Annotated in this window: 85 protein-coding genes, 22 pseudogenes and 1 riboswitch (1 of these 108 running past the window's edge); of the genes and pseudogenes, 46 read left to right on the top strand and 61 right to left on the bottom strand. The window is 69.0% G+C overall.

Features of this window, described 5'->3' with window-relative positions; genetic code table 11:
• A protein-coding gene (locus tag OG798_RS52085) for a MerR family transcriptional regulator (RefSeq protein ID WP_095850141.1) crosses the window boundary here: on the bottom strand, positions 1-312 show its 5' portion. 66 nt of this gene lie to the left of the window's left edge; 312 of the gene's 378 nt are visible here — the first part of the coding sequence; it begins with the start codon at positions 310-312; its stop codon lies beyond the left edge, outside the window.
• A 117-nt stretch (positions 313-429) separates the two neighbouring features.
• On the opposite strand from OG798_RS52085, the gene OG798_RS52080 reads away from it, so the two are divergent.
• On the top strand, positions 430-1503 hold the full coding sequence (locus OG798_RS52080) for an alkene reductase (protein ID WP_328759840.1): 1074 nt from the start codon (positions 430-432) through the stop codon (positions 1501-1503).
• 188 nt (positions 1504-1691) lie between these two features.
• Positions 1692-1903, top strand: a pseudogene (locus tag OG798_RS52075) (hypothetical protein); the annotation flags it as partial.
• Between the two features lie 333 nt (positions 1904-2236).
• On the opposite strand, the gene OG798_RS52070 reads toward OG798_RS52075, so the two are convergent.
• Genes OG798_RS52070 through OG798_RS52060 form a run of 3 tightly spaced genes read right to left on the bottom strand, consistent with a single transcriptional unit; the run spans position 2237 to position 6203 of the window.
• On the bottom strand, positions 2237-4075 hold the full coding sequence (locus OG798_RS52070; RefSeq protein ID WP_328759839.1) for a GMC family oxidoreductase: 1839 nt from the start codon (positions 4073-4075) through the stop codon (positions 2237-2239).
• Between the two features lie 20 nt (positions 4076-4095).
• Positions 4096-5490: a hypothetical protein gene (locus OG798_RS52065; protein ID WP_328759838.1), complete on the bottom strand. Its 1395-nt coding sequence runs from the start codon at positions 5488-5490 to the stop codon at positions 4096-4098.
• Positions 5487-6203: a FadR/GntR family transcriptional regulator gene (locus OG798_RS52060; protein ID WP_328759837.1), complete on the bottom strand. Its 717-nt coding sequence runs from the start codon at positions 6201-6203 to the stop codon at positions 5487-5489. Before OG798_RS52060 ends, OG798_RS52065 begins: the two co-directional genes overlap by 4 nt.
• Before the next feature lie 114 nt (positions 6204-6317).
• On the opposite strand from OG798_RS52060, the gene OG798_RS52055 reads away from it, so the two are divergent.
• On the top strand, positions 6318-6449 hold the full coding sequence (locus OG798_RS52055) for a hypothetical protein (protein WP_328759836.1): 132 nt from the start codon (positions 6318-6320) through the stop codon (positions 6447-6449).
• A 110-nt stretch (positions 6450-6559) separates the two neighbouring features.
• Here the strand turns inward: OG798_RS52055 and OG798_RS52050 are convergent, their stop codons facing one another.
• The gene (locus OG798_RS52050) at positions 6560-7579 is read right to left on the bottom strand and encodes an NADP-dependent oxidoreductase (protein ID WP_121413392.1); all 1020 of its coding nucleotides are present in this window, start codon (positions 7577-7579) and stop codon (positions 6560-6562) included.
• 100 nt (positions 7580-7679) lie between these two features.
• On the opposite strand from OG798_RS52050, the gene OG798_RS52045 reads away from it, so the two are divergent.
• Complete coding sequence (locus OG798_RS52045; protein WP_328759835.1) at positions 7680-8597, top strand: LysR family transcriptional regulator; 918 nt, start codon at positions 7680-7682, stop codon at positions 8595-8597.
• Between the two features lie 205 nt (positions 8598-8802).
• On the opposite strand, the gene OG798_RS52040 is transcribed toward OG798_RS52045, so the two are convergent.
• Positions 8803-9282: a general stress protein gene (locus tag OG798_RS52040; protein WP_095850147.1), complete on the bottom strand. Its 480-nt coding sequence runs from the start codon at positions 9280-9282 to the stop codon at positions 8803-8805.
• Between the two features lie 356 nt (positions 9283-9638).
• Here OG798_RS52040 and OG798_RS52035 point away from each other — a divergent pair, with 356 nt between their 5' ends.
• The 3 genes from OG798_RS52035 to OG798_RS52025 all read left to right on the top strand — a co-directional run bounded on the left by OG798_RS52035 (position 9639) and on the right by OG798_RS52025 (position 16516).
• The gene (locus OG798_RS52035; RefSeq protein WP_328760209.1) at positions 9639-10430 is read left to right on the top strand and encodes a hypothetical protein; all 792 of its coding nucleotides are present in this window, start codon (positions 9639-9641) and stop codon (positions 10428-10430) included.
• A gap of 329 nt (positions 10431-10759) precedes the next feature.
• Positions 10760-13054 (top strand): ATP-binding SpoIIE family protein phosphatase, encoded by a 2295-nt coding sequence (locus tag OG798_RS52030; protein ID WP_121413395.1) that lies wholly within the window; start codon positions 10760-10762, stop codon positions 13052-13054.
• A 321-nt stretch (positions 13055-13375) separates the two neighbouring features.
• Positions 13376-16516 (top strand): ATP-binding protein, encoded by a 3141-nt coding sequence (locus OG798_RS52025; protein WP_328759834.1) that lies wholly within the window; start codon positions 13376-13378, stop codon positions 16514-16516.
• Here OG798_RS52025 and OG798_RS52020 read toward each other — a convergent pair.
• The 5 genes from OG798_RS52020 to OG798_RS52000 all read right to left on the bottom strand — a co-directional run bounded on the left by OG798_RS52020 (position 16497) and on the right by OG798_RS52000 (position 23663).
• Positions 16497-17282: an ABC transporter permease gene (locus OG798_RS52020; protein WP_121413397.1), complete on the bottom strand. Its 786-nt coding sequence runs from the start codon at positions 17280-17282 to the stop codon at positions 16497-16499. The genes OG798_RS52025 and OG798_RS52020 overlap by 20 nt on opposite strands.
• Positions 17279-18259, bottom strand: a complete 981-nt coding sequence (locus tag OG798_RS52015; RefSeq protein ID WP_328759833.1) for an ATP-binding cassette domain-containing protein — start codon at positions 18257-18259, stop codon at positions 17279-17281. The genes OG798_RS52020 and OG798_RS52015 overlap by 4 nt, the downstream gene beginning before the upstream one ends.
• A gap of 352 nt (positions 18260-18611) precedes the next feature.
• Complete coding sequence (locus tag OG798_RS52010) at positions 18612-21365, bottom strand: bifunctional YncE family protein/alkaline phosphatase family protein (protein ID WP_328759832.1); 2754 nt, start codon at positions 21363-21365, stop codon at positions 18612-18614.
• 4 nt (positions 21366-21369) lie between these two features.
• Positions 21370-22725, bottom strand: a complete 1356-nt coding sequence (locus tag OG798_RS52005) for an ABC transporter permease (RefSeq protein ID WP_328759831.1) — start codon at positions 22723-22725, stop codon at positions 21370-21372.
• The gene (locus OG798_RS52000; RefSeq protein ID WP_328759830.1) at positions 22722-23663 is read right to left on the bottom strand and encodes an ABC transporter ATP-binding protein; all 942 of its coding nucleotides are present in this window, start codon (positions 23661-23663) and stop codon (positions 22722-22724) included. The genes OG798_RS52005 and OG798_RS52000 overlap by 4 nt, the downstream gene beginning before the upstream one ends.
• Positions 23664-23998: 335 nt before the next feature.
• Between OG798_RS52000 and OG798_RS51995 the strand changes: the two genes are divergently transcribed.
• Positions 23999-24184 carry a hypothetical protein gene (locus OG798_RS51995; protein ID WP_328759829.1) on the top strand — a complete coding sequence of 62 codons (186 nt, stop codon included), beginning with the start codon at positions 23999-24001 and terminating at the stop codon, positions 24182-24184.
• A gap of 93 nt (positions 24185-24277) precedes the next feature.
• Here the strand turns inward: OG798_RS51995 and OG798_RS51990 are convergent, their stop codons facing one another.
• On the bottom strand, positions 24278-24859 hold the full coding sequence (locus OG798_RS51990; RefSeq protein ID WP_328759828.1) for a helix-turn-helix domain-containing protein: 582 nt from the start codon (positions 24857-24859) through the stop codon (positions 24278-24280).
• Between the two features lie 36 nt (positions 24860-24895).
• Between OG798_RS51990 and OG798_RS51985 the strand changes: the two genes are divergently transcribed.
• The gene (locus OG798_RS51985) at positions 24896-26158 is read left to right on the top strand and encodes an alpha/beta hydrolase (RefSeq protein ID WP_328759827.1); all 1263 of its coding nucleotides are present in this window, start codon (positions 24896-24898) and stop codon (positions 26156-26158) included.
• Between the two features lie 141 nt (positions 26159-26299).
• On the opposite strand, the pseudogene OG798_RS56920 reads toward OG798_RS51985, so the two are convergent.
• Positions 26300-26479: pseudogene (locus tag OG798_RS56920) on the bottom strand (Tn3 family transposase); the annotation flags it as partial.
• A gap of 54 nt (positions 26480-26533) precedes the next feature.
• Between OG798_RS56920 and OG798_RS56915 the strand changes: the two are divergent.
• The 3 genes from OG798_RS56915 to OG798_RS51970 all read left to right on the top strand — a co-directional run bounded on the left by OG798_RS56915 (position 26534) and on the right by OG798_RS51970 (position 28667).
• Positions 26534-26767: a transposase family protein gene (locus OG798_RS56915; protein ID WP_443054158.1), complete on the top strand. Its 234-nt coding sequence runs from the start codon at positions 26534-26536 to the stop codon at positions 26765-26767.
• Positions 26768-26807: 40 nt separating this feature from the next.
• A complete protein-coding gene (locus tag OG798_RS51975) occupies positions 26808-27782 on the top strand; it encodes an ISL3 family transposase (protein ID WP_328759824.1) in 975 nt (324 codons plus the stop codon).
• 93 nt (positions 27783-27875) lie between these two features.
• Positions 27876-28667, top strand: a complete 792-nt coding sequence (locus tag OG798_RS51970; RefSeq protein WP_328759823.1) for a class I SAM-dependent methyltransferase — start codon at positions 27876-27878, stop codon at positions 28665-28667.
• A 114-nt stretch (positions 28668-28781) separates the two neighbouring features.
• On the opposite strand, the pseudogene OG798_RS51965 reads toward OG798_RS51970, so the two are convergent.
• Positions 28782-29102, bottom strand: a pseudogene (locus tag OG798_RS51965) (Tn3 family transposase); the annotation flags it as partial.
• A 51-nt stretch (positions 29103-29153) separates the two neighbouring features.
• On the bottom strand, positions 29154-29591 hold the full coding sequence (locus OG798_RS51960; RefSeq protein ID WP_179857415.1) for a hypothetical protein: 438 nt from the start codon (positions 29589-29591) through the stop codon (positions 29154-29156).
• 64 nt (positions 29592-29655) lie between these two features.
• On the opposite strand from OG798_RS51960, the pseudogene OG798_RS51955 reads away from it, so the two are divergent.
• Both OG798_RS51955 and OG798_RS51950 read left to right on the top strand, forming a co-directional pair.
• Positions 29656-29853, top strand: a pseudogene (locus tag OG798_RS51955) (IS5/IS1182 family transposase); the annotation flags it as partial.
• A gap of 54 nt (positions 29854-29907) precedes the next feature.
• Positions 29908-30930: a hypothetical protein gene (locus OG798_RS51950; RefSeq protein WP_328759822.1), complete on the top strand. Its 1023-nt coding sequence runs from the start codon at positions 29908-29910 to the stop codon at positions 30928-30930.
• Positions 30931-31289: 359 nt separating this feature from the next.
• Here the strand turns inward: OG798_RS51950 and OG798_RS51945 are convergent, their stop codons facing one another.
• The 3 genes and pseudogenes from OG798_RS51945 to OG798_RS51935 all read right to left on the bottom strand — a co-directional run bounded on the left by OG798_RS51945 (position 31290) and on the right by OG798_RS51935 (position 33979).
• Positions 31290-31427 carry a hypothetical protein gene (locus OG798_RS51945; protein ID WP_328759821.1) on the bottom strand — a complete coding sequence of 46 codons (138 nt, stop codon included), beginning with the start codon at positions 31425-31427 and terminating at the stop codon, positions 31290-31292.
• Positions 31428-31834: 407 nt separating this feature from the next.
• A complete protein-coding gene (locus OG798_RS51940) occupies positions 31835-32404 on the bottom strand; it encodes an alpha/beta hydrolase (RefSeq protein WP_328759820.1) in 570 nt (189 codons plus the stop codon).
• Between the two features lie 875 nt (positions 32405-33279).
• Positions 33280-33979, bottom strand: a pseudogene (locus OG798_RS51935) (indole-3-glycerol phosphate synthase TrpC).
• A 139-nt stretch (positions 33980-34118) separates the two neighbouring features.
• On the opposite strand from OG798_RS51935, the pseudogene OG798_RS51930 reads away from it, so the two are divergent.
• Positions 34119-34289 (top strand): annotated as a pseudogene (locus tag OG798_RS51930) (IS701 family transposase); the annotation flags it as partial.
• A 13-nt stretch (positions 34290-34302) separates the two neighbouring features.
• Here the strand turns inward: OG798_RS51930 and OG798_RS51925 are convergent.
• The 6 genes from OG798_RS51925 to OG798_RS51900 all read right to left on the bottom strand — a co-directional run bounded on the left by OG798_RS51925 (position 34303) and on the right by OG798_RS51900 (position 38084).
• Positions 34303-34641 (bottom strand): cupin domain-containing protein, encoded by a 339-nt coding sequence (locus OG798_RS51925; protein WP_095850160.1) that lies wholly within the window; start codon positions 34639-34641, stop codon positions 34303-34305.
• A 35-nt stretch (positions 34642-34676) separates the two neighbouring features.
• Positions 34677-35033 carry a hypothetical protein gene (locus OG798_RS51920; RefSeq protein WP_328759819.1) on the bottom strand — a complete coding sequence of 119 codons (357 nt, stop codon included), beginning with the start codon at positions 35031-35033 and terminating at the stop codon, positions 34677-34679.
• A 164-nt stretch (positions 35034-35197) separates the two neighbouring features.
• Entirely contained in the window at positions 35198-35482 is a 285-nt protein-coding gene (locus OG798_RS51915) for a hypothetical protein (RefSeq protein WP_328759818.1), read from the bottom strand.
• Positions 35436-37139 carry a recombinase family protein gene (locus tag OG798_RS51910; RefSeq protein WP_328759817.1) on the bottom strand — a complete coding sequence of 568 codons (1704 nt, stop codon included), beginning with the start codon at positions 37137-37139 and terminating at the stop codon, positions 35436-35438. The genes OG798_RS51915 and OG798_RS51910 overlap by 47 nt, the downstream gene beginning before the upstream one ends.
• A gap of 132 nt (positions 37140-37271) precedes the next feature.
• Positions 37272-37619, bottom strand: coding sequence for a hypothetical protein (locus OG798_RS51905; RefSeq protein WP_328757942.1), 348 nt, complete (start codon positions 37617-37619; stop codon positions 37272-37274).
• A gap of 159 nt (positions 37620-37778) precedes the next feature.
• A complete protein-coding gene (locus OG798_RS51900) occupies positions 37779-38084 on the bottom strand; it encodes a reverse transcriptase domain-containing protein (protein WP_328759816.1) in 306 nt (101 codons plus the stop codon).
• An 85-nt stretch (positions 38085-38169) separates the two neighbouring features.
• Here OG798_RS51900 and OG798_RS51895 point away from each other — a divergent pair, with 85 nt between their 5' ends.
• Positions 38170-38547, top strand: coding sequence for a hypothetical protein (locus tag OG798_RS51895; RefSeq protein WP_121413404.1), 378 nt, complete (start codon positions 38170-38172; stop codon positions 38545-38547).
• A gap of 45 nt (positions 38548-38592) precedes the next feature.
• Here the strand turns inward: OG798_RS51895 and OG798_RS51890 are convergent.
• Positions 38593-38856: pseudogene (locus OG798_RS51890) on the bottom strand (IS5/IS1182 family transposase); the annotation flags it as partial.
• 1065 nt (positions 38857-39921) lie between these two features.
• Here OG798_RS51890 and OG798_RS51885 point away from each other — a divergent pair.
• Both OG798_RS51885 and OG798_RS51880 read left to right on the top strand, forming a co-directional pair.
• Entirely contained in the window at positions 39922-41127 is a 1206-nt protein-coding gene (locus OG798_RS51885; RefSeq protein WP_328759815.1) for an epoxide hydrolase family protein, read from the top strand.
• A gap of 765 nt (positions 41128-41892) precedes the next feature.
• Positions 41893-44586: a SpoIIE family protein phosphatase gene (locus tag OG798_RS51880; protein WP_121413406.1), complete on the top strand. Its 2694-nt coding sequence runs from the start codon at positions 41893-41895 to the stop codon at positions 44584-44586.
• Between the two features lie 562 nt (positions 44587-45148).
• Here OG798_RS51880 and gap read toward each other — a convergent pair.
• Both gap and OG798_RS51870 read right to left on the bottom strand, forming a co-directional pair.
• A complete protein-coding gene (gap, locus tag OG798_RS51875; protein WP_095850165.1) occupies positions 45149-46147 on the bottom strand; it encodes a type I glyceraldehyde-3-phosphate dehydrogenase in 999 nt (332 codons plus the stop codon).
• Positions 46148-46257: 110 nt separating this feature from the next.
• Positions 46258-47214, bottom strand: a complete 957-nt coding sequence (locus OG798_RS51870; protein ID WP_097228508.1) for a GlxA family transcriptional regulator — start codon at positions 47212-47214, stop codon at positions 46258-46260.
• 191 nt (positions 47215-47405) lie between these two features.
• Here OG798_RS51870 and OG798_RS51865 point away from each other — a divergent pair, with 191 nt between their 5' ends.
• A complete protein-coding gene (locus OG798_RS51865; RefSeq protein ID WP_328759814.1) occupies positions 47406-47783 on the top strand; it encodes a hypothetical protein in 378 nt (125 codons plus the stop codon).
• 1008 nt (positions 47784-48791) lie between these two features.
• Here OG798_RS51865 and OG798_RS51860 read toward each other — a convergent pair.
• The 3 genes from OG798_RS51860 to OG798_RS51850 form a co-directional block, all read right to left on the bottom strand.
• Complete coding sequence (locus OG798_RS51860) at positions 48792-49163, bottom strand: hypothetical protein (RefSeq protein ID WP_060894523.1); 372 nt, start codon at positions 49161-49163, stop codon at positions 48792-48794.
• A gap of 2 nt (positions 49164-49165) precedes the next feature.
• Positions 49166-49417: a YlcI/YnfO family protein gene (locus tag OG798_RS51855; RefSeq protein WP_067383353.1), complete on the bottom strand. Its 252-nt coding sequence runs from the start codon at positions 49415-49417 to the stop codon at positions 49166-49168.
• 589 nt (positions 49418-50006) lie between these two features.
• The gene (locus tag OG798_RS51850) at positions 50007-51173 is read right to left on the bottom strand and encodes an IS4 family transposase (protein WP_328758923.1); all 1167 of its coding nucleotides are present in this window, start codon (positions 51171-51173) and stop codon (positions 50007-50009) included.
• Positions 51174-51315: 142 nt separating this feature from the next.
• Between OG798_RS51850 and OG798_RS51845 the strand changes: the two are divergent.
• Together OG798_RS51845 and OG798_RS51840 are read left to right on the top strand one after the other, a co-directional pair.
• A pseudogene (locus OG798_RS51845) lies at positions 51316-51859 on the top strand (transposase); the annotation flags it as partial.
• A 211-nt stretch (positions 51860-52070) separates the two neighbouring features.
• Positions 52071-52619, top strand: a complete 549-nt coding sequence (locus tag OG798_RS51840; RefSeq protein ID WP_328759811.1) for a DUF1062 domain-containing protein — start codon at positions 52071-52073, stop codon at positions 52617-52619.
• 291 nt (positions 52620-52910) lie between these two features.
• Here the strand turns inward: OG798_RS51840 and OG798_RS51835 are convergent, their stop codons facing one another.
• From OG798_RS51835 to OG798_RS51825, 3 genes are all read right to left on the bottom strand, one after another.
• A complete protein-coding gene (locus OG798_RS51835) occupies positions 52911-53165 on the bottom strand; it encodes a hypothetical protein (RefSeq protein ID WP_143670915.1) in 255 nt (84 codons plus the stop codon).
• Entirely contained in the window at positions 53095-54843 is a 1749-nt protein-coding gene (locus OG798_RS51830) for a GMC family oxidoreductase (protein WP_328759808.1), read from the bottom strand. Before OG798_RS51830 ends, OG798_RS51835 begins: the two co-directional genes overlap by 71 nt.
• A gap of 73 nt (positions 54844-54916) precedes the next feature.
• A complete protein-coding gene (locus tag OG798_RS51825) occupies positions 54917-56353 on the bottom strand; it encodes an aldehyde dehydrogenase (RefSeq protein WP_328759806.1) in 1437 nt (478 codons plus the stop codon).
• Between the two features lie 384 nt (positions 56354-56737).
• Between OG798_RS51825 and OG798_RS51820 the strand changes: the two genes are divergently transcribed.
• The gene (locus OG798_RS51820) at positions 56738-57409 is read left to right on the top strand and encodes a TetR/AcrR family transcriptional regulator (protein WP_143669607.1); all 672 of its coding nucleotides are present in this window, start codon (positions 56738-56740) and stop codon (positions 57407-57409) included.
• A gap of 110 nt (positions 57410-57519) precedes the next feature.
• A complete protein-coding gene (locus OG798_RS51815; protein WP_328759802.1) occupies positions 57520-57819 on the top strand; it encodes a hypothetical protein in 300 nt (99 codons plus the stop codon).
• Positions 57820-58173: 354 nt separating this feature from the next.
• Here the strand turns inward: OG798_RS51815 and OG798_RS51805 are convergent, their stop codons facing one another.
• A complete protein-coding gene (locus tag OG798_RS51805; protein ID WP_328759800.1) occupies positions 58174-59154 on the bottom strand; it encodes a LysR family transcriptional regulator in 981 nt (326 codons plus the stop codon).
• 108 nt (positions 59155-59262) lie between these two features.
• Here OG798_RS51805 and OG798_RS51800 point away from each other — a divergent pair, with 108 nt between their 5' ends.
• The gene (locus tag OG798_RS51800) at positions 59263-60156 is read left to right on the top strand and encodes an NAD(P)H-binding protein (RefSeq protein ID WP_328759798.1); all 894 of its coding nucleotides are present in this window, start codon (positions 59263-59265) and stop codon (positions 60154-60156) included.
• Between the two features lie 72 nt (positions 60157-60228).
• The gene (locus tag OG798_RS51795; RefSeq protein ID WP_328759795.1) at positions 60229-60594 is read left to right on the top strand and encodes a darcynin family protein; all 366 of its coding nucleotides are present in this window, start codon (positions 60229-60231) and stop codon (positions 60592-60594) included.
• A 108-nt stretch (positions 60595-60702) separates the two neighbouring features.
• On the opposite strand, the gene OG798_RS51790 is transcribed toward OG798_RS51795, so the two are convergent.
• Entirely contained in the window at positions 60703-62322 is a 1620-nt protein-coding gene (locus OG798_RS51790; protein ID WP_328759793.1) for an amidohydrolase, read from the bottom strand.
• Between the two features lie 391 nt (positions 62323-62713).
• Between OG798_RS51790 and OG798_RS51785 the strand changes: the two genes are divergently transcribed.
• The 4 genes from OG798_RS51785 to OG798_RS51770 all read left to right on the top strand — a co-directional run bounded on the left by OG798_RS51785 (position 62714) and on the right by OG798_RS51770 (position 66018).
• Positions 62714-63667, top strand: coding sequence for an Lrp/AsnC family transcriptional regulator (locus OG798_RS51785; protein WP_306458678.1), 954 nt, complete (start codon positions 62714-62716; stop codon positions 63665-63667).
• A gap of 270 nt (positions 63668-63937) precedes the next feature.
• On the top strand, positions 63938-64132 hold the full coding sequence (locus OG798_RS51780) for a hypothetical protein (RefSeq protein ID WP_328759791.1): 195 nt from the start codon (positions 63938-63940) through the stop codon (positions 64130-64132).
• A gap of 33 nt (positions 64133-64165) precedes the next feature.
• Positions 64166-64630 (top strand): MarR family winged helix-turn-helix transcriptional regulator, encoded by a 465-nt coding sequence (locus tag OG798_RS51775; RefSeq protein WP_095850179.1) that lies wholly within the window; start codon positions 64166-64168, stop codon positions 64628-64630.
• 935 nt (positions 64631-65565) lie between these two features.
• Complete coding sequence (locus OG798_RS51770) at positions 65566-66018, top strand: nuclear transport factor 2 family protein (RefSeq protein WP_097228514.1); 453 nt, start codon at positions 65566-65568, stop codon at positions 66016-66018.
• A 188-nt stretch (positions 66019-66206) separates the two neighbouring features.
• Here OG798_RS51770 and OG798_RS51765 read toward each other — a convergent pair whose 3' ends face one another.
• Positions 66207-66815, bottom strand: a complete 609-nt coding sequence (locus OG798_RS51765) for a TetR/AcrR family transcriptional regulator (protein ID WP_328759788.1) — start codon at positions 66813-66815, stop codon at positions 66207-66209.
• A 46-nt stretch (positions 66816-66861) separates the two neighbouring features.
• Here OG798_RS51765 and OG798_RS51760 point away from each other — a divergent pair, with 46 nt between their 5' ends.
• Positions 66862-67326, top strand: coding sequence for an SRPBCC family protein (locus OG798_RS51760; RefSeq protein WP_328759786.1), 465 nt, complete (start codon positions 66862-66864; stop codon positions 67324-67326).
• A 180-nt stretch (positions 67327-67506) separates the two neighbouring features.
• Here the strand turns inward: OG798_RS51760 and OG798_RS51755 are convergent.
• Positions 67507-67671 (bottom strand): annotated as a pseudogene (locus OG798_RS51755) (transposase); the annotation flags it as partial.
• A gap of 409 nt (positions 67672-68080) precedes the next feature.
• Here OG798_RS51755 and OG798_RS51750 point away from each other — a divergent pair.
• The gene (locus OG798_RS51750; RefSeq protein WP_328759982.1) at positions 68081-69286 is read left to right on the top strand and encodes an IS110 family transposase; all 1206 of its coding nucleotides are present in this window, start codon (positions 68081-68083) and stop codon (positions 69284-69286) included.
• 165 nt (positions 69287-69451) lie between these two features.
• The gene (locus tag OG798_RS51745) at positions 69452-69616 is read left to right on the top strand and encodes a hypothetical protein (RefSeq protein ID WP_328760244.1); all 165 of its coding nucleotides are present in this window, start codon (positions 69452-69454) and stop codon (positions 69614-69616) included.
• On the opposite strand, the pseudogene OG798_RS51740 reads toward OG798_RS51745, so the two are convergent.
• Positions 69566-70021: pseudogene (locus OG798_RS51740) on the bottom strand (hypothetical protein); the annotation flags it as partial. The gene OG798_RS51745 and the pseudogene OG798_RS51740 sit on opposite strands and share 51 nt — an antisense overlap.
• A gap of 610 nt (positions 70022-70631) precedes the next feature.
• On the opposite strand from OG798_RS51740, the pseudogene OG798_RS51735 reads away from it, so the two are divergent.
• From OG798_RS51735 to OG798_RS51715, 5 genes and pseudogenes are all read left to right on the top strand, one after another.
• Positions 70632-71155: pseudogene (locus OG798_RS51735) on the top strand (hypothetical protein).
• 61 nt (positions 71156-71216) lie between these two features.
• Positions 71217-73418 (top strand): trypsin-like serine protease, encoded by a 2202-nt coding sequence (locus OG798_RS51730; protein ID WP_328759784.1) that lies wholly within the window; start codon positions 71217-71219, stop codon positions 73416-73418.
• Positions 73419-73545: 127 nt separating this feature from the next.
• Positions 73546-76920 (top strand): hypothetical protein, encoded by a 3375-nt coding sequence (locus OG798_RS51725; RefSeq protein WP_328759782.1) that lies wholly within the window; start codon positions 73546-73548, stop codon positions 76918-76920.
• Positions 76921-77049: 129 nt separating this feature from the next.
• Positions 77050-77439 (top strand): hypothetical protein, encoded by a 390-nt coding sequence (locus tag OG798_RS51720; protein WP_328759780.1) that lies wholly within the window; start codon positions 77050-77052, stop codon positions 77437-77439.
• Positions 77440-77946: 507 nt separating this feature from the next.
• Complete coding sequence (locus tag OG798_RS51715; RefSeq protein ID WP_328760207.1) at positions 77947-78738, top strand: IS5 family transposase; 792 nt, start codon at positions 77947-77949, stop codon at positions 78736-78738.
• Here the strand turns inward: OG798_RS51715 and OG798_RS51710 are convergent.
• From OG798_RS51710 to OG798_RS51700, 3 genes and pseudogenes are all read right to left on the bottom strand, one after another.
• Complete coding sequence (locus tag OG798_RS51710; protein ID WP_328759778.1) at positions 78695-79246, bottom strand: hypothetical protein; 552 nt, start codon at positions 79244-79246, stop codon at positions 78695-78697. The two genes, OG798_RS51715 and OG798_RS51710, sit on opposite strands and share 44 nt — an antisense overlap.
• 59 nt (positions 79247-79305) lie before the next feature.
• The gene (locus tag OG798_RS51705; RefSeq protein WP_328759776.1) at positions 79306-79518 is read right to left on the bottom strand and encodes a helix-turn-helix domain-containing protein; all 213 of its coding nucleotides are present in this window, start codon (positions 79516-79518) and stop codon (positions 79306-79308) included.
• Positions 79512-80282 (bottom strand): annotated as a pseudogene (locus tag OG798_RS51700) (transposase family protein); the annotation flags it as partial. The pseudogene OG798_RS51700 and the gene OG798_RS51705, both read right to left, overlap by 7 nt.
• A 269-nt stretch (positions 80283-80551) precedes the next feature.
• Between OG798_RS51700 and OG798_RS51695 the strand changes: the two are divergent.
• Positions 80552-80929 (top strand): hypothetical protein, encoded by a 378-nt coding sequence (locus OG798_RS51695; protein WP_328759774.1) that lies wholly within the window; start codon positions 80552-80554, stop codon positions 80927-80929.
• Between the two features lie 166 nt (positions 80930-81095).
• On the opposite strand, the gene OG798_RS51690 is transcribed toward OG798_RS51695, so the two are convergent.
• The gene (locus OG798_RS51690) at positions 81096-81965 is read right to left on the bottom strand and encodes an SDR family NAD(P)-dependent oxidoreductase (RefSeq protein WP_328759772.1); all 870 of its coding nucleotides are present in this window, start codon (positions 81963-81965) and stop codon (positions 81096-81098) included.
• Positions 81966-82154: 189 nt separating this feature from the next.
• Here OG798_RS51690 and OG798_RS51685 point away from each other — a divergent pair, with 189 nt between their 5' ends.
• The gene (locus OG798_RS51685) at positions 82155-83015 is read left to right on the top strand and encodes a helix-turn-helix transcriptional regulator (protein ID WP_443054154.1); all 861 of its coding nucleotides are present in this window, start codon (positions 82155-82157) and stop codon (positions 83013-83015) included.
• Positions 83016-83230: 215 nt separating this feature from the next.
• On the top strand, positions 83231-85402 hold the full coding sequence (locus tag OG798_RS51680) for a hypothetical protein (protein WP_328759768.1): 2172 nt from the start codon (positions 83231-83233) through the stop codon (positions 85400-85402).
• A gap of 309 nt (positions 85403-85711) precedes the next feature.
• Here OG798_RS51680 and OG798_RS51675 read toward each other — a convergent pair.
• Positions 85712-86068 (bottom strand): annotated as a pseudogene (locus OG798_RS51675) (fructosamine kinase family protein); the annotation flags it as partial.
• 798 nt (positions 86069-86866) lie between these two features.
• Here OG798_RS51675 and OG798_RS51670 point away from each other — a divergent pair.
• Positions 86867-87916, top strand: a complete 1050-nt coding sequence (locus OG798_RS51670) for a terpene synthase family protein (protein WP_328759766.1) — start codon at positions 86867-86869, stop codon at positions 87914-87916.
• 77 nt (positions 87917-87993) lie between these two features.
• Here OG798_RS51670 and OG798_RS51665 read toward each other — a convergent pair whose 3' ends face one another.
• Positions 87994-88794: an aminoglycoside phosphotransferase family protein gene (locus tag OG798_RS51665; protein ID WP_328759764.1), complete on the bottom strand. Its 801-nt coding sequence runs from the start codon at positions 88792-88794 to the stop codon at positions 87994-87996.
• A gap of 609 nt (positions 88795-89403) precedes the next feature.
• On the opposite strand from OG798_RS51665, the gene OG798_RS51660 reads away from it, so the two are divergent.
• Positions 89404-90342 carry a L,D-transpeptidase gene (locus OG798_RS51660; RefSeq protein WP_328760206.1) on the top strand — a complete coding sequence of 313 codons (939 nt, stop codon included), beginning with the start codon at positions 89404-89406 and terminating at the stop codon, positions 90340-90342.
• Positions 90343-90947: 605 nt separating this feature from the next.
• Here OG798_RS51660 and OG798_RS51655 read toward each other — a convergent pair.
• A complete protein-coding gene (locus tag OG798_RS51655; protein WP_095850204.1) occupies positions 90948-91571 on the bottom strand; it encodes a TetR/AcrR family transcriptional regulator in 624 nt (207 codons plus the stop codon).
• A gap of 89 nt (positions 91572-91660) precedes the next feature.
• On the opposite strand from OG798_RS51655, the gene OG798_RS51650 reads away from it, so the two are divergent.
• Positions 91661-92893 carry an NADH:flavin oxidoreductase/NADH oxidase family protein gene (locus tag OG798_RS51650; RefSeq protein ID WP_328759761.1) on the top strand — a complete coding sequence of 411 codons (1233 nt, stop codon included), beginning with the start codon at positions 91661-91663 and terminating at the stop codon, positions 92891-92893.
• A gap of 163 nt (positions 92894-93056) precedes the next feature.
• Here the strand turns inward: OG798_RS51650 and OG798_RS51645 are convergent, their stop codons facing one another.
• Positions 93057-93266 carry a hypothetical protein gene (locus tag OG798_RS51645; protein WP_328759759.1) on the bottom strand — a complete coding sequence of 70 codons (210 nt, stop codon included), beginning with the start codon at positions 93264-93266 and terminating at the stop codon, positions 93057-93059.
• A gap of 602 nt (positions 93267-93868) precedes the next feature.
• On the opposite strand from OG798_RS51645, the gene OG798_RS51640 reads away from it, so the two are divergent.
• Entirely contained in the window at positions 93869-94171 is a 303-nt protein-coding gene (locus OG798_RS51640) for a nuclear transport factor 2 family protein (RefSeq protein ID WP_328759757.1), read from the top strand.
• Between the two features lie 68 nt (positions 94172-94239).
• Here OG798_RS51640 and OG798_RS51635 read toward each other — a convergent pair.
• The 3 pseudogenes from OG798_RS51635 to OG798_RS56910 all read right to left on the bottom strand — a co-directional run.
• A pseudogene (locus tag OG798_RS51635) lies at positions 94240-95321 on the bottom strand (right-handed parallel beta-helix repeat-containing protein); the annotation flags it as partial.
• A gap of 456 nt (positions 95322-95777) precedes the next feature.
• Positions 95778-95927: pseudogene (locus OG798_RS51630) on the bottom strand (IS701 family transposase); the annotation flags it as partial.
• A gap of 148 nt (positions 95928-96075) precedes the next feature.
• Positions 96076-96385 (bottom strand): annotated as a pseudogene (locus tag OG798_RS56910) (helix-turn-helix domain-containing protein); the annotation flags it as partial.
• A gap of 212 nt (positions 96386-96597) precedes the next feature.
• Here OG798_RS56910 and OG798_RS51620 point away from each other — a divergent pair.
• A complete protein-coding gene (locus tag OG798_RS51620; RefSeq protein ID WP_095850208.1) occupies positions 96598-96786 on the top strand; it encodes a hypothetical protein in 189 nt (62 codons plus the stop codon).
• Positions 96787-97036: 250 nt separating this feature from the next.
• Here the strand turns inward: OG798_RS51620 and OG798_RS56905 are convergent.
• Positions 97037-97253: pseudogene (locus OG798_RS56905) on the bottom strand (helix-turn-helix domain-containing protein); the annotation flags it as partial.
• A 368-nt stretch (positions 97254-97621) separates the two neighbouring features.
• Here OG798_RS56905 and OG798_RS51615 point away from each other — a divergent pair.
• Positions 97622-98145 (top strand): annotated as a pseudogene (locus OG798_RS51615) (acyltransferase domain-containing protein); the annotation flags it as partial.
• Between the two features lie 75 nt (positions 98146-98220).
• Here OG798_RS51615 and OG798_RS51610 read toward each other — a convergent pair.
• The 11 genes and pseudogenes from OG798_RS51610 to OG798_RS51565 all read right to left on the bottom strand — a co-directional run.
• Positions 98221-100194 carry a galactose-binding domain-containing protein gene (locus tag OG798_RS51610; RefSeq protein WP_328759748.1) on the bottom strand — a complete coding sequence of 658 codons (1974 nt, stop codon included), beginning with the start codon at positions 100192-100194 and terminating at the stop codon, positions 98221-98223.
• 66 nt (positions 100195-100260) lie between these two features.
• Positions 100261-103821, bottom strand: coding sequence for a choice-of-anchor D domain-containing protein (locus OG798_RS51605; protein WP_328759746.1), 3561 nt, complete (start codon positions 103819-103821; stop codon positions 100261-100263).
• A 292-nt stretch (positions 103822-104113) separates the two neighbouring features.
• Positions 104114-107260: a discoidin domain-containing protein gene (locus OG798_RS51600; protein WP_328759744.1), complete on the bottom strand. Its 3147-nt coding sequence runs from the start codon at positions 107258-107260 to the stop codon at positions 104114-104116.
• 243 nt (positions 107261-107503) lie between these two features.
• Positions 107504-107971, bottom strand: a complete 468-nt coding sequence (locus OG798_RS51595; RefSeq protein ID WP_328759742.1) for a hypothetical protein — start codon at positions 107969-107971, stop codon at positions 107504-107506.
• Positions 107972-107978: 7 nt separating this feature from the next.
• Positions 107979-108071 (bottom strand): annotated as a pseudogene (locus tag OG798_RS56900) (hypothetical protein); the annotation flags it as partial.
• Positions 108072-108657: 586 nt separating this feature from the next.
• A complete protein-coding gene (locus tag OG798_RS51590) occupies positions 108658-109461 on the bottom strand; it encodes an enoyl-CoA hydratase (protein WP_328759740.1) in 804 nt (267 codons plus the stop codon).
• Positions 109458-110353: pseudogene (gene mmsB, locus OG798_RS51585) on the bottom strand (3-hydroxyisobutyrate dehydrogenase). Before mmsB ends, OG798_RS51590 begins: the two are co-directional and overlap by 4 nt.
• Positions 110350-111453 carry an enoyl-CoA hydratase/isomerase family protein gene (locus OG798_RS51580; RefSeq protein WP_328759739.1) on the bottom strand — a complete coding sequence of 368 codons (1104 nt, stop codon included), beginning with the start codon at positions 111451-111453 and terminating at the stop codon, positions 110350-110352. The pseudogene mmsB and the gene OG798_RS51580 overlap by 4 nt, the downstream one beginning before the upstream one ends.
• On the bottom strand, positions 111450-112598 hold the full coding sequence (locus OG798_RS51575; RefSeq protein WP_328759737.1) for an acyl-CoA dehydrogenase family protein: 1149 nt from the start codon (positions 112596-112598) through the stop codon (positions 111450-111452). The genes OG798_RS51580 and OG798_RS51575 overlap by 4 nt, the downstream gene beginning before the upstream one ends.
• Before the next feature lie 5 nt (positions 112599-112603).
• Positions 112604-114126, bottom strand: a pseudogene (locus OG798_RS51570) (CoA-acylating methylmalonate-semialdehyde dehydrogenase).
• Positions 114127-114495: 369 nt separating this feature from the next.
• Positions 114496-114669: riboswitch (cobalamin riboswitch) on the bottom strand.
• Between the two features lie 174 nt (positions 114670-114843).
• A pseudogene (locus OG798_RS51565) lies at positions 114844-115125 on the bottom strand (cobalt ABC transporter ATP-binding protein); the annotation flags it as partial.
• Positions 115126-115343 lie beyond the last annotated feature (218 nt).

Genomic DNA, 115343 nt, shown 5'->3' with positions numbered 1-115343 from the left:
CGTGTCCCTGGTCCGCACGAGGTCGGCGATGTGCGTGGAGAGCCGCTCACGCTCCAGTGCCATCCGCTCCAGCGCAGAGTCGGAGTTCTCCTCGCTGGGGGTGTCGACGCAGGGCAGCAACTCGGTGATGGTGCGGCTGGACAGGCCGGCGGCGTACAACCGCTGGATGAATGCCACCCGTTCGACCTCGCCGTCCGTGTAGTGCCGCTGCCCGCTCGGACTACGGGTACTGGTGAGCAGCCCCTGCTCCTCGTAATAGCGCACGGACCGGACACTGACTCCGGCGCGTGACGCGAGCTCCCCGATCCTCACAAAGTCCTCCCGGCTGAGTTCTGCGTCACAGACCCTTGCCTCTGACGTCAGTGTGAGGTTTTAGCGTAGCCGCCGTGCCCGAGCTACGGGCACGGCGGAACGCGAAGGAGTCCCGACATGACGACCCTCTTCACCAGCTACCGGCTCGGCGGCCTCACGCTGCCCAACCGGATGGTCATGGCCCCGATGACCCGGGTCCGGGCCGCCGCCGGTGGCTTGGCGACGTCGTCGATGGCGACCTACTACGCCCAGCGGGCCACAGCCGGGCTGATCGTGAGCGAGGGGGTACAGCCGAGCACGATCGGGCAGTCCAACCCGGGTACACCGGGACTGCACACCGACGAGCAGGTCGAGGCATGGCGCCCCGTGACCGCCGCCGTCCACGCCAACGGCGGCCGCATCTTCGCCCAGCTCATGCACGGCGGCCGGGTCTCCCATTCCGACACCACCGGCCTGCAGCCGGTCGGGCCCTCAGCCGTCCCCGCGGTCGGCGACGTGTTCACCCCGACCGGTCTCCAGCCCGCCCCGACGCCGCGCGCGCTGGACACCGCCGAAGTGCCCGAGCATGCGCGGTCGTACGCCGAAGCCGCGCGCCGCGCCGTCGACGCGGGCTTCGACGGCGTGGAACTCCACGGCGCCAACGGCTACCTGATCTCGCAGTTCCTCTCGTCCAACGCCAACCTGCGCACGGACCTCTACGGAGGCCCGGTCGCCAACCGGATCAGGTTCGCCGTCGAGGCCGTCGCCGCCACCGTCGAGGCTGTCGGCGGGGACAGGACCGGCATCCGCCTCTCACCGGGCGGGACCTTCTGGGGAGTTCAGGAGACCGACGTTCGCGAGCTCTACGCCGCGCTGCTGGTCGAACTGGCCCCCCTCGGGCTGGCCTATGTGCACCTCGAGGCCACCGCCGACGAAGAGGTGCTCGTCGCCCTGCGGCGAGCGTGGCCGGGCACCCTCGTCATGAACCCCGTCCTTCCGATGGGTCCGAAGCAGACCGGCCGGGACGACGCCGAGCACTGGCTCGGTCTGGGCGCCGATCTCATCAGCTTCGGCCGCGCCTTCCTCGCCAACCCCGACCTGGTCGAGCGGCTGCGGGGCGGACTTCCGATCGCCCCCGTCGACGAGGCCACGTATTACCAGGGCGGTGACTCGGGCTACCTGACCTACTCGGCCCACCAGTACGGGGCTTGATTCCCAGCGGCGGCGAACGGGCGAAACCAGTGCGGGCGGTGGTGCTCAGCCTCGCTCACGAGCACTCCCGCCGGCTGCCCCAGCCCTGCGCTCACGAGCGTGGAACGCGTCAGGCAGTACCGACACCCCGACGCCAGAGGCGCCACCCGCAACAGCGATACATGCCCTCGAACAACCTGGCGGACCGAGGGTATCGGCGCGTCCGCGGTGAGCTGCTCGTCCTGAGGGTGCAGGTGGCCGCCTCCACGGTATGGGAGATCTCGCAGGAGGCCGGGGCCGGCCCGGCCCCCGAGCGCTCAGCCGACGGATCCGGGTCTTGGGTGCGGCCGCACACCCGACCGCTTCCTGGATGGCGCAGGCCGCAAGGAATCTGGTCATGGACCGCGGGCCGGCCGCCTGCGGCTACGACCCGTTCTTCCTGCTCCGCGAGTGGCGGCCGCCGTCCGTGGCCGGGCATCTGCGGCAGCTGGCGGAACAGGAGTGTGCTGCACGGAAGTTGGCGGCCCGCCGGGAAGCGGACCGGCGGGCCCGGTGGGGCCGGGCTCGAGTGAGGGCGAGGCGTTCTGCCACTGTCGCGGACGCCGTGGCCGGGCCTACTCCCGGCACGCGGCCCCGAAGTGATGCCCGCTGCGGCCCGAAAGTGCAGAGACCCGCCAGGGTCTGCTTGAAGAGCCGGAAGGTTGGCGCGCGGCCGGGGCCGGAGCGGCGGCGCACCTCGGACGGCGGCGACTGTTCACGACGCCTTCGTCACGAAGCGTTCGGCGACGGCCAGGGCGGCCGCCATGATGCTCAGTTGCGGATTCACCTCCGGACAGCTGGGCAGCACGGAGCCGTCTGAGATCAGCACGCCGTCGACGCCGCGCAGGCGCCCGTCCGGGTCGGCGGGTGACCGCTCTGGATCGGCACCGGCAGCCGCCGTACCCGTGGGGTGAAACGCGGACACGTGCAGATGCCGCGCGGTCACCGTGTCCAGCAGCGCCTCGAGCTGGGCCGGGGTGCGGGCTCGCGGCACCTGCGGTACACCGGTCAGCACCTCCTCGGCGCCCGCCGCGAACAGCAGGCGGCCCATGGCCCGTTGGGCCCGGAGGAGGCGGCCGGCGTCGCGCGGCGTCAGGTCGTAGCGCAGCCATGTGCGGTCCCTGCCGAGGACACGCCCCGAGGGCCGGTCGGCGATCATGGCACCGAGTGTCGCGAGCTGATCCGTCCCTTCCAGTTCGCGGCGCAGCTCGCGTCCGATGCCGGGCAGCACGAACGAACTCATGCCTGCCGGCGCCGCGGTGGCTTCGATCAGGATGCCGTCGTCGCGCAGGTGCTCCACCCCGACGCTCTGCAGGACGCCCTTCCAGCCGGTGACCGGGCGGCCGAAGCGTCCCGCGACGCTGATCGCCGGGTGCACGCTGAGGTTGCGGCCGAGCCGCGGGTGTCCCCCGAGGCCGGAGCGGCGCAGTAGCGGCGGGGTCTGCAGGGCCCCCGCGGCGACCACGACCAAGGGGCTGAGGATCTCCAGTTCGCTGCCGTCCGGGCGGCGAACCAGCACCCCGGCAGCCCGTGGACCGCCCGGCCGGTCGCGGTCGACGAGGATCCGCCGGACGAGAGCGCCCGTCACGATACGGGCGCCGGACGCGCAGGCCTCGGGAAGCACGGACAGCTGGACGCTCTGTTTGGCACCGGTGGGGCAGCCGACGACACACTGGCAAGAGCCCCTGCAACCCGGGGCGTTGCGACGCAAGGGTGCCGCGTCCCAGCCGAGCGCCTTCGCTCCGGCCAGTGCGAGCAGTCCGTTGTTGCCCAGCACCTCCAGCGGCTGGGGTGCCACCTGCAGGGTGCGTTCCACCTCGTCGAGGTGGACGTCGAAGCCTTCGGCCGCCGCGAAGCCGTGCTGGTCAAGCCAGCGTGTGACGACGTGGTCCGGTGTGCGATAGCACGTTCCGGAGTTGACGACGGTGGTGCCGCCGACCGCGCGGCCCACGGGCAGGACCAGTGGGGGGCTGCCGAGGGCGATCGTCGCGCCGCCGTCCCGGTACAGGTCGGTGAAGCGGTCGAGCGGGGCCCGGCGCCCGAACGACGCACTGGTGTGGTGCTCCCCCTCCTCGAGGACGACGACACGCATCCCGGCGCGGGCGAGTGTCCGGGCGGCCATGGCTCCGCCGGCGCCCGAGCCGACAATGACGGCGTCGGCGCTCGAACGCGTGGGCCAGTCGCGGGACGGCGTGCAGTCGAGCGGCGGGTCGTCGGGGCCGGACGCCAGGGGTGCCGGGCGGTGCTGATGCAGCGTCCGTTCGGTACCGGCCGCCAGCAGCAGCGGTACTTTGACCGCGTCCAGGAGCGGCAGCAGGGCCCGGTGGGAACCGAGCGACCCCATGACCTGCTCCCGTTGCGCCGCGCTGAGCGCGGACAGCCGCCTGCCGGTTAGGGCCATGGTGTAGGCGTCGATCGCCGCGGCCGCGGCGCGCACGGCCGTCCGTATCGGAGCGGGCATGGCGTCGAGCAGCATCTCGGCCCTGCGCGGCACGGCCCGCGTCCACGCGGTGGTGCCGTCGTCCGCGAGCAGGGCGGCTGCGAGTCCCGTCAAGGCGGTGGTACCTCGAGAGTTCATCGGTCGCCGACCTCCGCGTGCGCGGTGCCCGACAGCCGCCATACAGCCTCCCGCCGCCATGTGCCCCACCAGCGTTCCAGGCTGACCACCGCGTCCGCCCTCTCGCTGTTGCGGCAGACCGCGGTGGAGCCGTCGGGGTCGGTGTAGCCGAGCGTCAGTGTCTGTTGCGGCGGCTGGGTGACCGTCACCTGTATGCGGCTCAGGCCCGCCCTGCCCTCGACCCGCCACTCGGGCAGGCGGATGTCCGCGCGGAACCGGCCGATGCCCGCCCAGCCCACGGCAGAGCGTTCCGCGCGCCGGGGCCAGGTACGGCCGTTTCGGTGCAGGCGCAGGAAGACCAGGGGCGGCAGCCTGTCGAGTCCGCGTCGCATGGATACCGCGGCGATGATTTCCAGGACGTCGCCGCCACCCAGGTCGGCGTGGAGCCAGGCCCAGCGGCGGGCGTTGCCGTGGCCGTAGATGCGGGCGCCGGCTCCCGGAGCGTCGTCCAGCCGCAGCTCACCGGTGCCGTACCGGATGGTTCCGCTGTAGCGGGCGCGGGCGGCGGGGAGCATGTGCGAGGCCGGCAGCCAGGGACGTCGCCAGGACCAGCGGGGGAAGGTGTGAAGCGGCGGACCTTCGGGGCTCTCGGTGAGCGCCCAGGTGAACGTCCCGGCGGAGCCGGTGAGCCGGCCGGGTCGGACGCGGATGCCCTCGGCGGTGAAGCCCTCCGGATCCGCCGTCCACGGTACGGGGCCGAAACGGGTGTGTTCGGCGGGGCCGTCCTTGGGGAAGACGGCGATCCAGCCGTGCGCGTAGGCAGCGGAACCGTCGGAGGGCGCCACCAGTTCGTGGTGCAGCCAGACCCCGCTGTCGGTGGCCGGATCGGTCAGCGTCGTGTACCAGACCTCGGTCCGCCCCGGTGTGCCGTCCCAGCGCGGCGTCAGATGCCTGTCGGCAGAAGACGCGGCCGCACGAGGGAATCGGAAGCTCGCGAGGAAGGGCAGCAGGCCGGTGGCGAGGGGGAAGCGCAGCGTGCCCTCGCCCACGCGGTCACCGTCCTCGTACAGGGTGTACGGCAGTACCGTCAGCGAGGCGAGCGGACGCTTGGGCGACACCGACTTCCAGCCGTCCAGAGTCAGGCGCCGGCCTTCCATGGCGAAGGTGATCCGGTAGCGGATCCTGCGGCGTGACAGGGGCGCGATCTCCAGCTCGCCCTCGGCTTCGGCGTCGTCGGCCCGTCCCGCTATGCGTACCCGTCCGCTCACGTGCGCCCGCGTCGTGCGGTGGGGCAGCAGCACGGCGTCGGCACGGGCCAGCAGGTCCAGCCGCACGGGGCGGTCGCCGTCCTCGTCGGCCAGGCGCACACGGCCCAGCATGGTCTCCTTGAACACCGTCCCGTGTGAGCTCACAGGGCACCTTCCCGGCGTCCGCCGGAGCGTGCCAGCCCCGTGAGCATGATGCGTTCCGTTGCCGACAGGTAGTCGCCCGCGGCGGTGCGTGCCGCCTCCTGGTCGCCGGCGGCCACCGCCTCGACGACGGGTGCCAGACGGTCATGAGCGGCCCAGGGGTCCTTGAAGGGCTCGACCAGTGCGCCGCGCACCGGCAGGTACGCGTTGAACAGGGTGTTGGTCAGCAGGACGTACACCCGGTTGCCCGTGGCGCGGGCCAGTGCACGGTGCACCTCCACGTCCGCCAGCTGCACGGGCTCGCCCCCCGCCGCATCCCCGACGGCCGCCAGCAGCAGACGCAGTTCGGCGACCTGGGCCGCCGTGGCACGGGTCGCTGCGCGTTCCACGATCAGCTCACCGACGCTGCGCCGGACTTCGAAGATCTCACCGATCCAGTCGGGGCTGTGGCGCACGAGCATCGGCAGGAGGTCCGCCCCGCCCAGGCGCAGGAAATCCCGTACCCGGGTACCCACTCCGTGGCGCGTCTCCAGCAGCCCGGCGTGCGCCAGCCGGCCGAAGGCGTGCTTGAGGGAGGTGCGAGTGACCCCGAATCCGTCGGCGAGTTCACGTTCGGGAGGCAGATAGCTCCCGGCGGGATGACGCCCGGCGAGGATGTCCTCGCGCAGCCGCTCCTCCAACACGTCGACGATCGTCTCGCGTGGCAGTGCTTCCACCCCGGCCCCCAATGGTTGAGCGGTTCAGTGGTTCAGTGGCTGAGCCACTGAACCACTGTTAATGACACGGCGTCAATAAGGGCGACCGGGACAGCGGCGGTGCCACGCGCTGTGATGCCGGTTCTTCGCGGTGCCGCCGCCGAACCGGGCGCGGCCCCGGTGACCGCCACGGCGGCCATTGGCAACTCCGCCGAGCAGACCGCCCCGCACGCGACGACGGAGGTCCTGGACAACGGGCAGGGGTGACCTACTTCAGCAGTCTCGACAGCCGTTGCGGATCGCCGGGCATGGTGGCGGTCCGACGAGCACGGGGTCCCTGGCGTCGGCCTACCAGTTCCCCGCGTAGCCGCTGGAGTTCATCGCGACGGGACTTGTGTGCGGTCTCGTACGATGATCTTGCCGGTGTTCTTGCCGTGCAGCATTCCCAGGAATGCGTCCACGATGTGTTCGAAGCCGTCAACCACCGTCTCGTCCAAAGCGAGCCGGCCGCTCTGCAGATGCGGCACCGCGAACTCGTACAACTCCTCCTGCATGTCGCGGTAGTTGCTGACCAGGAAGCCCTCCATGCGGACGCTCTTCTCCACGATGTCCGCGTAGTTGAAGCGCGGCGGCGGTGCGTCGGGGGTGTTGTACTGGCTGATCGTGCCGACGCGGACGATGCGCCCGAACTCGCGCAGCGCTCCCACCGCGGCGGCCAGTTGCGCGCCGCCGACGTTGTCGACGAACACGTCGATGCCGCCCGGCGCGGCCTTGCCGAGCAGGTCGGCGGCGGGCCCGTCGTGGTAGTCGAAGACGGCGTCATAGCCCACCTCCCGCGTGAGGTGGGCGGCCTTCGCCGCCGAGCCCACGCTGCCCACGAGCCGTCCGGCGCCGAGCAGTCTGGCGAACCGCCCGGTCGCCGTGCCGACCCCGCCCGCGGCGGCCGACACGAACAGGTCCTCCCCCTCCTGGAGCCGGGCGATCCGGGTCAGGCCCACATAGGCGGTCAGGCCGGTGCCGCCGAGGGTGCTCAAGTACGCGGTCAGGGGCACCTTGTCGAAGCGGGGCAGCTGCCGGATCTCCTCGGGCGTGACCACCGCGTGCGTGCGCCAGCCCTGCCGGTGGAACACGATCTCGCCCTCGGCCAGCCGGGGCGTGCGCGAGGCGATGACGCGCCCGATGGTGCGGCCTTCCAGCGGTGCGTCGAGCGCGAAGCCGCCGGGCACGTCGTCCATCATCTCGCGGTGGTAGGGGTCGACGGACCAGTAGAGGTTTTCCACGAGCGCGCTGCCGGCTGCGGGGCCGGGAAGTGCGGACTCGACGAAGGCGAAGTGCTCGGCGGTGGGAAAACCGTGGGGGCGGGCGGTCTGGTGCACGGTGAGCGCGGTCTCGTTCATGACCGGACCGTAGGGCGGGAATGCGCCCCCTGGGCAGCCGGTTGGGCTCATGCGACACACCGTTCCATGAGCAGTTCTCATACGTTGAGGTGAGCGCCCCGTGGCCCGTACGACCGACTCCGATCTCGCCCCGCAGGAACTGCGCGTCCTGGTGGCGGTCGCGGACAGCGGCGGCTTCTCGGCCGCGGCCGGCACACTCGGTCTGACCCAGTCGGCGGTCTCCCACTCGGTTCGCGGCAGCGAGCGCAGGATCGGTGCCGTTCTCTTCGAACGCGGCCGCACCGGCGCCCGCCCCACCTCTGCCGGAGAGCAGGCCGTCGCGTACGCCCGCCGCGTCCTGCGCCTGTTGGACGTCCTGACCGCCGAGGCGCGCGGCGCGGCCCGGCCCGCTGCTGCGCAGGGGCCGCTGCGGATCGCGGCTTTCCGCAGCGCGGCTCTCCACCTGCTGCCGGCCGTCCTGCAGCGGCTGTGCGCCCGGCACCCCGGGATCGAGCCGCGGGTGCGGATCGTGCGCGAGGTGGGGCGCGGCAGTGCGGGCGAAGTGGCCGACGGGAAGGCCGACATCGCCATCGCCACACTGGGCGGCTCCGTGCTGCTTCCACCGGGTCTGGTCGCGAGCGGGCTCCTTGAAGAGCCGTATGCGCTGGTGCACGCGACGGGTCATGCCGCCCCGCGCTCGCTGCCGCTGGTCGACTGGGCCGAGAACTGTGGCTCGTACACCCGCGGGTGGTGGGCCGCGCAGGACTGGATCCCGAAGGCAACCGTCGAGGCGGAGGACGACGGAGCGGTGCTCTCGTTGGTGAGCGGGGGTCACGGAATGGCGATCATGCCGGCGCTGTCCTTGGTCGGAGCACCGGACTCGGTCGGGATCACTGATCTCGGCCCCGGGCGCCCGACACGCCAGGTCGGCTATGTCACCACTTCCGAACTGGCCGGATCCGCTGTCGTGCGCGCCTTGGTGAGGGAACTGCGGGCGTCGGTCCCGCGGGGTGTGAGCCTTCTCGGCGGCGGGGCTTGATCGGGTCGGGTGGGCGGGCTGCCTGAGGCAGGCGGGAGGAACTCCATGGAATCCGGCAGAGGGATCCGGCAGAGGGTACGGCTCCGCAAGCCCCAGCACGTCACACTCCACTCCTGCGCCGGGTCAAGCCGTCTGCAGTCTCATGGACCGGTGACGGGTCCTCACCGTCCAGTGCCGGACCGTGCGGCCGTAGCGGCCGTCCTGCTCAGTCTTCGCGCCAGCCGAGTTTGATGAGCAGATTCTTCGCCTCTTCCGCGACCTCCGTCTCGGCGACCACGTCGTAGCGGGCGGCGACGATCTGGCTGCGGGAGGCGAAGTCACGGCGGCCTCCGGTGAACGCGTGGCCGGCGAAGCCGAAGAGCGCACCGAAGATCGCGCCGTAGAACAGGCCGCTGATCATCAGCACCAGGACGTGGTGGTTGCCCGCGGCGAACAGCGACAGGAGCAGGCCGATGAGCAGGCCGAACCAGGCGCCCGAGCCCGCGCCGGCCAGGGCGGCCCGGCCGCGGGTGAGCCGGCCGAGGACCGTCTCGACCATCCGCAGGTCGGAGCCGATGATCGCGGTGCGCTCCACCGGGAACTTGCTGTCGGAGAGGAAGTCGACCGCGCGCTGAGCGCCCTCGTAGGTCGGGTACGAGCCGACCACCGGCCGGTCGAGCGGCGCCGTGGGCGGATGCTGGGTCATCGCAGGGCTCCCTTTCTCACCGTCCCTGTCCAACAGGCTGCTGGGAGACGGTGGCCCCCGCAAGGCGGGGCACGCCGGCCGGGCGCACGTGCTGCCACGAGCGACCGGACGTCTCCGTGGCCTCTTGCCGCGCGCGCAGGGGGTGTCGGTGTCCACTGCGCGGGAGGGGGCCGGGGGCCTTATGGGCGTCCGCATGCCAGTCCGGGAGCGTACGGCTGTCGCATCTCCGTACGGGCGAACGCGCGGAGTGAGGGGGAGCTGCCACCCATACGGGCCGTAGGACTCGTGGGGCGGGAGGGGCGGTGATGCAGTGGGACAGAAGTGTGCTGTTGGGAGTCCCTCAGGAGGCATCGGCGATGATTCGTCACCCAGCCCGTGCTGCCCGGTTCCTTGCCCTGACCCTGGCGGCGGGCGCCGTGCTGGCCACTGGGGCCTGCTCGAACGGGAGCGACGCAGCGACCTCTACGTCATCCAGGTCCGCAAAAACTCTGACCCAGGGCGAGGCGGAAACCGCGTTGATCAACGCGACGGATCTGGAGGGCAATTGGACGCGGGTCAACGACGCCGCCACCTGGCGGGATTCGCTGCTCATCGGCAAGGTGGATGCTGCCCAGTTCTTCACCGACAGCAAAACGACCGCTGCTGACTGCCAGAAGCTGCTCGACGTGCTCTACAGTGACGCGCTGTTGGGCAAGCCCTCCGGGGCAAGTGCGGTGGCAGGCTTCTCGGGTGGCAGTGACGGCGCCCGAATGCTCTATCAGGTCGCCGACTATGACCGTGGGCAACTGGACTCATCGCTGGCTTGGCTCAAGACGCTGCCGGTGAAGTGCGACCAGTTCACCGTCACGGGCAAGGACGGAAGCGCCCGCACTGCCCAGGTCATCGAGACCTCGCTGCCGAAGGCCGGCGACTCTCGCCAGGGGTTGCGCCTGACGCTTCAGGGCCCGGTGGGTGGCAAACCCGCCACGCTGACGCTTGATCTTGCCGCCGTCCGTCTCGGCACCAACGCCATCGCGGTGACGAACGGAGGGCTTGGCGGCACCGAGGCCGACTCTACCCAGCAGGCTGTCACTCTCGGTACGCAGCGGCTCAAGGATGTGCTCGCCGGCAAGACACCTGCTGAACAGCCCCCAGGACAGCAGGACTGATCAGCGACTGGTTCGCGCACACGCCCCGGTCGGCGCCGACCAAGGACTTCGGCGTCGCCGAGGAGAACTTCTCCGCGATCCCGACGTCCCAATCTCCGGGCAGTCAACGTCGGCGGGCTCGGGCGGAAGGTGCGTGCGCGTGGCCCGAGCCGGACAATGGTGGGGCGAGGGCATCGCAACAGCGAGGGCTGTGCTCGTTGTGTCCCCGCCAGTCGTGATGCCGCAGGGCCCCTCTCCACAACTGGTGCCGTCTTCGATACACAGCGTCATATCGAGGTGGGGAGCCGCTGCGGGCCTGGCGGCGGGCATCGCATGAAGGGAGGTCCAGGGTGGCCGGCAGGCGTTCGTTCAGCTTCGACGCCCGCGGATTCATCACTGCCGTGCGTGGCATGGGGATCCCGCAGGCAGTCCTTGACGGCCTTGTCGGACAGTCCGCTCTGGACGTGCTGCGGGACATGCTGGAGTCGAGCGCGCAAGACGGCACGCCTGTGGTCCAGTTCGACGCCTGGCAAAGCGGCGAAGGCACCGTGATCTCCGCGGTCGGATCGGCGCCCAGCCCCGGGACGGCTCGGGTGCAGAGCGCCTATATGCCATCGGCGTTCGAGAACGCCATCGCGGGTCTCGAGTTGTACGACACTGAACTGACGATTCTGCGCAGCAACGCCGCCTCCCTCGCCATCCGCGGCCTGCCGGCCGATGACGTCATCAGCCAGAATGCGGCAGAGCTCGACTACACGCTTCGGCTCAGTCCGCTGCTCGTGGAGGTCATGAAGACCGAGCGGGCGGCCGGCGCGAGCCCGGTCGTCGTACGGGACGTCCGGAAGGGGCAGGAGATCTACTCCGTGCTGGCTCTTCCGCTGGGCGAGGGCGCGGCCGTCGTGGGGGCCGCGACGGTCATCCACAACGTCACAGAGGGTGTGCGGGCCCAGGACGCGGAGCGACTGCTGGCCGCGACGGACAAAAAGGTGGGAACGACACTCGGCGTGATGCAGACGGCGCAGGAGCTGGCGTCGGTCGCCACCGAGGAGTTCGCCGATGCGGCCTCCGTCGATCTGGTGGAAGCCGTCTTCCACGGCGAACAGGCCCCGCTGCCCCCGCTGAGCAGCACCACTCCCCTGCGCCGGGCGGCGTTCGTCTCCGTCGCGGAATTCACGAGCCTGTATGCGGTGGGTGAGCCGAGCCGCTTCGCGTACCCCACCCCCTACAGCCAAGCGCTGGCGGACACGAAGCCGCGCCTGGTCGATCCCCGGGGCAGTCCGTCGGACTGGCACATGCACGACGCCGCCCGTTCCGGGCTCCTGCGTTCGGCCGGCGTGCACTCGATGATCCTGGCGCCTTTGGTGCAGCAGGGCCGTGTCCTGGGGCTGGTCTGCCTCTACCGGACCCGGCGGCGCACCACGCCGTTCGATCACCATGACGTGGCCCTGGCCGAGCGGATCACCGACCGGGCGGCCGTCCACATGGAAAACGCACGCCGCTACACGCGGGAGCGCACCGCCGCGACGACCCTGCAGCGCAGGCTGTTGCCGCAGAACCTTCCCGAGGTGCCCGGCGTGCGCACGGCGCACTTTTGGAACCCGGGCACCCACCAGACGCACTGGTTCGACGTGATCGCACTGTCCGGTGCTCGGGTGGGCCTGGCCATGGGCCAGATTGCGCAGCGCGGTCTGCGGGCCTCGGTGGACATAGGGCGATTCCGGACCGCTTTCGCCACGCTCGCCCGGATGGACCTGGCCCCCGACGAACTGCTGGCACACCTGGACGACGTCACGCACAACATCCAGCAGGAGGACGAGGCATCTGCTGCCGCGGGAGAGAACACCCGCGTCGGGGAAGCCCGCTGCCTGTACGCGGTCTACGACCCGATCACGGGAGGAATCGCGACCGCCTCCGCGGACTGGCCCCCGCCTTTGACGACCGCCCCGGACGGCACCACCAGCCCGGTCGGCGTTCCCGTCGGCCCCGGTCTGGGCCACCATTCCAGCTACGAACTGTCCCGGACCACCCTTGAGCCGCACACGCTGCTGACCTTCTACTCGGCCTCGATGCTGCACCCGGCACACGGCGACGACGCCTTAGCGTTGATCCAGCACGCAGCAGGCACGTCTGCGGGAAATGCCCAAGCAGCCTGCGACAACATCGTCTACGCGCTCATGGGCGACCACGCTCGCGGCCGCGAAGGCGGTACCGTCCTGACCGCGGTGGTCAGGCGGCTCGCCCACGACGACTACGTGTCCTGGACGTCGCCCCGGGACCGCGCCGCTGTCGCCGACTGCAGGACGCGAGTCCGCGACCAGTTGGAAGCATGGCAGCTGGACGATCACGCCTTCGCCACGGAGCTGGTGGTCAGCGAACTGGTGACGAACGTGCTGACCCACGCCACCGGGAATCCGCGAGTCCGCCTCATCCGGGGCGAACATCTCACCGTGGAGGTCTCGGACGACTCCACCACCTCCCCCCACCTGCGGCACGCACGAGCGCAGGACGAGAACGGCAGGGGCCTGTTCATCGCCGCCACACTGGCGAGCCGGTGGGGCACTCGCTACGGGGAGGAAGGGAAGACGATCTGGGTCGAACAGGACCTGAGTCCGCAAGAGTCGGGCCTGCGAGCTTCCGCACGGTAGACGGTGAGGCGTCACGGTAGACGGTGAGGCGTCGAGTTCTCCATCGTCGGTCGAGCCGGGGCGGGGCCGGCCGCGGGTGAGGGTGTCGTGGTCGTACGAGGTCGGGCGGGCTGCCCGCCGCACGGGCCGGCCTTCCGGCGCCGGCAGCAGGAACGGTCGGCACGGGGTGCTGGGACGGTCGGCACGGGGTGGCGGGAACGGTCGGCGCGGCTGCGGCAGCCGCCCCGGCGGCGGGCGCGCGTGGAGCAGAGCCGCACGGGCAGCGGGAGTTCGGCCTGCGGCGGGAGTTCCGGCGGCCGGCACCTTGGCTAATCTGCACGGGTGACCACCGACCTGACCCTGCTGCCACGTGTCGCCTATCGCGGGCAGGAGATCACCGCGCCCCGGCTCCGCGGTCTCCTCGCGCTGCTCGCGGGCGACTTGCGCACGGGCTGCAGCACCGAGCGGCTGGTGGCCGGGCTGTGGCCGGACGAGCTGCCGGAGCGGCCGGGAAAGGCGGTGCAGGTCCTCGTGTCCAGGGCGCGGGCGCAGCTGGGCGCCGACGTCCTCGCGAGCACGCCCGCCGGATACCGGCTCGCGCTCGCCGAGGACCAGGTCGACAGCTCCGCCCTGCTGCTGCACGCCGCCGCCGGCGCGGACCGTGCCAGGGCCGGGGACCACGCGGGATCGCTGGCCGCGGCCGAGGCCGGGCTCGCGCTGTGGGAGGGCACTCCTGACGGGGCCGGCAGCGCCGACGACCCCGTGGCCGCGTTGCGCGCCGAGCGCGCCCCGGTCCGCGGCGCGCTCCTGCGCGCGCGGGCGCTCGCGCTCGCCCGGCTGGGGCGGCACGCGGAGGCGGCCGGGCCGCTGGCCGTGGCCGCCGCGGAGCATCCGCGGGACGAGGAAGTGCTCGCCGAGCTGCTGCGCGGCGAGGCGGCGACGGCGGGCCCGTCCGCCGCGCTGATGCGGTACGAGGCGTACCGGCGTGAGCTGCGCGAGACGCTCGGCACGGATCCGGGCGCCGGGCTCAAGGCCGTACAGCAGGAGCTGCTGCGCGGCGAGTCGCCTGTGGTCCGGCACGGTGTGCCGCACGAGCCGAACCTGCTGCTGGGCCGGGACGAGGACGTCGCGGCGGTGGAACGGCTGCTGCGCGCCTCCCGCGCCGTCACCGTCGTCGGCCCCGGCGGCCTCGGCAAGACCCGGCTCGCGCACGCCGTCAGCCGCCGGGCCGAGCAGCGCGTGGTGTATTTCGTGCCGCTCGCCGGTGTCACGGCGGACGAGGACGTGGCCGCGGAGGTGGCTTCCGCGCTCGGCGCGGGTGAGGGGCGGCCGGGCGCGGTGCGCGGTCACGACCCGGTGTCCGGCATTCTCGGTGTGCTCGGCTCCGGGTCCGCGCTGCTGGTCCTCGACAACTGCGAGCAGGTCATCGCCGGTGCCGCCGGCCTCGTACAGGCGCTGGTCTCGTCCTCGAAGGACCTGCGGGTGCTGGCCACCAGCCGGGCTCCGCTGGGCCTGACGTCGGAGGCGGTGTACGCGCTGCCGGAGCTGGGTCTGGGCATCTCCGTCGAGTTGTTCACGCAGCGGGCGCGGGCCGCCCGGCCCGGCGTGGAGCTGCCGCCGGACGCGGTGGCCGGGCTGTGCCGTCACCTCGACGGGCTGCCGCTCGCCGTGGAGCTGGCCGCGGCGCGGGTGCGGGTGATGTCGGTGCCGGAGATCGCCCGCCGCCTCGGTGACCGGTTCGCGCTGCTGCGCGGCGGGGTGCGGGGGGTGCCGGAGCGTCACCGCACGCTGCACGCGGTCGTGGAGTGGAGCTGGAACCTGCTCGCGCAGGATGCCCGGGCGGCGCTGCGCACGCTGTCCGTGTTCCCCGGGGGGTTCGGCGGTGAAGCGGCGGAGCGGGTCCTCGGCGAGGATGCGCTGTTGCTTCTTGAGCAGTTGGCCGGTCAGTCGCTGCTCACCGTCGCCGAGACCCCGGCCGGGGTGCGGTTTCGGATGCTGGAGACCGTACGGGAGTTCAGCGCGGCCCGGCGTGCGGAGGCGGGCGGGGACGAGGAGGCTGTGGGCCGGTTCCTCGCCTGGGCGCGGGACTTCGGGGTCGCGTACCACGACGCGCTCTTCGGCTCGGATGCGCAGGCCGCCTGGGAGCGGATCAAGGCCGAGCAGGACAACCTCGTGCTGGCCCTGCGGCATGCCCTGGCCTGTACGGACAACCCCACCACCGCCGCCGTCACCGCCGTCCTCGCCAGTCTGTGGTCCACCGGCACCAACTTTCCCCGCCTCGCCGCCATCGCCGCGGACACCGGCCCGCCGCTGTCGCACTACCGTCCCGGGCCCGAGTACGTCGAAGTCGCCCGCACCGCCGCGGTGTTGGGCGCGGCGACCGTGTTCATGGGCTCCGGCCCGCGCGCCGTACGCCAGCTCGTCACCCTCCGGCGGCTGCCCCCAGCCCCGCCGGACACGCTGATGCGCGCCACCGCGCTCGTGCTGAGCGCGATCCCCGAGATACGGCCTCCCGGCTACGACGTGCTGCGGGAGCTCTGCGAGGGTGCGGGCGACAGCGAGCAGCCGCTGCTCTCCGGCATCGCCGAGTGCGTCGCCTGCTACGTCTGGGAGTTCGAGCACGACATCGACCGCGCGCTCGTCTCGGCCCGCCGGGCGGTCGCCGGACTGGCGGCGGTCGACAATCCGTCCGTGCAGCTGATGGTGCATTCCCGGCTGAGCGAGCTGTGCCTGCGGACGGGGCGGGGCGAGGAGGCGTACGAGCATCTCCAAGCGTCGCTCAAGGTGCTGCCGCGGCTCGGCGACGGGCACGACTACATCGGCATCCGCTCGCTCCTGGTCCTCGCCTGTCTGCAGCGCGGCGAGACCGACGAGGCCGACTACTGGCTGCGGCAGGCGGAGAGCGACAGCACCCCGCAGCAGGACGACTTCTACCGGCCGGACCTCGGCGGGCGCGCCGAGATCGCGCTCGCCCGCGGGCTGACGGAGGTCGGGCTCGGCCTGTGGCGCGGCGCCGTGGAGCGCATGCTCGCGGCCGGCTCGCTGCGCGACGGCGACGCCCGGCTCGACCCGTGGGCGTTCCTGATCCAGTCGGTGGCGGTGACGGCGCACGCGCATGCCGGCCGGCTCGGGCTGGTCACGGAGGTGGTCGACCGGCTGCGGCAGCGGCTGCGGACGCTGCTGTGCGATCCGGTCGGCTCGCCCTCCGAACTCCCGTTGTTCGGGACGCTGCTGCACAGCCTCGGCATGGCGGGGCTCACATCAGGCGACACCGGTGCCGTACGGATGATCGCGCTGGCCGAACGGCTGGGGGTGATGCGCGAGTTCCAGCCGACGATGTCGGCGGACCGCGCCCGCAAGGCGGCGGAAGACGCCGACAGGGCGGCGTACGCCGACGCGGTGTCGGAGTACGCCGCCCTGGAGCGGGACGAGTTGCGGGAGGCAGCCCGCGCTGTCATGGCCGCTACTTCGGGTCGCGGTTGAAGGACGCCGTCGACCAGCGGTAGCCGAGCACGGTCAGGCCGACGCACCAGGCGATCGCGATCCACCAGTTGTTGCCGATCTCGGTGCCGAGCAGCAGGCCGCGCAGGGTCTCGATGGCCGGGGTGAACGGCTGGTACTCGGCGATCGGCTGGAACCAACCCGGCATCGTGTCGGCGGGGATGAAGGCGCTGGAGATGAGCGGGAGGAGGATCAGCGGCTGTGCGCTGTTGCTGGCCGCCTCGGCGTTCGGGCTGGCCATGCCCATCCCGACGGCGATCCAGGTGAGTGCCAGGGCGAACAGCGCGAGCAGTCCGATCGCCGCCAGCCATTCCAGGGCGGTTGCGTCGGTGGACCGGAAGCCGATGGCCACGGCAACGGCGCCGACGAGGACCACGCTGGCGATGCACTGCAGCACGCTGCCGACGACGTGCCCGACGAGCACGGACCCGCGGTGGATCGCCATCGTGCGGAAGCGGGCGATGATGCCCTCGTTCATGTCGGTGGCGACGGACACCGCGGTCCCGATGACGGTGCCGCCGATGGTCATCATCAGGATGCCCGGGACGATATAGGCGATGTAGTCGGAGCGGTCGGCGCCGCCGATGCCCGTGCTCATCACGTCGCCGAAGATGTAGACGAAGAGCAGCAACAGCATGATCGGCGTGAGCAGCAGGTTCAGGGTGAGGGACGGATAGCGGCGCGCGTGCAGGAGGTTGCGGCGCAGCATCGTGTTCGAGTCGCGTACGGCGAGGGAGAGGGCGCTCATCGGACGTTCTCGTTGGGCTGGTTCGGCTGGGTGGGGATGGCGGTGGGGCCGGTCAGGGCGAAGAACACGTCGTCGAGGTCGGGGGTGTGCACGGTCAGCTCGTCCGCCTCGATGCCGGTGGAGTCCAGCCAGTCGAGGATGGCGCGCAGTTCGCGCTGGCTGCCGTCGCTGGGGATCTGCAGCGCCAGCGCCTCGTCGTCGCGGGTGACCTCGCGCAGGGCTACGGCGGCGGACTGGTAGGCGGCGGGGTCGGTGAAGCGGAGCCGGACGTGTCCGCCGGGGATGAGCCGCTTGAGCTCCTCGGCGCTGCCTTCGGCGGCGAGCTTGCCGTCGTTCAACACCGCGATGCGGTCGGCGAGTTCGTCGGCCTCGTCCAGGTACTGGGTGGTGAGGAAGACGGTGACGCCGTCGGAGACCAGCTCGCGGATGATCTGCCACATGTTGTGGCGGCTGCGCGGGTCGAGGCCGGTGGTGGGCTCGTCGAGGAAGATGATCCGCGGGTCGCCGACCAGCGTCATGGCGAGGTCAAGGCGGCGTTTCATGCCGCCGGAGTAGGTGGAGGCGGGCTTCTTCGCGGCCTCGGTGAGGTCGAAGCGCTCGAGGAGTTCGGCGGCGGTGCGGCGGCCCTCGCTGCGGGAGAGGTGGTGCAGGTCCGCCATGAGGAGCATGTTCTCCTCGCCGGTGATCAGGCCGTCGACGGCGGAGAACTGTCCGGTGACGCCGATCGCGGACCGCACGGCCTGCGGGTCGACGGCGAGATCGTGACCGCCGACCCGCAGCTCGCCGGCGTCGGCGGTGATGAGGGTGGAAAGGATCTTCACGGCGGTGGTCTTGCCGGCGCCGTTCGGTCCGAGCAGGGAGAAGACCGTGCCGGCCGGCACCGCCAGGTCGATCCCGTCGAGAACCGTCTTGTCGCCGTAGGCCTTGCGCAGCCCCTTGGCCGCGATGGCGAGTGAGTGCGAGGTCGTTGTCGTCATGCGGAGGAGGTTGCGGCAGGGCGCATTCAGCGCGGTTTCACGATGGTTTCAGTGCCCTGGAACCGGGTGGCGGAGGGGAATGCCTAATGGCCTCGCTGCCGTGGTCGAAGTCCGCCGGGGCCAAGGCCCCGGCCGGCGACGCAGTCGATCCGCCGGTTGTGACCGGCGAGCTGGCCGCCAGGAACACCGCGGATGACGCGGCAGGGTGGCTGGAGTGCATGACGGCCCCCTCACGTGCAGGCAGAGGAGCGCGAACGCGGCTCGGGTGGGGACGGAAGGGCCCCTGGCCGGCGGTGACGCCGGTCAGGGGCCCCTTTGACGCGGTGAGTCCGCGTCAGCCGTCGGACTCCTGTCAGCCGTCGGACTCCGAGGAGGGGATGTAGGCGCCCGGGACGTCCTTGGGCGCGAAGATCTTGCTCTCACCGGGGTAGGGCTTGGTCCATCCGTGGGTCTGGTACCAGGTGAAGTGGTTCATCTGCGCGGGGTTCGCGAAGTCGGGGATGGCGCCCGGCCCGGTCAGCCGCTGGTGCGTCTTCCACTCCTCCCACGTCGCCGCGAGTGCCCGCTTGGCCGCCGGCACCTTGGCCGAGGGCACGGCCGCTGCGCTGGGGTCCTGCGGCGCCGGGGTGTCCACGCCGCAGGCGGGCGGGGTCTTCAGGCCGTCGGTCAGCGAGGTCCGGTTGGGCAGTGCCTTGAACGGCGTGAAGTCGGGGTGCCGGGTGAACGCCCCGCGCATCGGGGTGGCCGCGCTGTCCTTCTGGTTCATCGGGTGGATCCCGAGGATCTGCTCGATGGTCCGGATCATCGTGATCTGCGAGTAGTAGTGGCTGTCGACGGCGGCGTGCTGGGCCCAGGGGCTGATGATCTGGATGGGGGCACGGTGGCCGTCGACGTGGTCGAGGCCGGCCTGGGAGTCGTCCTCGACGACGAAGATCGCCGAGTCCTTCCAGTACTTGCTGTGCGAGATCTCATCGACCATCCGGCCGACCGCGAGGTCGTTGTCCGCGACCTGGGCGGCCGCGTTCGCCGGACCGCCGGTGTGGTCGTTGGAGAGCCAGAACATGTTCAGGTTCGCCGGACCGTTCTTCTCGAAGTCCTGCTTCCAGATCTGCTCCTTGTAGATGTCCGGGACGCTGGTGTCGAACAGCGGGAAGCCGGACACCGACACCTTGTTGAGCGACGGGATCGCCGAGCCCGTTTGAATGGGGTAGGTGGTGTCCTGCCCGGTCGCCTCCATGTTCTTGGTGTCGCAGTACAGGTTCTGCCAGGACGCGCCGGCCGGCTTGCTCTCGAACGACTGGAACTCGCCGAAGTCCTTGACGGACTTTCCGGCCGCCTGCGCACCGGTCCAGATGAAGCCGGACTTCTGGTGGCCCAGAGCGTCGTCCTCGGTGTCGTAGCTGCGCGTGTACTCACCGGCCGAGGACTCGGTGTACTCCGGGTCGTCGGCCTGCATCAGCCAGTTGTGGCCCTCGGCGGAGTTCGTGCCGATGTCGTAGGTGTTGTCGTACAGCCCGAACTGCGAAGCCAGCGCGTGCTGGTTCGGCGTCACGTTCTCGCCGAACTGCGTCACCGACGGGTCGCCGTTGCCCTGCGGCATGTCACCGAAGACCTGGTCGTAGGTCCGGTTCTCCTTGACGATCATGAAGACGTGCTTGATCGTCGAGGGAGCGCCGAGCCGCGCCGGGACCGGCACCTGCTTCTGGTTGCCCTTGCCGTGGGCCAGCGAGACCGAGCCGCGCGTCCAGCCGTTCTGCTGGAAGACCTTGCCCGTCTGGGACCTGATGACGCTGTCGTCCGGCAGCGTGAACTGCGTCAGGCTCGACGTGGTGTCGTGGGTGCCGTGCCCGGCCTTGTTGGTGGGGCGGCGGGCGTCAATGCCGCGGGTGTTGGAGACGATCACCTTCTTGCCCACGGTGGTGATCTCCGCGGGGAAGTAGTCCGTCGGGAGCAGGCCGACGTAACTGGCGGGCTCCTGAGGGGACTTGTAGCGGTAGACGGCGACGGCGTTGGCGCGGCCGAGCGTCACCAGCAGACGGCCGTCGTCGGTGAGCGTCACCGCGTTGGGCTCGTAGCCCACCGACGCCTCCGGCCACGGCTGGGTGGCGATGGTCTGCACGACCTTGTTCTTGCGGGTGTCGATGACCGACACGTTGTTGTCGGCGGTGTTGGTGACGAACACCGCCCCGTTCTTGGCGTACAGGGCCGTCGGGTGCAGACCGACGTCGATGCTCCCGACGGCTGCGGCAGGGTCCGTCAGGTCGATGACACTGACCGTGCCGGTGGTGGTGGCACCGGTCTGCGGGTTGGCCGGAACCTGGGTGCCGTAGGAGTTGATCGTGGTGTCGCCGGCCTTGGCCGGGCGCCCGCCCTCGTTGCTGACGTAGAGCTTGTTGCCGGCCATGACGATGCCACGGGGTGCGTTGCCAACGGCCCAGCTCTGCTTGATGGTCCCGGTCGCCGCGTCGATGGCGGCCACCCGGTTCTGGCCGTTGACCGCGCCGTACACGGTGGAGCCGTCGGCCGAGAACACCGCGGCACCCACCAGTGCGTGCTTGGAGCCGTCGGCCGGGATCGGGACGGCCGTCGGGTTGGCGAGGGTGCCGTCCGCGTTCACGGTGAACTTGGTGTAGCCGTCGCTCTGGCCCAGCCACAGCTGCGAACCGTCGGGCGAGTACGTCGGGCCCTCCTGGCCGACGGCGCCACTCGTGATGCGCAGGTCGTCCGTCGAGGCGGTGCCGACGCGCTGCTTCACCTGCCCGGTCTTGAGGTCCATGATGACCAGAGACGCATCACCATCGGCGATCGAGGCCGCGAGATGGTCCCCGTCCGGGCTGACCGAGGACGACATGATCTTGCCGTTGTTGATGACGGTGCGGCTGCCGTACGGGGCGATGTACTGGTCGCTCGAGATGACCTGGCCGTTGGCGGTGACCTGGCCGACCTGCTGGGTGGCGAACTGGCTCGTCGAGGCAACAGCGGTGCCCGTGACGGCGAGGGCCACAGCGATGCCCGCCGCCACCAGAGTGCTCCGGCGGCCGACGCGTCTGCCAAAGAGGTTGATCTGTTCCTTCTCGTTGCTCCGACGCTGCCGTACTACCTGCATGGAGTTATCCCTTCGGGGTGGCGAGCAGGTCGACGTTGCCGTCGAACTGCCACAGCGGGTTGGGTGCGTCCCCGGTCGGGGTGCGGACCAGGAAGTAGCCGTTGACTTCCTTCGGTCCGTCGCCGTCGGCCATGAAACGACCGTCAGGTGTGAGGTCGAGCTGGTAGATCGCGGTCCCCGCGACCTCGATGCCGGGCAGGTGCCAGGACACGACGCAGCGCCAGTCGTTGCCCGGCCCCTCGGCGGCGACCTTGACGCTGCCCTTGTCGCACGTCGCCGTGGCCTTCAGCTGCGCTTCTGTGACGGCGGGGCGGTTGAGCTGCTCGGTCTGCAGTCGATAGAGGTGGGCGAACGCCGTGGCAACCGAGCGCTGCACTTTGTCCTGCTCGATCCCGGAGCCCGAGGCACCACTCGCCGAGGCGAGCACCGCGACCGTGACGGCGGCCAGAGCGGCGAGCGGCAGGCCTGCGGCGGCGGCCGCGCGGCGCCCCGAGCCGTCGTAGGTCGGGTTGGTGAAGTCGCGCCGCAGGAAAAGCGCGTAGGCCAGCGCGGTCGCGGTCACGGCCCACAGCAGGCTGACCACGATGCCGATCAGGAGCGGGCCGAGCTGCGTGGGGCTGGTGAACAGACCGTTCCAGGCGATGAAGGCGTAGCTGGGCAGGGCGAGGCGTACGGCGACGGGCAGCGGCATCATCTGGGCGAGCTGCATCGCGAGCGCGACGAGCGCGGGCAGCAGCAGTCCCATCGGGGAGCGCCCCAGCGTGACGGACCCGAGCAGTCCGATCGCGGCGAGGGCCAGGGTCGGGGCGAGTACGCAGATCCAGGCGAGCAGGACCTTGCCGGCGGCGTCCGCCGGGCTCAGCAGGTGGCCGTCGAGGCCTGCCAGCGGCTGGTTGCCGACCGCGACGATCCCGCCGGCCGTGCTGGATGCGGCCAGCCCGGCCACGAGCAGCAGGATGACGGTGAGGCTGGCCAGTGCCTTCGCCGCGAAGATCCGCCTGGGTGAGCGGACCGCCACCAGCAAGTGGCGCCAGGTGCCGAGCCGGTCCTCGGAGGCGAATACGTCGCCGGCGACCACCGAGGTGAGCAGCGGGAGCGCCCAGGTGCCCGCGAAGCCGAGCATCACCAGCGTTCCGGCCCACCCGGTGGCGTGCATCCAACGGCCGAAGAGGGTGTCGGAGGGGAGTGTGCTCTGCTGGCTCACCGCGGCGACGAAGAGGGCGGGTGCGATCCAGCAGGCGAGGACCAGCAGGCGGATCCGCCATTGCGAGACGAGTTTGACCAGCTCGAAGCGGTAGGCGCGCGGAACGGAGACGCGGCGGGCCGCGGCAACGTTGTCGTGGGTGAGGGTCGCGGTCACCGGCCGGTCTCCTTCTGCTCGGTGAGGGCGAGGAACGCGGCTTCGAGCGGCGACACCAGGGGGGCGAGCTCGCGCAGCGCGATGCCCGCCTGCACGAGCCGCACCACCAGTTCGTCGAGGGCGGGCACCGGCGCGCGCACGACGAGCACGTCGGCGTCGTGGCGTGTCCCGGTGTCGTCGACGACGCGGATCGCGGCCGCATCGAGGGCCAGCCGGCGGGCGGCCTGCGGGTCGGAGGTGAGCAGCCGGTAGTCGAGTTCACGGCTCTCGGCGGCCAGCTTGCTCAGCGGGCCGGAGAAGACGACCCGTCCGGCGGCGAGGATGGTGGCCTCGGAACACAGTGCCTGGAGGTCGTCCATGCGGTGGCTGGAGAGCACGACGCTGGTTCCGTCCGCGGCGAGCCGGGTGAGGACACCGTGTACGTGTTTCTTGGCGGCCGGGTCGAGGCCGTTGGAGGGTTCGTCGAGCACGAGCACCCGGGGCTTGGTGAGCAGGGCGGCGGCGAGTCCGAGCCGCTGGCGCATGCCGAGGGAGAAGCCGCGGGCCTGGTCGTCGGCGACATCGGTGAGCCCGACCTGCTCGAGCACGTCGTCGACTCCCGCTGTCCGCGCGTCGTGGCCTCGCAGAGCGGCCAGTGCGGCGAGGTTCTGCCGGGCGGTGAGCGAGGGGTAGAGGCCGGGTCCGTCCACGAAGCCGGCGACGCCGTCGGGGGCGGCGAGCGCGCGCCTGAGCGGCGTGCCCAGGATCTCCAGGTGGCCGCTGTCGGCGACGGCCAGGCCCAGCAGGAGACCGAGCAGCGTCGTCTTCCCGGCGCCGTTCGGTCCGACCAGGCCGTGGATCTGGCCCTGTGCCACGTCCAGATCGACGCCGTCGAGTGCCACGACGTCACCGAAACACTTGGTGATCCCGCGAGCCTGAACTGCGAGAGGTGTATCCATGAGCCCCTTCTTCCGAAACACTCAGGGACCTTAGGGACGGCACACAACGCAGGCACAGGCGCCTGGCTGAACGTCCAGGGAACGGATCGTCAAGGCGTCGGCAAGTCCGGGTGCACAAAATGGCCAGCATCGAGCCAGAGTTGGGCAACCGTTCCTGAGGACCGAGCGGGAGTGAGTCCCGGTGCCGGCACTAGTGCTCAGCCGAGCGCCCCGAACGGTGCCGGGCGTTCTGGTCCCCCGCGTTCGCTCCGTGTCCGGGCGGCAGAGATCGTGTCCGTGGTCCGTGGGCCGTGGTCCGTGGTCCGGGAATGCGGGGGCGGGTTTGCAACGGCTACGTGGAGCCGGCAGTGGAGTTGGGCGTGCGGCCCGAGCGGATCAACACGATCAGCTGCTGGCAGGCCGCGGCCAGGGTGGGGGCGCGAACCTACGGAGAAGGTGCGGCGGCGTGCGCGGTCGTGCTCCGCGAGCCGGCCCGGGTTGCCGCGCGCGGGGAGCTGGAGGTGCCGATCGCCCGCACCTGACCGCTGGAGCAGGTGCGAGAGGCGTTCCGCGAACTGGAACGACGGCACACCCACGGCAAGATCGCGCCCCGGCCCCAGGAGCCGTCCGGCCGGTCATATGTCTGTTTCGTGATCCGTTGCAGCCGCCGGCTGCCCGGTTTCCCGCTGCGGGTTTTCCACCGGGAAGTGGATCGGGCTGAGCAGGTACTGTGCCCGCTCGGGGCTCGGCCGGTTGGCCAGTCTCGGTGCGATGGCTGCGCGGAGCTCACCGGTCAGTTCTTCCAGTTCTGCCGGGCTGAGCCAGAGTGCGTGTTGCCGGTAGCCCACTTGGTCGGCCACCGGGTCGGCCCCTTCGCGGGCGAGGTAGGCGTTGAACTCGGCGAGCAGGGCGGTCATCGCGGTGGCGAATGTCTGGCGATGGTCCGCCGGCGTGAGCGTGCGGACCGTCTCGGAGCCGATCACGGCACGGTCCTGTCGCAGCCGGTAGAGCCGTTGTACTGCGCCGCGCACCCTGTGTTCCTGGGCGACCTCCAGAATCCCGCCGTCCACCAGCAGATCGATGTGGCGGTAGACCGTGGCCTTGGAGGCTTCGGGGATACGTGCGCAGAGCTGAGTGGTGGTCAGCAGCCTTCCGCCGCCCATCGCGTGGACGATCCGCAGTCGAATGGGGTGGGCGAGCAGGTCCAAGGAGTCCATACCCAGACTTTCTCACAACTGCTACCTTTCTCAATCATGAGAATTGATGAGGGTGGGGCACAGGAGGTGGCGCGAGGCTTCGCCACGCTGCTGCAGGCGGAGCGTTTTGACGAGATCGTGGAGCTGTTCGCGCCACCACTGCGCGCCGCTGTCTCTGCCGAGGCGCTGAGGCTCGCATGGGCTGCCCAGGCAGCCGGACATGGCGGGGTCAGGGCGGTCGAAGAGCCGGCGAGCCAGGCCGGCGAGGCCGACCCCGTGCGCGTACACATCCCAGTGACCTGCGCGAACAGCGGCTTCACCGTGGTCACCTCGGTCGGCGGTGACGGCCTGCTGCACGGACTGCGGCTCGACCCGCACGGAGACGCCGAGTGGCATCCGCCGCACTATGCGGATACGGCCCGGTTCACCGAGCGGGACGTCTTACTCGGGACCGGTCCGCTCGCCGTGCCCGGCACCCTCAGCCTGCCTGTCGGCCCCGGACCGTGGCCCGCCGTAGTACTGCTCAGCGGTGGCGGTGCGTTCGACCGGGACGGGAGCAGCGGCCCGAACAAGCCGCTCAAGGACCTCGCCTGGGGGCTCGTCACCCGGCAGGTGGCCGTGCTGCGCTTCGACAAGGCGACCTTCGCGCGCCCGGATCGCCTGCCGCAGGACTTCACCATGGCCGACGAGTACCTGCCGCCCGCGCTCGCCGCCGTCCGCCTGCTCCGGCAGCAACCCGAAGTGGCCCCGGACCAAATCCACCTGCTCGGCCACAGCATGGGCGGCAAGGCGGCACCCCGGATCGCCGCCGCCGACCCGTCGATCGCGGGCCTGATGCTGCTCGCGGCAGACGCACAGCCGATGCACGAGGCGGCCGTCCGGGTGGCCCGCCATCTCGCGGCACTCACCCCCGGGCCCGGCGCGGAGGAGATGGTTGCCGCACTCGCCCGGCAGGCCGCGCTGGTGGCATCCCCCGGCCTTACCCCTGACACACCGTCAAAGCTGCTGCCACTGGGGTTCTCCGCCTCCTACTGGCTCGACCTGCGCGCCTACGACCCGGTGGCCACGGCGGCAGGGCTGGCTTGCCCGATGCTGATCCTGCAGGGCGGGCGGGACTACCAAGTGACCGTCGCCGACGACCTGGCCCGCTGGCAGGACGCCCTCGCACACCGGCCCGAGGTGTCCATCCGGATCCACCAGGACGCCAACCACCTCTTCTTCTCCGGCAGCGGCCATGCCACCCCGGCCGAGTATGCGCGGCCAGGACACGTCGAGCCGGCGGTGGTGGACGAGATCACGGCCTGGCTGGCGCGGGGGTAGCCGACAGGCCCTGTGGGGCAGAAGGAACTCCCGGACTGCCGCCACCCGTTGCGGCAGGCGCGGCTCCGTCGTCCCGGGCACCGTCACCGCAGCAGCACTCGTCATCCGGCTCCGCACATGACCGGCAGGACAGGAATTCTCTGGGGTGAAGGCGGTGAGGCTGCGGCGGCCCAGCACGTTGAGGTTGCGGTGCTCGAGCGGGGACAGCCGGTCGACGTCCTCGCCCAGAATCTCGTGACCTTCGGCGCGGAGCCGGTCGACGGCGGCGGCGTCGACGTACCGCATCGTCCAGAGCACCACGGCATCGAGGACCAGGCCAGCGCGTCGTATCGTTTGCCACGTCCGTAGCTGTTGTTGGGCCTTGACGGCCTGGCCGTGGTCGGCGTCGCCGACGACACCGACGGGCCGGTGGCGCACCTGGTGACTGCTGATGAGCGGGCACGCCACTGCCCAGACTGCGGCACCCGGGCGCGGCGGTCGAAGGGCCGGCGGGTGACCCGGCCGCGTGACCTGTCGGTCGGTGGCCGCCGACCGCGGCTGGCGCTGCGACGAGCTGGCGTGCCGACGTCGCTCGTTCACCGAGTGGGTCCCGCCAGTACCGCCATGTAAGCGGCTAACCACATGATTACGGACTGCGGCCGGGGCGGCGGTGGCCGATCAGGGCCGCACGGTCGTCCAGGCGGCCCGCGACTATGCGCTCTCCTGGCGGGTCGTTGCGGCGGCGTTCACCGGTCACGCCCGGGCGGTGCTGCCGGCCCAGCCCGAGCCGGTGCAGGCGCTCGCTATCGACGAGATCCGCCGAGGCCGGCCGAGATGGATCCCCGACGAGGCCACCGGGATCTGGCAGACCGCCGTGGACCGTTGGCACGTCGGCTTCGTCGACCTGTCCGGCAAGCAGGGCCTGCTCGGGCAGGTCGAAGGACGCACCGCCCAGGCGGTCATCGACTGGCTGGCCGACCACGACCAAGCCTGGCGCGACGCAGTCCAGTACGTCGCGATCGACATGTGCACGATCTTCAAGTCGGCGATCCGCCGGGTCCTGCCGCAGGCCACCCTGGTCGTGGACCACTTCCACCTGGTGCAGCTGGCGAACCAGACCCTCACCGAGGTCCGCCGCCGGGTGACCGTGACCCGCCGCGGCCAGCGCGGCCGCAAGGGCAACCGCGAGTGGGAACTGCGCAACCGGCTCACCCGCTCCGCCGCCCGGATGCGCGGCGAGCACGTCGACGCTCTCCTCGACGAGCTGTCCAACCTGCCCAGGGTGATCGGCGCGCCGATCACCGTTGCGTGGAACGCCAAGGAAGACCTCCTGGACCTGTTTGCCACCGCCCGGACCCGCCCAGACCGGGAACAGGTCCGCGATCTGCTGTACCGGTTCTACCGCCGATGCGCCGACGCCGACCTTCCCGAACTGCAGCGCCTAGCCACAACCGTCGAGACATGGTGGCCAGAGATCCTTGCGTTCCTGCACACTGGGATCACCAACGCCGGCTCCGAAGACACCAACCGGGTCATCAAGACCATCGCCCGCGACGCCTACGGCTTCCGCAACGCCGGCAACCAGCGCTTACGCACCCGCTGCGCGACCACCCGTCGAGCCCGCGGACACCTCGATGCCCGCTAATTTCGTTGAGCCCGCACCCTGCAATCGTGTTGGCTAGCGGCACCGAACCGTCAGTACCGCAGGCGTCCGCCTGGCTGTAGCAGGGAGTTAAACGTGCAGGACATTGTCGTCGACCCCGTTGCCCACAATCGGGCAGCCTGGGACAAGTATGCCCAAGAGGGCATCGAATGGTCGAGGCCGGTGAGTGCTGAGGATGTCGAGCGCGCCCGCATGGGCGACTGGTCGATTGTTCTCATCGGGCGTGAGCCAGTCAACCGCTCCTGGCTGCCGACGGACCTGACCGGCAAGGACGTGTTGTGCCTGGCCTCCGGCGGTGGCCAGCAGGGTCCGATCCTCGCCGCCGCAGGGGCGCGGGTCACCGTATTCGACAACTCACCCCGCCAGCTCGGCCAGGACCAGATGGTGGCGGCGCGCGACGGACTCGAGCTGCGCACCCTTCTAGGCGACATGCGCGACCTCAGCGCCTTCGGCGACGCAACATTCGACGTCGTATTCCATCCGGTCTCCAACCTGTTCGTACCAGACTTGGCACCGGTGTGGCGTGAGTGCTTCCGCGTCCTGCGACCGGGCGGAACTCTGCTCGTGGGCTTCATCAACCCTGATGTGTACTTGTTCGACCACGAGGCGCTCGACGAGCGCGGCGAGCTGATCGTCGTGCACAAGCTGCCCTACAGCGATGTCACGCAGTACTCCGCCGAGGAACGCGCCACGAAGTTCGGCGCGGATGCCGCTCTTGAATACAGCCACACCCTCACCGACCAGATCGGCGGGCAACTCGCCGCGGGATTCGTCCTCACCGGCTTCGCGGAAGCGCCGCACCAATCCAACGCATCCGCTCAATACATGTCGAACTATTTTGCGACGCTGGCGGTCAAGCCGGGCTGACCCAGCCGTGGGGCCGGCCGAGACGACCGTGTCTCCGAATGGCCAAGTGGAGCGCTGTCCCAGCCCGGCCCCCACGAACTTCGCTGAGCCGTCATCGACCGGGTCGACGACACGCAGCAGGTGCTCGGTCCTGGCGATGCGCCCGTACTCGGCGAACGCCTGTCCCAGCGGGATCGGGCGATTCTCACGCCCGAGCGTCCACAGCAGGTCGTAGGCGCGACCTGGTCGGTGACCGGGGATCCGGCCACCCGCAGTGTCCGGCCAGTGCGTGATCACCTTGTGCAGGCTGACCTCGTTGCGGGCCGGGTCCTCCACCACCCCGTACATGCCGGCCTTCGCTCCGGGCATGGTCGCCCGCCAGAACCGTTGGTCGTCCGGGTCGCAAAAGAGCGGGGAGAAGTTATAGCCAAGGATCCTGAACAGGCCGAGGACCATGTCGGAGTTTATGTGGATGAGTCAAGTTGGCTGTACCCAACCGGGTACCGGTCAGTTCGTTCCCTGATGGGCTAGGAGTTCAGCGATGCGCTTCGCCGTCTTCTCTCCAGCCCGCTGCTTGATGAGTCCCTCCTTGGCCGCACCACGGACGGACACAGCGGTGCGCTCCGGCCCATCGCCGGTCAGGCTGAGGGTGATCAGAACTGGATTCATGTTCCCGAGCCCGCCGCCAACAATCGCCCTGACAACTCGCGCCCCCGCGAGATGGGCGCCTTCCACTTCCAGCATGCGTCCGGCCAGAGCAAGGATTCCCTCAGCATGTGTGGTGGCGGCCTCCACCGGCATGGCCAGCGCCAGGTCCGTCTCGTACACGTTCTTCTTCAAGCGCTTCGCCGCGAACATCGCCCCGCGTCGGCCGCCAGACCCGCTGCCGCTGGCCCCCAGCGCACCAAGCGCAGCCGTCAGAATCTCGTCCTCATCGTCGATCACGACCGCAGCATACTGGCCGGAAACGAGCGCTGGGAGACCCCCTGGAGTCGCCGGACCGGCTCTCACAACAGGCTGCACGTGGCGGCAACTGCCCCCGGTCTTCGGGCCGTCCGGGCCGTCCGGGCCGACTGCGCACCGACGGTTCACCGAGCGGAGCCGAGCCCGGGTACGGGGCAAGCTCCACCGCATGGTCCTGGACGAGCTCGGCGCTCGCGGCATTCTGGACTGGTCGCGGTGCGCGATCGACTCGGTGGAAATGAGGCAACACCCTATATTCGTGGCATGAGTTGGCGTCGACAGAGCGGGGCGGGACAACGTGAGTCACGTCGAAGCGGGTTATCCCGAGCGGCAGCTCGACGATGCTGTCAAGAAGCTGCGCAGCGGGCAGGGCGCGTCGGCTCTGGTAAGTGCCGAGAACGGCCTTCAGGCCTGGCTGGAGCGTTTCGAGGACGACGACCCGTTCACGGTGGACATGGCGAGGGCACTCTCGCAGCACGCTGAGGTGCTGCACCGCTGGGGCGATCCCGACCTCGCGGTGGCTGCCGCGGACCTGGCGGTCCGCACCTTCCTCAACCGGCGTGACGAGATCAACCGAACTGCCGGCGCACGCGGGAGGTACGTACCCGCCTTTATGAAGGCCGGACTGATCGCCGCAGACATCCACCAACGGTTCGGCCGGTCCAGTATCGCAGCGAGCGCCCGAGGCCTGGTCCAGGATGCCCGCCCCATGGTGTCGTCCCTCAGGATCGAGGCACCCGTGCCGCTGCTGGCCGACATGACGCTGGCCCGGGCGCTGAAGCAGGTCACACCGGCGGGTGATGAACGGGCGGCCGAGTTGAGCCGGGAGTTCGCCCGTGCGGTGACCGCCCCGGCCACCGACTGTTCCCTTGTCACGTCGTCCCTGCGGTGCACGAGCGCCGACGCCCCCATGGTCGCCGGCATGTTCGCCGCCGCCGCAACGGCGACATCGGATCGCGAGCCGGCCGCGAGCCTGCGGCTGGGACTGGAAGCCCACGTTCTCTACGCGCGTCAGTCCGAACGGCAGACGCCCGAACTGCGCTACAACATGGGCGAGCACGGCCCGTCCTGGGCGCGTGTCCTCCTCGCCTGCTCCCAGATCTGCGCGCACCACGGCCTGCGTGCGCTCACTCTCGACCTCGCCTCCTGGATGGCCGGTACCGTGGCCGCGCTCACCCCGTTCGCGGTGATTGACCTGGAAACCCGCTCGGTGGCGCACACTTGTATCTCCTGGCACGCCGAGCTGATGACGGCCACCGGCGACACAGCGGGCGCGGCTGATGCCCGCGAGGCGTTGAGAAATCTCGACGCGATGCCCTGAACGGCGCCTTGACGAGACATCGTTGAAGGCCGCGCCGGTCCTTTCGGCGGCAGACGCCCACACCCGACGGTGTGGCGTCACGCTGGGCACATGACCCGCTGCGTGAGAAATACCGTGCGCGGCGTGCTGGTCGGCGGAGGAGATGTCGTCGGGTCGGTGTCGGCCCGGATCGGGTGGAACGGGGGGATGGCCGCGAGGGCCTCGCTGGGGTGAGGCGGGTGAAGTGCTGCCACATGAAGGTGCGGGAGGACAGCATCGGTTCGCGGCGCAACACGGTGCGACAGCCCTCGCCGCCGACGAAGGTGGCCGCGAGCCCGGCGACGGGTTCGTCCCGCAGGTAGCGGAAGTACTCGAACGCCTCACCGTTGAGCCACGCGGCGCCTTGGCTCGGCAACATTTCCGCCCACCTCACTCAGCAGCGCCCACACCTCGCCCAACACCACGTAACCCTCGCAGGCATCGGCGGCCATCTGCCCCGTCACCTTGGCCTGCTCCACCCCACGACCGCAGCGGCCTCCCTCACCTCACGGCATCAAGCCCCCTCCCAACCCAGGCCGGCTGACCAGCGCCGAAAGACTCCAACCCAAACCCGCACCATCGACTGTCACCACCACCGACCAAACCGAAAGATCGCATCCAGGACGTCCCCGAGCATCTCGCGGGCTTCCTGGGCAGTTCTTCCGCGGCTGTTCAACGCCACCGCACCACCAACCCCGGCGAGTCAGCTTGGTGGCGAAGCAGTTGCTGGACAGCGCCACGCGCATCTCCCAGCTGCCTCCGCCCTACATCCGCGCAACGCGAGCAAGGAGGGCGGCCAGGCAGCCGGGAGCCGACAGGAAGGGCGAATGGCTCGTAGGCAGGCGTTGGGCGTTTGTAGCCTGAGCGGCGTACTTTTCCTGCAGACTCACCGGTTAAACACCTGGTCCTGCTCGCAGACCACGTAGGTGGACGGTACCGTCCGCCATGCCGAACGTGTGGTCTCTTGTGTGAGGGACCTCAGGCTCTGTGGGACCAGCTGCCCGATCGCTCGCTCAGCGTCGGCATCCGGCAGGTCCCCGTAGCACATTGCGCGAGGGTCCGCGAACAGCGGGGCGACGCCGCTCACATCCTCGGGTACGGGAATGCCGTGGATGCTGCTGGCCGACTCTCCTTCGGTCGGCATGTAAGCCGCTAGATACACCAGGCGGGCGACGTTGGGGTGATCCCCGACCACCTCGGTGACCGGGAGGCCGCCGTAGGAGTGAGCGACAACCACCACGGGGCCCTCCATGTGCCGCAGCCGGGCAGCTATCTCTTCGGCATCGTCATACAGTCCCGCGCTGGGCTCGCGCTGCTCTCCCGCGCTGGGCAGGTCGATCGCCTCGGACCGCCAACCGGTCGCGGCGAGCTCGTCCTGCAAGGGGGCCCAGCACGTGGATCGGTGCCAGGCACCATGCACGAGAAGGAAAGTCGGGCGGCCGTTGAGGGTGGACACAGTAATGCTCCTTCAGTAGGTCAAAGAGTTCGCAAAGTGGCAGGACATACCCGGGGGCCCGGCGGAGAAAACCGCGGTGAGGATTACGCGGGGCCGTGAATCATTCGAGAGTCGAGGTGCGCCGCTAAAAGCGATCAGCCAGACGTCTCGGACGTCGTCCATACAGAACGGTTGCTACGCCGACGGATCCTGCTGCGCCGCCGGACAACGGAAGGTGTCATACCAATGCGCGGCAGCCAGTTCGGCAACTTCCTGGGTTTCGTCCTGCTTCCTTCTCCGAACTATGCATGTGGCCGAAGTGGCTCACCCTGAGGCTAGGCAGAGAAACTGGATTCTGTGAAACCCAAGGCATGAAAACTTTCGGGCCAACCCATAGAAGAACCGAATGAAGGAGAGGTCGCCGGGCAGAGCCCGGCGCAGGACGCGGCGTATGTCCGATGTGGAGGGCGTCCCAGTGGTACGACATGAGCTCTCTTTTGGCGGAGCATAGAGAAAACGCATGCAGGCTTCGCCAGGGACGAGCCCGTCGCCCGTTCCGCCGGGCCCGACCTGCCCGTCCCGCCGGTGCTGGCGAGGGGCGTGGTCGACGGCTGGCCGTATGACGGAAATCTCTCAGGAATGCCTCGCACAACGCGGTGGTTTCGAGAGGACTTTCGCGAATGGTGACCTTCGGAAACGTGATCGCGTCGGAGCCTCTCGCAGGACTCTCACAGATGGTCATTTGTGAGAGGTGGGATCAGGCTGCCGGACGGTCTGACGGTCTCGGCAGCAGCGATAACGCTCATGTGGGAGTTCTTCGCTCGCCGTTCACGCGGGTCGCTGCCGCGCGGCCGGGCGGAACGTGCGACAGCAGTCGCGGGCCCGTCGCCTGGGAGTCAGGGCCTTTGGGCCTTGTTGTTCGCTGTGGTGAGGAAATCCTGGATGGAGGTCTGCGGATTTCCCGCGCGCACCAGTGCCTCGCCGACGAGCACGACGTCGGCGCCCCGGCGCTGGTACTCCGCGATGTCTTCCGGCTGCTGTACGCCGGACTCCGCCATACGCACCCTGCCCGGGGCTACGAGGGGCGCTAGTTCGCGGAAGACAGACCGATCCAGCTCCAGCGTCGTCAGGTTCCTGACGTTGATACCTAGCAGGCGCGCGCCGGTACTGCCTGCTCCAGTTCATCGGCGGTGTGGGATTCGACGAGCGGTGTCATGCCCAGCTGTTCGCACAGTCCGATCATGTCTGCCGGCTGGCTGCCGCCCAAGGACACGACCATCAGAAGTACCAGGTCGGCGCCGTGGGCGCGGGGGCTCCCACAACTGGTAGGGGTCGGCCATGAAGTCCTCGCGCAGGATGGGCACATCAACGCGTGCTCGTACGGCGTCGAGGTCGGCAAGGGAGCCACCCAAGCGGCGTCGCTCGGTCCGCACGCTGATCGCGGAGCCACCGCCCAGCCGCGTACTGCTGCACCAGCGAAGCCGGGGCGCGAATATCGGCGAGATTGCCCTTGCCCGGGCTCTTGCGCTTCGCCTCGGCGATGATGGACACACTCGGCGCCTGGAACGCCGGCAGGGGGTCGATTGCCGTCGGCATGCCTGCCGCACGCGCACGCAACTCCGCCAACGGTATTTGGGCTTTGCGTTGTTCAAGGTCCTCACCTCGCGAGGGGAGTTACGCTCCCACTTCGCCGCCCTGCGCGTGCGCCCCGCCGGCAAAGCAGTCGAACGCCCCACTCAAACATGGCCTGGGCCTGGACCACTTCGAAGGCCGCTCCTGGCCCGGCTGGCACCACCACGGCACCCTCGTGACCGCCGCCCACGCCTTCCTCACCGAACAACGCCTGGCCCCAAAGGTCCCCGCGCCGGACTCCCCCTCTACGAGATCCTCGACACCCTCCAAAACACCCTGCCCACGCTCTACGGCCGGTAGCGGATCTCCAACATCACGCAGCCTCCGGTTGTCCGGTACGGGCCGTGTTCCATGCCCGGGGGCCGGGCGGCGAAGTCTCCCGCGCAAAAGGTCTGATCCAAGGTCAGGTCATGCAGGTCGCCTTCGAGCAGATAGACCTCCTCGACCCACTCGTGCCGGATCACGCCGGAGAGCGAGGTGTCGAGGCCGGGCTCCCAGCGCACCAGCCGGGTCAGCACCTCCGGATCAGCCTCGTCCCTGCTCAGAATCCTCTCGGTGGTCCCGGGCTGCGGCCCGGAGCGCCACTGCAGGGCGTCCGGTGAAAAGAATTCCCGCTCGTTCTTCATGACAGTGACCTTCTGTAAGCAGTGAGGAGTAGCAACTACGACTGACTTCTCCGCTGAGTTGTCGCGTCTAACGAGAGTCCGGTTTCGGCGAGGTATCCGTCAATGAGATCACTGCTTCGTCGGATGCGGCCCATGCCGCTGCGGACGGCTTGGACGATGGCAAGCCAGTTGTGCTCGGCCGCGTACTGCCGTAATCGGCTGCAGCGATGAACATTCAGATTGTCCCGGACGACCACGTCGGGGCCGCCGAGCCGGAGGTGAGCCCGGACGAGAAGGTCGCGGTAGTCCTGCCAGGCAAAGCCCCGGTGATCGCCTCGGTGATCGCCCCGGATGCGAGGGCGGTAGATCCGTCGGCTGCGTTCGCCGGTCTTGAGGCAGGTCAGCGCGGCCATCGTGTGCTGGGATTACTCCCGGTCCGTTTCCCCGGACCTCTCGCCGAACCCGCCGTGCCCATTACTAGGCAACGGGCTCTCCACAGTCTCTGCCGTCAGGTGGTTGCAGGGGCCCAGGGGGTCCGCGGACGTCCGACTGTGGGTGAGGTGACGGATCTTCGCCTTCACCGACCGGACAGGCCGGTCGGCGATGAAGGTGTGGACGTACCACTTGTTCGTGCAAGCACCCTGGCGAACTCTTCGTGCAGTGCCTCGGTGTCCTGTCTGGCCCCGTCGACCAGGACGACGAAGTCGTCCGCGTAGCGGACCAGCCGCCACGACGGCAGACGGGCGGCCCGGCGTCGGCCCCGCCGGTAGTCGGTGGACATCTCTCCGCCTGCTTCCCACGCCCGGTGGAGGTGCTCATCGAGCACCGACAGGGCGATGTTGGCCAACAGCGGGGAGGTCACGCCCCCAACGCAATGGGTAACTCGGGCGTGAGTCACCCTCCGTAGCGTCTTGATCTTGGTGCTGGCTATCGTTGGCGGCGTGTTCGCGGACGGGGATGCGGTGCCGGATGGTGATCTTCTCGGGGCCGATGAGCACGTCTTTGACGAGGAGTCGCAGGACGCGCTGGCGCTCGGGGACCTCGGCGCTTTCGGCGTTGTCGCGGAGCTGGGCGAGGAATCCTTCGAGGTCGTCGGCGAGCTTGAGGTAGGCGTCGCGGTCGGCGATCGATGCGTCCAGAGCGGCGAGCTGGCTGCGGAGGTTGCTCTCGCGGGCGCGTAGATCGGGCATGCGGGAGCGGAGTTCGTCGAGGGTGACGAGCTGTTCCTGGAACGCTTCGATCATGCGGGTGATCGAGGTGGTGGCCTTGGACAGGGCCAGTTCGAGCCGGCCGCGCTGCCGTGTGGCGGGGTCGGACGTGCGGGCGCGTTCGAGCCGCTTGTCGATCTCGTTCCGGATCAGGTGCGGGTCGGCGATCATGCCGATGATGTGGTCCCAGACGACGGTGTCGAGGTAGTCGGCGCGGACGGGCTTGTTGGTGCAGACCCGGCCTCCCTCGTAGCGGTAGTCGTCGGAGCCCAGGCACCGGTAGTAGTAGATCTTCTTGCCTGAGGTGGTGGTGGTCGAGGTGCGGTAGTAGCCGTATCCGCAGCTCACGCAGGCCGACAGGCCCTGAAGGAGGGAGGGGACCTTGCTGTTGCGGGAGGCGAAGCGTTTGTTGTCGGCGAGCCGCTGGGCGGCGCGTTCGAAGGTCGCCGGGGTGATGAGTGCGGGAACGGGGATGGTGATCCACTCCTCGTGGGGCCGGTCGGCGGCCTTGACGGCGCGTGGGGTGCTGCGGCCCTCCAGGCGGGCCCTGCGGTTGAGACCCGGAGACTCGTGGAGGATCCGGGTCTTGCCGAAGGCCGCCTGGCCTGCGTAGGCGGGGTTGCGGAGCATGCCCCAGACCACGCTGCGGTCCCAGCGGGTCTTCCCGGTGCGGGTGGGGGTGTTGCTGCTGGTGAGCCAGCGGGTCAGGTCCGCGATGGAGGCTCCGTCGTCGGTGTAGCGGCGGAACAGCTCCACCACCAGCGCCGCCTCGGACTCGACGATCTCGTAAGTGGCCCCGCATTCGGGGGTTTTGCGCAGGTAGCGGTAGCCGAACGGGGCGCCGCCCAGCACGTTGACCGATCCGGAGCGGGCCCGGTAGGTCTTCCCGCGCCGGTAGCGCTCCATCAGCTGGGCTTTCTCGTATTCGGCGAACATGCCCTGGAACTGGACCATCAGCTGGTCCTCGGGAGTGTCGCCGCGCGGGCCCCGTACGAACTCCACCCGGGTGCCCGCCCGGGCGAACTCCTCGATCAGCAGGGCCTGGTAGGCGAACTTGCGGGCCAGGCGGTCGGGTGCGTAACACAGGACCACGTCCACGCCGACCTGGGCGACAAGGTCCCGCAGCCGCTCCAGCGCGGGCCGCACCAGGGTCGCCCCGGAGTGGCCCTCGTCCTCGAACACCCACTCCTCGGGCAGCTCAAGATGCGAGGCGGCGGCGTGTGCCCGCAGGGCCGCGGTCTGCGAGCCGATCGTCTGGTCCTTCTTCTGCCGGGCGGACGACACCCGGGCGTAGATCGCCGCGCTGGTCATCGGCTCCTCCTGCCTGATCGGGGCCGGCCCGCACCCGGGCCCGGCGCTGCGGCACCAACACCGCGTAGGCCGCGGACAGGTCCGCCGCCGCATGACGGTCGAAGACCGCCTCCACCTCCACCCGTCGGCCGCTCACCGGCCCGGCTGGCCCTCCGGGGCATCCCGCTGCAGGAACTCGGCCAGGGCCTGGGCCACCACCGCGGAGATCGCCCGGTCGCTCTCGTGGGCACGGCTGCGAATCCGTCCTGCCAGAGATTCCGGCAGCTTGACGGTGAACACCACGCTCGACTCGGGGACTTCGACTCGGCCAGCAGCCATGGCCTGCTCCAGATACCGGCGTGCCTGACGCACCGACACCCCGTACCTGCTCGCCAACGTGCGGGCGGCTGCGGCCGCGGGCACACCCGCTGCGGCCAGATCCGCGGCGGCGTTGACCCGCCGGGCGTACTCGACGCTATCGACACGATCACCACGCACCATGTCACAAACCTACTACCCATTGTGACGCCCCTTACCCTCCGTGCGGGGAAGGAGTTCCAGCCGACGGTAGCTGAGCGTCACCTCGAAGCAGAAGTTGCCCATTGCGTTGAGGGCGTGAGAACGTCCCCTTGCGGCGTGCCAGTCAAAATGTCCTGATGCTCACCGAGCTCCGTCGGGAGACCGGCCTTCAAGAATGCCTTCACCAGCGAAAGAGACCTGATTGTCCTTGATCCTCATCCGGACCCGGTCCATCAGCGCGGCGTGGTCGATCTCGTCGAAACACGCCGCGATGTCCGCGTCCAGCACCCCGCGATAGCCGTGGGTGCCATAGAAATGGATCTCGGCAATCGCGTCCTGCGCCCGCCGCTTGGGCCGGAACCCGTAAGAGACCGGCTTGAAGTCGGACTCGAAGATAGGTTCCAGCACCAGCTTCAGCGCGGCCTGGACAACCCGGTCGGCGATCACGGCGCTCCCGCACCGGCAGAGGCCGGAGGGAGTTCGTGGGAAGACTCAACACGACGAACGACGTCCAACCCAGCGGGGAGTACCTGTGACCCGACACGAAACCGCCTGCGCCCTCGGCGCCACCGTCCTCACATCCGCCGGCACCGCCACCGCCTTCCACCACCTGTGGTGGGAGACCAGCGTGTTCTGGGCTCTCGCGCTCTTCCTGGCCGAGGGTGCGATCCGGGAACGCCGCGAACGCCAGGACCGGAAACGCCGAGCCCGTACCGAGGCGGAACGTGCCGAGCTGGCCGCCCGCGGCCCCGCACCACTTCCGGTCCCCTGCTGCCAGATCTGGAAGTCCTCCGAAGGTGCCGTACACGGGGGCGACTGCACCCGGCCCCCGGCCGCGCGCACCACACTCCGCGACGCGGAGCAGCGCATCCTCAACCAGCTCGACGACGACACCCGGGACACTGCGTGACCGGCCCCTCGTCCACGCCCCGAGGCGAACACACTCCCGTCCCGGATGGTGACGCGTGGGGACCAAGGTGCCGTCCACGATAAGCACGGTGTCCTTCGCGAGCTGGCGCAGCGTCAAGTTGGTGCGCCAGTAAGCCGCTACCAGCAGGATTGGGTCCTCCAGGGGCAGGCTCCATGGCCGACCTCGACGGCCCGTGTCCGCTCCCTCGCGGCGCAGGGCGGTCACCGGCCTGCCGAAGCAGCGCGGGCTCAACCCGGTGAACGGGCCTGTCCAGGACGGCTGTGACGCCGTATCACACCAGCCACGCATTGATCATTTCACCGTGGCTTGGGCCAGGCCCCTCATCCAGCCTCTCGTCCGCCGGCCAGACGGCGCCGCCACCAGAGGTCGGAACGCCATTGCCGATGAGCGGCGAACGGATCCGGCAGCGTGCGCTCGACGTACCTGGCGTCCAAGGTGCGCACTCGGCGTTCCAAGTCGACGTGGGCCCAGTCGGGCAACTGCCGCAGGACCTCACCCAGCACATCGCGAGCGTGCCGCACGTCGTCGAAGGAACAGCCACGGCACGAACACTCCGCATCCTGCGGATACAGGGGGCGCCGGCCAGGTGGTTGCAGAAACGCTCGATACCGCCGCAGCGCACGGTCGGTGGCGCCGGGGTAGATGTAGTAGTCGTCCGAGAGCCTCTCTACTCGCGCTATCGCGATGCTGGTTCGGGTAGAGAGACCGTGGATCCGGGCCGGAGGCAAGTCCCACGCGACACGGAGAGACTGTTCAGCGCGCAGTGCGCCGGGCCGCTTACGCGGCATCGGCCTTTCGGTACATGGACATGAGCATCATCATGCCAGCATCTACGGTCGGTCCGACGACGGCCAGGAAGCCGCAAGATCTGCCTCCAGCGGGGCAGCCACCTGCGTGCACCTGTTCGACTGCCTCAGTGCCGAGCCTGCCGTGACCGACGGAGCCATGCCCCTATGCGGCATCCCAGATCCCAGGTACGCGGGTGCATCGGCGGCGTCACTCGTTCGAGTTGCATGCTCACAGGGCGAAAGGTTAGCGTTACGGACAGTAGTAGGTCTGTCGCGTGGCATGAGCGCCTGGGTGCCATGCGACTCCGCCCGATTCGGTACGCCTGCGGTGCAGCCTCGATGTGCGCATGATTCATGTCCGCGCCGGCGAGTGGAACTCTCGTCGAGGAAGCGCTCCTTCTGCACACTGCGCGACTTCGGACGCATGAATTCAGGGAGATCCGTCATGCCCGATTTTCTCCGGTCGTATCCCCGTCGGAAGTTCATCTCCACATCGGCGGCCATCGCGAGCATGGCGGCAACAGGGGCTTTCGGTCTGCGAACCTGGGGGGAATCCGGAAATCCGGTGTCGGCAAGTGAGAGGCAAAGCATCCGCCCGTTCCGCGTGCATATTCCGGAGCAGGATCTGACTGATCTGCGTCGACGCATCAAGGCGACACGATGGCCCGATCGGGAAACCGTCCGCGATCAGTCCCAGGGTGTCCAGCTGGCCACGATGAAGGAACTCACCCACTACTGGGGAACGACGTACAACTGGCGGAGCATCGAGGAGACACTCAACTCTCTACCGATGTACATAACAGAGATCGACGGACTCGACATACAGTTCATCCACGTCCGCTCCCGCCACGCGGATGCCTTGCCGATCATCTTGACCCATGGCTGGCCCGGCTCCATTCTGGAGTTCTTGAAGGTCATCGGGCCGCTCAGCAACCCCACGGCCCACGGGGGCCGCGCCGAGGACGCCTTTCACCTCGTCATACCGTCGATGCCGGGCTATGGCTTCTCGGAACGGCCGACTACCACCGGGTGGAACCCCGACCGCATCGCTCGCGCCTGGGCCAAGCTGATGGAGCGTCTGGGGTACGAGCGCTACGTTTCCCAGGGCGGGGACTGGGGTGCTGTGATTTCGGACAAGATGGCCGTACAGAAACCCCCCGGGCTGCTCGGAATCCACGTCAACTTCCCGGCCACCGTGCCGCCCGACATCGCGAAGAAGCTCGCCTGCGGTGACCCCGTACCCGCCGGTCTCAGCCCCGATGAGAAGGCCGCCTACAACCAGCTGGCCGCCTTCTACAAGACTGGATCCGGCTACTCGGCCATGATGGTCACCCGTCCGCAGACCGAGGGATACGGACTGACGGACTCGCCCGCCGGACTGGCCGCCTGGATGTACGACAAGTTCGCGGCCTGGACCTACAGCGGCGGCCACCCCGAGCGTGTACTCACCAAGGACGAGATGCTCAACGACATCACCCTGTACTGGGTGACGAATACCGCGGTCTCCTCGTCGCGTCTTTACTGGGAGAACAACGCCAACAACTTCAACGCCGTGTCCGTGTCCATTCCGGCCGCCATCACGGTGTTCCCCGGCGAGATCTACCAGGCCCCGCGCAGCTGGGCGTCACGCGCTTACCACAACCTCTTCTACTACCACAAGGCCCGTAGCGGCGGCCACTTCGCGGCCTGGGAGGTCCCGGGCATCTTCACAGACGAACTCCGGGCCGCATTCTCGTCACTGCGCAACTCCCGGCGAAGAGCAGGAAAGTAGGCCTTCGGCAGAAGTCGCCTTTCGACGAGCGGTCGACGATCAATGAGCGGCTCGAATACGGTCAGCCGATCGGCCCCGGTGTCGGCGCCCGACGCGGACCCCCTCGACCGCGCGGCCCCGCCGAGACGCCGGACCCGGCCGCACCCACGACAATGGAGCCCGAGCGCCTCCCCGAAGCGCAGTGGCTGCATCAAGCCGCAGTGGGCTCGCGTGCGGCGGGCTGCCATCACTCCCGGCGGCGACTGCGGACGGCTGCTGGTCGTTGTCACCGACGGACCGGCGGACAACCTTCTGACGCCGCAGCTGGTCACCACCTTGGCGAAGCCCCACCGTCACTCACATCCGGGCAGGATTTTCGCCTCCTGTCTACGAAGACCCGCGCAGTTCTGACCCCCGGGCCGGTCTCGGCGCGGCCCCGCCGAGACGCCGCTGCCATGTCCCGAACCACCATCGCCTTGCCGCTCGCCCCGATGACGCCGAACGCGGAGGACAGGGCCATGTGCCCGGCATCATTCGCACTGGAGGGACTCGGAACGGCCTTTGTGGGCGGCGCCCTGCGCTCCTGGCAGAAGCTGGCCACCTCGGCCGGAGTCGAGGGCATCGCCCACGGGATCGTCCGCTTCGTCGCGCTGGTCCTCAGCTTGTCTTGTGTCTTCCGGTTGCCCCTCTCACCATGCGTACACATTCGGGCACGCTCCGAACCGTCACCAAGGCCGTATGTCACCTAGGGGTGATATTGAGATATCCGCGATGTTATATGGGCATATGCATCAGCTGATCGGGCGAATGCGGTCCTGGCGTGGGCTGCCCACGGTCGCCGGCCAGGTCTTCCTTCTGCAGGCCGTTTTGATCCTGGCCCTTGCGGCAGCGGCGGTCGCCGCCCTGATGCTCCAGTACCGGGGCGACGCCGAGCGCGAGGCCCGCGACCGGTCACTGGCCGTTGCCTCGGCAGTCGCCGCCTCCCCCGCCGTGCGACAGGCGTTGTCCAGCGCGCATCCGACCGCCGTGCTTCAGCCGCAGGCCGAAGAAACCCGCCGACGCACCGCCGTGGACTTCGTCGTCGTGATGAGTCCGACGGGCATCCGCTACACCCATCCGAACCCCACGCAGATCGGCCGACGGTACATCGGCAGCATCGCGGCAGCGCAGCGCGGCGGGATCGTCACCGAAACGACTGCCGGGACGCTGGGCCCCTCGGTCCGCACCGTCGTTCCCGTCACCACAAGTGACGGGAGGGTCATCGGTCTCGTCTCCGCAGGCATCACGGTCAAGCAGGTGAGCCTGGCGGCCGAGCGACAGGTGCCACTCGTCCTGGCGGCGACAGGAGTGGTGCTCTCGGCGGCCACCGGGGGAACAGCACTGATCAGCAGGCGCCTGCGCCGTCAGACACACGGCCTCGGCCCGACCCAGATGACCCGTATGTACGAGCACCACGATGCTGTTCTGCACTCGGTACGGGAAGGTGTTCTGATCGTCGATTCCCAGGGTCGTCTGTTGCTGGCCAATGACGAAGCACGGCGCCTGCTCGGGCTGAGGGTCGACGGGGACGGGCGGCCCGTCACGGATCTGGGACTCGAACCGAAGGCCGAGCAGCTTCTCCTGTCGGGCAGGGCGACCACGGACGAGGTCATCGAGGTAGGCGACCGACTCCTGGCCGTCAGCCAACGCCCCATGGCGCATCAGCCTGGGCTGGGAGGCTGGGTCGCCACGCTGCGCGACACGACCGAACTCAGCGCCCTGATGGGCCGGGTGGAAGTAGTCCAGGAACGGCTCACACTGCTGTACGACGCCGGTATACGCATCGGCACCACCCTCGACGTGACCCACACGGCTCAGGAACTGGCGGCGTTCGCCGTGCCCAGGTTCGCCGACTACGTCACCGTCGACCTGGTCGATGCCGTGCTGCGCGGCGACGAACCGAACCCATTGCGTGCAGCGGAACTACGTCGTGTCGCAGTGGACGGCATACGCAAGGATGCGCCGCTCTACCCTCCCGGTGGGCTCATCCATTCCGACCCGTCAACACCACAGGCATCCGGCCTCAGTTCCGGGCAGATCGTGCTGGAGGCCGACCTTGCGGCCTTCTCCGGCTGGCAGGCGCAGGAACCCGACCGGGCTCGCAAACTGGTGGCATACGGGATCCACTCCATGATCGCTGCTCCCCTGCGTGCACGCGGAGTGATCCTCGGCGTGGCGACGTTCTGGCGTTCGAAGGAGCCGACACCGTTCTCTCAGGAAGACCTCTCGCTCGCAGAGGAACTGGTCGCCCGCGCGGCGGTGAGTATCGAGAACGCCCGTCGCTTCACCCGCGAGCACACCACGGCGGTCACACTGCAACGCAGCCTTCTGCCGCACGCTCTCCCCGAGCAGAGCGCGGTCGACGTGGCCCACCGCTATCTTCCGGCAGAGGCAGGACTCGGTGGTGTCGGCGGTGACTGGTTCGACGTCATACCCCTCCCCGGAGCCCGCGTCGCCATCGTGGTGGGCGACGTTGTGGGGCACGGACTGCACGCCGCCGCCACCATGGGACAGCTGCGCACCGCCGTCCACAACTTCTCCACGCTCGACCTGCCACCTGACGAACTGCTCTGTCACCTGGACGAACTTGTCACCCGCATCGACCAGGACCGGGACGGCGATGGTGAAACACCGACACTCACGGGCGCCACCTGCCTGTACGCGATCTACGACCCGATCTCCCGTCTCTGCTCCATGGCCAGGGCGGGCCACCTGGAACCCATCATCGTGCGCCCGGGCGGGCATGCGGATCTGCCCGGCGTACCGGCCGGCCCGCCGTTGGGGCTGGGAGGACTGCCCTACGAAAGGACAGAGATACTGCTGCCCGAGGGCACCGCCATCGTCCTCTACACCGACGGCCTGATCGAAGACCGGCAGCGTGACATCGATCAAGGCATCGAGCTCCTGCGCCGAGCTGTCGCACACGCCGGGCAAACGCCGGACCAGGTGTGCCGGGCAGCGATGGATGCCTTGGTCCCCGTAACGCCACGCGACGACGTAGCCCTGCTTGTCGCCAGCACTCGGCTGCTCGACGGCAATCGCACCGCGTCCTGGGACGTACCGTCCGACCCGTCGGCCGTTGCCGTCGTGCGTGCTGCCGCCACCCGGCTCCTTGGCGACTGGGATATGGAAGAGGAAGCGTTCACCCTGGAGTTGATCCTCAGCGAGCTGGTCACCAATGCCATCCGGCACGCAACCGGCCCCATCGGTGTGCGCTTGATCCGCGACCGTAGCCTCATCTGCGAGGTCTCCGACGGCAGCAGCGTCTCTCCGCACCTGCGCCGAGCCACCACCATGGACGAAGGCGGCCGGGGCCTCTTCCTGGTAGCCCAGTTCGCCGACCGCTGGGGCACTCGCTACACATCCGGCGGAAAGGTCATCTGGACGGAACAGCAGCTCTCCGCAAGGGACCAGCCCACCGAACAAGCCCCGCCCGCCTGATCCAGCCCCGCCTTGCGGCTGCCCGCGCCCCCCCCTGCGCCCCGACGCCCCGACTGTGCAACCGGGGCCACCGCGCGAACGCTGTCGTCACTCTCGGTCCTCATGCGCGGCTGCATCGCAGCGTGGGCAGAGAGGAAATCTCTCAAGGAGACATAGACACAAGGATCGGCCGCCGACGGGGAGCTGCTGACGATCCGGCCCCATCCCGCCCTGAGCATGTCCGGCACCGGACTCGGCGCTCGACCGGCAGTTGCCCAGCATCGACGTCGAAGGAGAAGCGATCACCTGCAAGTATCCCAGCTTCTTGCAGGCGCCCACCCCCGAGACCGGGGCCGCCGCGGCGGTATCAGCCCGCTCCTCGATCCGCCCGGCCAGCAACTTGCGTTGGTCAAGTACCTCATCGTCAGCCCCGGCAGATAAGCGACCGGTCAGCCCATGTCCCGGGCCACCGCCAATGGCAGAGCCCCAATCGAGGCCGACTGGAGTCACGGGATGCGATGACGACCACTAACCAGTGGCATGGGCGCCGTCATCGCATCCCGTGAGTCCGGACACGCTCGGGTCAGCGGGTGGCGAGGAGCTGGAGTGTGTCGATCACGCGGTTCGAGAAGCCCCACTCGTTGTCGTACCAGGCGACGACCTTCACGTGCCGGCCGTCGACCCGGGTGAGGGCCGAGTCGAAGATCGACGAGGCCGGATTGCCCGTGATGTCGGAGGACACGAGCGGGAAGTCCGAGTACTCGAGGATGCCGGCGAGCGGCCCATCCGCCGCGGCGCGGTACGCGGTCAGCACGTCGTCGCGCGTCACGTCACGAGTGACGGTCGTGTTGAGCTCGACAATCGAGCCCACCGGAACCGGCACACGGATCGAGTCGCCCGACAGCTTGCCGGCCAGGTTCGGCAGCACGAGGCCGATCGCCTTGGCGGCACCCGTCGTGGTCGGCACGATGTTGACGGCGGCAGCTCGGGCGCGACGGGCGTCGCGGTGCGGACCATCCAGCAGGTTCTGTTCCTGCGTGTAGGCGTGCACCGTCGTCATGAAGCCGTGCTCAATGCCGGCGAGCTCGTCGAGTACCGCGGCCAGCGGTGCGAGCGCGTTGGTCGTGCACGAGGCGTTCGAGACGATCGTGTGCAGGGTCGGGTCGTACGTGTCGCTGTTGACCCCGAACGCCAACGTAACGTCAGCGCCGTCCGACGGCGCGCTGACCAGCACCTTCTTCGCGCCCGCATCGAGGTGGGCGCGGGCAGCCTCGGCCGAGGTGAAGCGGCCGGTCGCTTCGAGGACGATGTCGACACCGAGTTCGGCCCACGGCAGCTGCGCCGGTTCACGCTCGGCGAGCACCTTGATGCGACGGCCGTCGACGACGAGGGCGTCGCCGTCGACGGTCACCGGGCGACCGAGTCGGCCGGCCGTCGTGTCGTAGGCGAGCAGTCGCGCGAGGGTGGCGGGCTCCGTGAGGTCGTTGACGGCGACGACCTCGAGGGTGCTGTCGCGTTCGAGCAGTGCGCGCAGCACGTTGCGCCCGATGCGGCCGAATCCGTTGATGGCGATGCGAGTCATATGTGCTGTCCCTTCGGTTCGCCACCAAGGCTCGCTCGCGGCACTCACCGGTGACAGTGGCGGGATCGCCACGGTTCAAAAGGATCGCGCCAAGGGCGCCGGTGGCGGGGCTACTCGCCCTGGGTGAAGGTGCGCCGGTACTCGCTCGGTGTGGTGCCGAGGATGCGATGGAAGTGCAGTCGCAGATTCGCACCGGTGCCGAGACCGACATCAGTGGCGATCTGCTCGACGCTGCGCTGCGAACGCTCGAGCAGCTCGCGGGCCATGTCGATGCGGGCTCGCATGACCCACTGCATCGGCGTGTACCCGGTCTCCGCTACGAAGCGCCGCGAGAACGTGCGCGGCGAGACCGCCGCCTGTCGCGCCAGTACCTCGAGGGTGAGGGGCTCGTCGAGCCGGTGCAGCGCCCACTCGCGGGTCTCGGCGAATCGCTCACCGAGCGGCTCAGGCACGCTGCGCGGCACATACTGCGCCTGACCGCCGCTGCGGTAGGGGGCCGCGACCAATCGCCGGGCCGCGTGGTTCGATGCAGCCACCCCGAGGTCGCCGCGCAGAATGTGCAGGCACAGGTCGATGCCCGAGGCGGCGCCGGCCGACGTCAGCACGCTGCCCTCGTCGACGAACAGAACGTTCTCGTCGACCTCGACGAGCGGATGCCTCGCCAGCAGCGCCCGTGCGTAGTGCCAGTGCGTCGTGGCACGCCTGCCGTCGAGCAGGCCCGTCGCGGCGAGCGCGAAAGCGCCCGTCGAGATGGCGGCGAGCCGAGCGCCCCGGTCGTGGGCAGTGATCAGCGCGTCGACGACGGCCTGCGGCGGATCGTCACGGTCCGGGAAGCGATAGCCGGGGATGAAGACGATGTCGGCCCACGCAAGTGCGTCAAGGCCGTGGGCGACGTGGTACGAAAGGCCGTCGCCACCGGTCACGAGACCAGGTGCCGCGCCGCACAGCCGCACCTCGTACGGCATGCTCGCGCGCGTGGTGAACACCTGCGCGGGGATTCCGACATCGAGCGGCTTCGCACCCTCGAGCACAAGAACGGCGACGCGACGCAGGCGGGAGGCTGACACGGAGACAGGGTACGCAGGGGTGCGTCGGAGCATCCGGATGGGTTGGCCGGGCGCGCAGGGTCCGGGGTCCGGGTGGAGCCCAGGCCTGAAGGAATCAGAGCGGCTCCACGACCACGCCCGCCTCCCGCCCTGGTCATTCGAGCGGACTCGCCTCACGTGCGGGCAGGGCAACCGGTGAACAGACTGGTGCCATGCCCGCGCCCGAGGAGCCGCCGCCCAGGTCGGCAACCGAGCCTCCCCCACGGCCGCCGAAGTCCGGGTTTCTGGACAAGGCGGCCTACATCGCGGCGCCCGGGACTGTGGCCATCGGGCTGCTGTACTACTTTGGCAACGTCTACCAGCGCGCCTACTACACCGCACTCGGGGTGATCCCCGAAGATCTGCAGTTCTCCGTGCAGGCCATGCTGGCCAAGAGCCCGGACGCCATCTTCCTTCCGCTGTGGTTCCTGCTCGTGTGCGGGCTGATCGTGCTGCTGGTGCTTGGCTGGGCGGGGCAGTCGCTCAGCGGGCCACGGCACGCGGCCCGTCGCAGCAAGGTGATCCAAGAAGACCGGGAAGCCCAGCAGTAACAGGACAAGGCCCGAGCCCAGCAGCCGGACGCTTCCACCGCCTCCCCGGAGAGGGGCACGGTGAGCGTCGTTCCTTGGGAGGTCACGGCCGTCAGAGTCACGCTGAACCGTCCCGGCTCCTCAGCGGTGTGCGAGAGCACGACCTGACATTTCTCGCCGGGCTGCAGCTCGACGTTCTCGCAGCCGTTCTCGGTGATCGAGGTCTCACCGGTATCGGTGGCGGCGGCGAAGTGCTGCAACGTCGTCGGCACCTGGCCGGTGTTGACGAAGTCCACCCTGCCCCCGGCCGGCTCGCCCACGTTCGCGGTCGGGACATGGATCTCCGGCACTGTACGTCCTTCGTCCGAGCCGTCGCCGACGTCGACTCTGCCCAGCTCGGGGCCGCCGTCGGACGCAGTGCTCTGTACGGACCCGGTCGCGGTGGTCCCAGTCGGCTGAGGTGTCGGCTGCCCGTCACCCCCTCCGTCGTCCTTGCACCCCGCTGCCGCGGCCAGCGCGGCGAGCATCGCTGTCATGGCAAGGCCTCGGGCGATCACAGACGTCATGGCGTCGGTCCTCCGCTCCCGTCGGTCCGGCTGAGCTGGGGCCTCAACGTGGCACACCCGAGGACCGGCGCCGATCGGCCCTGCCATGGAAACGGCGTGATCACTCGAAAGGACACCCGAACAACACAAAGGGCGGTCACCCCCGAGGGGATGACCGCCCTTTGCTCACGCGGCTCGCCTACTGGTCGTACGTGCCGTAGTCGTAGTCCTCCCCAGCGGCACCACCTGGCCGGATCCGGTGCCGGAGCCGGATCCAGTGCCGGTGCCGGTGCCGACCGGGGAGTAGCCGATGCCATCGCCGAAAGCCCGAGCGAACCGTTTGCTGCATGGCGCTTCCCTGTACAGGGGCGGCCCCGCCACACATGCAGCGCCCTTGTGCCGGTGGCCGACGGCCCCGAGTGTCATCACGCTCCGCTGCCCAAAACCGCACCATGCAGGACACCGCGCTGCATAGGGGGTGAGTTCAGATCCGCCACGAGCGGATGCGGTCGGCTGCGTCGTATCCGTCGACGCGGCCGGCATCGATGTCGCGAGCGAGGTCGATCAGCGCACCGTACGGCGGGTCCACAGCCTCGCCCGCGGCGCCCATGTACGCCGTGACGATCGCGGCACCGTACAAGGCGTTGCGGGCCGGGAGGGGGCGCAGCCGGATGATCGCGTGCATCAGGGCCGCCGCCCGCCAGGCGTTGTCGACGGCGACGCCGACCTGGGGGGTGTTGACCCGGTGGCGCGCGACGGCGGCCACGAGGTTGGAGAAGTCGTGGACCGAGGGGTGCTTGGGCAGCACTTCCGACTGACGCTCCAGCAGCCAGCGGATGTCGATATGGAGCTCCATGGTCAGGCAGCAGCCCGTCCAGAGGCGTCCAGCCGAGCGGGAGCGTCGTCGGGAAACGCCGCGTCGAACGCGGCCGCGTTGTCGGCGACGAACGCACGGAAGACGTCGGCGGCGCTGTCCAGGCGGGGATCGCGGACCGCGTTGTGCGCGGCCTCGGTGATGAGCGCGGTGACCGTGGTGCCCTCGGCTTCGGCCCGCTCCTGCAGCTGCGCGTGGAGCTCTTCAGGGACTCGGATTGTCACTGACTTCGACATGTTCCGACCGTACAGCAAGGCGTACAGCGCGGGGATAGGTACGACGAAACCGAACCCGAACGAGGTGCCTTCCCCTCGGGCCGGGGCGCCGATGACACAGATGACACCACTGATCAGTGACACAGGTCCGCGGATCCAGTGGGACCCAGCTCCGTGCGCGGCGGCGCGTCCAACCAGTCGTACGGCCGTGAGTTGAGGCAAGCGAGGTTCGTGCACCATGTGCGGTTCGCGCTCGGCGTAGAACGCGTCCGTGATGGTGCCGTGGCGGTCACCCGGCGATTCTCCCGGGAAGTGGGCATTCATTGGGCTCCGCCAGCATCATGCGCGAGAGGAACTGGACCATGCCGCGGTTGAAGGCCGCCTAGGGCCAATGCCGTTGCGTTACGGGCTTGCGGGTTGGGGTCTTGTGATGAGGACCGCTTGAGGTCCGGTGCGGGTCGGCTGTGGCCAGGAACGGTGTTCAGTTCGCTTGAGGTGGTAGTTGGACATCTTGCGTTTCACCACGCGGGGCTGGCTGCGGAGGCGTCTGACGGGCAGGAGCCGTTCCAGGAGGTCCTGCTCGAGCATCACCAGTGCTCTGACCAGGAGGTCAGGGGGAAAAACTGCCCGGCGTGACGGTCACGCTGCGCCGGGCAGAGCGCAGGGTTTCGGTGAAGGAGACCCGGTCAGGGTCCAGGCCACGGGTGGCAGCCGTTCTCAGCATGAGTTCCCGCAGAGCGTGGTGGACCAGCAGGTGTGCCCAGATCTGCTGGTGAACACCGTCGGGTGTTTTACTGCTGAGCACGACGCGTGCGCCACGCTGATGGGTCTTGATCTCGGCGAAGACGGACTCGATCTCCCAGCGTTCGCGGTAGAGCGCGGCCATCTGCCGGGCAGGATAGCGTCGGGCGTCCAGCAGGCTGGTGACCAGGCGATAGCCGTCGGTCTCACCCTCACCGGCCCGGTCCTTGAGCCGGTAGGCCAGGACACGGACCACAACCGGCTCCTTGCGGGCCGGGCCGCTGCTCGCTCTGATGTGTGAGAGCCATGACCCGTCGCGGAACTGTTTGGTGACGGGCAGGACGCGGTTGGCGGGCACCCGCCACAGCAGGTCGGCGCCGGTGGCTGTGAACGCCTGCCACAACGCGACGCCAAGGAACTCACGGTCGGCCAGGATCAGCTGACCTGGGCCGGTCGAACGTGGTAGGCGGCCTACCAGAGTGACTTCCCCGGTGCGGCAGCCGGCCAGTTCCGCGTCCAGCACCGCATGGCTGCCGATCTCCACCAGAGCTGCCATTCGCACTTGCGGAAACGCGCTCCTGCCCGACCCGCGGCCACTGCCCGGACGTCCGAAGGCAGTCTCGTTGGCTTCACTGTCCGCGACGTCCCAGCACGTGCCGTCGACGGCGAGCAGCCGCAAGCCCCGCCAGAACGCGCCGGGCGTCGCCTCGGTCGCCATGGGCTTCGCGGTCGTGGCGAACAGCACCCGCAGCGGCTCGGAGCCCAGCCGCTGCCGGGCCCTGAACAGTGAGGACTTCGCCGGAACACGCCAGTTGCCCAGCAGCCCCGAGCCCCGCAAGCCCTCGACGAGATGGCGCATCACTTCCAGATACGGGGCAGGTGAGAACAGGGCCAACGCCAGCACGAAGTACACCACCAGCCGCGCGGGAAGCAGTCGCTGACGCCGCTCGGCACGACCGCACGCCGCCACCACCCGGTCCACCAAGCCTGGCGGATACACCCAGGTCAACAGACCGAGACCCGATAAGTCAGACACACTCGCAGCCACCCGAACCACCCCCGGGACGAACTGCCAAGCACAGTACGCCTACAGCAAAGGCAACGGCATTGCGCCTAGGGCCTGTCCGGCAGGTCATGTGACTGGTTCGGGCCGGGGTCGTTGCGCTCGTCGTGGGGAGATCCTGCGGGCCGTCAAAGCCGACGCCGACGCGGCCGACCGCATCGACTGGTCCATGGCGAGCGTGGATTCCACCTCCTGTCGCGCCACCGACACGCCGCCAGAGCGCGCAAGAATCCGCCGCGAATGCCGGGGAAAGACGCACGCCCCGACCGCACCTCCCCGACGAGGGACTCGGACGCTCCCGGGGCGGACTGACCTGCGAGATCCATCTGGCCGGTGAAGGTGGGGGCCGCCCGCTGTCAGTCGTGATCACACCAGGGGCAGTGGGGGGAAGCACCGCAGCTCATTCCAGTCGTGGAAGACATCCGCGTCGCCCGCCTGGGCGGCGGGCATCCTCGCATCCGACCCGATCACCTCGGCGGCGACAAGGCGTACAACTCCCGTCGCAGCCGCCGCTACCTGCGCAGACACCAGATCAAGCACACCTTCCCCGAGCCGAGAGACAGAACTTCCGGGCCGTGGCCACGAGGTACGAAATGCGGGCCTACGTCTTCCACAGCACCGTCACCGTCGCCGCGATCCGGATCTGGCTTCGTCCATGATCCGCTGAAAAGAACCGGTCGGTGAGGCGCTCGAAAACCAGTGGAACAGCACCGCTGTACGCCATTACCGTGCTGCCGGACCAAGTCGTCTAGTCAAGGACGTGCCGTTGTACACCGTGTGAGACCTCCCGAGCGCTGATTTGTCGCGCGTCGCGCATGTGCGCCGCGCTTCTTTTTGCTGCGGACTTCTCACTGAAACCGGTGTATTTCTGTGCTCGAAAACTGGGTGGTCGTGCCCACTTGCCTGCCGCTCGTTCTCCGCCGTTGCCACGCGTGCGCGTCCGAGCGCTTCCGGACCAGCGGTAAATTTCGCGTCAACGCCAACCACAAGCTCATCGACGCCTGGCTCCTCGCGCTCTGCACCGCTTGCGGGGAAACGACAAAGCTCACGGTCCTGGAGCGGATGAATGTGCGCTCCGTACAACCTGAGCTGCTGGACCGGCTGCATGACAACGACCCTGGTCTGGCAGCTGAGTTGCTCCAGGATCCGCTCGTGCGGCGCCGCAACCGCATCGCCCTCGACTGGGACAACGCCTGGCGCCTCGACACCGGCGGATCGGATCACCTGGACCGCGAGGTGATCGACGTCTCGGTCCGCTTTGCGGCGCGGATCCCTGTCCGGCCGGCGCGACTGATCGCTGAAGGGTGCGGTCTTTCGCGGGCTGAGGTCGAGAGACTGATCACGGAGGGGAAACTCGTTTCGGCAATCCGGCTGAGCGGCAAGCTCTCCGGCGACTTCACCTTCACGCTCAAGCGCTGAGCCCTCCTCGGGACCAAGGGCCTGTCCGGCAGAACCTGCCGGACAGGCCCTAACTCACAGCAGAGCAGAGCCCCCTCCTCGGCATCACTACTGCACGCCCGAACCGGCAAAGGAACGCACCTCTGGTGTCTCCGTCTTCAGGACCGCGACCACCAGGAGCCGCGCCTAGTGCTCCTCCTCGCCCTGCTCGTGGGACTCCTCATCACTCATGCGGGCCACGTGGACAACCTCCGCATCTCTGGGCATAGGAGTCGCCGTCGTGAGCGCACTCGCCGGCGTCGTCGCCCGCAATCATCCGGAGGCGATCAACTCTTCTTCGACACCCAGGACTTCCAGCGCATCAGCCCCCGGTTCCAGAGCGAGAACCTCGAGCGCGTCCATGTTCTCGCCACCGCCACCGCCACCGCCATCGCCACCGTCCGGAACGACAACGAACAGCCCTTGGCTCGCGCCGACGCCGACCGCCACGTAGAGATCAGCGTTCTTTCCCAGGCAGGCGCCGATCAGGGCGATGGGCGGCCGTCCGGATGCCTTGGCCTGCTTCACCGTCCGCTGGAGGCCCTTGATCCGGTCCTTGGGCGCCGTCCAACCGGTGTCGTTCGCCACTGCGACGGCGCCACTGCTCCCCGATCCGCTCGGCCGCCTTTTCGGCGATCATGATCGTGGGTGCGTTGGTGTTTCCGCTGATGACGGTCGGCATGACCGAGGCGTCGACGACACGGACTCGCTCGACTCCGTGGACCTCCAGGTCCGAATTGACGACGGAGTCGTCTCCGGTTCCCATGGCGCAGGTGCCCACTGGGTGATAGGCCGTGGCACTCCACCTGCGGACGTGCTCTTCGAGAGCCGCGTCGTCCATGCCGTCCAGACAGTCCAGGTCGTCACTGGCCGGCAGGTACGCCCGTGCCAGGTACCCGGCGAACGGTGCGCAGCGGGCGATGCCCATGACCGCTCTGAGTCCGGCGACCATGACCGACGCATCCGCGGGTACGTCGAAGTACCGGGGATCGATCAGCGGTGGGGCCTGCGGATCAGCCGACGCGAGACGGACGGTGCCGCGAGTCCGCGGGTTCAGGGGGCAGCAGTTCATCGAGAACACCGGCCGGTCAGGTACTTCCTCACCGCTGAGAATGAGTGCCGTGGCCCCTCCCACCAACTGCACGTCAGGACGGCTGTCGCCGTCCGTGACGTTGAGGAACGCGCCGACCTCGCCGTAGTTGGAGGCGAAGGGCCCGTCGCCGTGGGCGCGCCACCGTTCGAGGTTGTCCGGGGTGAGCAGGTCCCGGACGACGTCAGTGGAGTTGCGGGTGTCCCACACAACGGGAGCCATCAAATGGTCTTGCAGGTTCCGCCCGACCCCCGGCAGGGGGACGCGGGCGTCTATCCCCACATCGCGCAGCTCGTCGGGATCGCCTATGCCCGACAGGAGCAGCAGCTGGGGCGAGTTGACGGATCCGCCGCAGAGCAGGATCTCCCTGTCGGCGTGGGCCGTCCGCTCCTGTCCGTCCCGGAGATAGGTGACGCCGGCCGCGCGTGATCCGTCGAGTGTGATCTTCGTTGCCATGGCGCCGGTGCGTACCGTGAGGTTGGGTCGGTCAAGGGCAGGGCGCAGATAGGCGTCGGCCGCGGACCACCGTCGCCCGTGATGGCATGTCACCTGGTACAGGCCGGCGCCGACAGGGGACTCACCCGCGAAGTCGTCGTTGCGGTCCAGTCCCCATTCCACGGCGGCGTCCAGCCAGGACCGTGAGAGTTCGTGGGTGTAGACGCGGTCCTCGACGTGCAGGGGTCCGTCCGAACCGTGGTAGGGCTCACCGAGGCGGCGGTTCGACTCGGACTTCACGAAATACGGCAGTACGTCGTCGTAGCCCCAGTCTTTCGCACCGTGCTCGTCACGCCAGCCGTCGTAGTCGTGCCGGTTGCCCCGGGTGTAGATCATGACGTTGGTGGATGACGACCCGCCCAGTGTCTTGCCCCGGGGCCAGGAGAAGGTGCGGCTCGGCTGGGACTGCTCGACGGTCCGATAGCTCCAGTCGGTAGACGATCCGAAGAGCATTCCGAGCGCGGCCGGGATGTGGATGAGTTCGTCGGTGTCGGGGCCGCCCGCTTCGAGGAGCAGGACGCGGACGCGGTCGTCGCGGCTCAAGCGGTCTGCGAGCACACAACCGGCGCTGCCGGCGCCCACGATGACGTAGTCGAATCCTTCGGTTCCGGTGGAGTTCACGCTGGCTTCCTCGCCCGGCGGACGGCCGTCGCCTGCACTCGCCCGAGCTGGGCGACGCATGCCGACCGTCGCATCAGGGGTGGTAGATCGACTGGACTTGCTGGTATGTGTGAAGACCCTCGGGCCCCAGTTCGGTGCCGAGTCCGCTGGCCTTCCTGCCTCCGTAGGGGGAGGTGAGGTCGGGCAGATAGCCGTTGAGCCCGACGGTGCCGGTCCGGAAACGGCGGGCCACCTGGGCACCGTGGTCCAAGTCCGTGGTCCAGACGGTGCCGGCGAGGCCGTAGACCGACTCGTTCGCCAGGCGCACTGCCTCATCCTCGCCCTCGTAGGACGTGATCGTGAGGACCGGGCCGAATATCTCTTCCTGCGCGATGGTCGATGAGTTGTCGACGTCGGCGAATACGGTGGGTTCGACGAACCAGCCTCGATCGAGGCCGGCCGGCCGGCCTCCTCCGGTGGTGAGCCGAGCCCCCTCGTTGAGGCCGGTCTTGATGTAACCCAGCACACGTTCGCGCTGGCGCTGGCTGACGAGCGGGCCGATCTGGGTGTCGGGGTCGAGCGCGTCACCGACGACGGCGTCATGGGCCATCGCCGTACAGAACTCGACCACTTCCCGATACCTGCTGCGGGAGGCCAGGATCCTGGTACTCGCGTAACAGGTCTGACCGTTGTTCAGCAGACTGGCCATGAAGAACTGCTCCGAGTTCGCGGCGAGGTCGACGTCGTCTAGGACGACGGCGGCGGACTTGCCTCCCAGTTCCAGGGTCACCGGCCGCAGCAACTCGGCACATGCGGCGGCCACTTGGCGTCCCGCTCTGGTGGATCCGGTGAACGACACCTTGTCGATGTCAGGATGGGAGACCAGATACGCGCCGGTGTCGCGGCCGCCCGGAACGATGTTGATCACGCCGTCGGGGATGCCCGCTTCCTGGATCGCCTCCGCCAGCAGCACCGAGTCGAGGACCGTCTCCGGCGCCGGTTTGAGGACGAGCACGCAACCGGCCGCCAGAGCCGGGGCTATCTTGAAAAAGGCGATGGTCTGAGGGAAGTTCCAGGTCATGATGGCGGCTACGACGCCTGCGGGTTCCCTGCGGACCAGGGTGGTGCCACGGGGCAGTCCGGTACGCAGTTCCTCGCACGGCATGCTGGCGGCCAGACCCGCGTAATAGCGCAGCAGAGCTGACGGCACCACACCTTCGAAGGACCGGGCGACAGTGATCGGCATGCCGTTCTGCGCGCTGACGGCGTCGGACGTCGCCTCCTTCCTGGCATCGAGCGCGTCCGCGAGACGGATCATGGCGGCCGCGCGACGTTCAGTGCCCCAGGAGGCCCAGCCGGTCGGTGCGTCGAATGCGGCACGAGCGGCTCCGACCGCCCGGTCGATGTCCTCCCGGGAACCGTCCGGCACAGCACCAAGGTGATCGCCGGTACTCGCGGACACGGCGTTGATGACGCGATCGCCGGACGTGTGCACCCAGCGTCCGCCGATGAACAGGTGGTGGGGATTCATGGTGAACTCTCCCCTCGGCATGGCCGTGGGACCACGGCACTCCGTGATGTTCGATACGTGGATGACCAGCGGGCACGAGGGCGCTCAGCGCGGTACGCAGGCCGATACCGGTCATGGCTTTCCTGCGCGTGGCCCGGCGCGTCGAGCCTGCGGGTGGGCCACATCTGCGACGCCCCTTGCGGCTGGTACCGGCCTCGCGAGGAGCGCTTTCACGGTTCACGACTGAATAATTGCGACATTACACCCATCTGGGGTAACGCATCACCAGATGGGTAGAATATGGGCGGAAAAACTTTGGTCGCCGCCCGACGAGGGAAGGCCGGACCGACGGCTCAAAACCTCAGACGATGCCGGTGAGCATCGCGGTCGGCAGACCGGGCTCCGGTGCGCGACATCGCACCATGGGCAGGACGCCTCAAGGAGAGGTGGCACATCGTGAGGACATATGGCGGAGCAACGGCGGAACAGCGCGCATCGCTCCGCCGTCGGCGCCTCATGGAAAGCGGTCTCGAACTCTTCTCCAGCCAGGGATACGCCCACACGTCGATCAGTGCGGTACTCCGCCACGCCAGGCTGAAGGACAGGTACTTCACGGAGAGCTTCTCATCCCTCGACGATCTCATGGCAGCACTCATGAAAGACATCTACGAGGAGCAGGTCACCCGATGCGCCGAGGCGATCGGCACAGACCAGCCGCTGCGCGACCGGGCTCGAAACATGATCGACGTCATCGTCGGACTTCCTCTGCAAGACCCGAGAAAAGGGCGCGTCAAACTCGCGGAATCCCTGGGTGCCGGTCCCCTCACAGCACGCGAACGACGTCTGGGCCTGCAGCGCATGAGCGGCCTCGTGGACTCCCTCCTGAGGGAAGGGCTTCACGATCCCCGGATCGACACCACCACCATGTCCGTGGCCGTCGTGGGCGCGGTCAGCGAGATGCTGCTGAGCTGGTTCAACGGAGTTCTGGACATCTCGAGGGAGGAGCTGGTGGATCAGGGACTTCTCCTCTTCGAGGCCATCACCTGCATGTCCGGTGGCGCCCCGTCGGTGGCGTAGGGCATGAACCCGTCGAGGGGATCGGAGGAGAGGTAGCTGCGGGTGCCGAAGTTATGCAGGATGTTGCGGCCGAGGTATGTGCGACCTGGGTGTATTCCTGTCTCTGGCTGATGGATGCCAGGGCGGCGAGGGGCAAGGACGGTGCCGACCGGCGGTCGCCGGGTCGGGCGCGGTTCATGGGCGTGCTGCCGATCCTGCTGTCCCTGATATCGGCGGCAGGCTGCTACTTGGTGTTCTCCTTGTGGTTGCCCCCCGACAGCGCGCGCTACCAGGACTACCGCGCGGCCGCGGCCTGGGCGTGCTCCTCCCGCGCGATGGAGCAGGGGCAGACGGACTGCCTGAGTGGGCCGCTCCTGGAGCAGCTCGCGCCCGGCGACCAGGTCACGGGCCCTCCTACGAGGCAACCTTGACGGATCGGGACTCCTGGAGGGGAACCGTGTCGTTCGGCGAAGAACACGTCGGAGGCGCCCCGTGACGAGCTCCAGATGAACGCTGCCATCGGCGTGCTCGCCGCCTGACGCTCCGATAGCAGAAAGGCGTACAGAGTGGGACCGTCAGTTGTCGGTGGTAGCTGACGGGGAGAGACTGATCGGGCATGTGCGGGCGGTCCTGCGTAAAGACGCCACGCGGCTCGCACGGCCGCATCGCGCACAGGGGTGAGAAGGCAGCGATCCTGGCGTGTCGGCGCCGACACGCCGAACGGACCCACACCTGGCAGAACGTCTTCGACCGCCTCGCCCGACCTCGCCCGGGGCGGTGTCGTACTACTCGGGGTCGATCGCGTCCGCCACGGTGATCTCAGAAGGTGCTGTTGGTGTGCAGAGAGTCCGGCGGACGGCGTTGCGGAGCCAGTGGTGGGCTCCGTCGGCTGTGTGTCGGGGGTGCCAGGCCATGCCGATGGTCAGCGGTGGCAGTGCCAGGGGGATGTCGAGGAGGTGCAGTCCGAGGGCGCCGGCGTCGTAGGTGAGGGGTGAGGGGGCAGCACCGGGGGGTGCGGCGGGCACGAGGCAGACGATGTCGCTGCGGGCGGCGAGGGTCATCGCGGCCAGGTGGCTGGGAAGGACGACGCTCACCCGCCGATGGAGGTTCTGCTCGGCCAGGGCGGTGTCGAGGGGGCCGGTGAACCGGCCGCGGCGGCTGACCACGACGTGTTGGGCGGCAGCAAGCCGGACCGGGGTCAGCGGCCCTTCGGTGAGCGGATGGCCGGGCCGGACGGCTGCCACCATTCGGAGGCTGACCAGTTCTTCGACCTGGGTTTCGGGGTCCACGTGGTCGATGGATCCGATCTCCAGGTCGATCCGGCCGTCGCGCAGGCCGGGTCCGGCCTCCAGTTCTTCGGCCCGGATCCGGAACGAGACCCCCGGCGCCTCCCGCTGGGCCAGTTGCAGCAGTCCGGGGGTCAGTGCCGCGCCGACCAGGTCGGCGGCTTGGAGGGTGAAGGTGCCGCTGAGGCCGGCGGGGTCGACGCTCGCGCCAGGGCTGAGCAGCGCTCCGAGGCTGCGTACCACTGCGGCGGCTTCCTCGCGCAGGGCCTGGGCGCGTGGGGTGGGGACCATGGTCTGTCCGGCCCGGACCAGGAGGGGGTCCTGGAGGATGCGGCGCAGACGGGCGAGGGTGCGGCTCATGGCTGCGGGCGAGGTGTGCAGACGGGCGGCGGCGCGGGTCACGCTGTGCTCGGCCAGCAGAGCATCCAGCGCGATGGCGAGATTGGCGTCGATGACCGGATCCGGGCTGCTCACCAGCATTATTCCATTTCAGTCAATGATTCCGTGCCGAAGTTCCCATTGTGGCAGCACGGAGACCCTCAGCAGGATGAGGGGGCGTACCGAACCGGCGCGACCTGCGAGGTTTTCATGATCGTCATTACTGCTCCCACCGGGAACATCGGCCGTCACCTGCTCTCCCGGCTCCTGGAGTCAGCCCCCGCCGCGGGCGAGGAATTGCGCGTGGTCGTGCGCGATCCCGCCCGGCTTCCGGACGCGGCGCGCGGACGTGTCGAGGTGGTCACCGGCTCGCACGCAGAAGCCGAGGTCCTCGACCGGGCCTTCGAGGGTGCGGACGCCGTCTTCTGGCTCGTCCCCCCGGACGCCTCCCTGACCCCGCAGGACGCCTACAGCGGTTTCACCCGCCCCGCCGTCAAGGCACTCGCCGCCCACGGCGTCGGCCATGTCGTCGGCGTCTCCGCGCTCGGCCGCGGCACCCCGCTCGCCGACCGGGCCGGCCTCGTCGCCGCCTCCCTCGCCATGGACGACCTCATCGCCGACACCGGCGTCGCCTACCGTGCCCTGGCCAACCCGTCCTTCTTCGAGAACCTCCTGGAGGAGTCCGACTCGATCCGCGACAAGGGCGTCTTCACCGACACCGTCGACGCCGACCGCAAGGCCCCCCTCGTCGCTGTCGCCGACATCGCGGCCGCCGCCGCCGGCCTGCTGCTGAACCGCTCGTGGTCCGGCACCGACAGCGTCCCGGTCCTCGGGCCGCAGGACCTGTCCCCCAATGACCTGGCCCGCATCATGACCGAACAGCTAGGCCGCCCCGTCCGCTACGAACGCCAGCCGCTCGACGAGCTGTACACCACCCTCGTCGGCTACGGCCTCAACGAGGCATTCGTCCAGGGCATCGTCGACATGAAGCGGGCCAAGGACGAGGGTCTCGACGCCGGCATCGCCCGCACTCCGGACACCACCTTCCCCACCAGCTTCGAGCAGTGGTGCGCCCAGACACTCAAGCCCGCCGTCCTCTCCTGAAGCACACCACCCGCCGCCGGAACACATAGAGCCGGGCGGACCAAGACCACCTGCCACTTCGGAGGCACCCTGATGCCCGCTGAAAAGACCGAACCGCCGGTCACGGCCTTCATACTGGTCAAGACCACACCCGAGTGGCTCGCCCTGACCGTCCAACAACGCGTCGACGCCTTCACCACCCAGGTCCTGCCGGCCATCGAGGCCAAGACCAACGGCGTCCGGTCACGTTTCTACGACACCGAGTTCTACTCCGCGCGCGTCACCGACGTCTGGGTGTGGGAAGCCGAAGACCACCACGCCTACCAGCTCCTCATCGACGCACTGCGCGAAACCCCGTTCTGGGACCGCTACTTCGAGGTCATCGACCTCCTCGTCGGTACCGAGAACGGCTATGCCCGCACCTACGGCCTGGAACCCGTGGCCACCATCACCACCTGACACACCGCCCACCCGCGCAACTGGGCCGCTGCCCTCTGGCCGGTTGCGGCCAGAGGGCAGCGGCCCAGAAGAACCAGAGGTATCGGCTGTCCGGAGAGGGCACAGACCCTAGCGGGCGTCGGCGCGTGTAATGACGAGGCCGCCGACGATGGTGTGGGTGGGGTTGAGATCGCGCAGGGCGTCGCTGGGGCAGTGGGCGGGGTCCTGGTCCCAGACGGTGAGGTCGGCGAAGCGGCCCGGGGTGAGGGCGCCGCGCAGGCTCTCCTCGCCGCACAGGCGGGCGGCGTTGGTGGTGTGCAGGGCGAGAGCTTCCTGGTAGGTGATGGCGTGCTCGGGGCCCTTGACGCCGATGACGGTCTGCCGAGTGGTCATGCCCCAGACGGAGCGCATGGCGCCGAACTGGCCGACGGGGAAGTCGGATCCGGCGCTGACCTGGGCGCCCAGGTCGATCCACCCACGGGCCGGGAAGAGGCGGGCGACGCGTTCCGGGCCCCAGAAGCCCTCCTGCACCTCGGCGGTGTCGTGCAGCAGCGGCTGCTGGATGGTGACGGGGATGCCCAACTCGACGGCGCGGGCGCTCTGTTCGGGGTCGGCCAGACCGCCGTGCTCCATCACCAGCGTGCCGGCAGGCAGGCCGGGGTTGCGGGAGAGGACGCGTTCGTAGACGTCCAGGAGGATGCGAACCGCGCGGTCGCCGTAGGCGTGCGTGCCGACGCGCCAGCCGCGGCGGACCACGGCCTCGACCGCCTCGACCAGCGCGTCTGGCTCCCAGGTCAGCGTGCCGGAGAAGGAGTGGTCACAGGCGTACGGCTCTTCGGTGGCCCCGGCCTCCAGCCCGCCGTCGAGCCCGAACTTCACTCCCCACACCCGAAGCCACGGGTCGGAGCCGTAGCGCCAGTCCTCCATGACGTCGAGCAACTCCTCCACCTGGGCCGCGCCGGTCAGGCCGAGCGCGGAGATCAGGGCCCGCACCCGGATGCTCAGCGCCCCCGACTCGCGGGCGGCGAGGAGCACCTTGTAGTCCTCGGGGGTGACCGCGCAGTCGCGCACGGTGCCGATGCCGGTGGCGGCGTACTGGCTGGTGGCCAGGCGCAACCCGTCGATCCGCTGGGAACGGTCCGGCGCCGGAACCAGGCGCTCCACCAGGCCCAGGGCGTTGTCGATCAGCCGACCGTCGAGCCTGCCGTCCGCGTCACGGCCGATCACACCGCCGGGCGGTACGGGGGTGTCCTCGCTGATGCCCGCCAGCCGCAGCGCGTAGGTGTTGACGACGTCGTTGTGGCCGCCGCGCTTGACCAGGACTGGGTGCCGGTCGGTGGCCCGGTCGAGTTCGGCCGCGGTGGGCATGCGGCGCTCGGCCAGGTTGAGTTCCTGCCAGTTCGTGGTGGTGCGGATCCACTCCCCCTCGGGGGTGACCTCGGCCCGCTGCCGGATCAGGTCCAGGAACGCGGGGATCGTACGCGCCTGATGCACGGGCACGTCGTGCGCGCCGAGCGCGGCGTAGATCAGGTGGGTGTGGGTGTCGTCGAACGCGGGCAGCACCGTGGCACCGGGCAGGTCGTGGACCATGGTGCGGGCGGTCACCCAGTGGTCGAGTCCGTTCGGGTCGGGGGACAGAGCCGCTATGCGGTCGCCCCGTACGGCCAGTGCCCGCTGCGGGGCCTGGCCGGGCACCAGTATGTGCACCGCGTCGGCCCGGATCACCAGATCGGCTCCGTGATCAGTCATGGTCTTCTCCCCACCATCTGAAAGTCGTCGTCGAGGGCGTGTCAGGGGCCGCAGGGGGCCGGGTCCGCGCCCGGCCGAGGGTCGTCCACCACGTCTGCTGACAAGACCGTTCTACGGACTCTCTGCCGATTTACATACATTCCAGTGCCGGAAGCGCGGAAACTACGCCACACCGGCGGCCCTCCCTGCCGATCATGCGCCAAACGCTCGACGAGACGAATCCTCGGATCGCGGCTGCCGAAGGCACATCGCGCGCGACGGTCGTCCGCGATCCGTCGGGGCTGGGCACGTAGCGCGTCCCGACAATCTCGCTCCCCGGATACGCTCGTCTCCGGAGGAAGAAGATCACTGAGGGGTTGGGGTGCCGAAAGTACGCCAGGATCTTGATGCTGTGGATCGGCGGATCACGGCCGTGCTGCTGGCGTCCCCCCGCGCCTCCTGGCGGCAAGTCGCCGACGTGCTGGGTGTTTCGGAGCGCACGGTCGTGCGGCGCGCCGCACCGCTGTTCCACGACCAGACCCTCCGGGCGACGGCGGTGCGCAATCCCGCCCTCTATCCCCGCCTCATCCCCATGGTGTTGCGCATCCGCTGCCGCCCCCATCGGATCACCGCCATCGCCGCGACCCTCGCTCGGCGCCGCGACACCGTCTGGGTCGACATTCTGGGCGGAGGGGACGAGATCTGCGTCGTGCTCTTCCTGAACGGACCCGATGCCCGCAACGAGCTTGTGCTGCGCGACCTGCCTGCGACCGCGGCCGTGCAGTCCTGGACGTCGTACGACCTGCTGAGAGTCTTTCCCGCGGGGTTTGCCTGGAGCGCGGGACTGCTGACCCAGGAGGAGTCCGCGCAGCTGTCGCCCGGCTTCGATGCCTCCCCCGAGCCCCTCTCTTCGCTGCCGGGAGATGACGTACTCATCGATGCGCTGATCGAGGACTCCCGGATGACTTACGAGGAGCTTGCCGGCCGCACCGGCAAGACTCCACGGACCGTACGTCGCCGCCTGGACGCCCTGGTGGAGGCGCATGCCGTCCGACTGGCCACCGAAGTCGATCTCGCTCTGCTGGGAGTGCACGCCGAGGCACTGCTGTGGATCAAGGCGATGCCAGGGGCGTTGCAGGAGACCGGGCAGATCCTCAGCCGGCATCCGCAGGTGCGCTTCACCGCCGCCACAACCGGCTCCAGCAGTCTGTTGGTGGCGGTGGCCGCCGCCGATCTGAGCGCGCTCTACGCATTCCTCACCGGCACGGTGGGGGCCCTGCCGCATATCTCCGACATTGAGGTGACGCCCATTCTCACCGGCGTCAAGCGCACGGGCCTGGTACGTCCCGCCGCGCTTTCGTTGTGATGCCGCTTTCCGCGGTACGCGGATCGGCCACGGGCTACGGACCCGGCGCCCGGCGCCCGGCATCACGATGAAGACCTGCTGAAGTGTCGGATCCTTGCGGTGGCCGCAGGCGCGTACGGAAGCCAGTCGCTCGCGGAGCCGGTGGCGACGAAGCGGAGACAGCCGTGGCGAAGGACCGTCCCAGGGCCCGCTCCGTGTCAGAGGGGGACCCAGCATCGGGCTGTCGGGATAGTTGTCGAACGTGCCGAAGAGGAAGGGCAGTTCGACGCAGTGTGCGGCACCGAGACGGTCGGGGTCCTGGGCGGGGTGGTAGTCGAACTGGTAGACGTACGTGGGGTTGCCGCCGGCGGCGTGGTGGTCGGCTATCTGCAGGGCGCCGTCTCTGTCCCGGCCCTCACGATCGACATCGGTTCACCCTTCTTCGGCCAGGTCAACAACGCTTCGGCTTCCGAGCGAGACGAATAGGTGAGTTGTCAACAATTTCGTTACACTGCACTCATGAAGGAGACACCGCGCTGGCTCGACCCCGAGCAGCAGGCTGCCTGGGACAGTTTCATCCGCATGCAGGAGAAGCTCATCGGCCGGCTGTCTCGCCGGGTGCAGACCGACTCCAAGATGTCGGCCGCGGACTACATCGTGCTCGTCAAGCTCACCGAAGCCGGCGGACGGCTGCGCTTCCTGGAACTGGCCACTCTGGTGGAGTGGGAGAAGAGCCGGATGTCCCACCAGGTCACACGGATGACCAAGCGCGGACTGGTGGCCAGGGAGGAGTGCCCCGACGACGGACGCGGAGCGTTCATCGTCGCCACTCCTGCCGGATACGCGGCGATCGAAGCCGCCGCTCCCCTCCATGTCGAGCACGTCCGCCGACTCTTCATCGACGCCTTGACGCCAAAGGAGCTCAGCACGCTCGCCCAGATCTCGAACCGCGTGCTGGAGCACATGGAGAAGCAGCCGGACTGACCGACGGACGGACGGGTCGACCTCATGATGGGCCCCGGCAACGCCGGACGCGGTTGCGTGCGCGGCGTCGGGCGGCAACGGAATCGACGGCGCGCCGCATGTCCGCGTCCCAGCAGGCAATAGGTCAGGCCCGGGGACACCCAGGGCTGGTACACGAAGTGCGGGCCGCCGACCTGCGGGCGAGAGGGCCATTGCCGAGATGGTGGGCTGCTCAAGCAGCCCAGCAGCGCAGCCGCGGCGTACGCCGTGTGCATCGCGGACGGGTGCTCCTCGCCCGTCACGTAGTCCAATCGACGCCTCAACTCGTAGGCGTGGATCAGGAGTCCGAGGCAGTCGTTGGTCAGTCCCCCACCTCAGGAGAGCGAAGCGCCCGCCGGCGCGACCGCGTCAGCTCCGGATCCCTCTGCTCGGGAGCCTTCAAGAGTCCCCCGAGGTCAACTCGCTCGACGGGCAGAAGCCGTGGGGACTCCTCCGCGGACGGTGTGCTGCTGATGGCGGTCGGGCCCGTGCCGAGTCGGCGTCGCGTGGTGCTCATGACGGGAGTCTGACGCATGCCCGAAGGCCCCCGGAAAGGCACCCCGCATTGCCGATACCCATGCCGCCCCACTGATGGAACTCCAACTGCTCCAACTCCCCTGAGCCTGTGCATCGTGCGTACAGGCGCGCGCCGAGCGAGGTCGCCGAAGCCACCCTGTGCGGACTCTCACTCGTTCTCGTTCGTGCCGGCTGATCGCGATTGCGGTGCGCTCTGAGCGGGGCCGTGTCACATTCCGGAAGGCCGTGTCGTCGTACTGCTGAGACGAACACACCATCCAGCGAGTAGGCGACCCAGGGACGCTCGGCGGGATCGTCTGTAGCGCCGACGTGGAGGCTTCCGTCTCAGGGCGGACCGGTGTCGTTCGTGCACCGAGTTCAAGGTGACGAGGAGGAAACCGATGAGCGACTTTCAGGCCATCGCGGATCGCGTCGAGATCGAGGCGCTGCGCGGCGAGTTCACCGACGCGGTGATGATGCGCGACTACGACCGTATCGCCTTGCTGTTCACACCGGACGGCGTATGGCGTATGCCCAACATCCCCGTTGAACTCGAGGGGCAGGAGCCGATCCGCGCCTGGGGCAGGCGGGTGCCGGATGTTGTGGACTTTCTTGTGCAGAATACGCACCCGGGCGTGATCCAGCTTGACGGAGACACCGCGTCAGGCCGCGCGTATATGTCAGAGGTCGGGCGTGGCCGCGACGGCCGCGGAGGGCTGAACTACGCCATCTACCACGACCGTTACCAGCGCACCGACGACGGCTGGAAGTTCGCCGAGCGCGTCTACGAGGTGCGATACGAAGACGCCTCGCCGCTGGCCGGCTCACCGCCCCGCCCGGCTGAGGACGCGTGACCAGCCCACCGGCACCCCAGCAGGTCTGAGAACTGCGACGCGCACCGCTGCCGGCTTCGCCGCTGGCTGGACGGGTGGACCGGCCCCTCTCCGTCGCCCAGTCCGTACCAGAACCGTCTGCCTCGGCGACCGTTGCTCGAACGGTGGTCGCCGTCCGGCCCAGCCCCCTGGCCTGAGCGGCAACTCCGTTACTTCGAGCCGTAATACAGCTGGAGGAAGTCCTCCATGGCCGCGTTGACGCCGGCGCGGTCACCGGTGGCGAGCAGGTCGAGCAGCAGACCGCGGACGGTGGCGAGTCCCAGCCTGGCGCGGTTCCGGGCCACGGCAGGGTCCGCCCCTGCGGCGACCTCGGCGGCCACGAGCGGCTCCAGCCAGTCGTTCACGAGCCCTTCGAGAAGCGGGGCAGCCTCGGGGCGGCCCCGCAGCGCGTGCCCGTAGATTTCGAAGAAGAGCCGCTCCTGACCGGCCAGTCGAGGGTCCGTCAGCTGCTGCCAGAGGAGCCGCGCAGCATCGGCGGGTGAGCCACCGGGTTCCAGGCGGAGCCGGGACAGCAGATCACGCTGGCGCTGCTCCGACGTCCGGACGATCTCGACGAGCAGGTGTTCCTTGGAGCCGAAATAGTGGATCAGCATGCGGTGACTGACGCCGATCCCGGCGCCCAGGCCGCGCAGGCTCAGGTCTGCGATGCCGTGTGCCGCGACGTAGTCGACGGCCGCATCCACCAATTGAGCTCGCCGGTCCCCCTCCGTGCCGGGCACTGCCTCGCCCTCAGGATATGGGCCGTCCGTATTCGCCACGTCACGAGCGTACCAATTGGTACATGCCCTGTGTACCGTGTGGTACATGAAGTCTGTCACCGTGTCGATCGACGTACCGCAGACGCCCGAGCAGGTCTACGACTTCCTCGATGTCATGGCTCACCACGAGCGATTCACCAACCACTACCTGACCGGATGGCGCTACAGCGGCCCCGGCCGGGGCATCGGATCGTGCGCCACGGTCACCGCCGCGCTGGGCGGCATGAAGACCGACGTCACCATCGAGGTCGTCGAGGCCGACCCGCCGCGGCGCATCGTCGAACGGAACGTCAGCGCGGCCGGCCGACGCCTGGCCCAAGGCACGTACACTATCGAACCGCTGCCGACCGACGGGAGTCACGTGACGTTCACGTACGCTTGGACGCGCGTCCCGCTCGCCGACCGTCTGCTGGGACCCGTCGTCCGGGCCACGATACGACGCGCCAACCGCACGGTCATGCGACGCCTGGCCACCGAGTTGGCTCGCCATGTGTCCGCTGCTGGATCCTGACGTCGGTACATGTCGGTTCTTCTGCCCGGCCGGGACCGTCCTCGACGGCGTTACGTGACCTGTCGGTGTGTCTGAGCCAGTTGGTGGCTCACGGAATCCGCGGGCTGTTCGTCCGAGGCGGCACAGCGAGCCGCATCGCTCACAGCCTCTTTGTACTCCTGCCGGGTGGACAGCAGATGGCGGGCCGGCCGCCCTGCCGCCGAAGCCGGCGAGGCGGTCGGGAGTGCCGAATACCGTCATGTCTCCGCCGGTCGCGGCCACGAACTCGGCCCCCAGGATGGGGCCCATACCCGGCAGGCTGGTGATCACTTGAAGGGTGCGATGGTCCCGCGAGCGTGCCTCGATATCTGGGCGGTCAACCGCCCAGATTCCTCCGTGGCCGAGTGACCGAGCCTCCGCTCGTATCAGCAGACGACGCTGCCGCTCATCGAGATGCGGCAGAACCGCCCCGGACTTCGCCGCCCGCACGGCCCGTTGCACTTCCAGCCACCCATACCAGAGCCTTAAGAATCAGCAGTGGTTCGGGAGGACCAGGCACGGCTGATACCAGACTGCTGGACAATGGCGACGGTCCGGGAGGACTGGGCATGGCTGATGCCAGGCTGTCGTTGTTATGGCTTTCGTTGAATGGCCACCTGGTCCTCCGGGACGCTCTGTGTTGCTGATTGAGATCTGCGGTCATCGCTGGTTAAGGGCCTGCTGCGGAGTGTTCTACGGACCAAAAGGCTGGTCGGCAAGGAACGGAGCCGTAGCAATGAACACCCGGCACGAACACTTATGGGTCGGCATCGACGTCGGCAAGGGGCACCACTGGGCCGTAGCGATCAACTCTGCCGGTGAGGCCGTCTTCTCCCGGAAGATCCCCAACGACGAGACAGAGATTCTCAAACTCATCGCCACCGCCTGCGAAGTCGCAGACCAGGTGAAGTGGGCCGTTGACCTGCGGGGAAAGACCGCGACGCTGCTGCTGGTTCTGCTTGCCGCACACGGCCAGCACATCACCTACGTCCCGGGCCGGAGTGTGAGCCGGGGCGCTGAGGGCTACCGCGGCGAGGGCAAGACCGACGCGAAGGACGCCCTGATCATCGCGGACATGGCCCGCGTCCGCTGGGACTTCACCGCCATCAGGATCCCGCCCGAACAGATTTGCACCCTCCGCCTGTTGACCGCCCACCGGCGCGACCTGATCGCGGACCGCGTGCGGCTGGTCAACCGGATGCGTGACCTGCTGTGCGGCATCAGTCCCGCCCTGGAGAAAGCCTTTGACTACGCCCGTTCCAGGGGCGCAGTCATCTTGCTGACGCACTACCAGACACCGGCTGCTCTCCGCCGCACCGGCCTCAAGCGCCTGGCCAGCTGGCTTCAGCGACGGAAGGTCCGCAGTGCCCAGCGGCTGGCGGAGAAGGCCGTGGAGGCAGCTGAACAGCAGCACACCGCCCTGCCGGGTGAGGCCCGCGCCGCAGTCCTCCTGGGAGAACTGGCCCACCAGCTGCTCGCACTCGACGAGCGGATCGCGGCCAATGACAAAGAGATTCGGGACTTGTTCCGCACAGACGACCGCGCGGAGATCATCGAGTCGCTACCCGGCATGGGCCCCATCCTCGGCGCCGAGTTCGTTGCCATCACCGGAGACCTCTCGTCCTATCGTGACGCCGGCCGCCTGGCCGCGCACGCTGGCCTGGCCCCGGTCCCACGCGACTCAGGCCGCCGGACCGGCAACCTGCACAGGCCCAAACGCTACGACCGCCGCCTGCGCTGGGTCTTCTACCTCTCCGCTCAGAGCGCCATGATGTATCCCGGCTCGTCCAGGGACTTCTACCTGCGCAAACGGGCCGAGGGCCTGCGCCACGTCCAAGCTGTCCTCGCTCTCGCCCGACGCCGCGTCGACGTGCTCTGGGCGATGCTCCGCGACCACCGCCCCTACGTACCCGCCTTACCGTCCGCCTCAGCAAGCGGCTGACTCCACCGCGTCCTACGGGGCTTGACAGGTCATTGAGATTCAACGACCCGCCGAACGGAAAGCCGCGGGTTGAAGATCTGTACGCCCTAAGCTCGTTCTTTATCGTTTGAGCTGCCTTGAAAGCGTGTGCCGAGGCCCGACCGGACGCTGAGTAGGGTTGTGGCCATGGCCGAGGGAATGGGGCGGCGCCCCAACGTGGACCTGGACAGCGGCTTCGAGGACATGACGCCGCTCGTCTTGGAATGGCTCAGGGAGCAGGGTGTCGGTGCCATGATCCGGGTCGACGCGGAGCGCATGCCGTTCCCTTCTGAAGCCGTGTTCAGCGTCTGAGTTGGTCGCGTTCGGCGATGGTCTGGTGGGTTTCGGTGCACGGGCCGGGCAGGGCCATTTCGGGCGGAGGTTTCTGAACCCCGGCGAACCCGGGCGGGGTGAAGCCGCCCGGGTTCGGCGGGACTTTCCCAGGGACGAGGCGGAGTTGGGTGTAAGCGGCGACGACCAGCACAGATTCGTGGCCGCCGGGCAGACGGTCGACCTGAAGGCGAACCAACGTGCCCTTGATAATGGGGAGTTCGCCAACGGTCGGTGACCTGTGTGGTCGCGGTATCGGGCTCGCCCCAGGTGTCGGGCTTGGCGAAACGGAACTCCTTACCGTGCTTGGGAGGCCGCCCGCCCTGCGGCAGTGAGATACAGGAGTCCGTCGAGGAGACAGGCCATACGCGGGGCGTCGTAACCGGCGAACAGACCGCCCTCGACCTGCCCGCCTGGATGCCGAGCTCGCCCTGACCGGCCAAACCCGCCGATGGGAGCCCCGCCGCCCACGACGGCGACCGTTCCCCACTGGCCCTGGACCGACCTCATTACGAACGCGATCGAACCCACCCGACCTGACAACCTGGCCCTCGCCAGATAGGACAGGCGGCGCATCGACCCAGCATCAACCCAGAGATCACTTGCGGGTCAACCTTTAATCGAAGCCAAGCATGATAACGAGCTCCCAAATTAAAGTGAACATTACAGTAGCGATTCACAGCAATGTGATGCGCATCACATATACGGTCAACCCGAAAGCTCGGTTTTACCCCTATTTTTCCGATAGACAAGGCCCGGGGCGATGGGATTTCATAGCACAACTAAAGGGCAATCAAAGGCCTTTGGGCTGTTTATCTCATGCGGGTATCGAGGGCCGCCATCGGGGGGTGAGCTCATGAATTTACGTGTGCACGCTGTTCTATCTCGCTGCTTTATGCCAGATTTCCCACGCATCGATTCCGCTCCATCCAGCTGCCTTGAAGACGGCCTTCACACCTGCGTCGATCCGACGAATAGGGCTGTGATCGCAACTGTGATGAAGGCAAGGAAGAGACTCGTGCGGCGCATTCTTGGCGCCGCGGCTACAACCGCCCTGACCTGGCTCGTCGTAGCGCAGGGCCTGTTGGGCGGATCCGCGTCGACGGCGTCGACCGCCGCGGCGGTCCATGCCGTCGCCGACGAGACACCCGGCTACGCCGTGGAGGGCTTCGACTATCCGCAGGCCGACAAGATCCTCGCGGAGCAGGGCATCACCCTCAAGCGCGGTGACGGGCACATCGTCCTCGCCGACTGCGCGAGCCAGACGGGCCTGTTGGAGGTCTGGGCCCGTAGTTCGGACCTGGTCTGCTTCCGGGTCACCGGCAACTCCGGCTATCTGACGCTGGAGATCCCCTCGGTCTACGCCTCAGAGGCAACGACTACGCGGCGCAGGTCGACATGACCACCGCCGACGAGGAGCAGTCGTACGACATCGCCAAGAACACCTGGACGCCCGTGGGTGAGAGCGCGGACGAGCAGGGGCGCGAGTTCATGCTCGCGGAGATCAGGACCTCCAAGTAGCGCGCTAGGCAGCCCTGTTGCCCCGGCCAACGTCGTATCTCCCCCTCGTCCCAAGGAAGTCATGCTCACCCAACACACCAGATCCGTCCGCCGCGCCCTGCTCGCCACGGCCCTGATCGCCGCACCGCTCGCGCTGAGCACCCTGCCCGCGCAAGCCGTCACCGGCACCGCCGCCACCGGCACCACCTACGGCTACACCGCACGTCTGGACATCGGCCACGGCACCCGGGCCTGCGCCGGCGTCCTCGTCGACGCCGAATGGCTGCTCACCGCCGCCAGTTGCTTCGTCGACGATCCCGCCGCCGGCCTCGACGTACCCGCCGGCGCACCAAAACTCGCGACGACTGCGACCATCGGACGCTCCGACCTGACCACCACCGACGGCGTGGTCCGCAACGTGGTCCAGTTGGTCCCGCGCACCGATCGCGACCTCGTCCTGGCCCGTCTCTCCCGCCCGGTCACCACCGTCACCCCCGCCGTCCTGGCCACCACCTCGCCCGTCACGGGCGAGGAACTGCGCGTCGCCGGATACGGCCGCACCAAGGACGAATGGGCGCCGCTCGCGCTGCACACCGGCGCGTTCTCCGTGGACGCCTCCGACGCCACCACCGCCACCGTCACCGGCAAGAACGGCGTGTCCATCTGCGCCGGCGACACCGGCGGCCCCGAGGTCCGCGTGACAGGCGCCCAGGCCCAGCTCGTCGGCATCAACAGCCGCTCCTGGCAAGGCGGTTGCTTCGGCATCGACACCGCCGAGACCCGTACCGGCGGCATCGCCACCCGGGTCGACGACCTCGGCAGCTGGGTCGCCGCCCAGATCGCCGCGACGCGCGTGGACGACTTCAACGGCGACGGCACAGAGGACATCGCCGTCGGCGATCCCAAGGCGTCGGTCAACGGCCAGTCCGAGGCCGGCCTGGTGAAGGTCGTCTACGGCGGCGGCAAGGGCAGCGAGACGCTGCACCAGGACCTCGACTACGTGCCGGACACGGCCGAGGCGGGCGACGGGTTCGGCCAGGCACTCGCCTCGGTCGACTACGACGAGGACGGCTATACCGACCTGGTCGTCGGCATCCCTTCCGAGGACATCGGCGCCGTGGCGAACGCCGGCATGGTGACCATCCTCTACGGCTCCCCCGACGGCCTGGGCAAGGGCAAGGCCGCACTCAACCTGGTGCAAGGCACCGGCACGGGGGACATCCTGGCCGCCGTCTCGGAGGCCAACGACCAGATGGGCGCCGCGCTGGCCGCCGGCAAGACCGCCGCCGGTGAGCCGTATCTGCTGATCGGCATGCCCGGCCAGAACCTCAAGGGCTACGTGGACGCGGGCCAGGTCTTCTACCTGCGCGGTACCACCAACGTGAAGATCCACCAGGACTCTACGGGCGTGGTGGGTGTCATCGAGGCCGGTGACCGGTTCGGTGCCTCTGTCGCGGGCGACGCCAACAACATCACGATCGGCTCCCCGGGCGAGACCGTCGGCACCGCCGCGAACGCCGGCATGGTGACGATCCTGAAGCACACGCTGAACGCGGCCGGCATCCCCACCGCCGTGGCGAGCATCGACCAGGACAGCGACGGCATCAGCGACGCGGCCGAACCCGAGGACCTGTTCGGTGCGTCGGTGTCGACGGTCGCCTACCGTCCGTCCGGCGCAACCGCCGCCACCGACTCGATCATCGCCGTCGGCTCGCCCGGCGAGACCCTGTGGGTCGGCACGACCTCCTACGCGGGTGCGGGGCAGGTGCTCACCCTCCGGGTGACCGCGGCCGGCACCGTGACCCAACTGGCCACCGTCCACCAGGGCGTCGACGGGGTGAACGGGGCTTCCGCGGGCGGTGACGGCTTCGGCACGTCGGTCGCCGTCGCGAACACCGCGCCGAACGCCTCGGGCACGGCCACGACCATGCTGCTGGCGGTCGGCGTCCCCGGCAAGGACATCGACACGGCCACCGACGCGGGCATCGTGCAGACGTTCTCACTGCTGGGCGCGCCGGGTGACTCCGACCACTGGATCCAGGCGGGCAACGAGCGCGGCCTGCCCGGTACTCCGGGCGCGTCGCAGCTCGTGGGCACCTACCTGTACGCCACGCCCACCCATCTGTGGATCGGCATGCCGAACGGCCCCTCCGAGCGCGGTGCCGTGCACGGCCTGCCGTGGTCGAACGCCATGGGCGGCACGGGAGCCACGGTGACGACATATCAGCCCGGTCTGAACGGCCTGCCCCTCACGGGCAAGGCCTTCGGCATGGCGATCGGCTGACCCGCGGGTCCGTCGCCGATCCGCTGAACTCGCGCGCCGGACAAGGGCGCGGCTCCCCCGTACTCCGCCCGGCGGTGTGACGCCATCCGTGCGTCACACCGTCGGGCCCCGATCCCGGAGGCCAGCTTTGAACACGACCTACTGGAGCAGACGGCGCGTTATCGGCGCCCTCGCGGCCACGACAGCCGTCGCCGCCACCTCCAGCCTCGTTCTCAGTTCAGCCCCTGCCGAAGCCGCCACCACTGCTCCGCCGGACGATCTCGACGAAGGTGACCCGTTCAACCTGCCCGACACCGACCGGGCGAAGGCCGTCAAGGCGTGGCTGCTGGGCGGCAAGGCCGTGCGCGCCGCGGCGGAATCGGTACTGATCGGCTCCGACACCGACGTCCAGACCTTCCTGACGGTCGATCTCCCCAAGGCCACGGCGGAGGACAACCGTGTCGCCATCCTCACCTCCCTCGCCGGCGGCGGGAAGGGCACCCGGCGCGAGGCCGCCGCGGCGCTGGAGGGCGGTGACGCCTCCATCGCCGAGTACCTCGCGAGCGGCTTCAAGACCGCCCTCGTGGAAGACCTGAGCGTCGCCACCGCGACCGTGATGGCCGTGGGTGACAAGGGCGTACGCCGCTACGGCAACGCCGCCCTGAACGCGGGCACGCAGGCAGCCCTGGAGCAGTTCCTCACCGCGGACCAGTACACCGGCCGCCTGGAGGACATGCGCGTCGAGGTGACCAAGCTCCTGGTGCTGGCCGGTCCGGAGGTGCAGAAATACGCTTCCCGGGCGCTGGACGGGACCGAGGCCGACATCGAGTGGTTCCTCGACACCGGCCAGCACATCGCCCGCGCCCGCGACCAGGAGTCCGCGACGATCGAGGAACTCGTCGCGGTCGTCGAACGCGAGGGCAAGAAGGCCGACGCACAGACGAAGGAGGCTGAGGAGGCCTCCGCCCGCGCGGTGGAAGCCGCCGAGAAGGCCAAGCAGGCGGCGGAGACCGCCGCGGCGGAGGCCCAGGCGGCCCAGGACGACGTGATCAAGTCAGGCAAGGCGGCCCGCAAGGCGGCCGAGGCCGCGACGGGCGCGGCCGACTCGGCCCGGGTCGCCATCAGGGCCTCCCACGCCGCCGTCCAGGCGTCCCGTCGCACCGCCTATGCCGCCACCGCCGCGAGCCAGGCCGCGGCCACCGCCGGATCCGCCGCCGCCACGGCGTACAACGCGGCCATCGCCGCGTTCAAGGACGCCACCAAGGCAGCCGCCTGCAAGGACGCCGCCGTCGCCGCCAGTAATGCCGCGGCCAAGGCCCGTAGCGCGGCGAAGGCCGCCGACGCGGCCGCCACCTCCTCCGCTGCGGCCGCGAACGCCGGGGCCGCCGCCGCCGGGGCCGCCCGTAACGCCGCCGCCGCGAACGCCTCCGCCGCGGCCGCGGCCTCCGCCGGCAAGGCGCAGGCGGAGGCCGCGGAGGCTAAACGGCAGGCGCAGATCGCCAGCACCAACGCCACGATCGCCACCAACGCGGCAGGCACGGCACAGACGTTGGCGAATGCGTCAGCGGCCGCCGCCCGCACCGCGCGCGACGCCGCGAACAGCGCAGCCGACCACGCGGACAACGCCGCGACTGCTGCCGAGTGGGCGTTCGAGAACGCGGGCAAGGCCATCGACTACGCCAACGAGTCCACCGCGTTCGCCAACTCGGCCACCGAGGCGGCGAACACCGCCACCGACGCCGTCACCCAGGCGATAGCGGTGGAGAAGGCGGCGCGGGAGGCCGAGTGGCAGCGCCTCGACGAGGACATGAAGCAGGCGATGGAGGAGACCGGCCTGCTCGCGCAGATCGAGGCGCAGGAACGGGCGGAACGCGCCGAGAAGCGCACCCAGGACGAGCAGGCCGAGCAGGCGACGAAGGACCTCGTCGCCCAGGCCGAAGCGGCGCTGGCTGCGGGCGACACGGGCCTGGCCGCCACCCTCGGACGCAAGGCGGCCATCGCCCTGATGAACTCCCAGGGCTCCTGGTCGTGCGAGGCGGCCCGGTTCGCCCTGTGCGGCACGGACGCCGACGTACATGGCTGGATCGACACCGACCGGCAGCTCGCACAGGGACAGGACGACCGGGAGACCGTCCTCTACTTGGCCCAGATCGCCACCCCGGACGTCGCGGGCGCCGCGAACGCGGCGCTGGCGAGCGACGCCGCGGACGCCGCCACCCGGTTCCTCGCCGACAGCGTCATCGAGGCCGCCGCGACGGACAACCGCGTCGCAGTCGCCAGGGTCCTGGCCAACAACCCCGGCAGCGCGGTGAAGAAGGCGGCGAACGCGGCGCTGGACGCCGGCACCGCCGAGGCGCTCTACGAGTTCCTCAGTGTCACGTACGAGGCGGCGCAGCAGGAGGACGACGCGGTCGCCACCGCCACCCTCATCGCGAACGCGGGCCCGTACACGCAGGCCCACGCCCAGGCCGCGATGGAGGGGCCGGCGTGGATGCGCCGCAACTTCATCGCCTCGGCGCAGCACCGGACCGCACAGCTCGACTACGACTCCGCCGCCCACATCTCGGGAATCCAGGGCGCGATCGCCGCGGCCGCCAAGATCGCGCACCATGCCCAGGAGAGCGCCGCCCGTGCGCAGCAGGCGGCGGCGACGGCGCGCAACGCCGCCGCCGAAGCGCAGCAGTGGTCGGACAAGGCGAACGCGTCGGCCGAGCAGGCCGCTACCGCGGCCACCCAGGCGGACGCGAACGCGGACGCGGCCGATCAGTCGGCCAAGGACGCGCAGGCCTCGGCCGACAAGGCCAAGGCGGCGGCCAGCACCGCGCGTTCGGCCGCGCGCTCGGCGAACTACTCCGCCAACCGCGCCGTGGACGCCGCCCGCCGCGCGGTGGCCTCCGCCAACTCGGCCCAGGCGTCAGCCGCTTCGGCCCGCGCCTCCGCCATCCAGGCGGGCCAGGACGCACAGACGGCAGCGGCCGCGGCGAGCCAGGCGCACCAGATTGCCTCGGCCAAGCGCCAGGCGGAGATCGCGGCGGCCGCCAAGCGGGCGGCCGAGGAGGCCCGCGAGGCGAAGGAAGCCGGTACGAACCCGGCCGACACCACCGACAACGACACCGTCAAGGGCGGTCTTCCCTGGTGGAAGGAGGACGCCAGGTGGCTGGCGAACGCCACCAACTGGCTCAGTATCGGCTTCGGTTTCGCCTCCGCCTTCACCGGCCTCGTCGGCCTGGCGGCCGGTTTCTTCTTCCCACCCGCCGTGCCGTTCATCGAGGCCCTCGCGTCCGGCTTCGCGTACACCTCCCTGGCGTTCTCCGGACTGAACGTGCTGTTCACCGGAATCGGCTACGGGTTGTCGAGCAGCGAGTTCAAGTCGTCCCTCGGGAGCGCCGCTCTGGGCGTGCTCACCTTCGGCCAGTCCAAGTGGATCGGTGCTGCGGGCGGCTCCACCGTCGTCACGAAGGTCAGCCAGTTCGGCCATGACCTCATCTCGCCGGTCACCGGCGTATTGGGGTCCCTGTTCTGATCCATTCCGATCCAATCAGATTCAATCCGATCAGATTCGATCTGATTCGAATCGATAGGATGCGGGGCTCACACCGGGGGTCGGCGGCATACCTGCCGACGGCCCCCGGGCGCCGCCGAAAGGACCGCCGTGCTCGCGCAGCTTCCCCTCGTCTACCTGTTGCTCATCGCGGCGTTCGCCACATTCGTCCTCTGCTTCGTCGTGGACAGGTGGATGAAGGTCCGCAAACTGACGCTGTTCGTGCTGGTGGTCTCCCTCTGCTGCTGTCTCGGCATGATCGCGGTAGGCGCCTTCCAGCCCGCGCACTGGAATTCCCGGCAGATGCTGGTCATGTATTCCTTCGTGTGGATCGGCCTCGCGGCAGGCCTGATTCCACCCAGGAAACTATTCCTCGAATACGGCGACGAATGGCGGCGAGGAGTCAAGCGGGACGCCTACGCCTACCCCGTGCGATATCAGGTGGTCATGTATGTCTCGGTCGGCGTCATGTGCCTCTTGGCATTCGTTCTCGCGACCTGACCGCATACCGATTTGGTCAAGGGGTGAGTGGGGTGGCGTGGTGTTCGCCCTTGTCGACGTCCAGGCCGAGGTGGACGTCGATGTCGCTGGTGTCGATCACGTCGCCCGAAGGCCGGTAACCCCGTTGCCCGGGCTACGAAGACGGTAATGGGGGCGGCGGTTCCGTGTCCCGCGTGAAAACCCTGGCCGACTCGTCCTCGAAGACGATCCAGCCATCGCAGGCCGCCGCGGTGCTCTTAGAAGCTGTTGTCTTTTCGATCTTGAGCGGTGGCGGTCGAACGCGGATTCCCGGTCGGGTGATCCTGTCGTGGCCAGAGCATGAAGGCGGGGCCTCCTGAACAGCTCGTGGGTGTCGAATCCATAGAGCAACAGGAGGCCCCTGTGCTGCAGTCTTCCGTGTCGATGGCCGGACGGTCCAACTCGGCCGCTCCAACGTGTGATTGCCTCGCGCACGTGTACGGCAACGCGGCCGACCGGCCCGAACGGCAGCGCCGGTACCCGACGGACATGACGGACGCGGAGTGGGCCGAGGTCCGGCCGCTGCTGCCGGTGCCGGGCTGGATGCGCGGGCGGGGCGGTCGGCCGGAGGGATACTGCCACCGCGCGCTGCTGGACGCGATCCGGTACCTCGTGGACAACGGCATCAAGTGGCGGGCGATGCCGGCCGACTTCCCGCCGTGGGACCGAACGTATGCGTTTTTCCGCCGCTGGCGCGACCACGCCCTGGTCAGAGAGTTCCATGACCGGCTGCGCGCCCGGGTCCGCGAGCGGCTGGGCCGGGACGCGCAGCCGACGGCCGGCGTGATCGACTCGCAGTCGGTCAAGGCGGACGCCGTCGTCGGCGCCGACAGCCGTGGCTTCGACGGCGGCAAACAGATCAATGGACGCAAGCGGCACGTCGTGGTCGACACTCTCGGCCTGCTGCTGGGCGTGATGGTCACGAGCGCGAATGTCGGCGATCGAGCCGCCGCCCAGGTCCTGCTGCGCCAAGTCGCCGACGCCCACCACCTGCTGACCCTCGTCTGGGCCGACGGCGGCTACACCGGCAGCCTCGTCGAGTACTGTCTGGCCACGTTCGGCCTGGTCCTGGCGATCGTCAAACGCAGCGACGACATGCGTGGCTTCGTGGTGCTGCCCAAGCGGTGGATCGTCGAGCGTCTCTTCGCCCACCTCATGCGCACCCGCCGCCTGGCCCGCGACTTCGAACGCCGCACCGCCAGCGCCGAGGCGATGATCTACTGGTCGATGACCCTGCTCATGACCCGCCGCCTGGCCCGCTCACGCCGCGGGCGGGCGTGAACCGGCCCGGCGCCGGCTCGGCCAGCCAGCCGCGCGCGACCAGGCGTTTCGCCTTCGACCTCAGCGCCTCCACCCGCGCCGGAACCACGTCCATGCCGAACGAAGCGGCCATCTCCTGGCAGGTCATCGGCCCCTGCCCGAGCCGAGCCCGGTCCGCGAGCGCGGTGAGGATGCGCTGGTAGTCCACCGACAACGCCGACCACGCAAGCCCGTCACGCCACACCGGCACCTGCGATTTCGTCTTCGCCGCTTCCGGCGTTGGCGATACCTCCCCGGCCTGCCCGTCGGCGGCCGGTGCTGTCCGGTCGGCCTGGTCGTGGCCATGCCCGGTCTCATCCGCCGGGGCAAGCACCTCGCCCACCCGTGAGCGAGCGATGGCCCATTCCTTCCAGACCCGCTCCGCCACAGCCAGTTCAGCCTGGACCCGGTCGGCCTCCTCCCGCAGCTCGTCCACGCGACGGCGAGCGACGAGCTCGCGCTGTTCCAGCAGCCCCACGACCGACGGCATCCATGACCTCCACAGCAGCGGCGACACAACAGGCCACCACTCCCACAGGATCACCGACCCTATACCTGACCAGCGGAAACGTTCTCCTCAAACCCGGAAAGACAACAGCTTCTTACCCGCGGCCAGACCTCTTTCTTCCACAGCTCCACCGCGTCGTCGTTACGCTCGATCGCGCGGCGCGCGGGCTGCTTCCACGACCAGTTGTGCCGCTTGAGGAGTCGCCACGTGCCTTCCACCGTGTACGAGATGCGGAAGAGCCGACCGATCAGCATCTTGACGCGCGCCAGGGTCCACCGCTGGTCAGCCCAGCCGTGTGCGACGGTCCACGCTCCAACTTCCGCTCCAGTCGGGCGACCTGGGTGCCGCTGAGCCTCGGCCGACCGGGCGCCCCCTTCGAGGCGACACCATCCGCGCCGCCCCCACGCCACTGTCGCCGCCACCGCTCCACCGATCTTTCAGACACTCGCAGAGTGGCAGCGACGACCGTGTTCTTGTCCCCGGCTTCTAACCGAGCCACTGCGTCCAGCCGCACTCGCTCCCGGACCGCTCTCTCGGCGTCGGTCAAGCCGCCGCCCTGCGCGCCTTGGTAGCCCTTGTCCGCCCAGCAGGCCAGGCCCGCCTCGGTGAGGGCGTCGATGATGCCGTGGGTGCGGGCAGCCTTGATGTCGTGCACCGCACCGGGCAGGGCCGACGAGGCCCACAGCAGATTCCCGTGCGGATCGGCGATGACCTGCACGTTCATCCCGTGCTTCTTGTGCTTGCCGGGGTAGTACGGCCGGTCGGCGGCGGTCCGGTCGATCGGTAGCAGCGTTCCGTCCAGGGTCACGAACGCCTTGGCCTAGGCAGCCGTCACAGCCGTGGTGAGGTCGGGCGCCCGCGCCGCGAGCAGTCCGACGGCTTCCGTGATGTACCGGTACACCGTACTCACGCCCACCTCGAATCCAACCGCGAGCTGAGCGTAGGTGTGCCCCAGACGCAGGTGTGCCGGCACCAGCAGCGCCTGGCGGCTGGCGGAAAGCCGGCACCACCGAGTCCCGCACGCCGCCCAGCACACGAAGCTCCTGGCAGCACGGGCGATCTTGGTCGTGAACCCGTCTACCAGCAGCTTCATCACGTGCGCAGGCCAACCGGCAGGCTCGTCAACCAGGTTGGCAGTCGACTTCATCGCTGCGGGTTCTGTATAGGCTGGTGCGCGTGGATGTGACGGGGTGTCTTGGGTGTGACCTTCTGGCCGGGCGCCGGGAGTTGCCCGGGGGCGTGCTGCACGAAACGGCTGCTTGGGTGGTGAACCACGTCGTCGGTCCGATGAATCTCGGCACCTTGATCGTCGGTCCGCGGGAGCACGTCGTGGCCATCGCGGAGCTCGACGACACGGCAGCGGCGGAACTCGGCCCCTTGCTGCGCGATACGGCTCGTGTCGTGGAGACGTTGTGCCGGCCCGAGCAGACCTATGTCTGTATGTGGTCGCACGGCCGCGACGCGCGCAAGCACCTACACATCGCGGTCCAGCCGGTAACCGCGGAGGTGCGGGCCCGCTACGGCGGGCTGCGCTCCGAGCAGCTCCAGGCCCGGATGCTGGCGGACGGTGACGAGCCGGACGCCACGGATGTCGAGCAGTTCTGCGAGCGGGCTCGCGAGCTGTTCCGAGCGATCACCGCCAACAGCGCCGAAGACCGCAGCTGATCAACGGTGCCGGGCCGACGTCACGGCGCAGTCGGGCGAGCACATGCGAGGAAACACTGCAGTCCTCCCCATCACGCAGGCTCAACGTGAGGCTGGAGAAGGCTCACTGCGTAGTTCATCCGGATCTCTGCGGGGTCGGCGGTCTCCAGGTAACCCTCGGGGCAACTCATCGGGCGCCCGCCCCGACCAGGTCGGCGGTCGCGTCCCACAGCCGGCCGGCCATGGCCGGGTCGAGGCCGGCCTTGCCTTGTCGGCGGAGCGCCGGGGAGCCCCGGAAGCCGCCGAGGCCGTCCGGCCCGACGTAGGAGTTGCCGGGGACGTCCTGGGTGGCGGCGTAGAGCAGCGACAGCGCTCCGCGCTCCGGGGCGTTGGTGAGGAACGTGAATCGGTTGATGACGTTCGACCGGGAGTGGGCCGCCAGCGAGGTGCGGGCGATGCCCGGGCTCGCGAGCACCGAGCGCACCGGGCTGCCGGCGGCGGTCAGTCGGCGTTGCAGCTCCAGCGAGAACAGGACGACGGCGAGCTTCGACGCCTGGTAGGCCTGCATCCCGTTGTGCTTGCGCGTCCGCCAGTCGAGGTCGGCCAGGTCGATCCTGCCCTGCTTGTGCAGTTCGCTGGTGACGTGCACCACGCGGTCGGTGATGTGGTCGAGCAGCAGGGTGGTCAGCAGGAAGGGGCCGGTGTAATTGGTGGTGGTCTGCAGATCGAGGCCGTCGGCGGTACGCGCGGCAGGGATGTCCATCACGCCGGCGTTGTTGATCAGGATGTCGATGTCGCCGGACCAGGCGTCGGCGAAGGCGCGCACCGAGGTCATGTCCGACACGTCGAGCGGGCGGATGTCGAAGGAGCCCGGCAGGTCGGCGACGGCGTGGCGGGCCTTGCCGGGGTCGCGTACCCCCAGTACGACATGGGCACCGGCACGGGCGAGTTCGCGTGCCGTGATCAGGCCGAGGCCACGGCCGGCTCCGGTGATCACCACTGTACGGCCGGTCAGGTCCGGGAGGTCGTTCGCGGTCCAACTGGTCATGCTGGTCATGGGTCTTGGCTCCGTGGTTTGTGGTTTGTGGTTCGCGGCTCGCGGCTCGCGGCTCGCGGTTGTGGGTTCGCGGCGACCGGTGATCGCATCGCCAGTGAACTCGCCGCACCACGGGCGCTGGAAGGACACGCGCAACCACTGACTGGCAGGTCGTGGTTAAGCCGCGCCGGATGGCCAACGATGGGGACCATGGACCATACGTTCGACCGCTCGTCCCTGGGTGCCTTCCTGCGCACCCGTCGTACGGCGCTGCAACCGGAGGACGTCGGGTTGCGCCGCGGACAACGCCGACGCGCTCCTGGCCTGCGCCGCGAGGAGGTGGCGGAGTTGTGCACCATGTCCGCCGACTACTTCGCCCGGCTGGAACGCGGCGACGGGCCGCAGCCGTCGGAGCAGATGATCGCGGCCATCGCCCGCGGCCTGCGGCTGACCCCGGACGAACGCGATCACCTGTTCCTGCTCGCCGGCTACCGCACCGCCCGCCGTGACCTGCGGCTTCAGCACGTGAGCCCCGGACTGATGCGGGTCATGGACGGCTTGGCCGGTACCACCGCGCAGGTCATGGGCCCGCTGGGCGAGACATTGCTGCAGACACCGTCCGCAGTGGCACTGCTCGGCGAGCAGACCCAGTACACCGGCAACGCCCGCAGCGCGACGTACCGATGGTTCACCGATCCGGCCGCCCGTGAGCGGTACCACCCCGAGCAGCACGACGCCAACAGCCGGACCAACGCCGCGCTGCTGCGCGCGGCGGTCACCCGGGACGGGCCCGGCTCCCCCGCGGCGGACCTGGCGGACGTCCTGCTGCGCACCAGCGAGGAGTTCGCCCGGTTGTGGGAGCGCCACGAGGTGGGCCTGCGGTGGAGCGAAACCAAACGGTTCGTCCACCCCCAGGTCGGACAACTGGACCTCTACTGCCAACTCCTGCTGGAGCCGGACCAAGGACAGTCGCTGCTCATATTCACCGCCACCCCGGGCACCGAAAGCCACGAAAAACTCGCCCTGCTCAGCGTCCTGGGCACCGACCAATTCGCCGCCGACACCCAGTGACGCCACCCGACCGAATCAGTACGTCGCGCACCTAGTGAACTGGAGGGCTCTTGCCCGCCGCCTTGGCCGTCGCGAGCACATGAGGTCGTAGGGGCTGTCCCGTAACCGTCGGTCGCAGGGAAGATGATCTCGCTGTGGCCGGAGAGATCACGGCGTCGGAGCGCGTACAAAAAACTCCTGTGCGCCGGCTCGCACACCTCTGCGATCATCCCCCAATGGCGCACAGTCTCGAATCGCTGGTCATCCGGCACACCCACCGCCTTTCCACCCCCAAGGGCTCCGCCGGAGAAGGAGCCACCGCCGCACGGCAGTTCGACGCGGCGCTGGCATCCGTGGGCTTCAAACTCTCGGCGGAACTGCTGGAGCGGCTGTCGGGGCTGTCCGAAGCCGCGGTCGTGCACACCGCCAAGCGAACGCTGCGAACCGTGAGCGAGATGGTGGGCGACCACGCCCGGCACAACTCGTACTTCATCGACTTTCCAGCGAACGTGCCGGACACCGAAGAATTCTGGATGCGGTGTGTGACGAAGGCGCTCGGTGACGACACGTCGCGCGAGAACGTGCTGACGCAGCTGGCACACGGGGTGCTGAACCTGCTCAGCCTCCCCACGTACGGCCGCTACCAGCACACCTACGAGGAGATGCTCGCGGCGCAGGACGAGCTGATCGCCTCTGCGGGCGACCGGGTGACCGTCCTGCACCTCGGGCGGGACCTGGACGACGAACTCACGGATCTGTACCTGGCCTTGGCGAGCAGCACGACGCCACTGGGCGAGGACCACCTGCGCGACCTCAAGACCCTCGCCGAGCGGTGCGCGCTCGGTCCCCAGCCGGAGTCGATCCCGGTCCGGGAGAACCGGGCGGTCGTCAACGAGGCGCGTATTGCCGTCGGCGCGGACCTCCTCGTGGACACCGTCATTGACGTGCTGCGGCTGGCCTGTGCGCTGTCGGGCGGCGACGTGACGCTGCAGGAGCCGACCCGGTTTCGGGCACTCTCGCGGCCGACCCGCCGTGCGCTGCTGGCGAGCCTCGACGCCGTGGTCGCGGCGAACCCCGCCAAGCTGGCCGATGTGCACGCGCACCGCGAGCCTTTCAAGCGGCTCGGTGAGCGTCTCCACCCGCACGAGTACCCGCGCTGGCCGCACGCCGCCGATGTGTTCGCCGTAGCGCGGGGCGAGAAGGAGGCGCGGTCCTTCGACAGCCGTGTCGAGAAGCTGCTCGACGAGTTCGACGTCCTCGGTGCGGTGCAGCTGCTGAAGTCCGCTCCCGGCAAGCTGTTCCGCGCCTTGGACCTTCTGCTGCGTATCGCCGCCGACCAGGAGGAGCGGGATGCGGTGGTGGCCGCCGCGGTACGGGTCGCCCCCGAGGTCTCCGGCCGGGTCGTGCTCTCGGTCCGCGAGCACTTCCACAACCGGGAGCGGGAGACCGACGAACCCCGCATCTTCGTCAACCGCCGGGGCCGTGCCTGGGTGACCCCCGACCACCGGCCGACCGTCCCGGCCCCCGACCGCGATCGCCTGATCGCCGCCCTCGACGCCGAGCTGCGCCGCAGGCTCCCGGCTCCGGGCCGGCTGCTGCTCGACCCCGACGTCCTCGACGTGGCGCTCCCGCTCAGCGGCAGGGCGACCGCGGCCGGACTCGGCGTACTGCCGCGAGGTTCGGTCTCGGCGGTCGACGGCGAACAGCTTCGCTTCTTCGTGTACTGGAAGGAGACCGAGAAACGGACCGACTACGACCTCTCGGCGCTGCTTCTCCACGCCGACTACAGCACCGACTCCTGGCTCTCCTACACCTCCCTCAAGGCTGTCGGGGGCGAGCACTCGGGCGATGTCACCGAGGCGCCCGCCGGGGCCTCGGAATTCATCAACCTGTCCCTGGACCGGGTACGCAGCGCATTCATCGTTCCGCAGGTCAACATCTACGCCGGCGAGAGCTTCGAGGAGGTCGAGGAGTCGTTCTTCGGTTTCATGCTGCGCGACGGTGAGCAGAAGGGCCGGCCGTTCGAGCCGCGCACGGTGCGAATGAAGTCGGAGCTTCGCGGCGTGGGTCGAGTGGCGCTGCCGCTGGTGTTCCGACGCGAGGACGACGGCCGGTGGCGCGCGAAGTGGCTGCACCTGTATTTGAAGGGCATCTCGTCGGCCAACCGGGTCGAGGAGAACCAGGTGTCAGTGTCCAAGGTGGTGCGCGCCGTCGTGGAGCGCGAGCATCTGACGGTGCGGTACCTGATCGACCTGATGGCCGGCGACACCACGGCCGTGGACTTGTGGGACGGCGGGCCGGTCCCGGACGAGCCCGTGATGTACATCGGTCTCGAACGTCCCGAGGGGCTGCACCCGGACTCCCGCGTCATCACCCTCGAAAATCTGCGCGACTTGATCCCGGGCTGAGTGCTAGCGTTGCCCAAGGCGAGGCCATGAAGGGGCTTCCTTCTCAATTCCTCTAACGAAAACAAGTTCTTTCGCTTTCCTCGCCGTCGGCTTCGACTGGGAGGCGCCCTCGCGGCGCCTCCCAGTTTTCGTGTGTGCGCCGACGATCATCACCCCGGAAAACGCACGCGACTTGATCCCGAGCCGACTGATAGCATTGCCTTAGGCGAGGCCATGAAAGGGCTTCCTTCTCCTCCGCCGTGCAAGCGGCTTAAATGTGAGTCCCTTCGCTTCCCTCGCCTTCGAGGTCGCTCCGGGCGGCATTCGCGCTCACCGCGCGAACGCCGCCCCTGCCGTTTTCAGGGCTTGTTCCGCGTAGCCACGGTCCCACGGTCGAAGAGCACGGCGTGCACCAGCAGCCGGAAGAACTGGTGCAGTCCGACGCGGTCCGCCCAGCCGTCGGCGAAGCGTGTCGCCCGCTGGTAGCCGTCGAGGACGCGGTCCAGGTAGGCGCAGCCGAAGAGGGCGAGCATCGCCAGGTCGGTCTCGCGGTGGCCGCCGTGCGCGGACGGGTCGATCGGACGGACGTGGCGTCGGCGCCCTCAAGACGTTGCCGTGCCAGAGGTCGCCGTGCCAGAGGTCGCCGTGCAGCCGGACGGGCGGCTCGGCGGGGCCCACGAGGTCGGGAGTCCCGTACGGACGTTTGCCGCCAGATCGCGGAACAGGACCCGTGGAGCCGACCGCGACCCGCAACTGCCCCCTGGCAGCAGCCCGTCACCACCCTCGCTCTCCTGACAACACCGGAAGCCACCCGACCCTCGGTGCCTACCGGCAGAGCCCGCCCATGGTCTCCTCCAGAACGACCTTGCGGCCGATGGCTTCGGAGACGCACGCGACCTGCTCCCGCCGCTCCATCGACCCGGACCGCTCAACGCACACGCCTTGCACTGCTCGTCGAGAACGTCCCCGTACGCAGAAACATCCACGCAAACCGGGACTCACACAAGGCACTCTCGGCAGCACGCCCACCAGTCACCGGAGCCGTCACAACAACTCCTCCCAACAAGCCGTCACAACAACTCCTCCCAACAAGCCGTCACAACAGTTCCTCGCATCGACTCGTCTCGCAGATCACCTCGCGGAGTCCAGGCGTTCGCGCTGATCGGCCGTCAACTCCAGTGACACCCCCGCGACCGCCTCGTCCAGCTCCGTTGCTCGAACAGGGGCTGCATCGGCGCTGAAGGGCGGCCATCAGGTGGACGACCTGGTTGACCGATTCCGCTTCCAACGCCTGCCGGTACGAGGTGCCACGCCGGCTTCGCCGCGGCCACCTGCGTGTTGCGGGCCAGTGCCCGCCCGATCTACCGGCAGCGGCGGTTCCTCCTCCCGGGTATTTCATGGGGAACCAGCGGCGACGGCCCGCTCTGCCGACAGACTGGCCATGACCGGTTCGGAAGAGGACGGGCCGCCATGTGGAGGGATGTCATGCCACAGGACATCGAGTTCGATCTACCCTTCCCGCTTCGGGTCAGCGCGGACATGGAGGGCGCGCGCCGCCGCAACCTTGACTGGGTCCGCCGGCGGGGGCTGGTGGGTGGTGAGCGGTCCGTGGACTGGTACACCTCGTGGGACATGCCCCGACTCGCCGCCTATGGCTTTCCCGATGCCACCGGATGGGGTCTGGATCTGTGTACCGATGCCATGGCGTTCTTCTTCGTCTTCGACGATCAGCTCGACGGCCCTCTGGGCCTTGCGCCCGCCCGAGTCGCCCGGGTGTGCCAGTGCCTGATCGACGTAGTCCACGGCACCGGCCACGTCGGCGACGCGTGCTCGACCGCGTTCGCCGACCTCTGGCGCCGCTGCACCGACGGTGCCGCTCCCGGGTGGGTGGCGCGGGTCGCCCACGAGTGGGAGTACTACTTCGCCGCCCACGCCCACGAAGCGGTCAACCGGTGCCGGGGGGTGCCGGTGGACATGGAGCACTACCTCCATGTCCGCAGGGGCGTCGCCGGGACGGCGCTGCCGTTGTCGCTGGCCGAACGCGCGGCCGGTCTCAGCCTGCCGGCGGCGGTCTTCCACAGCCCGCAGCTGAGGATCATGCGGGAGATCGCCATCGACATCACGCTGATGTGCAACGACGTGTACTCCCTCGAAAAGGAGGAAGCGCGCGGAGACATGGACAATCTCGTCCTCGTCATCGAGCGCACCCAGCACCGCACCCGCGACGAGGCCGTCACCGCGGCCCAGCAAGAAGTCCACCGGTGCTGCAACCGGTTCCAGCAACTCGCCCGCGAGATCCCGGCCATGTGCACCCACCTGGCACTCCCTGCCCCGCAACGGACCGCCGTAGAGACCTACGCCGACGTCATGACCGCATGGATCAGCGGCTACCACGCCTGGGAGACCGAGACCCTGCGCTACACCACCGCACTCAAGGCCCTCCCCAGCACCGGCCCCGGCTACTTTGAGAACATCCTGGGAGAACCAGGTCCCGACCCCCTCGCCCCGGCCACCGACCGATATGCCTCCGGCTGACACGACCCACCCGGTTCCCGGCCAAGCCGGTGAGGAAGCCGTTCATCGATGCCGTCGTGCGGGGTGACTGGCGCCGGTCAGATCAGGGCCCGCTCGAACGCTGCACGGTGACCATCGACGAATGCGTGCTCGCGGCGGCTCCACTCGATGCGTGCCACGATGACGTCCTCGTCGGGCTGAACCTCGCAGGGCCCAGGAACCCACTCGGCCCAGAAACGGGCGTTACGGCTCTGCCGTTGCAAGATGGCGTCGACGAGCTCACCTCGCTCGTGGGCATCGAGTCCGTACGCATCGACCAGCGTCCGGACCTGGTCGGCCTGATCCGGCACAGCGGGGGCGGTGTCCTTGGAAGCGATGCGCCACGTCCACGCCATGTAGCCGACGTCTTCCAGGGGCAGTCCAGGTGCCGCGGCGTCGAAGTCGATGAAGGCGTACGGCAGTCCATCGCGGAAGACCACGTTGTTCGGCCCGCAGTCGTGGTGGCAGACGACGGGAAAGCTCCCTGCCAAAGCGCTGTTGCGGGTCGCGTCGTGCAGTGCGCGCAGAAGCGATCCGGCGGCAGAGACCTGCTGGTCCGACCAGGTACGGAATCGTGCCGGGACCTCACCGGACAGGTAACTGAGTACATCCGTGGTGCCCTCCCGTCTCAGGTAGCGGGGTGCTCTGTCGAAGCCCCGGCGCTCCAGCAGAACGAGGAGGTCAGCGACGAAGCGTGAGACTGGAGTAGCGCGTCGGCGCACCGTCTCACCGACGCGGACGATGCCGGCGGTGATGCGCCCGCCTGTCAGCACCACGGCTTCCTCCGTTTCTTCAGCCTCCGGAAGCACGACGGAAGGGTCAATCGGGGTGAAACGGTCAACTGGGTCCGGCGTTTCCATCCGTCAGCTCCTGATGCGGTTTGCCCTTCGACGGTCTCCCGGCAGTCTGCGTAGGTCACCCGTAGCCTGCGTCTATCCGGTGCAGACCGATACCGTGGGAGGGCTGGAGATGCAATCTCCACACCGCGACCCGACGGGTGCGGAGTCGGCATGGCACCGATCCGTCCGGCCAGTTCTCCGATGTCGCGGCCGCTGCCGTCGGTCTGCGAGACGCCGTCCTCAGCGTGAGCTCGTCGCCGTCCTCAACGTCGGCTCCGCGGCGTGGCCTTCGAGCGGCTGCAGAGCCGGGTCGGCCGCGGCGGCCCGCAGCGCGGGGCCGACTTCACCGTCCACGTCGCAACTGGAGTACGCACGAATTGCTGCGCGGACACCACGGCCGTGATCGAGCGAAGTCGGCAGGCAGCAGGCAGGATGTCGCGCCCCTCGTCGCCCCCGATCCGGCGGTGCGCACCGAATCTTGAGACACGCTTTACGCGGCGCACGCAACTGCGGCCCACGTCATCGTTGTCTGACAGGGAGTCGGGCCCGTCAGGGCCGAAGTGCGAGAGAGCGGGGCAGATCGTGGGACGGCGCAAGGGCGGCATAGGGATCGCATTCGTCACGAGTGTGATGCTGGTGGGCGCGAGTGCCTGCGGCGGGGGCGGCAGTGACAAGGCGAGCGGGGACGACGCCAAGGCGCCGGGAAAGCCTAGTGCGAGCGCCTCCCCGTCACCGACGAAGCCCGCGGGCCCGCCGATGCTGCTGGAGACGATCACCCCGCAGACGGGCACCACGGTCGGCGTGGCCATGCCGATCTCAGTGATCTTCACGAACCCGGTGGCGGCAAAAGCACGGGCCACGGTCGAGAAGCACATGAAGGTGAGCGCCTCCCAACCGGTGGCCGGTGCCTGGCACTGGATGGGCGACAAGCGCGCCGACTGGCGACCCAAGACGTACTGGCCCTCCGGTACGAAGGTAAAGATCGACGCCGACATAAACGGCGTCAGCAACGGCAACGGGCGCTACGGCGTGCACAACTACACGCACACCTTCAACATCGGCGACGACGTGCGCGCGGACGTCTCGGTGACCGGCCACACCATGAAGGTGTCCCGGAACGGCAAGGCGGTGCGCACCCTGTCGATCAATGCGGGCAGCGCTCAGTATCCGACGTGGAACGGCACGATGGCCGTCATCGACAAGCAGGAGAAGGTCCACATGACCTCCTGCAGCGTCGGCATCAGCTGCGAAAAGGGCAGCCCCAACTACTACGACCTGACGCTGCCCTGGGACGTGCACCTGACCCAGTCCGGCACGTACGTGCACTACTCGACCGGCGACCCCAACCCGGGCAGCGGCAGCGCCCGCGGCTCGCACGGCTGCGTCCATCTGTCCATGTCGGACGCCAAGTGGTTCTACGGCCAGGTCAAACAGGGCGACCCCGTCACCATCACCGGCTCGCCCCGTGCCAAGGCCCCGGCCGACAACGGCTACGCCGACTTCAACCTGGGATGGGACCAGTGGCTCGCGGGCAGCGCGTCCGGGGAAGGGACGACTGCGACGCTGTGACGCGCTGCGGGGCGGCGCCAGTCAGCAGTCGATGACGTTGACCGCGAGGCCCACCGTCGTACTCGCCCTTCGGGCCGGCCGGAAACGGCCGGCTCTCCGGCAGGCCCCACTCGTCCAACCGCTGGTCAAGGCCGGCGAACAGGGCACTGAACTCCCGCATGAGCGCCATCGCCTCGCGCGGCCACGCCTGCTCCCGGCGAGTCGCGTGCACTCGCCATCCCGTGATCGACATGGCGTCGGACGATATCCGCGGACAGTTCAACAGCGCATAGCCCAAGTGGGACTCGTGTCGGGCACCCTCGCGCGCCAACGCGAAACGGCGCAACTCGTCGCGGAGGCGATCGGATTCCAGCAGCCGCTGGGCCAGGATCCGCGCTGGAACGCGTACGACCACGTCGCTCTGCTGGATCGTTGCGCACCACCGCCCGAGGAGCCGGGACGCGGTCGTCGTCACCTCGGGTCGGGCGGCATTCTCGCCGCGCTCTGCGGCACCCCGCTGTCCACTTCACCGACGACCGTCGCCATGCGCTCACCCATCGCCGATGCCGACCGCCCTGCCTGCCCGGCCCGCCCGTCAGGCCGTTCCCTGTACCACCCGGGAACCGCTACGGCCTGGCCCGCTCGGGCGGTGCGGTTGCCGCCTGCGACGCCACCGGGGAGGCGGTGAACAGCGCGTGGACGGCTGTGCGGACCTGGTCGGCGACCACCTCGGGGGTCGACGCGTCGAGCTTGCCGTCCAGGTGCAGGAAGGCCAAGCCATGGACCAGGGCCCACACCGTGGTCGACAGCGCGTCCGGATCGGCGTCGGGAAAGGCGCCCCGGACGATGCCACGGACGTACTCCGACAGGGCGGCGGTCGCCTGCACCCGCTCCTCGTTGCCCGGATCGCAGGGCTCCGCGAACATCACCCGGAACATCGCCGGGTGATCGAGCGCGAATCGGACGTAGGCAACGGCGACCGCGGTGAGATCGTCAGGCGTCGCGGGCGCGGGATGCGCCGCGGTCAAGTACCCGGCGAGTTCGCGGTAGCCCTCTGCGGCAACGGAGGAGACGAGCGCGTCGCGGTCCGCGTAGTGGCGGTACGGGGCCGTCGCCGACACACCGGCCCGCCGGGCGACCGCCCGCAGGGACAGTCCGGCGCTGCCGTCCTCCTCCAGTAGCTCCCGCGCGGCGCGCAGGCAGGCGGCGCGCAGATCGCCGTGGTGGTACGAGTCATTCGCTTGTGGCATGGAACACCCTCCCTCATGTTTACACCGCGCACATTGCCCGCCTAATGTGAACGGTGCACACATTGTATTCGATGGAGAGGAGAATCCGGATGGCCAGCGAGCTTTTCTCACCGCTGACCCTGCGCTCTGGGCAGGTATTGGGCAACCGGATCGCGAAGGCGGCCATGGAGGAGAACATGGCCGGCGACGGCCAGTTGCCCGATGGGCAGCTGCTGTCGCTGTACCGGCGATGGGCCACCGGCGGCGCCGGACTGCTGATCACCGGCAACGTCATGGTCCACGCCGAGGCACTGACCGGTCCCGCCGGCGTCGTACTCGACGATGCCGCGCCGCTGGAGCCTTTCACCGAGTGGGCCAAGGCCGGCAAGTCCGGCGGCGGAGCGATGTGGATGCAGATCAATCACCCCGGCCGCCAGATCCAGGCAGACATGCCCGGCGTCGTGTGGGGCCCGTCCGCGGTGGGGGTCGACCTGGGAAAACACAGCAGCCGTTTCGGTCGCCCTGTCGCCATGACCCCCGAGCAGATCGAGGCCACTGTGACGCGGTACGCGGTCACGGCCCACCGCGCCGAGAAGGCGGGGTTTGACGGTGTGGAGGTCCACGCCGCGCATGGTTACCTGCTCTCACAGTTCCTGTCCCCGCTGGTCAACCGACGCACCGACGAGTGGGGCGGGTCCCTGGAGAACCGGGCTCGGATGCTGTTGGACGTCGTCCGGGCCGTGCGCGCCGCCGTCTCGCCGTCCTTCGTGGTCGCGGTGAAGCTCAACTCCGCGGACTTCCAGCGGGGCGGATTCGACGCCGACGATGCTCGGCAGGTGATCGCGATGCTCGAATCGCTCGGCGTCGACCTGGTGGAACTGTCCGGCGGCAGTTACGAGAGCCCCGCGATGTCCGGCCGTCCCGCCGATGCGCGCACCCAGGCCCGTGAGGCGTACTTCCTGGACCTCGCGAAGGACCTGGTCAAGACCAGTCCTCTCCCACTGATGCTCACCGGCGGCATCACCCGGCGCGACACCGCAGAACGGGTCCTCACCAGTGGCGTGGCACTCGTCGGGATGGGCACCGCCCTCGCCGTCACCCCGGACCTGCCCGACCGCTGGCGCCACGGCCGCGAGGCTGACCGGCAGCTGCGGCCGGTGACCTGGTCCGACGAGTCCCTCGCTTCCGCCGCGAGCATGGCGCAGGTCCGTCACCAGTTGCGCCGCATCGCCCGCGGAAGCCGTCCCAAGCCCCACACCCGCCCCGCGTACGCCCTTCTCGCCGAGCAGCGTCTGCAGCGACGGGCACTGCGGCGCTACCGCGCGTGGCTGTCGGCGTCGTAGAACGGACTGTTGGCGGAGCGGCCGGCGACGAAGTTCGGGACAACGAACTCGCCGCCCTCCGGTCCCACCAGCGTGCCCCGTGGAGGGCGGTCCCCCACGGAGGCGCTTGTGGACGCGAGCGTCCCTCAGCACGCGGCTGCGGGCGCCCGCCGGATCGCCCGTGTCACGCTATGGGGCTGTTGCTGTACGTGCCGCCCGAGCAGTACTCGCCGGCGTACGGTCTACTGCTCACCGTTCCGCCCCCTTGCCAGCACTGTTCGGGGGTGACGCTGGTGTGGGGTGTGCTGACCTGCGCAGTAGCGACGCCGGTGAGGCTGAGTCCGGCGAGGGTTGCTGTGGCGATCGCGAGTCCGAGACTTCGGCGGATACACATGGCGTCTCCCTTCGGGATCTTCCCCCATTCGGACTACAACAGTTGCCGGTCACGGCACCGCCCGCGCGCCCCATTCCTCCGAATGGGTGAAGGGGCATGACCGATTTCGATCGGAGGCCCGAGACGTGCGGTCGCCCCCTCCCGGGCAGGCGAGCGCGCCTGAGCCCAGTGAAAGTTCCCGCGTGGACGAGACGCAGGGGCTTCTTGTCGCTGGCCTCGCCGAAGAGGCGCTCGCCGGCCCAGAGCACGACCGAGAACACTGTGAGCCGCAGTTCGCCGACGCGGTCGTGCTCCATCAGGGTGTGCACGAGCCGGGTGCCGACGTATATGACGATGTCGCCGTCCAGCTCCGCCGGGAGCCGCACGTGCACTGCTACTGGATGCTCGGATCGTTCCAGGACGCCGAGGACGTCCTGCAATACACGCTGCCGGCCGCCTGGCCAGGCGGCCGGCAGGGTTCGAGGGACGCGCCTCGCTGCGTACCTGGCTGTACCAGATCGCCATCAACCGGTGCCTCAACGCGTGCCGGCCAGCGACACCGACGTCCCACGACCGACGACCGAGAACCGCCGCCCGCCTCCGACTCACCCTCCGATGATGCGATGGTGGCGAAATTCGTCCGCGCATGGGAGTCCGCCGACCTGGACGCACTTGTGGCCCTTCTCCCCGACGACGTCTTCATGTCGATGCCACCGACGCCCTTCGAATACCAGGGCCGAGACGTCGTGGCCCGCTTCTGCGCCGGCATTTTCCGCGCAGATCGCAGGTTCGACCTCATCCCGACACGAGCCAACGGTCAGCCGGCGTTCGGCGCCTACCTGCACTCCCCCAACGGCATCAGCCTCGGGACGGGCCGCTACGTCCTCACCCTCACCGGCGACCGTATCTGCGCCATGCAGTGCTGAAGCGGGGGCTGGACACGTCATTCGCTCATCTGCGGAACGCAAGCGCCCAGCCCCCGCCTCGGTCGTGGTTACGGCGTCACGACCTTGCCGCCGAAGGTCACGGCGAGGTGCCCGTCCGAAGCGAAGGACCAGCCCAGGGTGCCGCTGTAGGAGGAGCAGCGAGAGCCGTTCGTGCCGGTCCAGAACTGGTTCGAGCTGTCGGCGTCTCCGATGGTCTTGTCGTTCGAGCCGCTGACGCTGAAGCGGCACGAGGTGTTGGTCCGGAAGACCGAAGTGCCCGCGTCGAAGGAGAAGTTGCGTTGGGCGTTGTCGACGCTCGCGTTGTTCGAGATCGTCATCTTGCCCGGGTTGCTGTTGTACGTGAATCCGTGGTGACCGTTGCCGTAGGCGATGTCGTGCTGGACCACGTGGTTGACCGCGATGTCGTCGCCGCCGAGCTTGTAGCCGTTGCGGTCGCCGTTGGAGTTCACGGTGCCGTCGCTCAGAGTCCCGTTCTTGTAGGACAGGGAGTACTCGATGGTCACCGGGCCGATCGCGCCGGTGTCGGTTTTCGTGTACAGGTCCCAGCCGTCGTCGATGTTGTTGTGGGAGACGTCGTAACGGAAGACGTTCCCGGTGCCGGTGGTGAGCTTCGCGGCGAAGCCGTCGGCGTCCTCGCCGTCGGAGTCGGCGTTGTCGTGCGACTCCGAGCTCACGATCAGGTTGTTCGACGGCCACTGACTGCTGGGAGTGCTGAGGAGATCCGACCCAACTGCAGTCCCGTGTCGCGGTTGTACGCCGTCACCGTCCGCTCGATGACGTTGTTGCTGCCGCCGACGTAGATGCCGTTGTCGCCGGCGCGTTGGACAGTGATGCCGTACAGACGCCAGTAGTTGGCGTTCAGCTGGAGCCCACGGTTCGACGAACTCTCGCTCTGCGCAGAGAAGTTCAGCACCGGGGTCTCGCCCGGGTAGGCGGACAGGGTGGTACGGGCGCTCGATGTGCCGTTGTTGCCCACCGGGATGGTGATCGTCGAGGAGTAGTTGTACGTTCCGCCGCGCAGGTAGATGGTGCCGCCGGATGCGATGCGGCTGATCGCCGTGGTGAGCGTCGTCGGGGCGGACTGCGTGCCGGCCGCGCTGTCGGTGCCGCTCGGCGAAACGTACTGGGTGGTGCTCGCGGCCTGGGCCGGGGTGCCGGACAGCGCGACGAGTGCGCCGGCCAGCAGGCTTACACACGCGATGACGGGTCTCACTTGCATCGTTCTGCCTCCAGGTTCGTCCGTGACCAGGGGTGCCATGCAAGAGAAAGCGCTTTCCAAAGTTCTCGAAGGGGAACGTAAGCGCTTGCTATGGACTCGTCAATAGATGGGTACGTGATTCTTATTCATGCTTGCGAACAACCGTCGGTGTGTCCGGATGAGTTGGCCGGGCGCGCAGGGTCCGGTTGGAGCCCAGCCCCGACGGAATGAGAGCGGCTCCACGACCACACCCGCCGGTGCGCGGCGGCAGATCAACAGCACGCCATCAGCGTGCGCCTGGGATCACCGCGAAGCGGCGATGGAGACCCCGGGGCGCCGCCCGGGAAGCCGCGGGGTCAGCGTGCGGGGAGGGCGCCCAGGCTGATGCCGGTTCAGCAAACGGTGGAGGCGATCGGGACCGGCGTGCCCGGCTCCCTCCGCGAGCGTCCAGCCGTTCTTCCGCTCCGACTGAGCAGGCAGCCCACGCAAATGAGCCAGCGCCGACCGACGCGGTCTCGCCCGGCTGAACCGATGCACTGTTTCAGAACCTCAGCGGTCCGGCTCGGGAGCGGAAGACTCTGTGCGCATAGGCGTGCGGTCAGCGGTCGGTCGACCCGACGAGCCCTGCCACCAGCTGACGCGCGTACGCGGTGTCGAGCCCGTCCACGAGGAGTGCGGGGCTCCGGCGTACCAGCGTCCAGCACTGGTCACTCCAGCCGGAGGCGGCAGGACCGGCGTCCGGCACCGCCTCCAGCACCCGGATTTGTCCCGTGTCCAGGTTGTAGCGGGCCCCGCCGGGACCCTTGGAGGCCAAAGCCTGCCGACCGCCCGAAGCCAACGCACGCCGCCACCGGTTCGCCGACATCCGGGTCACCCTGAACTACCGGGCCACCTCCGGGTCACTGGCCCCGACCTCGATCAGATCAGCGGCTTCGAACCGCCTCACGCCGAGCCCGCTCTTCGGCCGTCAGCCCACCGCCATCGGTATACCTCACCTTCCCGGCATAGCGCATCTCAGGGGGGCCGTCACGACCCGACGTAACCCGCACCGTTAGAGATCTCCTAGGGCCTGCCTGACGGGTCGCGTCACCGCCCCCGCACCCGACAGCGATATCACCCGAATGGCGCAACATGGCGTGCCACCCAAATGGGTGAAGGTCAAGCTGACTAGTGCCCCAATTGAGGCAATCCGTGAAAGGGGAACCAAATGCGCATTCGACGAATCCTCGCCGCCGTCATCGCCACGGCAGCTCTCGCCGGACTCGGCCTCACAGGCGCCGCCACCGCCACCGCCGCCAGCCTCACCCCGGGTGAGTGCGAGCAGGGCGGGGGAACAGTCAATTGGGCGACCAACACCTGCCGGGGCGGTATGTACGACGGGCAGATGGTCGACTAATCCCCACTAGGCGCCCCGCAGCCACGCGCTGCGGGGCGCTCCCGCGCGAGCGTAGCCGGGAGAGTCGCAGGGACCGTGCCGACCCGTCGGGCACGCTGGGTCCGAGTCGGCCCGGAAGCACGTGGCGGGTGGGCACTCCTCATCTCGGCTGCCAGCTCGCGGCTCGTCATGATGAGCGAAGGGACGGACTGGCGCTCGCCTTCGAGGGCGCGCTCGCCCATGACGAGCGCCTGTTCCAAGTCGCCCTCCCGCGCGCCCCGCCGGGACCCTTGGAGGCCAAAGCCTGCCGACCGCCCGAAGCCAACGCACGCCGCCACCGGTTCGCCGACATCTGGGTCACCTTGAACCACCGGGGCCACCTCCCGGTCACTGGCCCCGGCCTCGATCAGATCAGCGGCTTCGAACCGCACTTGCTCACGCCGAGCCCGCTCCTCGGCCGTCAGCCCACCGCCATCGGTATACCTCACCTTCCCGGCACAGTGCATCCCACGGGAGCCGTCACGACCCGACGTAACCCGCACCGTTAAAGATCTCTAGAAGTATGGACGGCACGGGAACTTCTGAAGGCCCCTGTACGGAGCCTGGAGTTTCGCAGAGCACTGGCAAAGCAGTGGGGGGAGGGAGTCCCGAACTGCTCCCGGGCCAAGACGAGTACGAGGCAGAGGACCGAAGGCTGAAGGCTCTCTACGCGGCCATCTTCAAGGCGTGGGATGAAGAGGGAGTGGTGCTGCCTTCAAAGGCTTCGCTCAGCGCTGCGCTGGTGGTGTACCGTCTCGCGCCGCGTCATTCCTCCTTCCTTGGTTCGTCTCCTGAGTTCGCGCGGCGGCTCGGTTAGTGTGCCGAGGCGATTCGCGAGGTGGCGGGCTGGGATGTCGTGGAGGTACTGCGGGGAGTGCCAGGTGCGCCTCCTATGGAGCGGGGCGACGTGGTGCAGCCCGTGCTCTTCGCGGTGATGATGTCGCTGGCGGAGCTGTGGCGCTCGTAGGGCATGCGGCCGGCCGCCGTGATCGGGCACTCGCAGGGCGAGATCGCCGCCGCGTGTGTGGCCGGGGCGCTGTCCCTGGAGGACGCCGTGAGGGTCGTCGTCCTACGCGGGCGGGCGCTGCTGGAGCTGTCCGGGCTGTGCGGCATGGCTGTCGTCGCCCTGTCGGCCGCCGATGTGCGTGAGCGGTTCGCGGACGGGGACGGTCTCTCGGTGGCCGCGGTCAACGGGCCCGCCACGACGGTCGTGGCCGGACTGGTCGAACCGCTGGCCGCCCTCCTGGAGCGGTGTACGGCGGACGGCGTCTGGGCCCGGCGCGTAGACGTCGACTACGCCTCCCACTCCCCCAGGTGGAAGCCGTCCGCGTGCGGCTGCTGAGAGGCGGTGTCGGTGCAAGCCGGAGAGTTCGCCCCAGCGCAGACCGCGGCCGTAAGGTCGAGGGCCTCTGTTCATCAGACGCCGAAGACCTGGAACTCCGAGACCTGCCCGGCCGGCCAGCCGTTGTTGGCGGTGAAGGTGAGTCGTACGTAGCGGGTGGTGACGGTGGCGGGGAGCGTGAGGGTCGCGGTGTTGCCGGTCGCCGGGTTGAAGGTGTAGCCCGCCGGGGCGAGGAGTTGGCTGGAGGTACCGGCGTCCGTGCCGCCCTGAACGGAGATGGTCTGGGTGCGGGTGGCCCAGGCGCTGGCCGGGGGAAGGTTGAGGACGATCCGTTTGACGCCCGTCGCGGCGCCCAGATCGACCTGGACCCACTGCGGGAAGGCGTTGTTGGCGGACTCCCAGTAGGTGTTGGTGTCGCCGTCGGTCGTGTTGCCCGAGGCGTAGGTCTGGGTGTGGCTGCTCTCCGAGGTGGGGCGGTGGAGGGCGAGGTTGGTGGTGCCGGAAGGGGGGTCGGTGGTGACGGTGACCTGGTTGGAGGGTTGCGACACGTTTCCCGCCGCGTCGAAGGCGACGACGTCGAAGGTGTACGCGGTGGACGCGCCGAGTCCGGTGACACTGAGAGAGGTTGAGCTGGTGGTCCCCACCTGCGTGCTGGTCGAGCCGGACACCTGAAGGATCCGGTAGCCGGTAACGCCGACGTTGTCGGTTGATGTGTTCCAGGCCAGCGAGACGGAGTTGCTCGTGTGTCCGGTGACGGTCAGGGCACCCGGCGCGGCGGGCGGTGTGGTGTCACCGCCGGTGGGGACGGTCGGCTGGGTGGGGCGGGTGGCGGTCAGCGCGATCTGGCCCTTGAGCATGCGGCCGCCGTCGCCGGTCAGGCGCAGGTAGTAGTCGGAGGAACAGGTGATGCCGTCCTCGTCGAGGGCGAGGAATCCGGAGTCGGTGGGCACCCATGCCTGGGTCTCGGCGGTCTTGGCGATCTGGTTGCCCTCGTTGTACTCGTCGAACATCGAGATGTAGATGCCCTGCACCCCGGCCCGGACCACGTTGTAGAACTGCCGCCACATGAAGTCGCCGTGCGCGCGCTGGCGCCCGGAGACGTCGCCGGGCAGAACGCAGGGCTGGTAGTCGATGCCGTTGGCGTTGCAGTCGGCCTGGTCGGGGACGGTGTAGGTGGTGTAGGCGTTGTCGGCCTCGGTCACGTTGCCGATGGCGCCGACCATCCACGGCGAGGTCATGTTGAAGGCGTGGTAGACGCCCAGGAAGCCGGGCTGCGAGCCCCCGGTGCCGGTCCGCCATTCGCGCGGGACGCCTCCGATGACGTAACAGCCCTGTCCCTTGAACCAGTTGACGACGTCGAGGCAGGCGTCGGGGGTGAAGGGGTGGTTGGGGTCGTTGAAGCCGAAGCCCCAGATGCAGACGACCGGCTTGCCGTTCTGCTTCGCGTACGCCGAGGACGTGGTGTGCGCGGACATCTTGTTCGTCCAGTCCGTCTTGATCTCGGACTGCATGTTCGTCCAGTTGGAGACGTCGTACATGAGGTAGAACTTCCGGCCGTACGACTCCGCGGCGCTGCGCACCTTGGTCGCCATGGCATCGCGGGTGGGGCCTTCGCCGCCGGTGGGGTTGAAGCGCTGGAGTGCCGCGGTGTCGATGTTGTTCTGCTGCATCCACAGGAAGTGCGTGTTCACCGTCTGCTGGTCGTAGGAGGAGAACAGCTTGGCGGGCTGGCCGTTGCCCAGGGCGGCGTACGACGTCTGGTACGTGTTGGTGTACTCCCGCACATCGGGCCAGCAACTGATGCCGGTGTTGTTGCGGGACGGCGGCTGACTCCAGTTCTGGGTCCAGTGCCACCAGCCGTTGATGGGCGCGCCGTCGCCGATGCAGGCGAACCAACCCTGGTAGCCGACGGTGATCTTGCCGACCACGTCACCCGGCGGGCTGGCCGCCGACGCGGTCTGGGCGAGTACGGTCTCGGTGGCTCCTACGGTTCCCACCGCGGTGGCCGCGAGCGCGGCCCGTAAGAAGACTCTGCGTGTCACACCCATCGGGACTCCTCTTCGGTGGTCGGTGCCGCCGAGCGCGCCCGCGCTCGGCGGCACCATCGGGTCGAATCAGGTGTTCCAGACCTGGAACTCGGAGATCTGACCGGCCGGCCAGCCGTTGTTCGCCGTGATGTTCACCCGGACATATCGCTGGGTGGTCGCGGTGAACGTGATGGTGACCGTGTTGTTGGTGGCGGGGTCGAAGGTGTACGGGGCCGACGACTTGATGGTGGTGAAGGCGGAGCCGTCGGTGCTGCCCGACAGCGACAGCGTCTGGTTGCGGGCGCCCCAGGCCGCCGGGAGCTGGAGGACGACGCTGCTGGCGCTCTGCGCGGAACCGAGGTCCACCTGGACCCACTGGGGGAAGGCGTTGTTGGCGCTCTCCCAGTAGGAGCCCTGGTTGCCGTCCGTCACGTTCGACGACGCGTACACGTCGGTGTGGCTGGACTCGGTGGTGGCCGCGCCGGCTGCCAGGTTCCTGCTCACCGTGCCGGCCCCGGTGCCGGTCAGCGCGACCGTGGCCGTGCCGTTCGACGCGTTGCTGGCGATGCTGAGGTCCCCGGTGCGGGTGCCGGACGCGGTGGGCCTGAACGTGACGTTCACCGTGCAGGAGGCGTTCGCCGCGATCGACGTCCCGCAGTTGTTGGTCTGCGAGAAGTCGCCCGTGACGGTGATGCCGGAGACGGTCGCAGCGGCGGTTCCGATGTTGGTCACCGTGACTGTCTGCGCACTGCTCGTGGTGTTGAGCGCCTGGGTGGGATACGACAACCACGTCGGACTGGTCGACAAGGTCGCCGGCGAGGAGCCGCCGGAGCTGGGGAACACCTGGAAGTCCGACAACTGAGCGGCGTTCCACCCGGTGTTGGCGGTGATGTTCACCCGCACGTATCTCGCCGTGGCGGCGTTGAACGTGATGGTCACCGTGTTGTTGTTGGTGTTCGGGTCGAAGGTGTACCCGGCCGATGCCTTGATCGTCGAGAAACTGGAGCCGTCCGTGGATCCCTGCACCGACAGGGTCTGCGTGCGAGCCGACCACGCCGTCGCCGGCGGGAGCTTGAGCACGACCTTGCCGACGCCATAGTTCTGGCCGAGGTCGACCTGGGCCCACTGCGGGAACGAACCGTTCGCGCTCTCCCAGTACGTCGAGGCGTCTGTGTCGGTGAGGTTCGAGGCGACGTACGGACTGGAGCTCGAACTCGCCGACGCCGGCCTCCCCGCGGCGACATTGGTGGTGCTGTCGATGCCTGTGCCGGTCAGGGAGACGGTGGTCGGGCTGTTGTTGGCGTTGCTGGTGACGGTCAGACTGCCCGCGCGGGATCCGCCCGCGGTGGGCTTGAACCCGACGCTCACCGTGCAGGACGCGCCGACCGCGAGGGTGGAGCAGTTGTTGGTCTGGCTGAAGTCACCGGAAGCCGAGACCCCCGAGACGGTCACCGACGCGGTGCCCGAGTTCGTCACCTTCACCGTCTGCGCGGTGGCCGACGAACCGACCACCGTGCCGTCGAAGGACAGGCTCGCCGGGTCGGTGTTCAGCACCGGGCCCGGCGCGGTGCCGGTACCGGAGAGGCTGACCGTGTTGGTGACCCCGCCCGCGGTCACGGACAGGGATCCGCTACGGCTGCCGGTCACCGTCGGCGCGAACTTCACACTGACGGTGCACGAGCTGTTCGCCGCGATCGACGAGCCGCACGTATTGGTCTGGGAGTAGTCGCCGCTGGTGGAGATCGACGAGACGGACGCGACGGTGTTGGTCGGGTTGGAGACCGTCACGGTCTGTGCGCCGCTCGTCGAACCGGTCGCGACGGAACCGAAGTTCAGCGCGCCCGGGGTGGCCGTCACGCCTTCGGCCGGGTAGGGCGGGTAGACCGGAGCCGGCCAACCGCCGCAGTACGGCGTGCCGCTGATGCCGGAGTTGCCGCCGCCGTCGGTGACGACGAAGTTGCCGCCCGAGCAGTTGTACACCGGGGACGAGTAACCGACGCCGGTCGCCGTGACGTTGGTGAACTTGGCGGCGCCGCCGGTCTGTTCCTGCAAGGCGAAGGTTCCGGTGCCGGCGATGGTCACGTTGGTGAGGTTGACACCGCTGATGGTGCCCTCGACCCACTGGACCGCCTCGTACGGACTCTGCTGGATCAGCGCGTTGGTCACGTTGATCGGGCCGGTGATCGCGCCCTGGCTGCCGTCGAACCACAGTGCGCCCACGCCGAACTGCCAGTTCGGGTCGAGGCTGCCGGCCCGGATCATGGTGTTGTCGGAGATCGTGGTGGTGCCGACGGGCGTCGACGTGAAGCGTTGCCCCACGTGGATGCCGCCGCCCTGGGCGAGGCCGGTGTCCACCACCCGGTTGCCGCTGACGGTGTTGTCGTGGCCGCCGTAGATCGCGATGGCGTTGGCGAGGATCTGCAGGGACACGGTGTTGTTGGAGATCGTGTCGTTGGCGTCGGCACCGATGCCGGAGTCCGCCCAGGTGGCGATGCCGTCGTCGCCGGTGTTGCGGATGTCGCTGTTGGTCACCTTCGAGTTGGTGACGCCGCCGTGGAAGTTGATGCCGTCGGCGGTGGTGTCCCGGATGCGCAGGCCGGTGAAGGTCAGGCCGTCCATCGGACCATCCATCCAGGCGCCGACCTTCATGTGGTCGATCCACAGGCTGGAGACCGTCGAGTCGCTCATCGCGCCGCCGATGCCGTTGACCTGGGCGCTGTCGTCGCGTTCCTGCACATTGCCGAAGATGGCGAAGTTCTGCAGGCGCACACCGGTGCTCGGCGAGGGCGCAGACTTGCCGTAGAAGCCGGGGGCCGTGCCGATGACGGTCGAGTACCACATGCCGGCGCCGGCGATCGTGACGTTGTTGACGCTGATGTGGCCGGGGATGTTGTAGGTGCCCGGCGGGATCCACACGGTGCCGCCGGGGCCGGCCGCGCTGATCGCGGCGTTGAACGCGCTGGTCGCGTCGCTCACACCGGTGGAGTCGGCGCCCTTGCTGGTCACCGACACCGAGCCCGAGGGTGCGGTCAGGGCGGCGCCGACCTGCTCGAAGTCGGCGAAGTCGAGCGTGTACGAGGAGGCGGTGTCCCCCGCGTCGACCTGGAGCTTGAAGGTCGTGCCCGCCGGATAGGTGGTGGAGAACAGGCGGTGGGCCTCGTCGTAGAAGTGGTGCGGGTTGCTGCCCGGCGAGTTGGTGAAGGGGTAGCTGCCGTAGTACCAGCTGTAGGCGTTGGTCAGGGTGAAGTCGGGCTGCTTGACGCCGTCGATGTACAGGGACAGCGCGGCGGTGTAGACCGAGCCGTTCGAGGTGTCGGGGATGCTGTAGCGGAAGTTGATCGAGTTGGTGGCCACCGGCGTGGTGAACGTGACGTACTTGCCGGTGCCCTGCAGCGTCGTCGCCTTGCGGTACGACGCCTCGTCAGCCAACTGGCCCTGGGTGTAACTCGGGCCGATGGGCGTGCCGTTGGTGGCGGAATTCTCCGCCTGCACCTCGACGTACGGCAGGCTCGCGCCGCTGCCGCCAGTGGCGGCGGCCGCCGCCCAGGCGGGTTGGACGGCCAGCGCGACGACGCCGACGGCAGCCAGCATCGCGGTGCTGACCGCCCAGACGAGGGCGCGTCTCAGATCTCGGATGGAATGGAACACTTGTCACTCCTTTCATCACGAAATGCCGGAACTGTGCCGCTGACGCCGCCAGAGAGGGAAGGACGGGCTCAAGGGGAGTGGGGGTAGGCAGGGGGCGGTAACGACGCGTGGGGGACCGTAATATCGTCGACATGGGCACGCAAGAAGTAGACAGAACATTGCAACAATAAAAATTCAGCCTGCAAGATCTAATGTGTCGTCTTGAGGCTGCGCCCAGCACCGGGCCGCGCAGGCCGCGCACATGGCGGTGCCGCCGGACGGAGTGTCCGGCGGCACCGTGGGGAGGGTGGAGTCAGGAGGCCCAGATCTGGAATTCGGAGACCTGGCCCGCGGGCCAGCCGTTGTTGGCGGTGATGGTGACGCGGAAGTAGCGCTGGGTGGCGGCGGAGAAGGTGAGCGTGACGGTGTTCTTGGTGTTCGGGTCGAAGGTGTAGACGGCCGAGGACTTCAGGGCGGTGAAGGTGGTGCCGTCCGTGCTGCCACTGAGAGTGAGGGTCTGGCTGCGGGCGCCCCAGGTGGCGGGTAGCTGCAGGACCACGCGGGAGGCGCTCCGGGCCGAGCCCAAGTCGACCTGGACCCACTGCGGAAACGTGTTGTTGGCGCTTTCCCAGTAGGAGCCCTGGTCGCTGTCCGTCACGTTCGACGACGGGTACACGTCGGTGTGGCTGGACTCGCTGGTGGGCTTGCCGGCGGCGAGGTTGGTCCCGGTGGTGTCGGTGCCGGTGCCCGACAGGGCCACCGTGGTGGGGTTGTTGGACTGGTTGCCGGTCAGGGTGAGCGTGCCGGTGCGGGTGCCGGAGGCGGTGGGTCTGAAGGTGACGGAGACCGTGCAGTTCGCTCCGGCGGCCAGCGAGGTGCCGCAGGTGCTGGTCTGGGCGAAGTCACCGCCGGCGGTGACCCCGGCGATCGAGGCGGTGGCGGTGCCGGAGTTGGTGACCGTGACGGTCTGCGCGGCGCTGGTCGTGTTCACCGCCTGGTCGGCGAAGGTCAGTGATCCGGGGGACGCGGTCAGGGTGGCCTGCGGTGAGCCGCTCCCCGCGGCGAAGGCGAGGTGGTTGATGTTCCAGCCGCCGGTGTCCTGGTTGAGCGCCAGAATCTGCCGGCCGGCGGGCAGGACCACATGAGTGGTCACGGTGGCCCAGGTCTGCCAGTCGCCGGTGGCGGGCAGGTCGACGGCTCCGGTGAGGTCGGTGCCGGAGGCGTCCGACAGGTGCAGCGCGCCTGCCACCGCGGACGGGGCCGCGACGCGGAGACCGAGGGTGTAGGTGCCGGCCGTGGCGACGTCCACGGTGTAGCGGAACCACTGTCCGCCGCTGGTCCAGCCCAGGTTGTAACCGCCGCCGGTGTCCGCGGTGTTGTCCAGGTCCACGCCGTCGGCGCGGTAGGAGTTGGCGTTGCCGTTGACGGAGGTGACGTTGTACGCGACCCCCTGGCCGCCGGTGTCGTAGTTCTCCGCCTGCACCGTGCCGGGCACGGCTGTGGGGGTGCCGCCGTAGGGGCCCTCGGGCGCGGGAGGCGGCCAGTGGTTGTCACTCAGCGTCGCGACGAACCCGGTGGAGTTGTTGACGAAGGCCGAGGTGCCGGAGCCGAGCCCGGTGACCGTGTTGCCGGTGATCGTCGCGGAGCCCGTGGGCGCGGGGTAGAACGACGGCGAGATCGCGATGCCGTTGCGGCCGGGGCTGCTGACGGTGTTGTCCTGGAGCAGGGTGTTGGTCGAGGTGGAGAAGCCGATCCCGTCGTAGAGGGAGTCGGTGACGGTGTTGCCGGTGACCGTGACCTTGTCGACGATCCCGGTGTTCTGTCCGTCGCCGCCGTTGCCGATGTGCAGGGCGGGCTGGCCCTGGCTGTAGGCGTTGCCGCCGGAGCGGACCACGGTGTTGCCCGTCACGGTCGCGGACAGCAGATCGCTGCCGTTGACACCGAAGCGCCCGGCGCCCAGACCGATGTAACGGGCCGTGTCGCTGATGTAGTTGTCCTTGACCTGGTGGCCGCTGCCCCCGTAGATCCCGACACCCTTGCCGCCCCACGGGGCGATCGAGGTGTTGTCGCTGACGGCGACATTGCTCATCGGGTTGTAGTACGTCTTGGAACCGTCACTGTTGGTGTTGTAGTTCACCGAGTTGATGGCAATCGCGTCGTCCCCGGTGCCGCGGACGAAGTTGTCGGTGACCGTCAGGTTGTTCCCGGTGTCCGCGCCCAGCGACACGTTGTTGACGTTGATCCCGTCCGCCCAGATCGACGTCAGCCTGCTGTTCTGCACCGTCCCGCCGGTGCCGGAAGCCCAGAAGCCCGACATGGTGTGCTGGGTCCAGATGCCGTCGGCCAGCCAGCCGGTGCCGGTGGTGTCCATCGCGCCGCCGTCCCCGCCGATGGTGCTCCGGCTGACGGCGTTGGCGTCGACGTGGAAGTTACGCACGGTGCAGGAGGTCAGGTCGAACAGGGCCGCCAGCGGTGTGCTGTTGGGGACCGGGACGTCACGGTAGATCGTGCTGTACCACATGCCCGCGCCCGCGATGGTGATCCCCTGTGCGTTCAGTCCCGTGGTGCCCTTCACGTAGAAGGTGCCCTGCGGGATCCACAGGGTTTTGCCCTGCGACTGGGCCTGGTCGATGCAGTTCTGGATGGCGGCCCGGCTGTCCACCGACTGGCTGTCGGCCGCGCCGTTGGTCGGATTGTTGTCCGCCGCCGCACCGCAACTTGTGATCGAGATCGAGTTCGCCGGCTGTGTCAGCGGCGCCGGCGGGTTCTCCACGTCGACGGAATCCACGTCGTAGAAGGACGCGCTGCTGTCCGAGTCCTTCCGCAGCGAGAACGTGGCGCCCGCCGGGATCGGGGACCCGGTGACGAAGGTGTGCGACTCGTCCCAGAAGACCCTCGGGTCGCCGTCGGCCGGGTTCTGGTTGTCGCTCGTGTTGTAGTTGCCGTTGCCCTCGTACACCCAGCTCTGCCGCGAGTTGAGGTTCAGCTCCTGCCGGAACACTCCGTTGACGTACAGGTTCAGCGTTCCGGTGACACCACCGCCGGATGCCGAATCCGGGATGCTCGCGCGGACGTTGAGGAAGGAGATCGGCTGCCCGGTGTTGTTGGTCCACTGCACCGACTGGCCGGTGCCGTCCAGGTGGACATAGGAATGGCCCGAAGCCTCCAGGGCGGCGCTCGAGTACTGCGTCGTCGGCGCCGAGGTCAGCGACCGGACGGCCGCACCCCCGCCCGGCGTTCCCTCCTCGGCCTCGTAGACCGAGAACGACTTCGTCGCACCCACCGCCGCGCTGGCTGCCGCCTGCGCCTGCCGGGGAGCGTGGGCCATCGGGCCGGCCCGGAGCGCCTTGGACGGCGGCGCCCCCTGTATGGCGGCGGCCGGTAAGACGGACACGCACATCGCGCCGACCGCGGCGACGGCGGCCACCGCCAGTCGCCGGGGTCTGGGGATCGTCAGCATCTGATGCTCCTTCAAGGAGTGCGGGAAACCGGCGCCCCGACCGTACAGAGCCCCCATCCACCCCGCTAGATTCCGACGAAGCAAAGAATGCGCCATGCAGCTCATAGCAAGTTTCTTACTGAAATCCGCAAATATCAGATGGAGCGGGCATGGCCCCTCGGCGCCTTGCCGGTGCAGAGATTCCCGTCCAGGGCTGCACCTGCAGAAGGTCGCGAACGGCCCGGTGCACGCGGGGTGGGCGTGTCAGTCGCTACAACGCAGCAGCGGCATGGCCCTGTTGGCCGACGGCTTCAGGACCACGTCGTCGTCGTCGACGATCTCGCCGTGCACGCTCTCCGTCTCCAAGTGGTAGCCGCCGTCCGGGCACTCCGATCCGGCGACGTCGACCTCCGCCAGCGTGTACAGGCTGCTCACCAGGCAGTGCAGGCCAACGCCGACGGTCGCCTGTGTCCGGGCGTCCAGCAGGTCCAGAACGGTGGGCTTGCCGGTCAGCACCTTCCCGTCCAGCCATCGCACCGCCCGCCGGAACTCCGGGCCGGAGCACTGCCAGACCCTGGCCAGATTCCACTTGGTGAGCGTCCGCCCGTCGCCCCACAGTGCCGCCATCGCCTGCGAGGGGCCGGGTACGTGCAGCGTCAGGTGCACGATCCCCGCGCCAACGGACGACGTAGTCGTCGCCTTCCTGCAGCGGTACTCCGCCGAGGATGACATGTGACAAGGGAAAGTCGCCGTTGACGAAGGCGAGGTCGCCGTCCGTGAAGCAGCGGTGCAGGGTGTCCCAGGACTTGTCGAACTCGAAGAGGTTGTCCAGGTCCCGGCGCTCCTCGACCTCTTCGACGAGTTCGATGACCTCGTCTTGTCCTCGCAGGCCAGGAAGCGCTCAGCGTCCTGGGCCTCGAGAGCGAAAAGCACCGCGCGAGCCGCCAACGTATTCTCCCGCCGCTGCGACGATTTGCTCGGCGCAATCCAGCACGCGGCCGACCGGCGGGCGCTATGGGCTGCATCCCTCGGTTGGCCTGCTGTCCGGCTGATCCGGTGTCACGACCGGATCGGCAGCCACAGCTCAATCTGATCGTGGCGGAGCTAGAACTCGACCAGTGGCCGGGGGTCGCCGTGGACGGCGTGGGGCCAACTCGCGCATGGACCCCGCCGACCCGCTCAAAGCCATCCCAGTCGTGGCCGCCGGCGAAGCCCTCCTCTCACCGACCGCCACCGCAGGCGGCCGGTCATCGATTCCGACCGGCGTACGTATGTGCCGTGTCCGGTGGAGGGGTGGGCCCGTCTGACCGGGACGGGTGCCGGCCAGGAGGCAGACATGGTCGTCTGCCGACGAAGACCGGGCCGCCGGGCACGGTGTTCGTCCTGCGGGCGGCGGCCCGGTCGGTGTGACGCGTGGGTCAGTGGTGGGTGAAGTGGGGCGGGCGCTTGTCGATGAAGGCGCTCATGCCCTCCTTCTGGTCGGCGGTGGCGAACACCGCGTGGAAGAGGCGGCGTTCGAATCGGACGCCCTCGGCGAGTGTTGTCTCAAAGGCGCGGGCGACCGACTCCTTCGCCATCATGGCGACCGGCAGCGACATGCCCGCCACGGTCTCGGCGACCGCGAGTGCCTCGCCGAGCAGTTCGTCGGCGGGCACCACGCGCGAGACCAGGCCGGCCCGTTCGGCTTCGGTGGCGTCCATGGTGCGGCCGGTCAGGCACAGTTCCATGGCCTTTGCCTTGCCGACCGCGCGCGTGAGCCGCTGGGAGCCGCCGATGCCGGGGATGACGCCGAGTTTGATCTCCGGCTGACCGAAGGCGGCGGTGTCGGCTGCGAGGAGGATGTCGCAGAGCATGGCGAGTTCGCAGCCGCCGCCGAGCGCGTACCCGGCGACCGCCGCCACGGTCGGCGTGCGCAGCTGTCCGAGCCGGTCCCAGGCGGTGAACCAGTCGCTGAGGTACATGTCCAGGTAGCTTTGCGGCCGCATTTCCTTGATGTCGGCTCCGGCCGCGAACGCCTTCGCCGATCCGGTGAGCACGATGCAGCCCACGTCCGGGTCCCGGTCGAGGGCTTCGGTGGCCGCGACGACCTCGTTCATGACCTGGAGGTTAAGGGCGTTGAGGGCGTTGGGCCGATTGAGGGTGAGCAGGGCGGTGCGGCCCTTGCGTTCGATGAGGATGGTGTCGTACGCGTCTGTCGCGGCCGATGTCGTGTCGGTGGTCATGCCTGGTCTCCGCTCTGGTCCCTGATCGTCCGTACGATGCCCGAGAAGTCCTCGGCGGTGCCTGCTCCCTCGGCGTATGCGTCGTACAACTCGGCCGCGCGCAGGCCGAGTTCGGCCCTCACGCCACCGGCTCTGGCCGCGTCGGCCGCCAGGCCCAGGTCCTTGGCCATGAGCGGGGCGGCGAAGCCGGGACGGTAGTCACGGTTCGCGGGGCTGGTCGGCACGGGCCCCGGCACCGGGCAGTTGACGCTGAGTGCCCAGCACTGGCCGGACGCCGTGGAGGCCACGTCGTACAGCGCCTGGTGGGACAGGCCCAGGCTCTCGCCGAGTACGAACGCCTGCTGACGGCGATCACCGAGACGCCGAGGATCATGTTGTTGCAGATCTTCGCAGCCTGTCCGGCGCCCGCGCCTCCGCAGTGGACCACCTTCCTGCCCATGGCGGCGAGCAGGGGTTCGGCCTCGGCGTACTCGTCCTCGCCGCCGCCGGCCATGAAGGTGAGGGTGGCCGCCTCGGCCCCGACGACTCCGCCGGAGACCGGCGCGTCCAGGGCCCGCATCCCGGCCGAAACCGCTCTGTCGTGGGCAGTACGGGCGTCGGCGACGTCGATGGTCGAGCAGTCGGCGAAGAGGGTGCCGGGCCGGGCGGCCCCGACGATGTCCTCGTACAGCTCCAGCACGTGCCGTCCGGCGGGCAGCATGGTGATCACCACCTCCGCGCCCGTCACCGCCTGCGTCGCGGATGCCGCGGGCTCGACACCCGCGTCGGCCGCTGCCTTCAGGAATGCGGGTGACAGGTCGTAGCCGCGTACCCGGTGGCCGGCCTTGACCAGGTTGGCGGCCATGGGGCCGCCCATGTGTCCCAGCCCGATGAACGCGACGGTCCTGCTCACCAGGGCACCTCCTGCGTGGTGTCGGATGTGGCGAGGCCGAGTTCCCGCTCGCCGAGGGGCGTGAAGAAGCGCTCGACGTCCGCGTCGGTGACCTCGGCGAGCGTCGGCGGTGTCCAGCGCGGGCTGCGGTCCTTGTCGATGACCTGGGCGCGGATGCCCTCCACCAGGTCGGGTGCGGTGAGGGCCGCGCAGGAGACGCGGTACTCCTGGTCCAGCACGTTCTCCAGCGGACCGAGCCGCCGGGCTCTGCGGAGTGCGGCGAGGGTGACCTTGAGGGAGGTGGGGGATTTGGTGAGCAGGGTCTCGGCGGTCTCCTTGGCCGCGCTGCCGCCGTGTTCGAGGAGGCGGTCGATGATCTCCTCGACGGTGTCGGCGGCGTAGCAGGCGTCGATCCAGGGCCGTGCTGCCGCGAGTTCGCCGGGCGGTTCCTGTTGTGCGTACTGGCCCAGGACCTGTCGTACGGGCGCGTGGGCGAGGTCGGCGATCAGCCGTGGCAGGGAGTCCGACGGTACGTAGAGGTCGGCGAGGCCGCACAGCAGGGCGTCACCCGCGCCTGTCGGTGATCCGGTCAGCGCCAGGTGTGTGCCGAGTTCGCCGGGCGCGAGGGCGAGCAGGTAGGTGCCCCCGACGTCCGGTACGAAGCCGATACCGGTCTCCGGCATGGCGATCTTCGAGCGCTCGGTGACGATCCGGACGCTGCCGTGGGCGGAGACGCCGACGCCGCCGCCCATGACGATGCCGTCCATCACGGCGACGTACGGCTTCGGGTAGTGGGCGATGCGGGCGTTGAGCCGGTACTCGTCCCGCCAGAAGGCCGCCGACGCCGTCCCGTCCCCGTTCCGGGCGTCCTCGTGGATGGCGCGGATGTCGCCGCCCGCGCACAGGCCCCGCTCCCCCGCGCCGGTGAGGACGACGGTCTCCACGGCCGGGTCGTGCTCCCAGGCCGTCAGCGCGAGGTCGAGGCGGCGGACCATCGCGTGGGTGAGGGCGTTGAGCGCCTTGGGCCTGTTGAGGGTGAGGTACGCGGCGCGCCCCTCGGTGCGCAGCAGTAGGGAGTCGTCGGTACCGGTCGCCGGCACGGTGTCGTCTGTGTCGGTCATCCGAATGCCTCCGTCAGGCCACGGGCCACGATGACGCGCATGATCTCGTTGGTTCCTTCCAGGATCTGGTGGACCCGCAGGTCGCGGACGATCTTCTCGATGCCGTACTCGCTCAGGTAGCCGTAGCCGCCGTGCAGTTGCAGGGCCTGGTCGGCGACGGAGTATCCGGTGTCGGTGGCGAACCGCTTGGCCATCGCGCACAGGTGTGGCGCCTGTGGATCGCCGCGGTCCAGGGCCTGGGCGGCCTGGTGGACCAGCGCGCGGGCGGCTGCCAGTTCGGTCGCCATGTCCGCCAGCCGGAACTGGAGCGCCTGGGCGTCGAGCAGCCGCCCGCCGAACGCCTCCCGGTCGGCGAGGTGGGCCAGGCTGCGGTCGAGGGCGTTGCGGGCGCCGCCGAGGGAGCAGGCGGCGATGCCGAGACGTCCGCCGTTGAGGCCGTTCATGGCGATGCGGAAGCCCTCGCCCTCGTGGCCGAGCAGCCGGTCGGCGGGCAGTCGGACGCCGTCCAGGATCACCTGGCGGGTGGGCTGGGCGTTCCAGCCCATCTTCCGCTCGTTGGGGCCGAAGGAGAGGCTGGGGTCGTCCTTGTCGACGAGGAACGCGGAGATGCCGTGCGGGCCGTCGGCGCCGGTACGGGCCAGGACGACGTACACCTGGGAGGCTCCCGCGCCGGAGATGAACTGCTTGACCCCGGTCAGGACGTAGTGGCCGCCGTCGCGGACGGCACGGGTGCGCAGAGCGGCGGCGTCCGATCCGGCGCCCGGTTCGGTCAGGCAGTAGCTCGCCAGGTCCTCCATGGCGCAGAGCCGGGGCAGCCATCGCTCCCGCTGAGCCAGCTCCCCGTACTGGTCGATCATCCAGGCGACCATGTTGTGGATGGAGAGATAGCCCGCGATGGACGGACAGCCCGAGGCCAGGGTCTCGAAGACAAGGACGCCGTCGGCACGGGTGAGGCCCGCGCCGCCCGCCTCCTGGCGGACGTACACACCGCCGAGGCCCAGTCCTGCGGCCTTGCGCAGGACGTCGAGCGGGAAGTGTTTGTCCCGGTCCCAGTCCAGGGCGTGCGGGGCGAGGTGGTCCTGGGCGAAGTCCAGGGTCGTCTCGACGAGGGCCTGTTGGTCCTCGGTGAGCAGGGTGGTGGTCATCGCGCTCAGCCCATCGTCGGGATGGTGAAGCTCGCGCCTTCCCGAAGCCCGAGGGCCAGCGCGAGGTGACGGTCTTCGTACGGGTGTAGAAGCGGATCGCGTCCGGACCGTGCTGGTTGAGGTCGCCGAAGCCGGAACGCTTCCAACCGCCGAAGGTGTGGTAGGCGACCGGGACGGGGATCGGCACGTTCACGCCGACCATGCCGGTGTTCACCCGGCGGGTGAAGTCGCGGGCGGTGTCGCCGTCCCGGGTGAAGATCGCGACACCGCTTCCGTAGACGTGCTCGCTGGGCAGCCGCAGGGCCTCCTCGTAGTCCGCGGCGCGGACCACGGACAGGACCGGCCCGAAGATCTCCTCCTGGTGGATGCGCATCGCGGGGGTGACCCGGTCGAACAGGGAGGCACCAGTGAAGAAGCCGTTCTCGTGCCCGGGCAGGACGAAGTCCCGTCCGTCGACGACGAGTTCCGCGCCCTCCTCGACACCGAGGTCGACGTAGCGGCGAACCCGGTCGACGGCGTCCCGTCCGACCAGCGGGCCGAAGTCCGCCTCGGGGTCGTCACTGCGGCCGATCCGCAGCGAGCAGATGCGCTCCTTCAGACGGGCGACCAGAGCGTCGGCGGTGTCCTCGCCGACCGGGATGGCGACGGAGATCGCCATACAGCGCTCCCCCGCCGAGCCGTACCCGGCGCCGATCAGGGCGTCCACGGCCTGGTCGAGGTCGGCGTCCGGCATCACGATCATGTGGTTCTTGGCGCCGCCGAAGCACTGGGCGCGCTTGCCGTGGGCCGCGGCGGTGGCGTAGACGTACGCGGCGATCGGGGTGGAGCCGACGAAGCCGAGCGCGCCGACGCGGGGGTCTTCGAGGAGGGTGTCGACGCTCTCCTTGCCGCCGTGGACGACGTTCAGGACGCCCGGCGGCAGGCCCGCCTCCAGGAAGAGTTCGGCGAGCCGCAGCGGTACGGACGGGTCGCGCTCGGAGGACTTGAGGATGAAGGCGTTGCCGCAGGCCAGCGCGGGAGCCGCCTTCCACAGGGGGATCATCGCGGGGAAGTTGAACGGGGTGATGCCGGCCACCACACCGATCGGGGCGCGCACGGAGTGGACGTCGATGCCGGTGCCGGCGTTGTCGGTGAACTCCCCCTTCAGCAGATGCGGGATCCCGGCGGCGAACTCCACCACTTCCAGGCCGCGTTGGACGTCGCCGTGTGCGTCGGCGACCGTCTTGCCGTGCTCGGAGGAGAGCAGCCGGGCCAGCGCGTCCCGCTCGCCCTCGACGAGTTGGAGGAAGCGGAGGAGGACGCGGGCACGGCGTTGCGGATTCCACTCGCCCCACTCGCGCTGCGCCGTCGCGGCGTCGGTGATCGCCGCCTCGGTCTCAGCGCGGTCGGCGAGCGGGACATGGGCCTGCACCTCGCCCGTGTTGGGGTCGTAGACGTCGCCGTAGGACCCCGATGTTCCCGGAGTGTGCTTGCCGCCGATGAAATGGCTCAACTCACGCACGGTGGCGCGGTCGTGTTCACGGACCATGGGTGCCTGCTCTCGTCAGGTGGGATCCCGGGGATGGCGCGCCGACCAACGGCACACACGGGCAGGGCCTTGTGCGTGCGGGGGTCGCGCGAGACGGCATGGGGCAGAGAAGGGTCGTTCAGACCGCGCGGATCGCGTCAGCGCGTGCCCGAGCCGCGGGACGCACGGGACTCGACGTCCGTACCGCGGGACGCGTGACGGTCCGCACCTGCCCGGCAGGGCGCGTGACGGTCCGTACCCGTCCGGCAGGACGCGTGACGGTCCCTACCTGCACGGCAGGACGCGCGGCAGTCGATGCCCGTCGGGCCGGATCACCAGGGTCGTGGGTGCACACTGATGCCATGCGTGTCTGCTCCATCCTCGTGGACAACACGGAACAAAACCGCGGCCGGTATCCTGACTCCCGGATCAGCGCGCGCCGTCCGCCTTCCCGACATCTCGCTCGTCAGTGGCGTCCTGCTCGACGACGTACTCCCCGGTCACAGTGGCGGGACCGTGCCGGATTCACACCGGCTTCCCTGCACCGCGGGCATTCCTCACGAGCATATAGTTGGACGTCCTAGTAAATCCACCCCGACACGCCCTCGGATGAGTCGGCCGAGCTCAACGACCGCGGGAATCGGACAGTTTCGGGCCGGCGAAGCGGACCGGGGCCTGGAATCTGGCGCGGCGGGCGGCGCGGCGGAAGGTGGTCAGCACCGTCGAGGACCACGACCCGATCCGATCCGCGGCCCGGGCGGCGAACTCGGCGTCGTGCGGGGAGATGACGACGGTCCGCCCCTGTGCCGCGAGTGCGTCGACGATGCGGACCAGCTCCGTCTTCGCCCGGTAGTCGAGCCCGCGGGTCGGCTCGGCCAGGAGCAGCGCGCGGGGCGCCGCGGAGAGTTGGATCGCGAGTACCAGGGCGCGTTTCCGCCCCTCGGACAGACCGCATGGATGGCTCGCGTGACGCGCTGCGCCATACGCGGTGAGGCCGAGGACAGCGCGAGCCATGGCTCCGTCCTTCGAACACACGGTGGTAGAGCGCCGTGAACGTCACAGCGATAGAGCGCGCCGAGCACGGCGGCTGAAAGGCTGTGCCTCCCAGCAGGGAGCAAACCGGTCGTGGCTTCGGTGGGGGTCACTGGCACATGATGAGCACAGGGAAATCCGACGACTGGGCGGACCGGGGTCGGATACGGCCCTTGGACCGGGCCCGTGCAGCCCGCGGCACCTGT

Origin of the sequence: Streptomyces sp. NBC_00271, from assembly GCF_036178845.1 — a bacterium.
GTDB lineage: Bacteria > Actinomycetota > Actinomycetes > Streptomycetales > Streptomycetaceae > Streptomyces.
The sequence above is the reverse complement of the archived record's forward strand: the minus strand, read 5'-3'. Positions and strand labels throughout refer to the sequence as shown.

Bases quoted from the DNA above. Each gene is read 5' to 3' on its own strand.
- OG798_RS52080 (WP_328759840.1), top strand. From the start codon at position 430: ATGACGACCCTCTTCACCAGCTACCGGCTCGGCGGCCTCACGCTGCCC.
- OG798_RS52055 (WP_328759836.1), top strand. From the start codon at position 6,318: ATGCCGGTTCTTCGCGGTGCCGCCGCCGAACCGGGCGCGGCCCCGGTG.
- OG798_RS52050 (WP_121413392.1), bottom strand. From the start codon at position 7,579: ATGAACGAGACCGCGCTCACCGTGCACCAGACCGCCCGCCCCCACGGT.
- OG798_RS52040 (WP_095850147.1), bottom strand. From the start codon at position 9,282: ATGACCCAGCATCCGCCCACGGCGCCGCTCGACCGGCCGGTGGTCGGC.
- OG798_RS52035 (WP_328760209.1), top strand. From the start codon at position 9,639: ATGATTCGTCACCCAGCCCGTGCTGCCCGGTTCCTTGCCCTGACCCTG.
- OG798_RS52020 (WP_121413397.1), bottom strand. From the start codon at position 17,282: ATGAGCGCCCTCTCCCTCGCCGTACGCGACTCGAACACGATGCTGCGC.
- OG798_RS52015 (WP_328759833.1), bottom strand. From the start codon at position 18,259: ATGACGACAACGACCTCGCACTCACTCGCCATCGCGGCCAAGGGGCTG.
- OG798_RS52010 (WP_328759832.1), bottom strand. From the start codon at position 21,365: ATGCAGGTAGTACGGCAGCGTCGGAGCAACGAGAAGGAACAGATCAAC.
- OG798_RS52000 (WP_328759830.1), bottom strand. From the start codon at position 23,663: ATGGATACACCTCTCGCAGTTCAGGCTCGCGGGATCACCAAGTGTTTC.
- OG798_RS51990 (WP_328759828.1), bottom strand. From the start codon at position 24,859: ATGGACTCCTTGGACCTGCTCGCCCACCCCATTCGACTGCGGATCGTC.
- OG798_RS51985 (WP_328759827.1), top strand. From the start codon at position 24,896: ATGAGAATTGATGAGGGTGGGGCACAGGAGGTGGCGCGAGGCTTCGCC.
- OG798_RS51925 (WP_095850160.1), bottom strand. From the start codon at position 34,641: ATGAAGAACGAGCGGGAATTCTTTTCACCGGACGCCCTGCAGTGGCGC.
- OG798_RS51920 (WP_328759819.1), bottom strand. From the start codon at position 35,033: ATGGCCGCGCTGACCTGCCTCAAGACCGGCGAACGCAGCCGACGGATC.
- OG798_RS51910 (WP_328759817.1), bottom strand. From the start codon at position 37,139: ATGACCAGCGCGGCGATCTACGCCCGGGTGTCGTCCGCCCGGCAGAAG.
- OG798_RS51905 (WP_328757942.1), bottom strand. From the start codon at position 37,619: ATGGTGCGTGGTGATCGTGTCGATAGCGTCGAGTACGCCCGGCGGGTC.
- OG798_RS51880 (WP_121413406.1), top strand. From the start codon at position 41,893: ATGCATCAGCTGATCGGGCGAATGCGGTCCTGGCGTGGGCTGCCCACG.
- gap (WP_095850165.1), bottom strand. From the start codon at position 46,147: ATGACTCGCATCGCCATCAACGGATTCGGCCGCATCGGGCGCAACGTG.
- OG798_RS51865 (WP_328759814.1), top strand. From the start codon at position 47,406: ATGCCCGCGCCCGAGGAGCCGCCGCCCAGGTCGGCAACCGAGCCTCCC.
- OG798_RS51860 (WP_060894523.1), bottom strand. From the start codon at position 49,163: ATGGAGCTCCATATCGACATCCGCTGGCTGCTGGAGCGTCAGTCGGAA.
- OG798_RS51855 (WP_067383353.1), bottom strand. From the start codon at position 49,417: ATGTCGAAGTCAGTGACAATCCGAGTCCCTGAAGAGCTCCACGCGCAG.
- OG798_RS51825 (WP_328759806.1), bottom strand. From the start codon at position 56,353: ATGAATCCCCACCACCTGTTCATCGGCGGACGCTGGGTGCACACGTCC.
- OG798_RS51815 (WP_328759802.1), top strand. From the start codon at position 57,520: ATGGATGCCAGGGCGGCGAGGGGCAAGGACGGTGCCGACCGGCGGTCG.
- OG798_RS51805 (WP_328759800.1), bottom strand. From the start codon at position 59,154: ATGCTGGTGAGCAGCCCGGATCCGGTCATCGACGCCAATCTCGCCATC.
- OG798_RS51800 (WP_328759798.1), top strand. From the start codon at position 59,263: ATGATCGTCATTACTGCTCCCACCGGGAACATCGGCCGTCACCTGCTC.
- OG798_RS51795 (WP_328759795.1), top strand. From the start codon at position 60,229: ATGCCCGCTGAAAAGACCGAACCGCCGGTCACGGCCTTCATACTGGTC.
- OG798_RS51790 (WP_328759793.1), bottom strand. From the start codon at position 62,322: ATGACTGATCACGGAGCCGATCTGGTGATCCGGGCCGACGCGGTGCAC.
- OG798_RS51775 (WP_095850179.1), top strand. From the start codon at position 64,166: ATGAAGGAGACACCGCGCTGGCTCGACCCCGAGCAGCAGGCTGCCTGG.
- OG798_RS51770 (WP_097228514.1), top strand. From the start codon at position 65,566: ATGAGCGACTTTCAGGCCATCGCGGATCGCGTCGAGATCGAGGCGCTG.
- OG798_RS51760 (WP_328759786.1), top strand. From the start codon at position 66,862: ATGAAGTCTGTCACCGTGTCGATCGACGTACCGCAGACGCCCGAGCAG.
- OG798_RS51750 (WP_328759982.1), top strand. From the start codon at position 68,081: ATGAACACCCGGCACGAACACTTATGGGTCGGCATCGACGTCGGCAAG.
- OG798_RS51745 (WP_328760244.1), top strand. From the start codon at position 69,452: ATGGCCGAGGGAATGGGGCGGCGCCCCAACGTGGACCTGGACAGCGGC.
- OG798_RS51730 (WP_328759784.1), top strand. From the start codon at position 71,217: ATGCTCACCCAACACACCAGATCCGTCCGCCGCGCCCTGCTCGCCACG.
- OG798_RS51715 (WP_328760207.1), top strand. From the start codon at position 77,947: ATGACGGACGCGGAGTGGGCCGAGGTCCGGCCGCTGCTGCCGGTGCCG.
- OG798_RS51710 (WP_328759778.1), bottom strand. From the start codon at position 79,246: ATGCCGTCGGTCGTGGGGCTGCTGGAACAGCGCGAGCTCGTCGCTCGC.
- OG798_RS51705 (WP_328759776.1), bottom strand. From the start codon at position 79,518: ATGCTGATCGGTCGGCTCTTCCGCATCTCGTACACGGTGGAAGGCACG.
- OG798_RS51695 (WP_328759774.1), top strand. From the start codon at position 80,552: ATGAATCTCGGCACCTTGATCGTCGGTCCGCGGGAGCACGTCGTGGCC.
- OG798_RS51690 (WP_328759772.1), bottom strand. From the start codon at position 81,965: ATGACCAGCATGACCAGTTGGACCGCGAACGACCTCCCGGACCTGACC.
- OG798_RS51685 (WP_443054154.1), top strand. From the start codon at position 82,155: ATGGACCATACGTTCGACCGCTCGTCCCTGGGTGCCTTCCTGCGCACC.
- OG798_RS51680 (WP_328759768.1), top strand. From the start codon at position 83,231: ATGGCGCACAGTCTCGAATCGCTGGTCATCCGGCACACCCACCGCCTT.
- OG798_RS51670 (WP_328759766.1), top strand. From the start codon at position 86,867: ATGCCACAGGACATCGAGTTCGATCTACCCTTCCCGCTTCGGGTCAGC.
- OG798_RS51665 (WP_328759764.1), bottom strand. From the start codon at position 88,794: ATGGAAACGCCGGACCCAGTTGACCGTTTCACCCCGATTGACCCTTCC.
- OG798_RS51660 (WP_328760206.1), top strand. From the start codon at position 89,404: ATGCTGGTGGGCGCGAGTGCCTGCGGCGGGGGCGGCAGTGACAAGGCG.
- OG798_RS51655 (WP_095850204.1), bottom strand. From the start codon at position 91,571: ATGCCACAAGCGAATGACTCGTACCACCACGGCGATCTGCGCGCCGCC.
- OG798_RS51650 (WP_328759761.1), top strand. From the start codon at position 91,661: ATGGCCAGCGAGCTTTTCTCACCGCTGACCCTGCGCTCTGGGCAGGTA.
- OG798_RS51645 (WP_328759759.1), bottom strand. From the start codon at position 93,266: ATGTGTATCCGCCGAAGTCTCGGACTCGCGATCGCCACAGCAACCCTC.
- OG798_RS51640 (WP_328759757.1), top strand. From the start codon at position 93,869: ATGGTGGCGAAATTCGTCCGCGCATGGGAGTCCGCCGACCTGGACGCA.
- OG798_RS51620 (WP_095850208.1), top strand. From the start codon at position 96,598: ATGCGCATTCGACGAATCCTCGCCGCCGTCATCGCCACGGCAGCTCTC.
- OG798_RS51610 (WP_328759748.1), bottom strand. From the start codon at position 100,194: ATGGGTGTGACACGCAGAGTCTTCTTACGGGCCGCGCTCGCGGCCACC.
- OG798_RS51600 (WP_328759744.1), bottom strand. From the start codon at position 107,260: ATGCTGACGATCCCCAGACCCCGGCGACTGGCGGTGGCCGCCGTCGCC.
- OG798_RS51595 (WP_328759742.1), bottom strand. From the start codon at position 107,971: ATGTCATCCTCGGCGGAGTACCGCTGCAGGAAGGCGACGACTACGTCG.
- OG798_RS51590 (WP_328759740.1), bottom strand. From the start codon at position 109,461: ATGACCACCGACACGACATCGGCCGCGACAGACGCGTACGACACCATC.
- OG798_RS51580 (WP_328759739.1), bottom strand. From the start codon at position 111,453: ATGACCGACACAGACGACACCGTGCCGGCGACCGGTACCGACGACTCC.
- OG798_RS51575 (WP_328759737.1), bottom strand. From the start codon at position 112,598: ATGACCACCACCCTGCTCACCGAGGACCAACAGGCCCTCGTCGAGACG.